Here is a 115,343-nt window from a genome sequence, read left to right as displayed (position 1 = left end):
GCGCCATCCTCGAACTGGACGACCGCTCCACCACCGGCGTGGACAAGCAGATCCTCACCACGGTGGTCGTCTCCAAGAAGCTGGCGAAGCCCTCGTACACGTACTCGTCGCTGGGCTCGGTCGAGCGCAACGGCACGGAGTCGTACTTCGTCACCGTCCCCGAGGGCGCCAAGACCCTTGAGGTCGCGCTCGGCGGACTCGCGGAGGGCAGCCAGACCCGCTTCATCAGCCTCCACCCGCAGGGTGTGCAGATGGAGAGCAGCTCGACGATCTTCTGCTACCCGAACTACAACAACCCGGCCAACACCTGCCGTCCGGACCTGCGTTCGTACACGGATCCGACGCCGGGCGTCTGGGAGATCGAGGTCGAGTCGCGTCGTACGTCGCCGCTGCTGAACAACCCGTACAAGCTGGACGTCAGCGTGCTGGGTGCCTCCTTCGAGCCGGCGGTCACCACGCTCCCCGAGGCCAGGATCGGTACGCCGACCGCGGTCGAGTGGACCGTCACCAACGGCTTCGCCGCCGTGGACGGCAAGCTCACGGGCGGCTCGCTCGGCTCGGCGAAGGTCGACCGTCCCTCGATCGCCCACAACGAGAGGACGGAGACGACCGTCACCCTCGGTGAGGGTGTCGAGCGGCTCGACGTGGCCATCGGCGGTGTCTCGGACACCAAGGCGGACCTGGACCTCGCGGTCTACCGGGACGGCGTGCTGGTCGGACAGGCCGCCGACGGTGACTCCGAGGAGGCCGTGAGCCTGGTCGAGCCGGCGGCCGGTGAATACACCTTCGTGGTGCACGGCTACTCGGTCCCGGCCGGGACCACCGAGTACGACTACCGGGACGTTTTCTACTCGGCGTCGCTCGGCGAGGTCACGGTCGGCGACGCTCCGGTGAAGCTGGCCAACGGCGCGTCGGCGGAGGTCTCCGCCGAGGTGACGGTGGCCGGCGCGGCTCCGGAGGGCCGGCAGTTCTTCGGTGAGGTCCAGCTGCTGAACGCGCGCGGTACGGCCGCGGGCGCCGGCAGTGTCGTGATCGAGAAGGTCGTGCCGTAACGGCCCGTACGTAGTACGCAGGGATACGCGGTACGAGGGGCGGGCGTCCGGACGGGCGCCCGCCCCTTACGTATGCGCCTGTGGTCCCCGCCGTGCCCCCGTACGTGTGTGACCGACGCCGCACCGTCCCGACCAGCGGAATGGATTGGACAAGGCGGCCTCGGGGAGACGCATCATGGACGCGGCACCCGGGCCGCGTGTACGTACGGAGGAGTCCCTGTGAAGGTCGGAATCGTCGGAGCCACCGGTCAGGTCGGCACAGTCATGCGCACCATCCTGGCCGAGCGGGAGTTCCCGGCCGACGAGCTGCGGCTGTTCGCCTCCGCCCGCTCCGCGGGCTCCACCATCGAGTGGCGGGGCGAGCCGGTCACCGTAGAGGACGCGTCCACCGCCGACTACACGGGCCTGGACATCGTGCTCTTCTCCGCGGGCGGCGCCACGTCCAGGGCGCTCGCCGAGAAGGTGGCGTCCCAGGGCCCCGTCGTGATCGACAACTCGTCCGCCTGGCGCGGCCACCCCGAGGTGCCGCTGGTGGTCTCCGAGGTCAACCCGCACGCGATCGCCGACCGCCCCAAGGGCATCATCGCCAACCCGAACTGCACCACGATGGCCGCGATGCCCGTGCTGCGCCCCCTGCACGACGAGGCGGGCCTCACCGCGCTCGTCGCCACCACCTACCAGGCCGTCTCGGGCTCCGGGCTCGCGGGCGTCGCCGAACTGCACGACCAGGCCCGCAAGGTCGTGGAGAACGCCGACCGGCTGACCTTCGACGGCGACGCCGTGGAATTCCCCGAGCCCACCGTCTACAAGCGCCCGATCGCCTTCAACGTGCTGCCGCTCGCGGGCTCGATCGTGGACGACGGCTCCTTCGAGACGGACGAGGAGCAGAAGCTCCGCAACGAGTCCCGCAAGATCCTGGAGATCCCGGAGCTGAAGGTCTCCGGGACCTGTGTGCGAGTGCCGGTCTTCTCCGGGCACTCCCTCCAGGTCAATGTCCGCTTCGAGCGCCCGATCACCGTGGCGCGGGCGTACGAGGTGCTGAAGGACGCGCCCGGGGTCGAGCTGTCCGAGATCCCGACGCCGCTCCAGGCTGCGGGCCAGGACGCCTCCTACGTAGGACGTATCCGCGTCGACGAGACGGTGGAGAACGGCCTGGCGCTGTTCGTCTCGAACGACAACCTGCGCAAGGGCGCCGCGCTGAACGCGGTCCAGATCGCGGAGCTGGTCGCCGCGGAGCCGCGCGGCTGACGCGGGCTCCTTACCGGAAGGGGGGCGACTTTCCCGCCCTCCCCGCCACGAGCGCCGGACAGGGGCCGGCATGCCCGCGAGCAGCGTGTCCGCGCGGGGCGGCGCTCCCACCCGCCGCCCGGCGGCCGATGACGCGTTGGTGCGTGCGATCGCACGGCCGTGACGGTCCCCGCCGTGCGATCGCACGGCGCACGGCAGCAGCTCAGCCGGTGGGCAGCCGGACCGCGACCGGGAGCCGGGTCGCGGCCCCCTCGCCACCGCCGCGCCGCTCGATCCGTTCGACGAGTTGTCCGGCGGCAACACGGCCGAGCTGTTCGCCGTCGACATCGATGGCGGGTGCCTGGCGCATGCCGAGCGCGTCGAGTATGGCGCGTTCGGCGCTGATGAGCACATCGCCGGGGACGGAGACGCCCCGGCGTTCCAGCGCCGACATCAGCCCGAGCGCCACCGAAGTGGCGTACGGAACGACGGCGGTCGCTCCGCTGTCCACGACCGCTCCGGCGCTCTCCACTCCGGCGGTGAAGGTGGCCGGTACGGGCCCCAGCACGGTGAGTTCGCTCTGCCCGAGCGCGGCGCGGTGGACGGCCTCGCTCCGCCGGAGGCTCTGCCATGAGCCGTGCGGACCGCCGAGGTAGGCGATGCGCCGATGCCCCGCCGCGGCCAGGTGGCCGATCACCTCACCGAAGGCGTGTGCGACATCGGCGGAGACGGAGGGAAGTCCCGGCACCTCGCGGTCGATGAGGACCGTGGGAACGAGTCGGCAGGCCGCCCGCAGGGTGTCGTCGTCGCCGCGCGGCGCCGTGATGAGGAAGCCGTCGACCTGCCGGGCGAGCCGGGCCAGTGCCGCATGGTCGTCGGCACCGTGCACCGCCACCGTCAGCTGCGCCCCGGCCTCGGCGGCCCGCGCCTGGGCGCCGTTGATGATCGGCGTGAAGAAGCTGTTCTCCAGGGTGGGCACGACGAGCGCGATAAGACCGGTACGACCGTGGGCCAGAGCCCGCGCCACGCGGCTGGGCTCGAACCCAAGCCCCACGGCGGCGTCGTGAACGCGGGCGATGGTGGCCGGGGCGACGAGATCAGGACGGCTCAACGCTCGTGACGCCGTCGACTTCGACACCCCTGCACGCCGGGCGACGTCGTCGAGCGTGGGCACGGGACTCCCGGCGTCGGTGGGGTTCACGTCACCTTTTCCTTTCCCCCACTCAGAGATTCGCCTGACGTGGGGCAGGTTTTACACGATGTTCACACTTGGGCCTGTGGAGGTCCGATGGACATCATCTAAGCTCCCCGCAACCGGTTGCACAACCGGTTGCAGCGATGATCTTCATCGCAGAATCCAAGGAATCGAACCCTCTCCATGAACCAACGCTCCCGAGCCGGCGCTCTCCTGCTGCTCCCCGGGCTGCTGCTCATCCTGTTCGGCTTCGCCCTGCCCTCCGCGGTGATGCTCTTCTCACCTCCGGGTGTGGCCCCGTCCGATGTGTTCGGACGAGTCGGCGAGATGCTCACCGACCCTTACGACCTCGGCATCGTCGGCCGCACCCTCGGCCTGGGGCTCGTCGTCACGGTGCTCTGCATCGTGCTCGCCTTCCCCATCGCCGTCCTGCTGGCCCGCTCCACCTCCCGCTGGGCCGGTGTCTGGCTGGCCCTGGCCGTCTTTCCGCTGCTCCTCAGCAATGTCGTACGCAGCTTCGGCTGGCTGGTGATCCTCGGATCCAACGGCGTTGTCGGCAGGCTCGTCACGGGTCTGGGGCTCGCGGAGGAAGCGCCCCAGCTTCTCTACACCCCGGTGGCGGTCGTGCTCGGACTCGTCCAGCTCTTCCTGCCGCTCGCCGTCGTGGCGTGCTACTCGGCGGTGGCCCAGGTCGACGCGGGACTCGACGACGCGGCACGGGGCCTCGGCGCGAGCCGTCTGCGCACCCTGTGGAGCGTTGTCGTCCCGCTGTCGCTGCCGGGCATCGTCGTGGCCGCGACCCTCGTCTTCGCCGGCAGCATCACGGCGTACACCACGCCCTACCTCCTCGGCGGATCCTCCCAGCGCATGCTCTCCACCCAGCTGTTCGCCTATTCGAGCGTCACCGTCAACTGGGCCTCGGCCTCCGCCACGGCGCTCATCATGACCGTGCTCGTGTTCCTGGTGTCCGGGCTCAGCTCGGTCGTCGCGCGGGCGAAAGGACGGGTTCAGTGAAGGCACGCCCTGTCGCCGCCGCCCTGGCCGTTCTCGGTTACGTGGTGATGCTCGTCCCGATCCTCTTCGTCGTCGCCGGCGCGTTCACCTCGGGCAGCACTCTGAAGTTCCCTCCCGAGGGCTTCTCCCTGCGGTGGTTCGGCGAGGCGGCCGGCAACGAGCGCTTCACCGAGGCACTCACCTCCAGCCTGCTGCTCGCCGTCGTCGCCACCGCGCTGGCGCTCGCCGTCGGCGTGCCCGTGGCCCTCGCGTTGCACCGCGGCGCTCTGCCCGGCCGCTCGCTCCTGGAGGGTCTGTTCCTCTCCCCTCTCGTCATCCCCGAGTTGGTGATCGGGCTCGCCCTCTACCAACAGCTGATGATCGGGCTCAAGCAGACGTCGTTCGCCGCCCTCCTCGTCGGGCACGCCGTGCTGCTGATGCCCTACGCCGTCCGCGTCACCGGTGCGTCACTGGCGCTCGCCGACCAGTCCCTCGAAGAGGCCGCGCGCGGTCTTGGCTCATCCCCGTGGCACGCGTTCCGCACCGTCACGCTTCCGCTGCTGCGTCCCGGCGTCATGTCGGCCGGGCTGCTCGGCTTCATCACCTCGTTCAACAACGTGCCGCTCTCTCTGCTGCTGCAGAGCCGGGACTTCGGCACCCTGCCCGTGACCATGCTCGACTACATCCAGCAGTCGTACGACCCTGTCATCGCCGCCATGTCCACACTCATCCTGGCCGGAACCGTCGTCATCGCCGTCATCGCCGAGCGGACAGTCGGATTCACCAAGATCTTCGGGGGGATCAACTGATGACCGCCGCAGCCGAATTCATAGACATACGCCAGACCTTCGGTGATTTCACCGCGGTCGACGACCTGAACCTCGCCGTGGAGCAGGGGAAGATCACGACTCTGCTCGGACCGAGCGGATGCGGCAAGACGACCACCTTGCGCATGCTCGCCGGCTACACGACCCCGACCTCGGGGACGATCCGTATCGCCGGGAAGGACGCCACCCGGCTGCCTCCCGAGAAGCGCAATCTCGGCATGGTCTTCCAGTCGTACGCCCTCTTCCCCCATATGACCGTGGCGGACAACGTCGGGTACGGGCTGAAGCTGCGCCACGTCCCCGCCGACGAGCGCCGCAAGCGCGTGGCCGACACCCTCGACCTCGTCGGCCTCGGCCATCTCGCCGGGCAGCGCCCGAAGAAGCTGTCGGGTGGGCAGCAGCAGCGGGTGGCACTCGCCCGCGCCATCGCCATCCGCCCCTCGCTGCTCCTGCTCGACGAGCCGCTCTCCAACCTCGACGCCCGGCTGCGGGTGCAGATGCGCGCCGAGATCCGCCGTATCCAGGCCGAGACCGGACTGACCGTGGTGCTCGTCACGCATGACCAGGACGAGGCCCTGGAGATGTCGGACGCGATGGTGCTCATGCGCGCCGGGCGTGTCATGCAGAGTGGTTCGCCCGCCGAGGTCTTCTCACGGCCCGCCAACCGGTTCGTCGCCGAATTCCTCGGCTACGAGAACTTCGTGGAGCGGGACGGCCGGCTCCTCACCGTGCGCCCGGAGCACCTGGAGATCTTCACCGGTCCCGCGCCGGAGGGGGCCCGGCTGGCGCTGCCCGCCACCGTCACCGCGGTCGCGTTCCGCGGTGTCGACCGGCACATCGCCCTCACGGCACGCGGCGCGGGAGACAACCCCGTTCAGCTGGTCGCCGCGCTGCGCGCCGACGAATCCGGTTCCGACCCGCGCCCCGGGGACACCGTCACCGTCGCCGCGCGTCCCGCCCGCGTCGTCGAACTGGCCGGCTGACCGGACACCCCACTCCCCTCTCCCGCTCTCGTATCCCTCTGGCCTCCGGCCCTCGCTCCCCTGTCCCCCCGTCAGGTCAACCTCACGAGTCACCCGCTCCCGGAAGGAGCCACCCTTGCGCACCATCCAGCGGCGGCACCGCGCCATCGCCGTAGCCGTCTCCACCTTGATCACCGCGACGCTCGCCGGCTGTTCGGCCGGTGCCGACAGCGCCGCCGACAAGAACACCCTCGTCGTCAGCACCTTCCCGTTCGGCTCGGAAGAGCTCCAGAAGGCGGTCATCGAGCCGTTCGAGAAGAAGACCGGCTACAAGGTCGAGCTCGACACCGGCAGCAACGCCGACCGGCTGACCCGGCTGGAGCTCGCGAACGGCGACCCGGGCGTCGACGTCATGCTCATCTCGGACTACTACGCCGCGCTCGGCCAGTCGAAAGACGTGTTCCAGCCCGTCAAGGCCGAGGACGTGCCCAACCTGGGCAAGCTCCGGGACTTCGCCATCGACGACAAGTACGAGGGCCCGGCGTACACGTACCAGCTCAACGGCACGCTTTACCGCACGGACAAACTCGACGCCAAGACCGCGGCGGACTGGTCGGTGTTCGGAGACAAGAAGTACTCCAAGAAGACCGCCCTGCCCGATATATCCGTGACCGCCGGACAGCTGACCGTCTCGGGCATCGCCGACGCCTACGGCAGCGGTCCGTTCGACATCGACAAGGCGTACGGCACGCTCGGCTCCTGGGCGCCCGGCACGCTCCAGTTCTATACGTCCTCGACGGAGGTCACGAACCTCCTGTCCCAGGGCGAGATCGTCGCCGCCCCCGCGATCAGCGCGTTCGCGACCAGTCTGATCAAGTCGGGCGAGCCGGTCAGCTGGGTGGCTCCCAGCAAGGGCAAGTACATGGCGACCAACCGCATGATGATCCCCAAGGGCGCCCAGAATCTGAAGGCCGCCCATGCCTTCATCGACTACTACCTGTCGGCCGAGGCACAGACCCGGGCCGCCGACGTCATCGGCGACATGCCCGTCAACCCGGACGCCGAAGTCCCCGCCGTGCTCGGCAAGGTGGCCGGCAAGGCCGCCAGCGACCCGGTCGCCGCCGGCTTCAGCACACTCGACCCCGGGCCGATCGTCGCCAACCGCGACGACTGGGTGGACCGATTCGCCCGAGAGGTCAGCTCGAAGTGACCGCCGTCGACGGGCGGCCACGCACCGCCCGTCGACCGCGCCGGCCTTCCTCTCCGGTCCCCATCCCCCCGTACTCCCACACGCGTTCTGGACACCATGACAAGCGACACCGGCCCCGACCGCTATCTGCAGCGGATGCCGAAGACCGACCTCCACTGCCATCTCATCGGTACGGTGCGAGCCACCACCTTCGCCGAACTCGCCCGCCGGAGCGGACTCGACCTCCCGGCGAGCCCCGAGACGATCTACCGCGACGTCAACTCGCTGCCGCCGGACCCGAAGCTGTACGAACACACCCGCATCCCCGTCCCCCGGGGGCGCGCCGCCGACGAGCCGGAGGTGTCCTACTCCCTCTTCCAGGTGTCCCGATGGATCGTCGAGGCGCTCCGCGATGCTGACGACCTCACCCGTATCACCTACGAGGCGTTCGAGGCGGCCCACCGGACCAGCTCCGTACGCCACCTGGAAGTGTCCTTCGACAGTGTGCCGACGCATCTGGAGTCACTCGGTTACCGGGGCGCTGTCGACGCCTACGCCGAGGGAATCCGCCTGGCGGAGCGCGACTTCGGCATGAGCGGACGCCTCATCGCCGCCGTCGACCGCAGTACCTCTGCCGAGCAGGCGCTCGCGCGGGTGCGCGAGGTGGTCGACAACCCCCACGAGTACGTCGCCGGAATCGGCCTCGACAATCTGGAGACGGCGGGACCCCCGGAGCGGTTCGCCGACGCCTACCGGCTGGCGGGCGAGGCCGGGCTGCGTCGCACCGCGCACTCCTCCGAGCACGCCCCGGTGGCCCACAACACCATCACCTGTATCGATCTGCTCGGCTGCGATCGTATCGACCACGGGTACTACGTACTTGAGGACGACGAGGTGGTGGCGCGCTGCCGGGACGAACGTGTCCCCTTCGTGGTCGCCTTCACCACCTCCCGCCGCTCCTGGCGGCCATGGCGCCGGGCATCGATCGCCGCGATGATCGACGCCGGTCTCAATGTCATCCTCGCCGACGACGACCCTGGACTGTTCCCGACGACACTCGCCGACGAGCACCGCATCGCATCGGAGGAACTCGGCCTGGACCGGGAGAAGTTGCGAGCGATGGCGCTCGCCGGCGTCGATGCCTGCTGGCTGCCGGACGGAGAGAAGGAGGCGCTCCGCGACCGGTTCGGCGCCGAATTCGACACGCTCGACGCCGAGGAAGCGGCGGTCTGACCCCTCCCTCTCCTCCCCCGGAGGCGAGGGAGCGTCCGGCCGGTGGCGCACCGTACACCGTACGCAGGGGGTCGCCCGAGTACGGCCGGGCCATCCAGGCGGACGACGCTGTTTTCACCGCACGCCCTGGCGGCGGACCTCGAAGTGGAAGCAGCCGTACTCCACGGCCCGTACGTGGACCAGCGCCACCTCGGGGTCCGCGAAGGCCTCCGCGAACGCCTGGTCGAAGCCGTCGTCGAAGCCCCCGTCCGGCGACTCGGGGATCTCCAGCAGCCGGCCGCCGACGATGTGCCCCTCGGCGTCGTAACGGCGTACGGTGCGCAGCGCCCCCGGCCTGGCGAAGGGGTAGCCGGCCGGGTCCGCGGCCGGGCCCTCGCACTCCTCGGCGTGGATGAAGACGGGGCCCTGCTCGTCGTACGCGCCGGGCTTGGCCCATGTCTCGGCGGCCCAGCGGCGCAGCGGCGCGTACGCGACGAGCGTGATCCGCTCGCCGACGCGGCTGGGCCGCAGGCAGCAGCGCAGCGGGGCACCGCCCTCGGTGTCGGTGCGCGGGATGCGGGCGATGCCCGCGTCGTCGGTGTCGCGGAGTTCCTTCAGGACGGCGGGCTCGACGGCCCGTGCGATGTGCTGTGTCATGCACCCGAGCATCGCGCCGTCGCGCGCCCCTGACCGGCGGATTTCGGACGTCGCGGTACGGCTCCGGGCAGCGTGATTACTTCCGGGCGGTGCACCGGCTCCCCATGGAAGGATGGGCCAAAACGTACCGATCCGAGGAGCTGACCGGGTGCCTGGCACAAATCTGACCCGTGAAGAGGCGCAGCAGCGGGCGCGCCTCCTCACCGTTGACTCGTACGAGATCGACCTCGATCTCAGCGGCGCGCAGGAGGGCGGGACCTACCGGTCCATCACGACGGTGCGCTTCGAGAGCGCGGAAGCCGGGGCGGAGACCTTCATCGACCTGGTGGCGCCCGCCGTGCACCAGGTGGTGCTGAACGGCAAACCGCTGGAAGTGGCCTCGATCTTCCGCGACTCGCGCGTCGCGCTGCACCATCTGCGGCAGGGTGCGAACGAGCTGACGGTGACGGCGGACTGCGAGTACACCAACACCGGTGAAGGTCTGCACCGGTTCGTCGACCCGGTCGACCAACAGGCCTATCTCTACACGCAGTTCGAGGTGCCGGACGCGCGGCGCGTGTTCGCCTCGTTCGAGCAGCCGGACCTCAAGGCGACGTTCCGGTTCACCGTGACGGCCCCCGAGGGCTGGACCGTCGTCTCGAACTCCGCCACGCCGGAGCCCGACGGACAGGTGTGGCGCTTCGAGCCGACGCCGCGGATCTCGACGTACATCACGGCGCTGATCGTCGGCCCGTACCACTCGGTGCACAGCACGTACGAGAAGGACGGCCGGTCGGTGCCGCTCGGCGTCTACTGCCGGCCCTCGCTCGCCGAGTATCTGGACGCGGACGCGATCTTCGAGGTCACGCGGCTCGGCTTCGACTGGTTCGAGGAGAAGTTCGACTACGCGTACCCGTTCGCCAAGTACGACCAGCTGTTCGTGCCGGAGTTCAACGCGGGCGCGATGGAGAACGCGGGCGCCGTCACCATCCGCGACCAGTACGTCTTCCGCTCGAAGGTGACGGACGCGGCGTACGAGACGCGTGCGGAGACGATCCTGCACGAGCTGGCGCACATGTGGTTCGGCGACCTGGTCACCATGGAGTGGTGGAACGACCTGTGGCTGAACGAGTCGTTCGCCACGTACACCTCGATCGCTTGCCTGGCGCACGCGCCGGAGTCCCGGTGGCCGCACTCGTGGACGACGTTCGCCAACTCGATGAAGACCTGGGCGTACCGGCAGGACCAACTGCCGTCGACGCACCCGATCATGGCGGACATCACCGACCTGGACGACGTGCTCGTCAACTTCGACGGGATCACGTACGCGAAGGGCGCCTCCGTCCTCAAGCAGCTCGTCGCGTATGTGGGTCAGGACGAGTTCTTCCGCGGCGTACAGGCGTACTTCAAGGCGCACGCCTTCGGTAACACGCGCCTGTCGGATCTGCTGGGCGCGCTGGAGGAGACCTCCGGGCGTGATCTGAAGACCTGGTCGAAGGCGTGGCTGGAGACGGCCGGTATCAACATCCTGCGGCCGGAGATCGAGCTGGACGAGGCGGGGCACGTGGTCTCCCTCGCCGTACGGCAGGAGGCGCCGGCGCTGCCCGCGGGTGCGAAGGGCACGCCGGTGCTGCGCCCGCACCGCATCGCGATCGGCTGCTACGACCTGGACGGGGACGGCAAGCTGGTCCGCACGAGCCGGATCGAGCTGGACGTCGACGGCGAGCTGACGCGTGTGGAGTTCCCCGAGAACACCCCGCGGCCCGCGGTCATCCTGCTCAACGACGACGACCTGTCGTACGCGAAGGTCCGCCTGGACGAGGAGTCGCTGCGGGTCGTCACCGCGCACCTCGGGGACTTCACGGAGTCGCTGCCGCGCGCGCTGAGCTGGGCGTCGGCGTGGGACATGACGCGTGACGGCGAACTCGCCACGCGCGACTACCTGGCGCTGGTCCTGTCGGGCATCGCCAAGGAGACGGACATCGGTGTCGTGCAGTCGCTGCACCGCCAGGTGAAGCTCGCGCTGGATCTGTACGCGGCGCCGGAGTGGCGCGAGGCGGGGCTCACGCAGTGGACGGAGGCGACGCTGGCGCATCTACAGACGGCGGAGCCGGGCAGCGACCACCAGCTGGCCTGGGCCCGCGCCTTCGCGGCGACGGCCCGTACGCCGCAGCAACTGGACCTGCTCCAGGGGCTGTTGGACGGTTCGGAGTCGGTCGAGGGGCTGGCCGTGGACACCGAGCTGCGCTGGGCGTTCGTCGGGCGGCTGACGGCGGTCGGGGCGCACGACGAGGAGGAGATCGCCGCGGAGTACGAGCGCGACCGTACGGCGGCGGGCGAGCGGCACGCCGCGTCGGCCCGCGCGGCGCGGCCGACCGAGGAGGCGAAGGCCGAGGCCTGGGCGTCGGTCGTGGAGTCCGACAAGCTTCCGAACGCGCTCCAGGAAGCGGTCATCGGCGGCTTCGTCCAGACGGACCAGCTCGAACTGCTGGCGCCGTACACGGACAAGTACTTCGCCGCGGTGAAGGGCGTGTGGGACTCGCGCAGCCACGAGATGGCCCAGCAGATCGCACTCGGCCTGTACCCCGCGCTCCAGGTCGCCCAGGCGACCCTGGACGCGACGGACGCCTGGCTGGCCTCGGCCTCCCCGAACGCGGCGCTGCGCCGACTGATGTCGGAGTCCCGAGCGGGCGTGGACCGCGCGCTGCGCGCCCAGGCGGCGGACCGCGCGGCGGGGTGACGGCGGTCTGAAGTGGCGGAGTCGGGGGGAGGCCCTTCGGGGGCTCCCCCCGACTCCGTCGCGTTACGCCGTCCCGCTCGCGTAGCGCGAGCGCAGCTGCGCCGCCCCCGCCTCCGTCAGCGAGCCGTGCAGCCGCATCCGCGCCACGCCGCCGTCCGGGAACGCGTCCAGGCGGACATGCGTCACCACCGCCGGGGTGGGGAGGATGAAGCGGTGCGGGGTGTCCGGCTGGAGGCGGGTGCGGGGGATCAGCTCGGTCCACTCACCGCTCGCGCCGTCGCGGCCGTGCAGCGCGAACCAGCCCGCCGCGTTGCCCTTCAGATACGCCGTGTCGATCTCCACCGCGCGTACCAGGCCCTGCGCGGCGAGCCGGAACCGTACCCAGTCGTTGGTGTCACGCACACGCCTGCGGCGGTTCTCCCAGCCGTCGTCCATCTTGCGGGAGGTGCCGGGCAGGATGATCTGTGTGGGCGAGGAGTAGAAGCGGTCGGACGCGTCCTCGTACACACCGCCGTTGAGGACCGACAACAGGTCGATCGTGCCCAGGAGTTCGAGCCAGCCGGGGTCCGGGACGACCTCGCCGTGCACCCGCAGGCGCGCCACGCCGCCGTCGGGGTGCAGGCGGAGGCGGAGATGGGTGCGGCGGCGGCCGGAGGTGACGGTGAAGCCGTTGGCCGCGTGGCCGCGTACAGGGGTGGGCGGCACCAGTTCGTCCCACCGCACGTCGTCCGCGAGCAGTCGCTCGGGGCTCGGCGCGCCGTCGATCGAGGTCGCCTGGACGGAGATCCGCTGCGGATAGTTCCCCCGGAAGTGGGCCGTGTCGACGACGATCCCGCGCACGACACCGGGCGCGCCGAGGCGGACGATCGCCCAGTCGTGGTCGTCGGCGGCGGGGAAGGGGTGGTCGGCGTCCGCGCCCCGGCGGCGGCGGGTCTCCCAGCCGTCCATGATCTTGCCCTTGTGGCCGAAGCGCTCGGGGTCGAAGACGGCGCGTTCGCGTACGAGCAGGTTCTCGCGCTGCGCGAAGAACTCGTCGTTGGCGGCGATGACTCCGGCGCCGAGACGCCGGTCGGCGAGGTCGACGAGGTCGGTGAAGGGGAAGTCGCCGGCGCGGTAGTCGGCGTACGGGTCGCCTCCGGCGTACGGCGCGGCGTCGTTGGCGTGCGGGTCCTCGTGCGGGTCGTGGTAGTCGTGCGGGGTGCTCGCGTCGTTCTTCGCCTCTGGAGTCATCTCTCGACTGTCGCCCCCGGACGCCCTCCCGGTCCATTGAATCTTTTCGACAGGTCCGTTCAGCTCGGCTGAACGGTTGTACGCGCCTCCGCCGCCTCACGCAGTGCCGTGAGCACCCGCGCCACCGCCGGGCCGCCCTCCGCCCCGCGCCGCAGTGCCGCCACGACGTGGCGACGCGGCTGGTCCGCGCTCAGGACCCGCGTCACCACTCCGTCGCGGCGCTGTTCCTCCGCCGTCATCCTCGGTACGAGGGCGACGCCCATGCCCGCGTCGACCATGGCGAGGATCGCGGTCCATCCGGCCGCGCTGTGCGCCTGCTCGGGCACGAACCCGGCCGCCTCGCAGGCGGCGAGGGTGATCTCGGACCAGGGGCCGCTGCCCCCGAAGATCCACGGCTCACGGGCGAGGTCGGCCAGCCGCAGCCCCGGCGCGTCCGCGAACCGGTGCCCGGCGGGCAGGGCGACATCGAGCGGGTCGACGAGCAAGGGGAACTGGCTGAACCGGGGATCGCGGGCGGTCGGCGCATGGGCGGCCAGCGACAGGGCCAGATCGACCGCGCCGGCCGACAGCAGCTCGTACGCCTGCGCCGCCTCCGCCTCCCTGACCCGCACCGTGAGCCCCGGAGCCACCGCGCGCAGATGCTCCACGGCCGGGACGACGAGCGCGGGAACGGCCGTGGAGAACGCGCCGACCCGTACCTCACCCGCCTCACCGCGCAGATAGCCGGTCAACTCGGCGTCCGCGCGCTCCAGTTCGGCGAAGACCACCTCCGCGTGCCGCAGCACCAGATGCGCGGCGTCCGTCAGCCGTACGCGCCGTCCCTGCGCCTGGAGCAGTGGTACGCCGAGCTGCCTGGCCAGGTTGGAGAGCTGCTGGGAGACCGCCGACGGGGTCATCAGCAGGGCTTCGGCGGTCGCGGTGACGGTGCCGCGCTCGCGCAGCGTCCTGAGGATGCGGAGCTTCTTGATGTCCCACTCGGTCATGTCTGCCACCCTGCCACGCCGACGACCCCGCCGATCGAAAGATCAAGGGGGATTCATTCAGCGGAGCTGAACAGTCACGGCAGACGGAGAGGCGCCGTGTGGCACACCTCTGCCACGCGGCGCCTCTGGAAGCGTCAGAAGAAGGAGGGCGTCAGACCCGGTGTTCCTTCTTGGACTTGTCGAGGACCATCACCAGTCCGGTGATCACCGCGAACGCCAGGAGCGGCGTCGCGACGTACAGACCCAGGGTCTCGGCGACGGTCAGGCCCGGTCCCGGATCGTCACCGTCGTCGCGGGTGGCGGCGAGCACGGGAGACGACATGAGCAGCATCATCAGCGTCGTTCCGGCCATGACAGCGCCGGCGCGCAGGGCGTTCTTCTTGTCCACGGGGCCAACGTAGCGAACGCGTGGTGCGTACGCGCGCCCGGGGGTCCCGTACAAGCGGTCAATTCGCCGCAGAGGGCCGCAACACACCCATCAGGCCGTGCAGTCGGGGCGATACGGCCAGCTCCTCCAGCGTCATCGGCCGGCCCTCCGCGTCGGCGACCGGCAGCCGCCAGTTCGGATACTGGTCCCAGGTGCCCGGCAGATTCTGCGGCCTGCGGTCACCCACCGCGTCCGGCAGCCAGACCCCGACCATGCGGGCCGGTGTGCGCAGCAGGAAGCGGTAGACCGCGCGGATCCGCTCCTCCTCGTCTACACCGTCGGCCGGCAGCAGACCGAGCCGGGTGAGTGCGCCGAGCCAGTCGGCGACCTCGGCGGACTCCTCGCGCTGCTCCTCCTCCAGCGGGCGGCCGAGCAGCCCCAGCCGGTGCCGCAGCTCCACATGCTCGCCGGTGAGGCGCGCGGCGGTGGACGGCAGGTCGTGGGTGGTGGCGGTGGCGACGCAGTCCTCGCGCCAGCTCTCGGGGGCCAGCGGGCGGCCCGTGCCCTGCCAGTCGCGCTCGAACCAGAGCACGGACGTGCCGAGCACCCCGCGGCGGTGCAGTGCCTCCCGAACGCCGGGCTCGACCGTCCCGAGGTCCTCCCCTATGACGACGGCGCCCGCGCGGTGCGCCTCCAGAACGAGGACGGCGAGCATCGCCTCGGCGTCGTACCGCACATACGTGCCGTGGGTCGGGTCCGCGCCCGCCGGGATCCACCAGAGCCGGAACAGGCCCATCACATGGTCGATCCGCAGGGCGCCCGCGTGGGCCAGCAGGCCGCGGAGCAGTGCCCGGTACGGCGCGTAGCCGGAGGCGGCGAGGACGTCGGGGCGCCAGGGCGGCAGCCCCCAGTCCTGGCCGTGGGCGTTGAAGGCGTCCGGCGGGGCGCCCACGGACATGCCATCGGCGAACGCGTTCTGCTGCGCCCAGGCGTCGGCGCCGCCGGGATGCACGCCCACCGCGAGGTCGTGGACGATGCCGACGGCCATGCCCGCGTCGTGGGCGGCGCGGCCCGCCGCCGCGAGCTGTTCGTCGGTGAGCCAGGCCAGCCAGCTGTGGAAGTCGACGCGGTCGATCAGCTCGCGCCGTGCCCGGCCCGTCTCGGCGGAGCGCGGGTCGCGCAGCGCCGGCGGCCAGTCGCGCCACGCGGAGCCGTGCACCTCGGCGAGGGCGCACCAGGTCGCGTGGTCCTCCAGGGCCTGGCCCTGCTCGGCGAGGAAGTGGTGGTAGGCGGCGCGGCGGCCGGGGCCGAGCGGGACCTCGCGCACGATCTCCAGGGCCGTGCGCTTGAGCTGCCACACCGCGTCGCGGTCGATCAGCGCGCCCTTGTCGAGGACGGCGGCGCGCAGGCCGGCGGCCTGCTCCAGCAGTCCGTCGAGCCGCGCGGCGCCCTGGCCGGTGACGTACACGTACTCGGGGACGGCCTCGACCCGCAGATGGACGGGGTCGGGGAAGCGGCGCGAGGAGGGGCGGTACGGCGAGGGGTCGGTCGGGTCGCCGAGGACGGCGGCGTGCAGCGGGTTGATCTGGACGAATCCTGCGCCCAGCTCCCGGCCGGACCAAGTGGCGAGTTCGGCGAGGTCGCCGAGGTCGCCCATGCCCCAGGAGCGGGCGGACAGCAGGGAGTAGAGCTGGACGAGGAAGCCGTGTGTACGGGGCGGCGGCTGCGGCACCTCGCGCGGGGCGACGACGAGCACGGCGCCCGCCGTACGGCCGTCGGCGGCGACGGCGGCGAGCCGGTGCACCCCGAGCGGCAGACCGGGCCAGGAGCGGCCCTCAGGGGCAGCGCCGGCCGCCGTGGCGAGTGCGTCGGGCGAGGGCCATTCGACGGTGTCGCCCTGCTCCGTCTCCACGCGCAGGACGGTGCCGGGCGGCAGATCGGCCAGCGCCCGGGGCAGCGCGGGCGGCAGTACGGCCCCGGAGACGGCGGGGTCCGGTGTGGTCCACACGACCACGGTGGACGGCAGCAGGCGGCTCGCGGCTGCGGACTCGGCACGGGTCAGCGCGGACTGGACGGCCTCGTCCGTGGCCGCGTCGATGCCCAGTGCGGCGAGCACCGCGACGACCGTCTCGTCGGGGACCGGGACGGTGACGTCGGGGCCGGGTGAGTGGACGGTGGCGACACCGTGCAGCGCCGCGAGCCTGGCCAGGCCCATTCAGACTCCTGAGAACTCCGTGCCACCGGCCGTACCGGGCGCGGTCGGCTCGCTGGTGAGAGGGGCGGCATCGGCGAGCGGGGGCTCGCTGGTGAGGGGTGCGGCGTCGGCGAGGGGCGGTTCGCTGGTGAGCGGGCCCGGAATGTCGCTGGTCAGCGGTCCGGGGAGCGTGACGGCGAGGGGTTCGTCGCGGGTCGGTTCACCAGGAACCACCTGTTTGGAGAGAGCGGAGAGAAGCAACTGTGCGGATGCGGCCATGGCGGCGCCTCCAAGGACGGCTCGGACAACGGGACACATCAGCCCTACCCAGTCGGCACGGCCGCAGACGTGATGCTCCGCTCAACGTGCCCCGCGTCACTCCGCGTTCCCCGGGCGGGAGTTGATCCCTCTACCTATCACAACCGGCATAACGGACACAGCGCCCACGCTCATTGACACCGTCACCACGGGGTGGTGGGCTCGACGCCGTTCGGCCGGACGGACGGGAATTCGGGGAGCCACGAGGGGAGCAGGGGCGTGCGACTCGGGCGCAGACAACGGACGGCGACGGCTGTCGCGGTCGCCGTGATCGGCGGACTTCTGGGCACGGCGCCCGGCGCGACGGCGGTCCCCGTCGATCCCGGCCCGCCCTCGGCCGGCGCACCCGACAAGGAGGGCGAGCCGGAGCTGCCCGCCGTCTGGCCCCGCCCCCAGTCGCTCAAGGCGGCGGGCAAGGCCGTCCCCCTCGGTGACGAGGTGACCGTCGTGGCGGCCGACGACGCGGATCCGTACGCCGTCGACGCCCTGAAGGAGGCGCTGGGCAAAGCCGGGGTCCGTACGGTGCGTACCGCCGCCCCGCCCGTCTCCGGCCGTCCGGCGGCGCCGCGGCTGCCCGGCGGCGGCCCGGTCGTGCTGGTGGGCGGCAGCGGCGCCCTGAGCGCGCTCAGGGCCCTGCGGGCGGCCGAGCGGACCGATCTCCCCTCCGGCGGCTACCGGATCGCCGTGGGCACCGTCGCGGGCCGCGGAACGATCGCGCTCGACGGGGTCGGCGACGACGGCCTCTTCCACGCCGCACAGACCCTGCGGCTGCTGATCGCCGGCGCACCGGGCCGGGCGACGGTCCCCGGTGTCCTCGTGCGGGACTGGCCGGGCACGGCCGTACGCGGAATGACCGAGGGGTTCTACGGGGATCCCTGGAGCCATCAGGAGCGGCTGGCGCAGCTGGACTTCATGGGGCGGACCAAGCAGAACCGGTATCTGTACGCGCCGGGTGACGACGCCTTCCGCCAGGCGCGCTGGCGCGAGCCGTACCCTGCCGAGCAGCGGGCGGAGTTCCGCGACCTGGCCGAGCGCGCGGGGCGCAACCATGTGACGCTCGCGTGGGCCGTGGCTCCGGCGCAGGCCATGTGCATGACCTCCAAGGACGACGTCACCGCGCTCAACCGCAAGATCGAAGCCATGTGGGCGCTGGGTGTGCGCGCCTTCCAGCTCCAGTTCCAGGACGTCAGCTACAGCGAGTGGCACTGCGACAAGGACCGCGACACCTTCGGGTCGGGCCCCGGCGCCGCCGCGAAGGCGCAGGCGCGCGTCGCGAACGCCGTGGCCGAGCACCTCGCGAGGCGGCACCCGGGCGGCGAGCCGCTGACCGTGATGCCGACGGAGTACTTCCAGGACGGCACCACCGACTACCGCACGGCGCTCGCCGGCGCCCTCGACGGCCGGGTCCAGGTCGCGTGGACGGGTGTCGGGGTGGTGCCCCGCACCATCACGGGACGTGAACTGGCGGGTGCGCGCGAGGCGTTCAGGCATCCGCTGGTGACGATGGACAACTACCCGGTCAACGACTACGAGCGCGGACGCATCTTCCTCGGCCCCTACACGGGGCGTGAGCCCGCCGTGGCCGCGGGCTCGGCCGCGCTGCTCGCCAACGCGATGGAGCAGCCGTCCGCGTCCCGTATCCCGTTGTTCACGGCCGCCGACTACGCCTGGAACCCGCGCGGCTACCGGCCGCAGGAGTCCTGGCAGGCGGCGATGGACGATCTCGCGGACGGCGATCCCGAGGCGCGCGAGGCCATCGGCGCGCTCGCGGGCAACGAGTCGTCGTCGATCCTGAGCCCGACGGAGTCGGCGTACCTGCGCCCTCTGTTGAAGGAGTTCTGGCGCAGCCGTACGGGCGCGGAGGCCACGCGGGATCCGAAGGCCAGGGACGCGGCGGCGAAGCGCCTGCGGGCGGCGTTCACCGTGATGCGGGAGACGCCGGAGCGACTGTCCGGCACGGCCGAGGGCCGGCTGGACGGCGAAGTGCGGCCGTGGAGCGAGCAGTTGGCGCGGTACGGGCAGGCCGGTGAACTGGCGGTCGACATGCTCCAGGCGCAGTCGCGGGGCGACGGCGACGCCGCCTGGCAGGCGACGCTCGCCCTCGAACCGCTGCGGGAGGAGGCCGGCAGGAGCACGGTCACGGTCGGCGAGGGGGTGCTCGACCCGTTCCTCGACCGCGCGGTCAAGGAGTCGGCGGCCTGGACGGGCGCGGACCGCTCGGCCGGCCCGGAGGCCCGCGCCACCCGGAGCCCCGACGCGTACACCGTCGGCGTCGGCCGCGCCCGCCCCGTGGGCGTGATCACGACCATGACGGAGCCGGGCACGGGCGACGGCGCCTCCGTGGAGGCGCATGTGCCGGGCGAGGGCTGGCGGCGGCTCGGCCCCGTGTCGCAGAGCGGCTGGACGCAGACGGACGCGAAGGGCCTGCGCGCCGACGCCGTACGGATCACCTGGCCCGGTCTGCCGGGTACGACGGCGCCGTCGGTGCGGCGGGTCGTGCCGTGGTTCACCGACGAGCCGCGGGTCCGGCTCGATCTCGCCCGCGGTGTGGCGGACGCCGAGATCGGCGGGAAGGCGGAGACGGTCGACGCGGAGCTGGAGGCGCTGCGCCCCGCCCCGATCAGCGGCGCGCTGACGGCGAAGGCCCCGGACGGCATCAAGGTGAGGCTGCCCGAGCGGGTGACGGTGCCGCGCGGCGCCCGGACGACGGTGCCGGTCCAGGTCACCGTCGCCGAGGACACCCCGGCGGGGACCTACCGGGTCCCGCTGGCGTTCGGCGGCGTCGAGCGCACCCTGACGGTGCGGGCCTCGCCGCGTACGGGCGGAGCCGACCTCCTGAGGACACCGACGGCGGCGGCCTCGTCGTCGGGCGACGAGACGCCCGATTTCCCGGCCCCCGCGGCGATCGACGGCGACCCGGCCACGCGCTGGTCCTCCCCCGCCGAGGACGGCGCGTGGTGGCAGGTGGAGCTGGCGGAGCCGGTCCGGCTGGGCCGGGTGGTCCTGAACTGGCAGGACGCCTACGCGAGCGCCTACCGGATCCAGGTGTCGGCCGACGGGCGGGTGTGGCGCGACGCGGTGCGTGTGACGGACGGCGGGGGCGGGCGCGAGTCGGTCCGGATGGACGAGAAGGACACCCGCTTCGTCCGGATCCAGGGCGAGAGCCGCGCGACGCGCTTCGGTTACTCGCTGTGGTCCGTGGAGGCGTACGCGGTCACGGAGACGGCACCGCCTCCGTAAGGAGGACGTGCCGGAGCGACGCCGGTACCCGTACCTGCCCCGGCACGACGAAGGCCCGGAACCTAGGCAGAGATGCCGTCGATCCGGGCCACCGCGTCCTCGGCGCCGAAGGGTTGCAGATACGGCATCCAGCGCGGATCCCGGTGTCCGGTCCCGATGATCCGCCAGGCGAGCCCGGACGGCGGCGCGGGCTGATGGCGAAGTCTCCACCCCAGTTCCCGCAGGTGCCGGTCCGCCTTCACGTGGTTGCAGCGGCGGCACGCGGCCACCACGTTGTCCCACACGTGCTTCCCGCCCCGGCTGCGCGGGATGACGTGGTCGACGCTGGTGGCGACACTGCCGCAGTACATGCAGCGCCCGCCGTCCCTGGCGAACAGCGCGCGCCGGGTCAGCGGAACGGGTCCCCGGTAGGGGACGCGTACGAACCGTTTCAGCCGTACGACGCTGGGCGCGGCCAGGACCCGGGTCTCGCTGTGCAGGAAGGCGCCGGACTCCTCAAGGCAGATCGCCTTGTTCTCCAGTACGAGGACGAGCGCGCGACGAAGCGGTACGACACCCAGCGGCTCGTACGACGCGTTGAGGACAAGGACATGTGGCACGGTGCCTCCTTGTACGCCGGCGGCGCGTGGCTCGCGCCGGGACGATCTGTCTCAGTCTCTCCTCATGCCTGGTCGAAACGCCACCACGTCTTGGTAACGGGCTCGGAGTGTTTTCGCCCACACACCCTCCGCGCCCCCTGACCTGGCGTGTCCGCGCGCCCGCACGTTCCGGGGACTTCACCGGTCGCGCCGACGGGTGAGGCGTGTCTCTCCCTCCGGCACGGCGGCGGAATACACGCGATGCCCCGTTAGTGTGGTTGGCCCCCGCCCGTGTTTCCAGGAGGTCACCGCCGTGTCCCTGTCCGCCCCGACGGCCGCCGCCCCGTCGCCGGAGCCCGCCACACTCGACGAGGCCGCGGAACGGGCCAACGACGCCGCGGGCTGGGTGGAGCAGAACTGGTCCACCTGGCTGAGCATCGGCCTGCGCATCCTGCTGATCGTGGTCATCGCGCTCGTCCTGCGCCATGTCCTGCGGCGCACCATCACCAAGCTGATAGCGCGGATGAACCGCAGCGCCACGGCGGTCGAGGGCACGGCGCTCGGCGGCCTCCTGGTCAACGCCGAACGGCGCCGGCAGCGCTCCGAGGCCATCGGATCGGTGCTCCGGTCGGTGACGTCGTTCGTGATCCTCGGCACAGCCGCGCTGATGGCGCTGGGGGCGCTGAACATCAATCTGGCCCCGCTGCTGGCATCGGCGGGTGTCGCCGGTGTCGCGCTGGGCTTCGGCGCGCGCAATCTCGTCACCGACTTCCTCTCCGGCGTCTTCATGATCCTGGAGGACCAGTACGGCGTGGGCGACACCATCGACGCGGGCGTCGCGTCCGGCGAGGTCATCGAGGTCGGGCTGCGGGTGACCAAGCTGCGCGGCGACGACGGCGAGATCTGGTACGTCCGCAACGGCGAGGTGAAGCGGATCGGCAACCTCAGCCAGGGCTGGGCCACGGCCGGTGTCGATGTGACGGTCCGGCCCACGGAGAACCTGGACAGGGTCCGCGAGGTCATCACCGCGGTCGCGGAGAAGATGGCGAAGGAGGACCCCTGGGCCGAGCGGCTGTGGGGCCCGGTGGAGATCCTGGGCCTGGACTCCGTGCTGCTCGACTCCATGACGGTGCGGGTGAGCGCCAAGACGATGCCGGGCAAGGCGCTGGGTGTGGAGCGCGAGCTGCGCTGGCGCATCAAGCAGGCGTTCGACGCGGCGGGCATCCAGATCGTCGGCGGACTGCCCCTGACGGGCACGGAGGCGGCCACGGCCGACCCGGCGGCCGGGGTGGCCGCGCCGTCGGCCCTGGCGAGCCCCACGTCGCCGCAGTCCCTCGCGGCGTCGCCGATACCGCCGCAGCAGGCCGCCAACCCCAATCTGTCCAAGTAGGACCACCGAGCAGGACCGCCGGACCGAAGGACCGTAGAGCCGCTCGAAAATGCCGTCGTACACGCGCCCCCGCAGGTAACGCTTTGGTTGCCTCGGGGGCGCTGTGCTTGAACGGGTATTGACTGCTCCCTGACGCCAGGCCTACTTTCCTCCCATCAAATAGGAAACTTTCCTAACAGTGTCGTGGAGCACGGCACCGGGAGAGAGTCGCCGAAAGGCAGGTGCACACGTCGTGAGCGATCCGTCCACGCCGTCCCCGGGCACACCCCGCGTCCTCCGTGCGATGAACGACCGAGCGGCACTCGACCTGCTGCTGGCGCACGGCACCCTCTCCCGTACCCGGATCGGCAAACTCACCGGCCTCTCCAAGCCAACGGCATCCCAGCTTCTGGCCCGCCTGGAGGCCGCAGGCCTGGTCGTCGCCACCGGCACCACCGAGGGGCGTCCGGGCCCCAACGCCCAGCTGTACGCGGTGAACGCGGGCGCCGCCCACGCCGCCGGCCTCGACGTGAACCCGCAGCGCATCCTCGCCGCCGTCGCGGACATCACCGGCGCCACCGTCGGCCGGTTCGAACTGCCCACACCGGGACGCCGGTCGGCCGACGGCGTCGTGACGCAGGTGACCGACGCGCTGGAGGGCGCGGTCAAGGCCGCCGGTCTCGCCCGCGGCGACCTGCACCGCGTCGTCATCGGCACGCCGGGCGCCTTCGACCCGTCCACCGGGCGGCTGCGATACGCCTCGCACCTGCCCGGCTGGCACTCCCCCACACTGCTCGACGAACTGGCCGCGGCCCTGCCGATGCCCGTCGAGTACGAGAACGACGTGAACCTCGCGGCGGTCGCCGAACAGCGGCTGGGCGCGGCACGCGGCCACGACGACTTCGTCCTCCTGTGGAACCAGGAAGGCCTCGGCGCCTCCCTCGTCATCGGCGGCCGGCTGCACCGGGGCTTCACCGGCGGCGCCGGCGAGGTCGGCTTCCTGCCGGTGCCGGGCACTCCCCTCGTACGCCAGGTGGTCAAGGCCAACAGCGGAGGCTTCCAGGAGCTGGCGGGCGCCCAGTCCGTACCGCGCCTCGCCCGCGGTCTCGGCATCGAGACGCCGGAGCAGCCGTACGCGGACGTCGCCGCCGGCCTCCTTACGAAGGCCGCCGCCGGACACGAGGACGATGCGCGGCTGGCCGAACTGCTGCGGCTGTTCGCGCAGCGGCTCGCCACCGGTCTCGCGTCCGTGACCGCGGTGCTCGACCCCGAACTCATCGTCCTCGCGGGCGGGGTGACCGCCGCCGGCGGAGAGCCCCTGCGCGCGCTGGTCCAGGCGGAACTCGCCGAACTGGCCGCCTCCAGACCCCGGCTGGTGATCGGCGAGGTACAGCGGGATCCGGTGTTGCGAGGCGCGCTGGAGAGCGCACTCGCGACCACCCGCGACGAGGTCTTCGACACCTCCCGCTGAGCCCTCTTCACCACACCTCAAGACCTCACAGGCCCCACAACACCCCTTTTCAGGACCCGACCGACACCGGGAGTTCCGTCATGCCCAGAAACCGCCGTCTGACCGCTTCCGCCGTCGCGGTCGCCGCACTGTCCGTCCTCACCGCCGCGTGTACGGGGCAGTCCGGCGACTCCGCCTCGGACGACCCGAACGCCAAGACCACGATCACCTTCTGGCACGGCTGGAGCGCGCCCGCCGAGGTCGAGGCGATCAAGGACAACATCGGCCGCTTCGAGGACGCCCACCCGAACATCAAGGTCGACGTCGTCGGCAACATCAACGACGACAAGCTCAACCAGGCGCTGCGCGCGGGCGGTTCGAAGGGCCCGGACGTCGTGTCGTCCTTCACCACCTCCAACGTCGGCAAGTTCTGCTCGTCCGGCGCGTTCGCCGACCTCGATCCCTTCATAAAGAAGGACAAGATCGACCTGGCGAAGACGTTCCCGAAGGTGCTGCTCCAGTACACCCAGTTCGAGGGCGACCGCTGCGCGCTGCCGCTGCTCAGCGACGCGTACGGGCTGTATTACAACAAGGACGCCTTCAAGGAGGCGGGCATCACGGCCCCGCCGAAGACGATGTCCGAGCTGGCCACCGTCGCCAAGAAGCTCACCAAGCCCAAGGGCGACAGCTACGAGCAGGTCGGCATCATGCCGACGTACCACGGCTACGAGACGGTCGTCGACCACTACATGTCGAGCTGGGAGCACGCCTACTTCGACAAGGACGGCAAGTCGAACATCGCCAAGGACCCGGCCTTCGCGGAGATGTTCACGTACCAGAAGAAGCTCGTCGAGGACCTCGGCGGCTTCGAGAAGCTGGAGAAGTACCGCAGCACCTTCGGTGACGAGTGGGGCGCCAAGCACCCCTTCCACACCGGCCAGGTGGCGATGCAGTTGGACGGCGAGTGGCGGCTCGGCATGGCCGAGGACGCGGGCGCCGACTTCGAGATCGGCGTGGCGCCGATGCCCGTCGCCGACGACGAGGCCGACAGCTACGGCAAGGGTTTCCTGTCCGGCACGATCATGGGCATCGCGCCGCAGAGCAAGAAGCAGAACGCCGCGTGGGAGCTGGTGAAGTACATGACCACGGACACGGACGCGGTCGTGCAGTTCGCCAACGGCATCCGCAACGTGCCCTCCACGCTCGCCGCGCTGAACTCACCCGACCTGGACTTCGACCCGCGTTTCAAGACGTTCCTCGACATCGCGCAGCACCCGCGGTCCAGCACCCCCGACGGCGCGATCAACGGCGCGACGTACCAGCAGACGCTCCAGGACTTCGGCTACCAGTACGAGAAGGGCGCCGTGAAGGACCTCCAGGAAGGTCTGGAGAAGACCGCGCGGCAGATCGACCGTGACATCGAGCAGGCCAAGTAGCAGGCCGGGAAGCCTGCTGATGTCCAGCAACACGCTGCGCTCGAAGCGCCGGAGGAGCGCGCTGCGCACGGCCGCGTTCCTGTCGCCCTGGCTGATCGGATTCTCGGTCTTCTTCGCGTATCCGCTCGTCTCGACCGTGTACTTCTCCTTCATGAAGTACGACGGCTTCAACGCCCCCGTCTGGAACGGACTCGGGAACTGGAGTTACGTCTTCAGCGACTACCCGATGTTCTGGCCGTCGCTGCGCAACACCCTGTGGCTGGTCCTGGTCATGGTCGCCTGCCGGGTCCTGTTCGGTCTCGGTGTCGGCATGCTGATCACCAGGATCAAGACCGGTACCGGGGTCTTCCGGACCCTGTTCTACCTGCCGTACCTGGCGCCGCCCGTCGCGGCCACGCTGGCCTTCGTTTTTCTCCTCAACCCCGGTACGGGGCCGGTCAACACGATCCTCGGTGACCTCGGGCTGCCCACACCGGGCTGGTTCAACGACGCGTCATGGTCCAAGCCGGCGCTCACGATGCTGGCCGTCTGGGGCATCGGCGACCTGATGGTGATCTTCATGGCCGCGCTGCTCGACGTACCGAAGGAGCAGTACGAGGCGGCCGAGCTGGACGGCGCGTCGTCCTGGCAGCGCTTCCGCTTCGTGACGCTGCCGAACATCTCGCCGATCGTGCTGTTCGCCGTGGTCACGGGCGTGATCCAGGCCATGCAGTACTACACGCAGCCGCTGGTCGCGGGCAAGGTCGCCTCCGGCGTCATCGGCGGCTCGGGCCAGCAGTTCGAACCGGGCTATCCGGACAAGTCGACGCTGACCCTGCCGCAGCTCGTCTACAACCTCGGCTTCCAGCGCTTCGACTACGGCGCCGCCTGCGTCGTCGCGCTCGTCCTGTTCGCCCTGGCCATGGTCTTCACCGCGTTCCTGATGCGGCGCCGCGGCGGACTGATCGGAACGGGTGACTGACCATGTCCCAGCAACTCCTGGACGCGCCCGGCCGCCCCGTGAAGCCGTCGGGCGCGTCGACACCGGCGGCCCGTACCGCGCGCCGCAAGGCGGTGCTGCACTGGATCGCCGTGCACGCGCTCGGTGTCGCGGCGGCGCTGTTCTTCGTCCTGCCGTTCGTCTTCCTCTTCCTCACCTCGGTGATGAGCGACCAGCAGGCGCTCACCCGTGATCTCACACCGAACAGCTGGGAGTGGGGCAACTACACCAAGGTCTTCGACACGCCGGGCTTCCCGACCTGGTGGAAGAACACCCTGCTGTACGCGGGTCTGGGCACCCTGCTGTCGGTGCTCTCCTCGATCCCGGTGGCGTACGCGCTCGCCAAGTTCCGCTTCCGCGGGCGGCAGTTGTCGCTGATGCTCGTCATCTCGATGATGATGCTGCCGCCCCAGGTGATCATCATCCCGATGTATCTCTTCTGGGCGAAGCAGTTCGACCTGTCGGGCACGCTCTGGCCGCTGATCATCCCGATGGCGTTCGGTGACGCGTTCTCGATCTTCCTGCTGAGGCAGTTCCTGCTCACGATCCCGAACGAGTACCTGGACGCGGCGCGCGTCGACGGCTGCGGTGAATTCCGTACCCTGCTCAGGGTCGTCCTGCCGATGGCGAAGCCGGGCATCGCCGCGGTGGCGCTGTTCCAGTTCTTCTACGCGTGGAACGACTACTTCGGCCCACAGATCTACGCGTCGGAGAACCCGGCGGCCTGGACGCTCAGTTACGGCCTGGAATCCTTCAAGGGCGCACACCACACCGACTGGAATCTGACCATGGCCGCGACCGTACTGGTCATGGCCCCCGTGATCCTCGTCTTCTTCTTCGCACAGAAGGCCTTCGTCGAGGGCGTCACACTGACCGGAGTGAAGGGCTAGCAGACACATGAAGCTCGCAGTAGTGGGTGGCGGGTCCACCTATACACCTGAGTTGATCGACGGCTTCGCCCGGTTGCGGGACACGCTCCCGATCAGTGAGCTGGTTCTCGTCGACCCGGCGGCCGACCGGCTGGAGCTGGTGGGCGGTCTCGCGCGGCGGATCTTCGCCAGGCAGGGGCATCCCGGCACGATCGTCACGACGTCCGATCCGGACGCCGGCGTGGCCGGCGCCGACGCCGTCCTGCTCCAACTGCGCGTCGGCGGACAGGCCGCGCGACAGCGGGACGAGACATGGCCGCTGGAGTGCGGCTGCGTCGGCCAGGAGACGACGGGCGCGGGCGGTCTCGCCAAGGCGCTGCGTACGGTCCCGGTCGTGCTGGACATCGCCGAGCGGGTACGGCGCGCCAACCCGGACGCGTGGATCATCGACTTCACCAACCCGGTGGGGATCGTGACGCGCGCCCTGCTCCAGGCCGGGCACAGGGCGATCGGGCTGTGCAACGTCGCGATCGGCTTCCAGCGGAAGTTCGCGAAGCTGCTGGACGTCGCCCCCTCGGCCGTCCATCTGGAGCACGTCGGGCTGAACCATCTGACCTGGGAGCGGAGCGTACGGCTCGGCGGTCCCGACGGCGAGGACGTGCTGCCCAAGCTGATCGCCGAGCACGGCGACGCGATCGCCGCCGACCTGCGGCTGCCGCGCCCGGTCCTCGACACGCTCGGCGTGGTGCCCTCCTACTACCTGCGCTACTTCTACGCGCACGACGAGGTCGTGCGGGAGCTGGGCACCAAGCCGTCGCGGGCGGCCGAAGTGGCCGAGATGGAGGCGCGGTTGCTGGAGATGTACGGCGACCCGGCGCTGGACGAGAAGCCCGAGCTGCTGGCCAGGCGCGGCGGCGCCTTCTACAGCGAGGCCGCGGTCGATCTCGCCGCCGCGCTGCTGGGCGACGCGGGCAGCGGCGGCAGCCCGGTCCAGGTCGTCAACACGTACAACAACGGCACACTGCCGTTCCTCGCCGACGACGCGGTGATCGAGGTCCAGGCCGGGGTCGACGCCTCGGGGGCGACACCGCTGGCGGTGCCGGCGCTGGACCCGCTGTACGCGGGGCTGATCGCGAACGTCACCGCGTACGAGGACCTGGCGCTCCAGGCCGCGCTGCACGGTGGCCGGGACCGGGTCTACAAGGCGCTGCTGTCCCACCCGTTGATCGGCCAGTACGAGTACGCCGAAGGCCTCACCGACCGACTGATCGCGCACAACCGGGAGCACCTCGCGTGGGCATGAGCCGGACCGAGCCGGCGGCGGGGCGCGGAAGCGTCCTGGCCGTCGACGCCGGGAACAGCAAGACCGATGTGGCCGTGATCGGCGCCGACGGGCATGTGCTCGGCGCGGCGCGCGGCGGCGGCTTCCGGCCGCCGGTGGTGGGCGTGGAGCCGGCGATCGACCGGCTGGCCGCGATCGTCGCCGACGCGGCGGCCGACGCGGGCCTCCGTACGGAGGCGATCACGGGGCATGTCTCCGCGTGTCTGGCCAACGCCGATCTGCCGGTGGAGGAGCGGGAGTTGGCGGCGGCGGTACAGCGGCGCGGCTGGGGCCGCACCACCGAGGTGCGCAACGACACGTTCGCGATACTGCGTGCCGGGCTGCCCGGCGGCGCCGAGCCGCGCGGAGTCGCCGTCGTGTGCGGCGCGGGCATCAACTGCGTGGGCATGCTGCCGGACGGCCGTACGGCGCGCTTCCCCGCCATCGGCCGGATCTCCGGCGACTGGGGCGGCGGCTCCGGGCTGGCGGAGGAGGCGCTGTGGTTCGCGGCGCGCGCCGAGGACGGGCGGGGCGAGCCGACGGAGCTGATGCGTGCGGTGCCGGGGCACTTCGGCCTCGGCTCGGTGTACGCGCTGATCGAGGCGCTGCACCTGGGGCACATCCCGTTCGGGCGCCGGCACGAGCTGACGCCGGTCCTGTTCGCCACCAGCGCGGCGGGCGACGCGGTGGCCAGGTCGGTGGTCGACCGGCTGGCCGCCGAGGTCGTGGCGCTGGCGGGGGTGGCGCTGGAGCGGCTGGGGCTGCTGGACGAGGAGGTGCCGGTGCTGCTGGGCGGCAGTGTGCTGGCGGCCCGGCATCCGCAACTGGACGACGGCGTACGGGAGTTGCTGGCCGCTCGCGCGCCGAAGGCCGTGGTGGGGGTGGTGACGGCGCCGCCGGTGCTGGGCGCGGGGCTGCTGGGGCTCGACCACACCGGCGCCGGGGCCGGGGCACACGCCAGGCTGCGGGCGCACTACGACGCCTGACGCGGGCGCGCGCGGGCGGACACGGGCGGACACGGGCGCTCCGGGACCCGTGATCGGACCCTTACGAGTGGGAACCGATCACGGGTCCGTGACGTATTCAATGGGGGAAGCGCGATGGGGGATCGCGCTTCATCGGCAAACTTCGTCCGCACAAGATCCAGTCAAGGCTTGTGTGGATGCCGGTCCCTGCGGCCATACTGCTGGCCGGGAGTCGTCCCTCCGTCCGCCGAGGGGCGCGACGCCGTCGCCAGTGACCGAGGGGGAGGTCAAGTGACATACCCGCCGAATGTGCGCACAGCGCCTGTTCCGGCGCCGACGCACGCGCCCGCGCAGTCGGCTCCACCGCCCGCGCCGCCACCCGCGCCGCGTGGGGCCTGGGCCGAGGGCAGGGAGCGTGTGCGCGCGGCGGCGACGACGGAGCCGGGCCGGCTCCAGATCATCGGGGCTCTACTGGCCCTGCTGGTCGTGGTGTTCGGAGCGGTGACGGCTTTCGAGGTCTCCGACCGGGCCTCCGCCGCCGACGACGTCGTCGAGCGCAGCCAGCCGCTGAGCGCGGTCGCGGCGAAGATCTACGGTTCGCTGGCCTCCGCCGACACGGCAGCCTCCAGTGGCTTCCTGGCGGGTGCGCAGGAGCCGACGTCGGTGCAGAAGGTGTATCGCGACGACATCCGGACGGCGTCCGAGCTGCTGGTCGAGGCCGCGGCGAACACGGACAGCTCCAGCGACTCCGGCCGCCAGATCGCCACCATCAACGAGAAACTGCCGCGCTACACCGGCCTGATCGAGCGCGCGCGGGCCAACAACCGGCAGGGACTGCCGCTGGGCGGCGCCTATCTGCGCTACGCGAACCAGACGATGACGCAGGAGATCCTGCCGGCGGCCGAGAAGCTGTACGCGTCGGAGACGGCCCGGCTGGACCAGGACCACGAGGACGCCCGGATGTGGCCGTTCCTGGCCCTCGCCGCCGGTGTCGTCGCCCTGGCTGTCCTCGCCTGGGCGCAGCGCCGCAACTACCAGCGGACGCAAAGGGTGTTCAACCACGGTCTGCTGGCGGCGACGGCAGCCGCCACCGTGGTGCTGCTGTGGCTGGCGGTGGGCCACACGGTGGCGCGCGTCGAGCTCAACAACGCGAACACGGACGGGCAGGCGTCGCTGAAGGTCCTCAACGACGCCCGGATCAGCTCGCTGAAGGCCCGCGCGAGCGAGAATCTGACGCTGGTCGCGCGCGGCGCCGTCCTCACCGAGAAGAAGGGCGACGAGCCCCAGAAGGACCAGTACGAGGTGGACTACCAGACCCACATGACGGCCCTGCGCGACGCGCTGGCGAAGGCGGACAGACTCGCCGACGACGACACGGGGCGCCTGCCGGTCGTGAACGCCCGCGGGGCGACCACCGACTGGCAGGAGCGGCACAAGTCGGCGAACGACACCGACAAGGCCGGTGAGTACGACGCCGCCGTGGAGAAGGTCATCGGCGAGAAGGGGTCGACGGGCCAGTCGTTCGACGTCGTGGACGACGCGCTGGAGAAGGCGATCGCCCACGAGCAGCGGGAGTTCACGGACTCCGCGAAGGCCGGCCGTGGCGCCCTGTTCGGCCTGACGATCGGGGCTCTCGCGCTGGGCCTGCTCGGTGCCGTCGGCGCCATCGTGGGTATCAACCGCAGGCTTTCGGAGTACCGGTGACAGGGGGAGGAATGAAAGCCGACACGACGCAAACGCACGAGTCGCACCAGCCGTCCGGTTCGCCGGGGACCGGCGGTCGGCCCACCGGCCGCCGTACGGGAGTCACGGTCGCCGCCGTCGTCGCGCTGGCCGCGACACTCTCCCTGCTGCCCCTGTCCCGCGACGACCGGGCGGAGGACCGCCGGGAATCACGGAAGGTCGCCGCAGAGGCCGCGCCCGCCGCCGAGGCGGCCGACTGCGAGGAGCCGGAGCGCAGTCTGCGGCCGTCGTCGGCCGACGGACCGACCATCGCCAAGATCAAGGCGCGCGGTCATCTGATCGTCGGCATCGACCAGAGCAGCTACCGCTGGGGCTACCGCGACCCCGCCACCAAAACCATCGAGGGCTTCGACATCGACCTCGCGCGGGCCATCGCCGAGAACATCCTCGGCTCCCCCAAGGACATCGTCTTCCGCGCCATTCCCACCAACCAGCGGGTCGACGCCCTGAACACCGACACGGACAGCGGGGTCGACCTGGTCGTACGGACCATGACGATCAACTGCGCGCGTATCGAACAGGTCGCCTTCTCCACCGCCTACTTCGAGGCCGGCCAGCAGATACTCGCGCCCAGGGAACAGGACGGCACCCCCATCACGGGGTACGACGAGTCGCTGTCCGGCAAGCGCGTCTGCTCGGCCGACAGTACGACGGCCTACGACGAGCTGGTGAAGAACTCGTACGGCGCGATCTTCGAGGACGAGCACGACGGGACACCGCAGGACGAGGACATCCTTACGGTGCCGAACCAACTGGACTGTCTGGTACGGCTCCAGATGGGCGAGGTCGACGCGATCGTCACGGACAACGCGCTCGCGGCCGGCCAGGCCGCCCAGGACCCGGCGGTCGAGCTGGTGGGCAAGCCGTTCACCACGGAGTACTACGGCGTCGCGGCCAAGCTCGGCAACGACGATCTGGTACGCCGGGTCAACCAGGTGCTCGTGGAGTACCGCGCGGGCGGCGCCGACAGCCTCTGGATGAAGTCGTACACGAAGTGGCTGGCGGCCGGACTGCCCGGCATAAAGGCGCCGCCGGAGGCGAAGTACAAGGACTGAGGAGCGGGTAGCGAAGAGCGAGGGACCGGAACGCGGGTCACGGGGACCGCGCACCGGTGACGGAAGCGGTCAGGGCAGAGCGGAGAGGTGATCGATGGGCGACGCGGGCTCCTTCCCCGGCTCGACGGGGAAGTCCGCCGGTCCGGCCATGGACCGGGACAAGGCGGATCGCGCCCTCGCGCGCCTCGGCGCCGAGCACGAGGCGATCGAGACGTCCCTGCTCGCCCTCCAGGACCACGCGGGCCGCCGGCTGCTCGAAGGGGCCGGCCTCAGTGGAGTGACGAAGGACCGCTGGGCCACCACCGAGCGGACGATCACCCTGCTGTGGACGTACTTCGACGCCTACTCCGCCGCCCTGCGAAGCGCCCGTGAGGCCCGTGCCCGGCTGCGGTGGCTCAACCAGCAGGATCTGGTGGACCTGACCGAGCAGCTGCGGGGCCGCAGCGTCACGGTCGCGGGCTCGGCCGCCGCCACCCCGTCCATCGCGGGGCCGGCCAAGCTCTCCGAGCAGTTCACCCTCGCCGAACTGGTTGCGCGGATGAACGAGTTGTACGCGCAGTCGCTGGACATGGTCGTGGCCTCGGACTCCGTCTGGTCGGCGCTGCCCGCCCGGATCGACCTGCTCGCCGCCGAGCTGAACCGCACCCGTTCGCTGGCGCACTCCGCCGGGGTCCGGCCCGGCGAACACCCGGCCGGTGACGACCTGGAGGCGATCACCGACGAGCTGGCCACGCTGCGCGCCCAGGTGATCTCCGATCCGCTGGCCTTCTGGCAGCCGGTGCACGGCAGTTCGGCGCCCGGCGGCGGCCGGCCCGACACGGAGCGCTACGACCGGGCGGCCCGCGCCCTGGAGGACGTACGCCGGGAGATCGACGCCGTCCTGACGGTGCGCCAGGACTCGGAGGCGCGCCTGCTGCGGCTGCGGGACGTGCTGTCGCGCGCCGACCGTACGCTCACCGAGGCCCGGTCGGCGCGCGGCGAGGTGCTGGCGAAGATCGCCGCGTCGGAGGTGCCCGCGGTGAGCGGCCCCTCGACAGCTCTCCAGGAGCGGCTGTCGACGGCCGCCGAGTACCGCAGACACGCGCAGTGGCACCGTCTCTCCCCGCTTCTGGAGTCCCTGGAGCGGGAGGCGGAGGACGAACTGCACCGGGCCCGCGAGTCGTTGACGGCCGTCACAGCCCCGCTCGCGGTCCGGGCCGAGCTGCGCGGCAGACTCGACGCGTACAAGGCGAAGGTGGCCCGGCACGGGCTGGCCGAGGACATGCTGCTGACCGAGCGCTACGACGCGGCCCGCCGCATGCTGTGGAGCGCGCCCTGCGATCTGCGCGTCGCCGAGCAGGCGGTGCTGCGCTACCAGCAGGCGGCGGCCGAAGCGATGGCCCAGCGCCAGTCCGGGCCCACCGACCGCGGGGGGAACGCGTGAGCGTCGACAGCGCGGCGGGCAACGACTTGACCGGCCTGACCGGCCTCACTGGCCTGACTGGCTTGAACGGCTTGAACGAGCGGGGGGAACGATGAGCGGGACGAGGAGATGTCAGCGCCCCGGTTGCGAGGGGTCGTACGAGGACATGGGCGGCGGTGAGCTGTACTGCGACACCTGCGGTCTGGCTCCGGTCGTCTCACCGACCGGCATGGTGTCGTCCCCGCCCACCGGGATCACCGGCGGCGGCAAGGACAGCCGGTCCAGCGGCAAGGGCAGCGGCAGAAGCGGCGGTTCGGCGCGGAGCGGTTCGTCCCGCGCGTCGTCGCGCGCCTCCTCGCGCTCGTCGACGTCCCGGCGTTCGGTCTCGGGCCGGCTGTCGCGTTCGCTGTCCGGCCGGCTCTCCAGCCGGTCGGTCTCGGTCCGCAGCTCCGGCGCCGCCTCCGCCACCTCGGCGCGCAACCGGCTGGGCGCGGGCCTCGTGTCCGTACCGGACGTGCCGAGGCCCGATCCGCGGTCGGCGGTGATGACGAGCGCCGAGGTCCCGGAGCGCAAGCGGTACTGCTCGCGGTCCGACTGCGGTGCGGCGGTGGGCCGTTCGCGCAATGAGCGGCCGGGGCGCACGGAAGGGTTCTGCACCAAGTGCGGCCACCCGTACTCGTTCGTACCGAAGCTGCGCGAGGGCGACATCGTCCACGGGCAGTACGAGGTCGCGGGCTGTCTGGCGCACGGCGGCCTGGGCTGGATCTATCTCGCCGTCGACCGCGCGGTCTCCGACCGCTGGGTGGTCCTGAAGGGCCTGCTCGACACAGGTGACCAGGACGCCATGGAGGCGGCGATCTCCGAGCGGCGCTTCCTCGCCGAGATCGAGCACTCCAACATCGTCCGCATCTACAACTTCGTGGAACATCTCGACCAGCGGACCGGCTCCATGGACGGCTACATCGTCATGGAGTACGTGGGCGGCAAGGCGCTCAAGGAGATCGCCAACGAGCGGCGCGCCGCCGACGGCAAGCGCGACCCGCTGCCGGTCGAGCAGGCCTGCGCGTACGGCATAGAGGCGCTGGAGGCCCTGGGCCATCTGCACAGCCGCAATCTCCTCTACTGCGACTTCAAGGTCGACAACGCCATCCAGTCGGAGGACCAGCTCAAGCTCATCGACATGGGCGCGGTCCGCAGGATGGACGACGACGAGTCGGCGATCTACGGCACCGTCGGCTATCAGGCACCGGAGGTCGCCGAGGTCGGCCCGTCGGTCGCCTCCGACCTGTACACGGTGGCGCGCACGCTCGCGGTGCTGACGTTCGACTTCCAGGGCTACACGAACGTGTTCGTGGACTCGCTGCCGGACCCGGACAACATCGACGTGTTCCGGACGTACGAGTCGTTCTACCGGCTGCTGGTGCGCGCGACGGACCCCGACCCGGCCCGGCGGTTCGCCTCGGCGCAGGAGATGGCCGAGCAGCTGACCGGCGTGCTGCGCGAGGTCGTGGCGCTCCAGACGGGGCGTCCGCGGCCGTCGCTCTCGACGCAGTTCGGTACGGAACTCCGCGTCACGGACACGCAGTTGTTCGCGGACGCGGGACTGGAAGTGTCGCGCCTGGGGCTTCGCCCCGAGCCGGAGCGGGCAGGTCTGTTCGGCCGCCGCGGCAAGGCCGCGGGGGGCGCCGTCGGCGCCTCTCGCGGGGGCGTGAACGGCGGCGCGGCGCTGCCGCCGGGCGGCGGCCACCACGCCGCTCCGGGCCTGCCCGCACCGCTGCCCGGCCACCCGGCGATCCAGCCGCCCCCGCCTCCCTTCGGAGCAGGGCCGCCCCACCTCCCGCCCGGCACTCCGCAGGGAGGCGTCCCGGCACCCCGGTCCGGACCGGCCGGCGGCGCCGTCCCCGCCGTCCCGGCCGCCGAGTCCCTGGAGACCGGCGCCCGGCTCGCGCGCCTCGACGCGCGGGCCACCGCGCTGGCGCTGCCGGTGCCCCGCGTCGACGCGAACGACCCCAACGCGGGCTTCCTGGCCGGTCTGATGGCGTCCGCCCCCGCCGAGCTGATCTCCGCGCTCGCGGCGGCGCCCGCCGACTCCGTCGAGCGCCGGCTGCGCGAGCTGCGCGCCCGGCTGGAGATGGGTGAACTGGTCACGGCCTCCGAGGCGTTGACCGAACTGGAGGCGCGGCACGCCGACGACTGGCGGGTCGTCTGGTACCGGGGCGTCGCCTCGCTCGTCTCGGGTGAGAACGAGATCGCCGCGCTCTCCTTCGACGCGATCTACGACGCCTTTCCGGGCGAGGCCGCGCCGAAGCTGGCGCTCGGAGTCTGCGCCGAGGTGCTGGGCCAACTCGACAACGCGGCCGAGTACTACCGCCTCGTATGGATGACGGATCCGAGCTACGTCAGCGCCGCTTTCGGTCTCGCCCGGGTGCAGAACGCGGCGGGTGACCGGGCCGCCGCCGTACGGACGCTGGAGTCGGTCCCGGAGGCTTCGATCCACTACACGGCGGCCAGGATCGCGGCCGTACGGTCGCGGCTGCGCCGCCGTGACCTGCGCGCGCAGTCGCCTCTCGGCCCGCCGGGAGGCACGCCGGACACGCCGCTGATCGACGACCTGAGAGCGGCGGCCGACCAGGTTTCGCGGCTGGGCCAGTTCGGTCTGGACGCGATGCGCCGCGAGCAGTTGTCGACGGAGGTTCTGGGCACGGCTCTGGACTGGGTACTCTCCGGTGGTCCAGGGAATCGGCCCGGACAGACCTCGCTGCTCGGCAGTGAACTGGACGAGCGCGGTCTGCGCTTGGGACTGGAACGCTCGTACCGGGTGCTTGCCCGGCTCGCTCAGCGTGGCGAGGAGAGGATCGACCTGGTGGAGCGGGCCAACCGCTTCCGCCCCCGGACGTGGGTGTGATTGATGTCGCAGATGCGCGAGCCGACGGGCCTTTCGAGGTGCCCCAGTTGCGAGGAGCCACTGGAGTCGGGCGACCTGTTCTGTGGTGCGTGCGGGTACGACCTGTCGGCCGTGCCCCCGCCTCCGGACGACAACCCCACGATCGTCATCAACGGCGCCCAGGCGCCGGCCGAGACGGCTTCGGGCACCGGTGCCGGGGCCGGTGGCGCCGCGGCCGTCGACTGGCCGGCCGCCGCCGATACGGACGGCACGGCCACGCCCGCGCCGGTGCATGTGCCCGGTGAGCTGCCGGGTCTCGACTCGACCGGGGTGCCGCTGTCCGGGCACACCCCGGCCGGGCACCGGCCGGCGCCGTCGGCCGTACCCGTACAGGCGGCCGTACCGACCGCCGCGCCGACCAGCCCCGCAGGTGACTTCGAACTGCCCGCACCCGCACCGGCACCGGTGACCACCGGGGCTGCGTCCTCGACGCCCCATGTCACCGACAACCGGTCGACCGACCCCGCCGACCCCCGCACGGCGCCCCCCGCCGCCCCGTCGGGCACGAAGCTCTGCGTGGCCTGCCGCGCCGGCCAAGTCGACAACGACGGCTACTGCGAGAACTGCGGCCACGCCCAGCCGCGCGAACGCGACCATGTGGAGCAGGAGTTGGACGCCGTGGCGGCGGTCAGTGACCGCGGACTGCGCCACCACCGCAACGAGGACGCGTTCGCCGTGTCGTCGGCCGCCCTGCCGGACGGGTCGCCGGCCGTCGTCGCGATCGTCTGCGACGGCGTGTCGTCGGCGACCCGCCCCGACGAGGCGTCGGCGGCGGCCTCGGCAGCCGCCAACGAGGTGCTGCTGGCCGCGCTGCCGCGCGGCAATCACCCGCAGCAGGCGATGCACAAGGCGATCGTGGCCGCCGCCGAGGCCGTCAACGCCCTTGCCGACATGCCGGGTCGGGCCGGCGAGCAGGAGTCCGCGCACCGCGCGCAGAACGCGCCGGCGTGCACGATCGTCGGCGCGGTCGTGGCGAGCGGGCTGCTGGTCGTCGGCTGGGTCGGTGACAGCCGCGCCTACTGGGTGCCGGACGACCGCAGCGGACCACCGGCCAGGCTCACCGAGGACGACTCCTGGGCCGCCCAGATGGTCGCCGCGGGGCTGATGAACGAGGCGGAGGCGTACGCGGACGAACGCGCCCACGCCATCACCGGCTGGCTCGGCGCCGACGCCTACGAACTCGAACCGCACACGGCGTCGTTCAAGCCGGACCGCCCCGGTGTCGTGGTGGTGTGCACGGACGGCCTGTGGAACTACGCGGAGAGCCCGCAGGAAATGGCGCGGGTCCTGCCGACCGACGCCGCCACCCGGCCCTTGCGCAGCGCCCAGGTGCTGGTCGGCCACGCACTCGACGGCGGGGGCCACGACAACGTAACAGTGGCCCTGCTGCCGTTCGCCCTCCCACGGCAAGGGGCAGGATCCGCCTACAGCCCGGCCTGAGCACCCCACTGCCCGGACCACCGGCCGGACTTCCGGCTCGGACCGGCGCCCGGGTCCAACCCCTGGGAGCACGTCCGCCCGTTGTCCCGCCGTCCTCTCAAGTCTTCTGCCTTTCTCCAGTGGAGCGTCAAGGAGCCGATACAGATGGCGAACTTCTCCAAGTCGACCGTGCCGCAGTTCTCCGTCGAGGTGTACCAGAACGAGTACCTGCCGGAGGGCGGGCGCGAGGTCAACGCGATCGTGACGGTCACGTCCACCGGAGGTGGTACGACCGGCGGGGTGCCGCTCGCGGGCGCGTCCGTCACACCCACAGTGCCGCCGGGCCAGGGCCCGAACGCGGCCGTGGTGATCATGGTCGACTGCTCGGGGTCGATGGACTATCCGCCGACGAAGATGCGCAACGCGCGCGACGCCACGTCCGCCGCCGTCGACACCCTGCGCGACGGGGTCGCCTTCGCCGTGGTGGCCGGTACGCATGTGGCCAAAGAGGTCTATCCGGGCGACGGCCGGCTCGCGGTCGCGGACGCCGCCACCCGCGCGGAGGCCAAGAACGCGCTACGCAAGCTGAACGCCGGCGGCGGTACGGCCATCGGCACCTGGCTGCGGCTCGCCGACCGGCTGCTGGCCTCGGCCGACGTGTCGATCAGGCACGGCATCCTGCTCACCGACGGCCGTAACGAGCATGAGACGCCCGAGGATCTGAAGGCCTCGCTCGACGCCTGCGCGGGCCGCTTCACCTGTGACGCCCGCGGTGTGGGCACGGACTGGGTGGTGAAAGAAGTCACAGGCATCGCCTCGGCGATGCTCGGGACGGCGGACATCGTGGCCGATCCCGCGGGCCTGGCCGCCGACTTCACCGAGATGATGGAGAACGCGATGGGCAAGGAGGTCGCGGACGTCGCCCTGCGGCTCTGGACGCCCGTCGGTGTGGAGATCAAGTTCGTCAAGCAGGTGGCGCCGACGGTCGAGGAGCTGACCGAGCGGCGTACGGACGCCAACCCCCGTGCAGGGGACTATCCGACGGGTTCCTGGGGCGACGAGTCCCGTGACTACCACGTATGTGTCCAGGTCCCGGAGGCGGGGGTCGGCCAGGAGATGCTGGCGGCACGGGTCTCGCTGATCCTCCCCGCCGCCGACGGCACGTCGCAGGTGCTGTCTCAAGGGCTGGTACGGGCGGTGTGGACCGACGACATGGTGGCGTCGACCTCCATCAATCCGCAGGTCGCGCACTACACGGGCCAGGCCGAGTTGGCACAGGTGATCCAACAGGGCCTGGAGGCCCGTAAGTCGGGGGACTTCGACGGCGCGACCGCCAAACTGGGCCGCGCGGTACAGCTCGCGTCGGACTCCGGGAACGCGGATACGGCGAAATTGCTTTCGAAGGTGGTGGACGTGGTCGATGCGGCGACGGGTACTGTGCGACTGAAGGCGAAGGTCGCGGACGCGGACGAGATGACACTGGAAACTCGCTCGACCAAGACCGTTCGCGTCAAGAAGTAGCTATCCGCGGTAAGAAGCGATCAAAGGCGGCCTCTGGGCCGGACGAGGAGAGGGGGAAGCGCCGACATGCCGACTTGCCCGAACGGACACCAGTCGGGTTCCGACGACTGGTGCGAGGTCTGCGGCCATCGCATGGCCGGAGCCGGCGCTCCCGCCGGTGCGGTGCCCCCACCTCCCCCACCACCGCCGGCGCCCGGTTACGGCTATCCGCAGGATCCGAACGCCACGGCGCAGGCCGAGCTGTGCCCGCAGTGCCGCACCCCGCGCGAGGGCAACGCCCTGTTCTGCGAGGAGTGCCGGTGGAACTTCCTCACGAACACGGCGACTTCGTACACGCCGCTGGCTCCGCAGCAGCAACAGCCCGGTGGACCGGGCGGCCCCGGCGGGCCAGGTGGTGCCCCGCCGCCCGGACTGAACCTGCCGCCGGGCTTCCAGGCCCAGCAGGCGCCGCCCCGGCCGCCGGACCCGTACGACTACCAGGGCTCGCGCCCCTCCCAGCTGAACCGGCCCGCCGAGCCGCTGGATCCCGATCAGCAGGGTCAGCCGGGTGGGCTCGGCCCGCAGGGTGGACCTCCCGGACCTCCCGGACCCTTCGGTCCCCCCGGACCGCACGGCCAGCAGGGACCACCGCCGCCCCCGCCGTACCAGCAGCAGGGTCCGCCGTCGCCGCCCTCGTTCCAGCAGTCCGGCCCGCCGGCCCCGCCGCAGCAGACCGGTGGCGACGACTGGGTGCTGCCGCCGCCCTCCCATGCGCAGGCGCCCGCGCCCCCGCAGCAGTTCCAGCAGGGACCACCGCCGCAACAACAACAGCACCAGCAGCAGCAGCCACCGCCTCACCAGTACCAGCCGCCCGGCAACTGGACCGCGGTCGTCGCACCGGACCGTGACTACTTCATGGCGATGATGCAGCGCAGTGGCCCCGAGGCGACGGGCCTCAACCTGCCCGCGTACTCACCGGAACAGCACCTTCCGATGACCGGCAACCAGATCACCATCGGCCGCCGCCGCCACTCCACCGGCGAGTCCCCCGATGTCGACCTGTCCGTGCCGCCGGAGGATCCGGGCGTCTCGCACCAGCACGCGGTCCTGGTCCAGCAGCCCGACGGCAGCTGGGCGGTGGTCGATCAGAACTCGACGAACGGCACGACGCTGAACGGCGCCGAGGACCCGATCCAGCCGTATGTCCCCGTCCCGCTCAAGGACGGCGACCGCGTGCATGTCGGTGCCTGGACGACGATCACGATCCGCCGGAGCTGAGCGACCAGACGTACGGCCCGGAGGGATCGTCCAGCCAGGCCCACTGCCGGTCCTGGCCGACGGTGATGCCGAACCTCTCCCGCTGCGGGCGCCCCTCGCGCTCCCAGAGGGAGAGGGCCTCGTGCGGGTCCAGGCTGCCCGCCGTCAGCGAGAGCATGAAGCGGAAGAGATCGTTCTCCAGCGCCCGCCGGGGCAGCCCGCCGATGCGCTGGAGGACGGGCAGTCCGGGCTCCGCCACGCCGCCGCGCAGCGGGACGAAGAAGGCGGACGTGTGCAGGAAGTGCCCTTCCGCGTAACGGCCGTGCGGGTCGTCGCCGACGTCCAGCGCGATCAGCCCGGTTGCCAGCGGCGCCAGGATCCGCGCCCCGTCCGCGCACTGCTCCAGCCAGCCGTTCGGCACCGAGGGCAGCGTGCAGGTCGCGATGATCCGGTCGAAGGGCGCCCGCCGGCGGCAGCCGATCGCGCCGTCGCCCGTGACGACCGTGGGCCGGTATCCGGCGGCGGCGAGATGCGCACGGGCGGACTCGGTGATCTCCGGATCCAGATCGACGGTCGTGACGCGCTCGTCGCCCAGCCGGTGCGAGAGCAGCCCCGCGTTGTAGCCGGTGCCCGCGCCGATCTCCAGGACGGTGTGCCCGTCGTGGACGTCGAGTTCGGTGAGCATCCGGGCCATCAGGGAGGGCTGGCTGCTGGAGGAGATCAGTTCACCGTCGCGTACGCGGGTGGCCAGCGCACCGTCCGCGTACGCGCCGTGCAGCCAGCGCAGCCGTTTCACCGGGTCGGGATCGTCGCACCACAGCCGGTCGTGGCCGCCGAGCCTGCTGACGTAGTAGTACGGGACGAACAGATGGCGCGGCACCTCTTCGAAGGCCGCCTGCCAGACCGGGTCGTCCAGCGACCCGTCGGCCACCATGCCCCGCACCATGGCCGCACGCGCCTCGGCGGCCACGCCGGCCTCGTCGTCGCCCGGCCTGTACGTCTCGCGGTGCTCGCGGTGAACGCCCATGTCTCCACTGTCCTGTGTCGGGGCCGCGGAAGCGAGCAGTCCCGAGGTCCGGGACCGCGAGTAATCGTTTTCCGGACCGTGAGTAACGGGTTGCGGACCCCCTGTGGGCGGGTCCTGGATCCCAGGTACTCGGCCGGTGGGTCTGAGACCATGGAGGGGTGAACGAGATTCCGCGCGGCACACTTCCGGAGCAGACCTTCTACGAGCAGGTCGGTGGCGAGGAGACCTTCCGGCGCCTGGTGCACCGGTTCTACCAGGGGGTCGCCGAGGATCCGCTGCTCCGGCCGATGTATCCGGAGGAGGATCTGGGCCCGGCCGAGGAGCGGTTCACGCTGTTCCTGATCCAGTACTGGGGCGGTCCGCGCACGTACAGCGACAACCGGGGTCATCCCCGGCTGCGGATGCGGCACGCGCCGTTCGCCGTCGACCGGGCCGCGCACGACGCGTGGCTGCGGCACATGCGGGTGGCGATAGACGAGCTGAGGCTCTCGGAGGAGCACGAGACGCAGCTCTGGAACTACATGACGTACGCCGCCGCCTCGATGGTGAACAGCTGAGCGTTCGCGGCGTCAGCGCCACACGCGATGTCCCGGAATGCGGAACTCCCGTTCCGGACAACGGTCACGATCGGGTCAAAGTCCGCCCGTAAGCGGTTTCCACGGACGGCGGCCCTCTGAAAGTATCCGAAGCTCCGGGGGCGGGCGACGGATCGGCGGGGGGACGCGTGACGGGGTTCGTGTTCCTGCGCGTCCGCGCGCATCGGTTGCTGCTGGCCGCGGCTCTCCTCGCCGTACTGCTGACCACCTCCGTCCTGTCCGCCCTCACCGCTTTCTCCGGCTCCATCGGGGACGCCGCGCTGCGCCACACCCTCCAGGGCCGCGAGGCCTCCGGCGCCGCGCTCGCGATCACCGCGCAGGTCGCGGCGAGCGACCGGGAGGCCGCGAACGAGGCGGCGTCCAAGGTCGCGCGGGAGTCCTTCGACGGGCTGCCGGTCACCGTACGGAAGCTGGAGCGCTCCGGGTCGTACGCGCTCCCCCGCGCCCTTCAGCCGCCCGACGCCCGCGAGGGCGATCCCGACCTCACGCACTTTGCGACGCTCGACCGCTCGCGTGTACGGCTGGTGGCGGGCGACTGGCCCACCGCTGAAGCCTCGGGCGCTGCGGGCACGTCCGCCGCGGACCCCGTGCAGGCGGCGCTCCCCGAAGAGGCGGCGACCCAGCTCGGGTTGAAGCCCGGAACACGCCTCACCCCCCACGACCGGCTGGACGACAAACCCCTCGCGATCCGCGTCACGGGCATCTACCGGCCGGCCGATCTCACCGACCCGTACTGGAAGTTGGACACCCTCGGCGGCCAGGGCGTCCAGACGGTCACCTTCACCACCTACGGCCCGCTGCTCACCGACCCCGCCCTGTTCGACTCCGGGCGGCTCCAGGCGGGCGACCTGTCCTGGCTGGCCGCCGCCGACTTCCGGTCCGTCACCACCGCCCGTATCGACGCGCTGCGCGCCGCCGCCGAGCGCGGGCCCAAGTCCCTCGCCGCGCAGCCGGTGTTCGCCGACGGTGTGAACGCGCGGACCACGCTGCCGAGCGTGCTCGACCGGACCGAACGCGCGCTGCTCGTGTCGCGCTCCACGCTGCTGATCGTCGCCGTCCAGCTCGTCCTCCTGGCCGGCTACGCCCTGCTGCTGGTCGCGCGGCTGCTGAGCACGGAGCGGACCAGCGAGAGTGATCTCCTGCGGGCACGCGGCGGTTCACGGCGCCGGATCGCCTGGCTCGCCACCGTCGAGGCACTGCTGCTGGCGCTGCCGGCCGCGCTCTGCGCGCCGCTGTTCGCGGGCCCGCTGACCCGGCTGCTCGCCGACCGCGGCCCGCTCACCGAGATCGGGCTGCGGCTCGGTGACACCTCCACCGCGCAGGTGTGGCTGACGGGCGTCGGGGTCGCGCTGGCGTGCGCCGCCGCCGTCGTGGCGCCCGCCCTCGCCTCGGCCGGGGTGACCCGGCTGCGGCGAGGCAGGGCGGGGGCGCTGCCCGGCCCGGTGCGCGCGGGCGCCGATGTGGGGCTGCTGGTGGTCGCCGCCGTGGCGTACTGGCAGCTGGACCGGCAGACGGCCACCTCGGGCGACGGCGCGCTCAGCGGAGACAGCCGGGGCGAGCTGGGTGTCGATCCTCTGCTGGTCGCCGCCCCCGCGCTGGCGCTGCTCGCGGGCACCGTACTGACCCTGCGCCTGCTGCCGCCCGTGGCGCGTCTGGCCGAACGGCGCGCGGCGGGCGGGGCGGGGCTGTCGTCGGCGCTGGCCGGCTGGCAGTTCAGCCGCCGGCCGCTGCGCGGCGCGGGTCCGGTGCTGCTGCTGGTGCTGGCCGTGGCGATGGGCATGCTGGCGATCGGGCAGAGCGCGTCGTGGGACCGTTCGCAGGAGGACCAGGCGGACTTCAGGACCGGTGCGTCGCTGCGGGTGCTGGCCAACCGGCCCGGCGATCCCGGCCAGGCGGGGATCTACGCCGCGCTGCCGGGGGTGCGTGGGGCGGCTCCCGCGTATCGCGCCACGTCCGAGCTGTCGGCGGACCGGAAGGCGACCGTACTCGCGCTGGACACCGGCCGGGCCGACGAGCGGATGCTGCTCCGTGACGACCTGGCCGGAGAGTCCGGTGACGACGGTGCGCAGCGGCTGCTCGACGCGGTGAAGCCGCCGAAGGCGGCGCAACCGGGCGCTTCGCTGCCCGACGGCGCCCGGCAGCTCCGGATCACGCTGCGGCTCACGGACACGTCGGCGGGGGACGGGGTGTCGCCGTCCGGCAGCGCGCCGTTCACCACCGTGGTGGTCGAGGACCGCTACGGCATCGGCTACCGCCTGCTCGCGGGCGAAGTGCCCGTCGACGGCCGCCCGCACACCGTCGCGCTCGATCTGACCGGCGCGGCGGCCTCGACGCGCGGCCCCCGGGCGGCGGCCACGCCGCTCACCCCGGCGCAGCCGCTCACGCTGACCGGCCTGGAGCTGGATTCGACCGCCCCGCAGGGCAGGAGCGAGACCCACCGGCTCAGTGTCGACGCGCTGAAGTCCGTGGACGCCGATGGCGCCGTACGCCCGGTGGACATCGCCACGGACTTCGACTGGCGGGCGACGCTCCTCGCCTCGCTGGACGGCCAGGCGGACCCGGACGTCGCCCTGAAGCCGGTCGTCACGGCGGCGGCGCCGCTCGCGTTCTCGTACGAGACGGGGATCAGCCCGTCGGCCGGGCCCTACCTCGACCCGGCGCGGGGCATCAGCGTGCATGTGGGCGTACCGCGCCCCGAACCGCCCGCCGAGCTGCCCGCGATCGCCACCGACGCCTTCCTGCGTGCCGCCGGGGCGAAGACGGGGCAGAACGTCGATGTCCAGGTCGCGGGCGACCGGCTGCGGGTCAGGATCGTGCGCTCGGTCGGCCAACTGCCCACCACCGGACCCGGCGCTCTGAGCGCGCAGGCCGCGAACGAGACCGCCGACGGCGGCCGTACGGGCGACGGCGGGGCTCTGCTGGTCGATCTGCGCGCCGTCAATCAGGTGCTCGCCGACCGGCGGGAGGAGTCGCTGGCCCCCACGGAGTGGTGGCTGAGCGCGGCGCCCGGCCGCACGCCGGAGATCGCCGAGACGCTGCGCAAGCGGTCCGATGTCGATCCGGCGCAGGTCATGGTGCGCGACGAGATCGCGGACGAGCTGCTGGGCGACCCGCTGGGGGTGGGACCGCAGTCCGCGCTGCTGGCCGCCGCGATCGCGGCGGCGGCGCTGGCGGCCGTCGGCTTCGCGGTGAGCGCGGCGGGGTCGCTGCGTGAACGGGCCGCCGAGTTCGCCCTGTTGCGGGCGCTGGGCACGTCGCGCCGGCAACTCGCCCGGCTGATAGCCACCGAACAGGGTCTGCTGCTGATGGTCGCGCTGCTGGTCGGCCTCGCCCTCGGCGCCGTACTCACCAGGGCTGTCGTGCCCTTGGTCGTCCTGACGGGCCAGGCCACCCAGCCGGTGCCCGCCGTCCTGGTCGAGCTGCCCAGCGGCCAGGTCGCCGCGCTGCTGGCGGGGGTGTCCGCGCTGCCGCTGCTGCTGATCGCGTATCTCACGCTGCGCCGTACGGACCCGGCGGTCACGCTGCGCGAACGGGGAGGCAACTGAGATGCGCGCACCTTCGCCCGGCCCTCGTGACCGGTCCACCGTGCGGGTCGTCGCGCCGTGGGTGCGGACGCGGTTGCGGACCGCGCCCGGAGCCGCCGCGGCGATGGCCGTGCTCGTCGTGTTCACCGCGTATCTCGCCGCCGCGTTCCCCCGTTCCGTTGACGCCTACGAGACGAACGGCCTGCGCCACGACATCAGTACCGCCATCGCCGCCGAGAGCGTCCTGGAGGTCAGCGCGGCGGCGTCGGGCCCCGGTGTGCCGCAGGCGGGCCGGGAGGAGACCCTGCGCGGTGCGTGGGTGGAGCAGGCGCAGCGGGAGATCACGCGGAGTCTGCGGGCGCCGGTGCGGGCCGACGAGGGCGGTTCGGCGTACGGCGTACGGACCTCCGAGCCGGTCGAGGGCACCGACCCCTCGCTGCCCGCGCCGGACAGTCTGCCTCCGATGTTCACCCTCGCCGCCCAGGCGGACCTCGACCGCCACTCCACGCTCCGCGAGGGCCGGCTGCCCCGCGCCGACGGTGCGGTGACGGCGCGCACCGGGGAGGTGGAGGCCGCGGTCACCGCCGAGACCGCCAGGTCGCTGCGGCTGAAGGTCGGCTCCGTGGTGCATGTGCCGGGTGTGGACCGGGACGAACTCGGCGTACGGATCACCGGAATCGTCGCGCCACGGGACCCGGACAACAGCTACTGGGCCGTCGAGACCACGCTCGGCTCCCCCGCGCTCGTCACCAAACCGACCAACGACCGCCCGCAGCCCCGCTACTGGCGTGCCTCCCTCCTGCTGGCGCCGGACGCCGCGCCGGTCCTGCTCGGCACCACCGGTGAGCCCCAGCTGTACTGGCGGATCGCCCCCGACGCCAAGGCGCTCACCGCGCGCGACGCGCCCCTGCTCGCCTCCCGTATCGCGTCGTTGGAGAACGGCCCGGAGCTGGCCGAACTGCGCACGGACGTCGTCGGGTCCGCGGCCGTGGTGGCGACGGGACTCGACGAGATCGTCGCCGCGCACCGCTCGATGCGTGCGGCCATCGCGCCCGTCGTCACCGTCGCGGCGCTGGGCATCGGGGCCGTGGCCGCCGTCGTGCTGGTGATGGCGGGCGGCCTGAGCGCGGCGCGGCGGCAGGCCGAACTCGCCCTGCTGCGCTCGCGCGGCGGATCGTCGCTCGGGATCGGCGGCCGGCTCCTCGCCGAGACGGCGGTGATCGCCGTACCGGCGGCGGCCGTCGGGCTGCTGCTCGCCGTCCTGACCGTCCCGGAGGCCCGGCTGCTGCCCGCCGTGGCGGCGGCGGGCGGGGCCGCGCTGCTGGCGTGCGCCGCGCTGCCGGTGCGGGCCGTCGTACGGCATCGCAGGCCCCGGCCGCACGGGGGCCGCGAGGATCTTGTACGGGCCAGGCCGTCGCGCCGCCGCACGATGGCCGAACTGACCTTGCTGGCGCTGGCGATCGGGGCGGTCTTCGCGCTGCGGAGGCGCGGGGCGGGTGGTGCGGGTGGAGCGGGCGAGGTAGGCGGTGCGGGCGAGGCGGACGGCTTGGCCGATGTGGATTATCTGGTCAGCTCCGCGCCGGTGCTGGTCGGGCTGATCGCCGCGCTCGTTCTCGTACGGCTGTATCCGCTGCCGCTGCGTGTCGCCGGCCGCCCCGCAGGGCGGTTGCGCGGCGCCGTCGGCTTCCTCTCGCTGGCGCGCGCGGGCCGCGCGTCGTCGTCGGGCGCCCTGCCGCTGCTCGCCCTGCTCATCGCGCTGACGACGGCCGCCTTCGGCGGCTCCGTGCTCGCCGGGATCGACGGCGCGAGGGAGCGGGCCGCCGTGCTCGCGACCGGCGCCGATGCCCGGATCGGCGCCGTCGGCTCGTCGCCGGTGCTGCCCGACGGGCTGGCAGGGGCCGTGCGGGACAGCGCCGGGGTGGGTGACGTGACCGCCGTACGGGTCGAGTACGGCGTACCGCTCCCCTCCGACACCAAGGGTTTCCGCACGGCGCTCGGCGTGACCATGATCGGCGTGGAGCCACGGGCGTACGCGCGGCTGGCCCGGCAGACCGGACTCGGGGAGTTCTCGGCGGACGAGCTGACGGCCGTGGGCGGGGGCGGCGTGCGCGACGGCGGCTCGGACCCCGGCCGGGTGCTGCCCGCGATCGCCTCGCCCGCCGTCGCCGAACGGCTCGGCGACCAGCCGCGCGACATCCAGTCGGCGGCCGGGGACTTCAAGGTGCGGGTGGTGGGAACACACACCAACACCCCGGCGTCGCCCGGCGGCGACTACCTCCTGGTGAACGCCGCCGACCTGACCCAGCGGGCACCGACCACCCTGCTGGTCAGCGGCGCGAAGCTGGATGGCGGGGCGCTGCGCCGTACGGTCGCCGGATTCGACGAGACGTCGTCCGGTGCGGGATTCACCGTGCGGTTGCGCACCGAGGAGCGCAAGGCGTTCGTCAACACGCCCATGCAGGAGGGCGCCGAGCGGATCTACTCGGCGGCGATCGCGGCGGGCGCGGGCTACGCCCTGCTGGCGCTGCTGCTCTCGCTGTCGCAGACGGCCCCGGAGCGCGTCACACTGCTGGCGCGGCTGCGCACCATGGGTCTCACGACGCGCCAGGGCCGCCAGCTCCTGGGCCTGGAGGTCCTTCCGCAGGCGCTGCTCGCAGCCGTGGGCGGGGCGTTCGTCGGCTGGGCGACGATCGTGCTGCTGGCACCGGGAGTGGATCTCGTACGGCTGGCGCTCACCGCGACGTCGGACGTGCCGCTGGACGGGGCGCCGCTCCGGGCCGATCCGTGGTCGCTGGTGCTGCCGGCGGTGGGGGTGCTGGGCCTCGCCGCGGCGGTGTCGGTGGTGCAGGCATGGTGGGCGGGACGGCAAGGATCGGTCAACGAACTGAGGGCAGGAGACAGCCGATGACATCGTCGACGGGGTCCCCGGTGACGCTGGAGCAGTTGGAGCGGCGCGCGGGCACCCACCGTGACCGTCCCTCGTACGGGCACGACGCGCTCATCGCCTGCGACCGGCTGGTGCGGATCTTCACCGCCGACGGGGTCGAGGTGCAGGCGCTCCAGGGGCTCGATCTGCTGGTGGCGGAGGGCGAGTTGATGGCCCTTGTGGGTGCGTCGGGCAGCGGCAAGTCGACCCTGATGAACATCCTGGCGGGGCTGGACATCCCGACGGCCGGGGCCGCGAAGGTGGCGGGCCGCGATCTGCTGGGCATGGACGCGAAGGCGCGGCTGCGCTATCGGCGGGAGGCGGTGGGCTTCGTCTGGCAGGAGACCGGGCGGAATCTGCTGCCGTACATGACGGCAAGTCAGAACGTGGCCCTGCCGATGCAGTTGAGCGGCCGGGGCGGTCCGCGTGGCAGTGGTCGCCGCCGTCGGGCGGAGCGCGCGGCGCGGGCCGAATCGCTGCTGACGATGCTGGAGGTCGCGGACTGCCGCGACCGCCGCCCGCACCAGATGTCCGGCGGCCAGCAGCAGCGCGTCGCGATAGCCGTCGCCCTCGCCAACTCCCCTTCCGTACTGCTGGCCGACGAGCCGACGGGGGAGCTGGACTCGGCGACGGGGGAGCAGGTGTTCGCCGCGTTCCGCCGGGCGAACGAGGAGCTGGGCACGACGATCGTGATCGTCACCCACGACCAGCAGGTCGCGTCCGAGGTACGCCGGACGGTCGCCATCCGGGACGGCCGCACCTCCTCGGAGGTCCTGCGCCGCACGGAGGTCGACGCGACGACGGGCCAGGAGTCGGTGGTGGCCCGCGAGTACGCGATGCTCGACCGCGCGGGCCGCCTCCAACTGCCCGCCGAGTACACGAAGGCGCTGGGCATGGAACACCGCGTGATGCTGGAACTGGAACAGGACCACATCCAAGTCCACCCAGACACCCCACCCAACTGACACCCGCCTGCACCGGAACCCGCAGCAGGTCACGGTCCGAACGGGCTTGGGCGCAAGCCTCGGCTCTCCCTGGCCCCAACCACCCCAACGGGCCTCGCCGCCCGCAGGGGGCAGACCCTCCGACGCGGCCAGCGCAGCCAGGCGGCAGCCTCGGCGTCGCACACGTGACCGCCCTCCCGAGCACCCAGCAGGGTCGACTCGCGCCGGAAGGGCGCGGGTCTTGGGGAGTTGGGCCGTGTCTGGCCCATCGCGCCGGGCGGGAGGCGAGGGAACCGTGCCGCTACGGGAACCGCGTCCGCGTGCCATCTCCAGGCTGGTCGGCTTCCTCCGGCGAAGCAGCTCCGCCCGGAGTTGATCCGGCTTCGGGCTCCCGTCCCACAGGTCCGCGTCGCGCCCTCGCACATGCCCGGCCGGCGGGCCGGCCTGTCACGCACATCGTCACGCTCAGGCCGGCGTCACGCTCAGGCCGCCGATACCCCCGGCCCCGCCCGCCCGTACCGCGATCGAGCCGTACGGCGTGCGCAGCCGCAGCCATGTGCCGGTCCTGAGCAGCGCCACCGGTGCGGTCTCGGGCATCGGGCGCAGGAAGCCCACCGACTGCGCCGCGTGTACGGCGCGCAGCGGCAGGTCCGTGTCGTCGACCGTCCGGGACCAGATCTCGCGGCCGATCCTGTCCCGCTCGGCGCGGTCCCGGTGCGCGGCGGGCAACGCCTCGTCGCGCGTGCGGAACTCGGCGACCGCCGCGGCGACCGCCTGCCGCAGCCGGGCCGGTCCCGGCAGGCCGGGCACCTGCTGCCAGCCGCCACGCGGCGGGAGCACCCCGGTCCACGGCGGGCCGGTGACGGCGGCGGGAAGGGTGAAGTCGCCCGTCAACTCGTCGATCGCTTCGAGGAGTTCACCGGCGGAGACGGTGACGTCCAGCTCCACCGGAGCAGCGGCAGCGGCAACCGCGGGCGCGGCCACCCCGGCCGCCCCCTCGCGCAACCGCGCCGTACGGATCGCGAGCACCTCGAACGCAGGGGGCCGACCGAACACCGCCAGGGCCCCGGCGCCCAGTTGGAGGCGTACCGCCGCCGCCCGGTCGTAGCGGATCAGCCGACCGAGGAAGGCGGCGAGATCCGCCGCCTCCGCCGTGTCGGCGAGCCGCAGGGCCCGTACGGCCGCACCCGTCGTCGCCGTCATGCCGCGAGCGCCTCCGCGTCGTCCAGGTACTTCTGGAGGAAAGACCTCTCCTCTGCCGTGATCCGCCGCGGCCGGCCCGCCTGGAGGTCGTACGGCACGATGACGGTCGAGGCCCGGACGTACACCTGGTCCTCGTCCTTGATCTCGTACGCGATCGTGAGCGTCGCCGCGCCGATCTTCGTCACCCACAGCTCGACGGTCACCGGCTCGTGCCGGTGGACCAGCGGCAGCTTGTAGTCGATCTCGTGCCGGGCCACGACGGACCCGCCCGAGAAGGACGGTGAGCCGTCCCCCGGCGCCAGCCGGAACATGAAGTCGATACGCGCTTCCTCCAGATAGCGGATGAAGACCACGTTGTTGACGTGCCCGAAGGCATCCATGTCCGACCAGCGCATGGGGCAGCTGTAGTGGTGGCGCGCCATGTCAGCCTCGGGTCAGCTTCTTGTACGTGGCGCGGTGCGGCCGGGCGGCATCGGCGCCGAGCCGCCCCACCTTGTTCTTCTCGTACGACTCGAAGTTGCCCTCGAACCAGAACCACTTGGACTCGCCCTCGTACGCCAGGATGTGCGTGGCGACGCGGTCGAGGAACCAGCGGTCGTGGGAGATGATCACGGCCGCCCCGGAAAACTCCAGCAGCGCGTTCTCCAGCGACGACAGGGTCTCGACGTCGAGGTCGTTGGTCGGTTCGTCGAGGAGCAGCAGGTTGCCGCCGAGCTTGAGCGTCAGCGCCAGGTTGAGGCGGTTGCGCTCACCGCCGGACAGGACTCCGGCCGGCTTCTGCTGGTCGGGGCCCTTGAAGCCGAACGCGGAGACATACGCCCGCGAGGGCATCTCGACATGGCCGACGTTGATGTAGTCCAGCTCGTCGGAGACGACGGCCCACAGCGACTTCTTGGGGTCGATGTTGGCGCGGCCCTGGTCGACGTAACTGATCTCGACGGTTTCGCCGACCTTGATGGAGCCGGAGTCCGGCTGCTCCAGGCCCTGGATCATCTTGAAGAGCGTCGTCTTGCCGGCGCCGTTGGGGCCGATGACCCCGACGATGCCGTTGCGCGGCAGCGAGAAGGAGAGGTCGTCGATCAGCACCTTGTCGCCGAACGCCTTGCTCAGGTTCTCGACCTCGACCACGACACTGCCGAGGCGCGGGCCCGGCGGGATCTGGATCTCCTCGAAGTCCAGCTTCCGCATCTTGTCGGCCTCGGCCGCCATCTCCTCGTAACGGGCCAGCCTGGCCTTGGACTTGGCCTGGCGTCCCTTGGCGTTGGAGCGGACCCACTCAAGCTCGTCCTTGAGCCGCTTGGCGCGCTTGGCGTCCTTCTGGCCCTCGACCTTGAGGCGCGCCTGCTTGGTCTCCAGGTACTTGGAGTAGTTGCCCTCGTAGCCGTGGAGACGGCCGCGGTCGACCTCGCAGATCCATCCGGCGACGTTGTCGAGGAAGTACCGGTCGTGGGTGACGGCGACGACGGCACCCGGGTACTTGGCGAGGTGCTGCTCCAGCCACTGCACGGACTCGGCGTCCAGGTGGTTGGTGGGCTCGTCGAGCAGCAGCAGGTCGGGCGCCTCCAGCAGCAGCTTGCAGAGCGCGACCCGGCGGCGCTCACCGCCGGAGAGGTTGGTGACGGCCCAGTCGCCGGGCGGGCAGCCCAGCGCGTCCATGGCCTGCTCCAACTGAGTGTCCAGGTCCCACGCGTTGGCGTGGTCGAGGTCCTCCTGGAGCTTGCCCATCTCGTCCATCAGCGCTTCGGAGTAGTCGGTCGCCATCAGTTCGGCGACCTCGTTGAACCTCTTCAGCTTGCCCATGGTCTCGGCGGCGCCGTCCTGGACGTTCTCCAGCACCGTCTTGGTCTCGTCCAGCGGCGGCTCCTGGAGGAGCATCCCGACCGAGTACCCGGGCGTCAGGAAGGCCTCGCCGTTGGAAGGCTGCTCCAGCCCGGCCATGATCTTGAGGACGGTGGACTTACCGGCACCGTTGGGGCCGACCACACCGATCTTCGCGCCGGGCAGGAAGCTCTGCGTCACGTCATCGAGGATGACCTTGTCGCCGTGCGCCTTGCGCGCCTTGCGCATGGTGTAGATGTACTCAGCCAAGGGAAACCGTCCGGCAGATCGAGAAGGGCCAATGTGCGGCTCCGCCGCGTGAGGGCAGATAGAGCCATCTTGCCGCACGTGCGTCCCTGGGGGGAAACCGGTTGTCCAGGGCTCGGACACACCGTCCCGGCCTGCGGCACCCACGGGACATTCGCCGCGACCAGCGAACACGACGGCGGTCGCGTACCGGCGAGCGAACCGGCACGCGGCCCCGGCGCACGACCGAATTCGTCTGCGCGTCGGGGCCGCTGTCAGGGGCGGCCGGAGTGCCGTGCCGTCAGCGGGGCGTACGGCGCCCCGGACCGGACAGGCGCCCGACAGGCGCCGGTCCGGGGCGGACCGGTGACCGGTCAGTCCTCAGTGGCCGTGTCGTTCTTCTTGCGGACGAAGAAGACCGCCGCGCCACCGAGCAGGACCAGCCCGATCGCGACACCGGCGATCATCGGGGTCGCGTTGGACGCGCCCGTCTCGGCCAGGTCCGGACCGTCCGTGCCGGCAGCCCCGCCCGCCGTCGCCGGGGCCAGCTGCGTGATGGTCTCGTCCTCCGGCGGGCCGGGATTCCCGGTGGTCCGGCAGTCGAGCACGCCCTGGAAGTTCTTGCTCAACCCACCGGGCCCGGTGATCGTGAAGTCGTACGCCTGGTCCTCGGCGACCGGCACGGTGACGGTCTTCGACCTGCCCGCCTCGACCGCGTACTCCTCACCGGCGAGCGTGAACGTGAACGGCTCGTCGCCCGTGTTGGCCGCCGTGACGTCCACGCCGCCCTTCGCGCAGTTCTTCTCGGCGGTTATCGCCGGTATCGCGCCCTTCGCTGCCCAGGTGGCGCTGGCCGTCGCCGAGACCGTGGACTCGCTGGAGCCGGCCAGGATCTGCGTCTGGCTCTTGGTTACCCCGGCGAACGCCCTGCCCACCGGCACCGACGTGGTCGCCTGCACGCTCAGCGCGGCCGTGCCGTCCGCCGCGTCCTCGGGGACGTCGAAGTAGAGCCGCGTGCCGTTGGCCGCCTCGGTGACCGGCTTGCCGTCCTTGTCGGTGATCTTGATGCCCATCGCGGCGGCGTCGGCGGGCGGGGACACCGCGACACTGTCCGCGTCGGTACGGACGGTGACCGGACCGATACGCTCGCCGCTGCGCCCGGAGACCGCGCCGGGCTCCAGGGTGAGGGAAGCCTTGGGCTCACCGAGATGGTCGGCGCTCCGCTCCAGCCAGTCGGCCAGCTTCTCGGCCTGCGGGTCAGCGGCGTCGACATCCACATTGTCGGAGTGACGCCAGATGGCCACCTGCGTACCAGCGGCGGCCGTCTTCGCGGTGAGCGGCCCGGTGCCCGCGTCCTCGGCGAGCGCCGCGAGGTCGTCGACCTGGGGGTAGGAGTTCTGCAGGATCCAGCGGATCTTCCCGGCGTTCTTGTTCGCGCCCAGCGAGGTCTGGGCCCAGGGGGTCTCCAGATACTTCGCCTGGTCCTGGGTGGGGTTGTGGATGTCGATGCAGTACGTCTTGAGCTTGCCGCCGCCGTCGACGGTCATCTCGAAGAGCCCGGCGGGCAGTTCGCGCTTCTCGCCGTCGGTGGTGAGCACGGCCTTGTCGAACGTCATGAGGCCGTCGAGCGTGGCGGCGGCGCCACCGCGGTGCTGGAGTGCGTCGTCGGCCACGGCCGCGCCCGCACCGGCTATGGAGCCCGCCACGACAAGGCCTGAGACGGCCATCGAGGCGGCGAGACGGGCGGCGCCCCGCCTCCGAGCGGTTGGAGCGAAGAACTCAGACAGCGCAGTCAACACAGATATTTCCCTCCGTGCGAGGTCCTCCGCGTGGGACGCGTGGGGGGATTGCCTCGCCAGCAGACTCAAGTGCCCCATGAGTACTCGGGAATCCTATGGATGGCGGAGACTGCCGGTGCCCGTTCGCACGTTCCGATAACCGTTCCGAATCGGAATCGTTATCGCTCGCACCTTCGGAGTCGTTCGGCTATCGACAAATCTCCACAACTCCCCGGTCAGAGCGGTCCGGTAGGTGCCCCGACCGCCCCGACCGGGGCCGGTGACTCGTCCTGTTCGGACAGCCACGGTTGCGTATGCACCGGTTTGGCGTCCGCGCCGGTGCCAGGGCCGTTGCCGGTGGCGCCGACGTTCGCTGCCGAAGGCAGCGCGGAAGTCCCCGTCGAACTCCCGGCCGAACTCCCCGCCGAAGCCGCGGCCGACACATCCGCCTGACGCTCCATCAATGCCGGATTCGCCCGTGCCACCCGCCGGAAAGCCGACGTCCCCCATGTCAGATCGTGGCCGATCGACACCGCGTCGATGTCCACGAACGTCCTGCGCTGCCCGTCCTTCGCCTCGTCCCGCACCCGCAGCCTGCCGTGCACGACCAGCGGGTCGCCGACGTTGACCGACGCGGTGAGATTCGCACCGAGCCCCCGCCACGCGCAGACGGTGTAGAAGCTTGTACTCCCGTCCGTCCAGACCGAATTCCGGCGGTCCCAGCGCCGCGGAGTCACCGCGAACCTGAATCGCGCCACCCCGCCCGTCGGTGTTTCCCGGTACTCCACCCCCGTCGCCGCGTTTCCCACCAGCGTCACCACGGTGTCGTTCATGACGTCCCCCCTCTTCTCCGGCTCCCCGGCGCTCCGTTTCCCCGGCCCCATCGACCGACCACTTCATGCTGGACCGGACGGGAAATCCCCGCCGACGCCTGTGGATTACTCGCCAGTTGTGAATATCTCCGTCACCCGTACGTGGTCGAGCCCAGTCACCAGGCGGACGGGACGCGCCTACCTCGTCAGGCCGGACACCGTCGAGTACTGCTCCCGTACTTCCCGGTACCGCATCAGCTCCGCCGCGATCGGATCGAGCACCTTGGCCCGCCCGCACCCCGCCGCCGCCTCACGCAGCCTCCGCTCGGCGTCCTGCCCGTACCGTCTCGCCGGCCCCCGCGCCGCCGCCGCGCACGCCCACTCCACCAGCGGCCCGCCGACGATCCCCGCCAGCATCACCAGCACGGGCGGGACGATGCCGGGCTGGAGCACCCCGATGATCTGGCCGACCAGCCACAGCCCGCCGTAGATCTGAAGCAGTGTCATGGACGCCTGCGCGAGCACCGCCGGCGGCCACCACGCGGGGCGCGCGGGCCGCCCGCTCGGCGGCCCCGCCGTCACGGCCAGTTCATCCAGCGCCTCCGGCAGCCCCACCGCACCGCGGACCGCCGCCTCGCGCACCGCCTGCGCCCACGGCCGCGGCAGCCCGGCCGCCGCGTCGTCCGCGACCGTACGGACGGCCTGCTCGACCCGCTGCCTGGCGGTGAGTTCGTCCTCCACGATCACCTCGGCGCGCGGCGCACCACCGCCGGGCGTCCGGGTGCGTTCGTACCAGCGCCACAGCCGCAGCCACGGCGTCCCGCACGCGCGTCCCGCGTTCCTGCGCCACTCGCGCTCCGCCGCCTCGCCCGTGGCCACGGCACCCACCGCCCACGCGAGCCGTTCCACGAACTCCTCGCGGGAGCGCTCGCCGAGGCCGGTGCGTCCGTCGGCGACGTACACCGAGCGCAGGCGTGCCGCCGCCGCGTCCACGTCGGCCGACAGCCGCCGGGCGGCGACGTTGCGCTCCTGGATGAAACGGCCGACCAGCTCGCGCAGTTCGCCCACGCCCTGGCCGGTGAGTGCGGAGATCGGCAGCACCGTGGCCCCCAGCTCGCCGTGCTCCCCGAGCGCCATGCCGTCCTCGTCCAGCAGCCTGCGCAGATCGTCCAGGACCTGGTCGGCGGCCTCGCCGGGCAGCCGGTCGATCTGGTTCAGCACCACAAAGGTGATCTCCGCGTGGCCCGCCAGCGGTCGCAGATAGCGCTCGTGGAGAGCGGCGTCCGCGTACTTCTCCGGGTCGACCACCCAGATGACCGCGTCGACCAGGGCCAGCACACGATCGACCTGATCCCGGTGCGCCACGACGGCGGAGTCGTGGTCGGGCAGGTCCACGAGGACGAGCCCCTGCAACTCCTCGTCCCCGTCACCGCCCGCGAGCGGCCTGCGACGCAGCCTCCCAGGGATGGCGAGCCGGTCCAGCAGCCCGGCGGCGCCCTCGGACCAGACACAGGCGATGGGCGCGGAGGTGGTCGGCCTGCGCAGCCCCGTCTCCGAGATCGGCACCTCCGCCAGCGCGTTGAACAGCGTGGACTTGCCGCTGCCGGAGGCACCCGCGATGGCCACGACGGTGTGCCGCGACGAGAGCCGCTGCCGCGTGGACGCCTCGTCCAGTACGCGTCCGGCCTCGGCGAGCGTCGTCCCGTCGATACGGGTCCGGGACAACCCCACCAATTCGCGCAGGGCGTCGAGCCGTACCCGCAGCGGGCCTTCGTAGGCGCCTCCGATGGGCTGGTGGGCATCGGCCGGGGCCGCCGTACCGGCGTCCCCGTCGATCCCCTCCACGCCGACGCCGCCGCCCTTGTGCACGGCCGCGTGCCGGGCGATCAGCCCGTCGTCCCAGTTCCGCCCCGCGCCGTCGGTCCCGCCGTCCGCCGCGCCCTCCGTACCGAGGTTCACACCGGCCTGCCCCGACCCGGCCTGTCCCGACCCGGTCTCGCCGGGCCCGTCCGGCAACGTCGTCACGTCCGTCACGTCCGCCATCTCGGTCACATCTCCTTCTGCAGTACGGAAAGCGCCGCGATGAGTTCCGCCTGCGGCTCCGGCGCCACTTCGAGCGCGTCGAGCGGAGCCAGCCGCCGGTCCCGTTCGCCGTTCAGTACGTCGTCGACGTACGTCGCCACCAGGTCGCCGCCCTTGTCGCGCAGCCGTAGCGCGCCCTGCGCGCCGATGCGCTCGGCGAGCCGCTCCCCCGCGACCCGTGTGCGGTGCCCGCCCAGGAGGGCGGCGGCCAGGAGGGCGGCGACCGTCTCGGCATCGGGCGCGGCATTGCGTTCGAGCAGCCGTACCTCCTCCTCGGCCAGCTCCTCCACGACCCGGCGCCAGCGACGTACGGCCATCCCGATCCGCTCGGACACCTCCCTGTCCGGCCCGCGCGCCAGGACCGCGGCCGAGGCCGGTTCGCGCCGCCATACCTCGGTGACCTGCTCGTCGGCGGCTGCGACGGCGCACTGAAGCAGCGCGGCCATGCTCTCCACCAGCGAATCGAGCAGTTCACGCGCCGAGCTGTCCCTCGGATAGCCGCGCCAGCGGGTCCGCGCGTCCCCGGCGAGCACGGCACCGGCCTTGAGCCGCTTGCCGACCCGCTCCCGCTCGCCGGCGTACGCCTCCTCGACGACGCCCGTGAGGCGTACGGCGGCGGCGTACTGCGCCGCGACGGCGCCCGCCAGCTCCGGCATCCGCACGTTGAGCGAGCCGATGACGCCCGCGGCCGTACGGACGACGGCCTGCTGGCGGGCGGCCGGATCCCGCACCCGGTGCGTCAGCCAGTCGAGCAGCGGCGCGACGGCGGAGACGGGCAGCAGCCCGCTGCCGCCGCCGGTCGACTCGGGCAGTTCGGGGATGGTGAAGCGGGGTACGTCACCGAGACCCGCCTTGGTGAGCAGCGCCGCGTACTGACGTGACACCTCGTCAATCACCTGGTGCGGCACGCGGTCCAGGACGGTCACGAGCGAGGCGTCGTACTCCTTGGCCGTACGGAGCAGATGCCAGGGCACCGCGTCGGCGTACCGGGACGCGGTCGTCACCATCACCCACACGTCGGCCGCGCAGATCAACTCCGCCGCGAGAACGCGGTTCCGCACGACGAGCGAGTCGATGTCGGGCGCGTCCAGCAGTGCGAGCCCACGGGGCAGTGCCACGGCGGTGTCGATACGCAGCGCGTACTCGTCGTCCCCGCTCCAGGCCCCGGCCCCGCCGTCCTTCTCCCGCTGCGTGAGCCAGACGCGCGCCAGCTGCGGCAGGACCCGTACGCCGTCGAACCAGTGGCAGTCGTCGGGGTGGCAGACCAGTACGGGCGTACGGGTCGTGGGCCGCAGCACGCCCGCTTCGCTGACCCGCCGCCCCACAAGGGAGTTGACGAGCGTCGACTTACCGGCGCCGGTGGATCCGCCCACCACGGCGAGCAGCGGCGCTTCGGGGTCCCGCAGCCGCGGCACCAGATAGTCGTCGAGCTGCGCGAGCAGTTCCTCCCTGGTCTGCCGGGCACGCGGAGCCCCGTCGAGAGGGAGTGGAAGACGCACGGCGGCGACACGGTCGCGCAGCGCGGAAAGTGCGTCGATCAGCTGAGGCCGTACATCCAAGGTCACCACATGCGAAGAATGCCCAATTTTGGCGCCTTTTTGAAGCGTATAGACATCTCCTGCGCGCCGGTCAGGCACGGGGGACAGACGGGACGAGTGGGGCACAGGCATAACGAGTGCACAACACCCGTAGCGTCAGGCGCGAAAAGCACTGCAGGAATCGCACCTGCCTGCGATTATCGGTTCGCTTCACCGAACCTCCACATCATGCCACGCAGGTGAAGCAACCGGGCCAGGGTGAACGGAGCCCTATCCTTGTCCCGGCACAGGTCACGGACCGCACGGACTGCCCCACCGGCACTCCGGGCACCGGGACCACGCACCGGCCCCCGTAGCTCAGTGGATAGAGCAGGCGCCTTCTAAGCGCTTGGCCGCAGGTTCGAGTCCTGCCGGGGGCGCCACCGACATCCCGTCGGCTCGCGGAAGCGGGCCGCATCCCGAGGACCGCTCAGGGAGCGGGGACGTCACCGGGCGCGGGAAGCTCCTTCCCGAGGCGGGCGAGGGGTGAGAGCGCCATGAACGACGGCGACAGAAAGAGACCGACGACGGTCAGCAGCAGGCTCGTTCGCAAGTCCCACCGCGTGGCCAGGAATCCGCCGAGCAGCGAGCCGAGCGGGGTCAGTCCCATGCCGACGAAATTGAGGGTCGCGACGACCCGTCCCTGCATCGACAGCGGCGTGATCGACTGACGAACGGCCATCACCGTGACGTCGACCCCCCCGTGGCCGAGCCTTCCCGGCAGCCTGGCGGACAGCAGGGAGCCCACGATCGCTCCCGGCCCCATGGCAGCGAGCACCAGGCCCACACTCGCACCCGACAGGTGCGGCGTGCGGGGCAGGAAGAGCAGATAGACCGTCATCAGGGCCGCGAAGAAGAAATGAAAGATGGCCGAGGCGAGGCCCACGGCCCGTAGTGAGGGATCGCCGGCGACGAAGCGGAGCCCTTCGAGGATCTGCCGTCGCATGCGCGCGGGGCGTCGTCCCTCGTGCCGGGGTATCGACTCGCGGTGGCGGATCCGCCGGATCGACAGAGACGACACGGCGAAGAAGAACGCGCCCGCGACGACGGCGATCGGCGCGGACAGGAGCGACACGAGCGCACCGCCGAGCGCGGGGCCGCCGACCTGCGCCGCCGATCTGCTGCCCTCCAGCGCGCTGTTGCCCTGCGCCAACTGGTCGCGTTTCACCAGTCGTACGAGAGCGGCCTGGTAGGCCACGTCGAAGAACACCGTGAGTACGCCGACGAGGAAAGCCAGAACGAGCAGCACCGGAATTCCGAGCACGCCGAAGAGAACGGCGATCGGGATGGCGGCCAGTGCCGCCGCCCGGCCGAAGTCCGCCAGCACCATGACGTTGCGGGACCGCCAACGGTCCACCCACGCGCCGACGAAGAGCGAGAACAGCAGGATCGGTATCTGCTGGGCGGCGCGCAGCGCGCCGAGTTGGGCGGCGTCGGCGTTGAGCGCTACGACGGCGAGGAGCGGCAGGGTCACCTGGCCGGCCTGCGCCCCGAGCTGGGAGGCGGTCTGGCCCGCCCAGAGGCTGCGGAAGTCGTGATCGCGCCACAGGCTCAACGCGCGCTCGGGTGAAGGGGCATCTCCACTCCTCCTCAGGGGCGTCTTGCAACAGATCCGGCTACCCCCAGGTGAGCGGGTCGAGATGGAGGTAGAACCTCTCCCGGTCGCGGTCGAGCACGATGCCGTACCGCTCGGCGAACGCCTGGTCCGCGGAGTTCGCCGCTCGCTCGTCGGCCCATGTCTCCCGCGAGTTGGCGAGAAGGAGAGCGATGTCGGCGTACGGGTCGGCCCGGCCGAGACGGCCGAGATCGATGAAGCCCGCGACGTCCAGGGACTCCGGGTCGAGGACGATGTTGGGCAGGCACAGGTCCCCGTGGCAGACGACGGTCTCGGCGGCCTCCTGGGTGAGGCGCTGTGCGAGCTGCGGGACGAGACGCGCGAGCAACTCGTCGGCGGGCGTGGTCTGCTGGTCCTCGGGGAGGAACTCCGGGTTGACGGCGTCTCGCGTGACGACGTCGCGGGCGGTCGCGAACATCCGCGAGAGGTCGCGGCTGAACGGGCACTGGCGCGTCGGCACGTCGTGCAAGTGGCGTACGGCGTCCGCGATCCGCTCCCATGCCGCCCGGAGTTCGGGTGCCGAGACCTGATCGGCGGGGACCCCCGCGACGGTGCTCGTCATCAGACAGACGGCATCAGGGCTGACGCGCCAGTCGAGTACGCGTGGGCCAGGGACACCCTGCCCGCTGAGCCAGTCGACGCGCTCGCGTTCCTCTTCCAAGGAGGTCACGGCGTCGGCGGGCACACACTTGGCGTACCGGGAACCGTCCGCGGAACGAAAGACACTGGCCCCGGACTCGCCGTCGGTGACGGGCTCCCATCCGCCGCCGTCCTGGCCGGCGGCGTGCAGCAGTGTTCGGAACATCGCATCGATCACGTCGGTCACCCTAAGCAGCGCGGCCCGCACCGCGCCTCGCATTAAAAGCGGGCGCGGCTCAGGGCTGAGAGCTGGGGCTGGGGCTGGGGCTGGGGCTGGGGCTGGGGCTGGGGCTGGGGCTGAGCGTTGGCCAAACCTGAGCCAAGGGTGATCCGGCTGCGCGAGCGGGGGGTGCGGAGGCACTCCGCGAATCATGAACGCTGCCAATACCAACTGTGGCACACCGCCTCAACTCATTACTATGCGTGTCGAATTGAACGCATTCAGCGACATTCGTTGATGCGGCAACGGAATCGGAGGCAGAAAGCATGAAGTCATACAAGCGGTGGGCCGCGGGGCTGGGAGCCGTCGTGGTCAGCGCCGGATTGATGTCGGGTTCTTTCAGCCCGGCCGTCGCCAGCGACTCCGCGGGAGCACCCGCCGGAGCGCGCACGGACGCGGCCCCTCGGTCGATCGTCGCCCAGCAGTTCACGCTGCGACTGGCCAGCGACCCCAGACAGGTCGCCAATGTGCGGGGAGCCTCCCCGGACAACGGCGCCCCGGTCATCCAGTACCCATGGTCGGGTACCGCCAACGAACGCTGGGAAGCGGACTCGGCCTTGGGCGGCTACTACCGGTTCAAATCCGTCGGCAGCGACAAGTGCCTCAACGTCGCAGGTGGTGGCAGCGCCAACGGCACTCTGGTGATCCAGTACGACTGCGGCAACGCCAACAACGAACTGTGGAAGTTCGTCCCCAAGGGCATCGGCTACCAGGTCGTCGTCAAGTCCAGCAACAAATGCCTCAACGTCGCGGGCGGTGTCGGCGTGGGCAATTCCCTCATCCAGTACGACTGCACCCCCCAAGGCGCGCCGAACGACGTCTGGTTGCCCGTCTGGGAACCCGTCAATCTCTAAGCCCCCCCACGGGCGGGCCCCACAGCCCGACCGGTCCGGCCGAAAGGGCGCACCGGACCGGCCGGGCTGTGGCTCGGCCTTGACGTGAAGCGCACATCAACGGAGAGCCAACTGCGCAGTCCTAGACGCCGAGGGGCCACACGGCGAAGCCCGCGCCCTTGGCGTGCGATATCAGTTCGTCGATACGCCCGGCGCGCAGGCACGCCACCGGATAGCAGTCCGACTCGATGTCGAGCACCACGAGGGCCGCGCCGACCTGGCGGTAGCGCCGGCCGCACGCATCCAGGAATTCATGGGTCGGCAGGTCCGTCTCGCCGTCCTCGGTGAGCGTCCAGGGGTCGACGGACGGGCGCGACTCCAGTGCACTCAGCCGGTGGCGGATCTCGTCCGCGCCCTCCTTCCAGTCGAACTCCGCGAGCAACTTGTGCTCGTGAAGCGCGTCCACGAGGGCTATCCACGCGAGACCGGGAAACGGCTCGCTGATGCCGCGGTCATCCAACCGGTCCGCGTACGTACGCACGTACCCCTCGGGGTCCTCGTGGGCGTGCCGTGCCTGTGCCGCGACGGCGGGCCGGTCGGCCGCCAGCAGTGACGCCACAGCTGTCAGGGAGTCAAGGACTCCGCCGGAGCCAGGGCCGGGTCCAGGACCGGACATGGGTGTGCTCCTTCTGAGACCAGGGGTCAACGAGCTGAGAAGTGCGCGATGTTCGGCACCTCAAAACACCCTGCCACAGGGGTACGACAACGGGCCCCGGACCCGCACAGGTGCCGACGGGTCGGCCGAGTGGCCCGCGCCACATGAATTCCATGTGTAGTCGGCGGGCCGCAGGGCAGTCGCTCTCCAGGTCCCGCCGCGTTTCCCCCGTCGCGGCGGGGCCGCTCACCTGTTCTGGGCGGTGCCCCGACCAGGTTCCCCCTCTGGCTTCTGGCCCGACTCCCGGCTCTGCCAGGCGATCTCGTAGAACTTCAGCCGGCCGTCGTCGGCGATCATTCGCATGCCGGCCGCGGCCATGACGTGCTGGGACCCGACGTTGTCATGGTCGGTGTCGCCTCTTACGGAGGTGACCCCACTGGCCCGCGCGAAGAGCAACAGGCCGCGCAGCGCCTCGGAGGCGTAACCCCTGCCCCGCACCTCGGGGACGAGGCCGTAGCCGATGGTCACGGCGCCGGTGTCGTCCGGCGGGCCGTGGAAGTCCACGCCGCCGACCGCCTGGCCGGTCTCCTTGACACGGATCTCGTACGTGCCGAAGGGCCGGGGATCGCCGACGGCCGCGCAGGTGGTCAGGAAGCGAGTGGCGCCGGAGACGTCGCCCCCGTCCGGGTAGCCGGGCGCCCAGTGGGGGCCGCTCGTCCGGTCGCGCGCGACCAGGCGTTCGGCCTCCGGCGGGCTCAGCGGGTGAAGCACAAGGCGCTCCGTCACGAGATCGCTCATGCCTCGTGGGTTCCTGTCGCGTCGACCGGGTCCAGCGGAACCGGCGCGGACGGGTCCTGCGTGCGCGGCAATACGTTGGCGACGTAGTCCTCGATGGTCGCGTCCAGCCCCACGTCGTTCCCGGCGGCCTCGGACAGGTACCACCGGTGTTCCAGCACCTCGTGGTAGACCTGCGCCGCGTCCGTCCTGCGGCGCAGATCCAGCGGTACGGCCCGTACGGTCGGCCGGAACACGTCGCGCACCCAGCGGTGCGCCAGGACCTCGGGCCGCGCCCCCAGCGGGTCGTCCGGCGCGTAGTCGTCCTGGCCGGCCATCCAGCTCTCCAGGTCGTTGAGCAGGCGCCGCGCCTGGTTCTCCTCCGCGTCCAGGCCGGTCAGCCGCAGCAGTTGGCGCTGATGGTGGCCCGCGTCCACCACCTTCGGCAGGAAGGTGACGGTGTCCCCCGTCGGCGACCGCTCTATCTGCATCTCCGCGACATCGAAGCCCAGTTCGTTGAGCCGCCGGATCCGGCGGTCGATGTAGTGGCGCTTGTCGACCGGGTAGACCGACTCCCGCGTCAGCTCGTGCCACAGGTCTTCGTAGCGCCGTACGATCGCCGCCCCGAACGGCACGGGGTCCACCGAGGGATGGAGCGAGCCGGAGGCCTCCAGGTCCATCAGCTCCCCGGCGATGTTCACCCGTGCCAGCTCTATGTCGTAGTCGCGCTGGCCACGGCTGAGCGTCGGCTGGATCTGGCCCGTCTCGGCGTCCACCAGATACGCGGCGTACGCGCCGGCGTCGCGCCTGAACAGCGCGTTGGACAGCGAGCAGTCGCCCCACGCGAAGCCGGCCAGATGCAACCTCACCAGGAGGACGGCGAGGGCGTCCATGAGGCGCTTCACCGTGCTCGGACGCATGGTCGACTCGAACATCGAGCGGTAGGGCAGCGAGCCCTTGAGGTGCCGGGTGATCAGCGCGGACTCCAGCGGCCTGCCGTCCGCGTCGACCCGCCCCGTCACCACCGCGACCGGATCGACCGCCGGTATGCCCAGCCGGTGCAGATCCCTCAGCAGCCCGAACTCACGCACCGCAGGACGCTCGGCGATCTCCTTGACCGCCAGCACCTCGGACCCGGCGTCCGCGAAACGCACCACATGGCGCGAGATGCCGCGCGGGAGCGCCACCAGGCAGTCGTCGGGCCACTCTTCGAGCGGGACGCCCCAGGGCAGGTCCAGGAGCACGGCCGGCTGCTCCGGGTTGGTCGCGCTGATCTGAAGCGCCATGCCGCTTGCCACCGGCCTTTCGTCGTTCGTCGTTCGTGCCTTCGTCGTTCGTCGTTCGTGGCTTCGTGCTGCCGCGCCGTCGTGCGCGCCTCGTTCGTTCAGGACCTGACCTGGACCAGCCCGTGTGTCCCGCTCGTACGCCATGCCCGGGTCGTACCGACGCCCGCGTCTTCCAGCCGTGCCAGGGTGCTGGGGGCGAGGCCGACGATCACATCGGACTTCAGGGTACGCAAGGCGGCCACCGGCCCCGGGAAGTGCGCCGTACGCCCGGCGAACGAGGTGGTCGGTGACCAGAGTCGATCACCAACGAGACGGCGGTAGTTGAGGTCGCCCTTCACGATCGTGAGGGCGGCACCCGCGAACTCCCGCCGCAGATCGGCGGGCATCTCGCTGTACGGGAGTGGCGCGCAGAAGAAACCGTGCGCGCGTACGGCGAGCCGCCCGTCACCCATCGCGGCCCAGATCCGTTTCCCCACCTCGCCCGCGCTGCCGGACGCCCCGGCGATGCGGCGCACGCAGTCGACGACATCGGCCGTCGTGGCGTCGGAAACGTAGTACGGATACGGCTTCACGTGCAGGACCACCTCGTCCGCACGTCCCGTAGTAAGGAGGTGGTCGATGAGGACGAGATCGGGGATCAGCTCGCGGCCGGAGTTGTCGGCGATGACATGGACGGTCCGCGCGGTGCCGGGTGAGCCCCCGGTGGGCAGCAGCGCCCACAGCGTCTCGCTGTCGTCCGCGACGAGGGGTGGTGGCTCCTCACCTGAGGAGGCGCCCCCGTTGTCATGCGACCCGACCGTGAAGCCGAGATCCGCGCGGTTGCCCCAGAGCGAGGCCCGGACATACGCGGCGGCCCTCTCGTCGACCCGCCGACCGGCGAGCGGGTCGAGTGCCGCGAGTTCGTCGTCCACGAGCGGGCCGCGCAACTCTGCCCGCTTGAAGGGCGCGAACGGGTCGATGCCCTGCCAGGGCCCCGGCGCGAAGTATCCGACGGCTTCGAGGAGTCGGCGGTAGAAGTAGCTCTCCGACCAGAGGAACGGCACGTCGAACCACGACCGGCCGAAGTACTCCACGCCCCACGCGTCCCACCGCTCACGGTCGTGCGCGTCCGGACCCAGCGGTTCGATGACACCCTCCGTACAGGAGCGGAGCAGCGCGACGAGTGCTCGGTGCCGATCCGGGGACCACGGGAAGGCGTCCCGTACCTGCTGGATGAGGGCGGGATGGCGCTCGGCCAGCACACTCCGCGCGAACGAACCGGGTGCGCTGCTCATGATCACGGGCGCGTCGCCGGCTTCAGGGCCGTCCGCTTCAGGCATGGCTTCCCTGTCCTCCGGAGCTGGTCGGTGCCGCCGCCGGTCATGGGAGCGGCCACCGTCGCACGGTACCCTCCACGATTTCGTCCCCGCGTCACGTCCCTGTCGCCCCGCTCAGGACTCTGTCGGGCGTCCTGACCCCCATGGACGTCACCGAGCAGGCCCGCGCCCTCCTGGAGCCCGTACCGGCCCATCGCACGGCCGGTATCGAGGTGCTGCGCGCGGCCGACGGCGCGGCCGAGGTCGCGCTCACCACGCCCCACGCGCTGACGAACGTGATCGGCTCGCTGCACTCCTCCGGGCTGGCCGCCCTGATCGATGCGGCCGGACTCGCCGCGATCATCGCGGCCGGGGAGACCGAGGACGCGTTCCAGGGGGTCGTACCGCTGGGAGCGCACGCCTCCTTGGAGTTCCTGGCGCCGGCGCGCGGCAGGCTCCTGGCGACGTGCCGCCTGGACGACGAGGCGTCCGGCGCGCTGCGCCCCGTCCTCGCCCGTGAGACGGACGGGGCCCGTCTCACCACGCACACCGAGGTGGTCGACTCGGCGGGTGTGCTGGATTGCCGGGGCAGCTTCGAGTGGAGCGTACGCAGGACTACTCACGCGCCGCCCGAGTAGCCGCGCGGATACCGAGGCAGACGCTCCGGGCCGACGCTGAAGCGCATGACGAAGACGAGCACGGCCCGACAGCCTCAGAACGATCCGAACCGGACCGGTTCGCTCAACCGCGCGCGGTGGGCGGTGATGCGCGCCCTGCTCGGTACGGTCGGCCGCGCCAGCGCCGGTATCCGCATCGGCTTTCGGCACGGCTTCGACAGCGGCTCCATGCTGGACTACGTGTACGTCAACAAGGCCGGCGGCTTCCCCGTCGTGGGACACGTGATCGACCACGTGTATCTGAACGCCGTCGGATGGCGCGCCATCCGGGCCCGCCGCGAGTTGCTGAAGGACGTCCTCCGTAAGGAGATCGCGCGGCGCGGGAGTTCGGGCGGACGCGACGGCGCGGACGGTGGTGTGCGGGTATTGGACGTGGCGTCGGGGCCGGGGCGCTATCTCCAGGAACTGCTCGCGGAGTACGGCCCCGGCGCCCTCCACGTCGAGTGCCGCGACATGGACCGCGCGGGCCTCGCGCAGGGCGAGCGCCAGGCGGCCGAGCGAGGGCTGACCGGGATCTCGTACGCGTACGGAGACGCCCTCGACCCCACGCCCTCCACCCACGCGCCCGACATCATCGTCGTGTCGGGGCTCTACGAACTGCTGCTGGACGACGCCGTCATCGCCACGTCCGTCGCGCGGCTGCGCGGGATGCTCGCGCCGGGCGGAGTGCTGGTCTTCACGACCCAGACCCGGCACCCTCAGTTGGAGTTCATCGCGAACGTCCTGCCGAACCGGGAGGGCGTCCTGTGGGAGATGAAGTGCCGTCCGGTGGAGCTGGCCGAACAGTGGGCCGGTCAGGCCGGGTTCACGGAGGTCGCGAGCCGGCGGGAGACTGTGGGGCTGTTCACCGTCACGACAGCGAGCCGCTGACGATCAGCGCGAAACCCGCGACGGCGAAGACCGTACGGACGGCGTGGAAGCGGTTCCAGCGGCTCTCGAAGGCAGCGCGGACCGCACTGTCGGGGTTCGCCTCGGGTGAGGCCTCCGAGGACGCGAGGGCGTTGTTGAGCGGGATGTTGCCCGCGACGGTCACGATGTGGTTGACGACCACGCAGATCAGGCCCACCAGCAGCAGCCACCACTGGGTGTCCGAGCGGTCGTCGACGGGGACGGCGAGCGCGGCGACAGGGAAGGCCACCTCGGCGAGGAACACGAGAAGGAACAGCCCGCGCGGTACTTCCTCGTTGATCCGGCGCATGGCCGTCACGAACTGCGCGTCCGTGAGGCGTGCCAACGCGGGCATGATCCCGGTCAGGAAGATGAGCATGATGCCGGCGTACAGACCGGTGAAGATGACGGCGAGCGCGAGCAGGACAGTGGCCATGCCGCACATCATGGCCCGTGGAGAGGGGCGGCGCAGCACCGTTTCCGCCGGTGGTCCTCCGGCGTACCGCCGCTCCGCCCCACGCCCACTCCCGGACCGCCCTCGCCCACTCCGGGACCCGGCCTGCGATCAGCCGCTCGCGCGGCTCGCCTGACCGATCGCCTCCGCCAGCTCCTTCACCGATCCGTCCTCCGTGGAGGCGGCCAGCGTCCGCGCCCGCTTCTCCAGTTCACCGAGGCCGGGCGCGCCGGGCAGAGCGCCGTGCGACTCGGTGTCGCCGTCGGGCGACTCGCCGCGCAGCGCCAGCGCGAAGTACGCGGCGACGGCCGTCACTTGGAGGCGCGGCTTGGCGTCGCCCCACAGCCGGGTGTCCACCGCGCTCGCGCGTATCGAGCCCGACCGCTCGTGCGGAGCCCGGGTCCCGGGATCCAGCCAGCGCACCGTCGCCTTCGCCACCTCGCCGCTCGCGCCAGGCCGCAGCCTGACGGCGTACAGCGCCGTCACGGTGTGCCCCGGCCCGACCTCGCCCCCGTCGACCCGGTCGTCCCGGAAGTCCTCGTCCGCGACGGCCCTGTTCTCGTAGCCGATCAGCCGGAAGCGCTCGACGGTGTCCCTGTCGAACGCGACCTGCGCCTTGGCGTCCCTGGCGCGCAGTTCGACGTTCATGGGGAGCTGGTCGACGAACACCTTCCTGGCCTGTTCCCTGTCGGAGACGTACGTCGTGTGTCCGTCGCCCCGGTCGGCGAGCCGTTCCATCAGGGCGTCGCCGTAGTCACTTCCGACACCGACGCCGAAGAGGGTGATGCCGTGCTCGGTACGCGCCTGCGCGATGCGTTCGAGGATCGCGTCCGCCTCCGTCTCACCGGTGTTGGCCAGCGCGTCCGACAGCAGGACGACCCGGTTGGTCGCGCCGCTCCTGCGGCCGTCCACGGCCTCGGCGTAGCCGTTCTCGACGCCTGCCCCGAGGTTGGTCGAATCGGCCGGTTCCAGTTCCTCGATCACGTCGTGGATCCGGGAGCGGCTGTCGCCGATACGGGTCATCGGCAGCCTGGTCTCGGCCCGGCCGCTGAACGTCACCAGGGCGATCGAGTCGTCGCCGCGCAGCCCGTCCGTAAGGATGCCGAGTGATTCCTTGACGAGGTCGAGTCGGCCGGGCTCCGCCATGGAGCCCGAGGTGTCGATCACGAACGTGAGTGCGGCCGGGGGGCGTTCGCCTTCGTGGTCGGCCAGGCGGGTGGCGAGGCCGACGCGCACGAGGGACCAGTCGTCGTCCGCGCCCGGCGCGGCGGCGCCGTCCACCGTCACGGAGAAGCCGTCGCCCTCGGGACGTTCGTAGTCCTGGCGGAAGCTGTTGACGAACTCCTCGGGCCGTACGGTGCCGGGATCCGGCAGGCGTCCCTCACCGAGGGTGCGGAGCGCGTATCCGTAGGAGGCGGTGTCCACGTCCAGCGCGAAGGTCGACAGGTAGTCCGGCTCCGGCGCGAACTCCCCTTCCGGTCCCACGTCCCGTTTCTGTTCGCCGTCCCGCTGCCCCTCTCCCTGTCCGGTGCCGTCGGCCGAGCCGGCGGCCCCCCGCCCTCCGGAACCGGAACCGGACCCGGCCCCGGAGCCGTCGCCGAACGCGCTGCCGGGGCCCGGCCCGTCGGCCTTCCGGCTCGCGTCACTCGTATCGGCGCCCGAGCAGCCGGTGAGCAGCAGCAGGCCGCCCGCCAGCAACGCGACCACCGCTCCCCGACCTGTCCTCGTGTGGAGCTTCGTCCTGGTGTTGAGCCTCGTCTTCGTGTGGAGCTTCGTCACGGTCCCCCCTGGATCGTCGGAACTTGTGACTGTGACGTTCGAGGGGGTCGGTGGGACCGGCACGAGAGGTTGCGGATGAATCTCAATGCGACAACGGGCCAGGGGACTTGTCCGCCGTCACCCGCCCTCTTCGCCGTCATCGCCGAACTCGTGTGCCAACCGATGCCGTTGATACGTGAGTCGGTTCCATTGGCATGGAGTCGCCACTCGCTGAACTGCACTTGTCACGGTGTGCAGTCTCATGAGTACATGGAGTGGCGTACGGCTCCGAGGGGATGGCGGGGGTGGTCAGCCGTGGCAGATGTTCCGGGCTCCGTACTCAACAGGTCGGCGCTACCGAGAAGCGCACTGCGGGGGGACGCGGTGGAGACTCTCCGACCGGCGAGCCGGCCGGTCCGTGGCACGCATCAGGTGGCCGCAGCGCTGGCAGCGCTCGTCCGTTCCGCGCGTCACGAGCTGCTGACGTTCGACGATCCGGGCCGGTCCCTGGGGAAGGGCCTGCCGTTGCCGTTCCTGGAGTTCGCCACCGCGTGCGTCCGCGCGGCGGCGGAGCGGGCGGACCCCGAGGCACGACCGGAGCAACGAGCCGACGCGGGCTCCGGGGCTGGGGCGGACGCGGGGACCACTCCCCTGCCCGCGGTTCCGCTCACGGTCCGCCGGATCGTGCCGCGCCGGGGCCTGGCGGGGCTGCCGCGCGAGCTGCGGGCCCTCGCCCGCGGGGCACGGCAGACGGAGTCGATCCCGTTCAAGATGGTCCTCGTGGACCGTACGACGGCCGCGCTGCCCCTGGACTTCGAACTCCACTTCAACGGGCTGCTGTTGATCAGGGACCCGGTCGTCGTCGGGGCCCTGGTCCGGATCCATCAGCACTGGTGGGACAACGGCGAGGAATTCTCTTTACCAGAGGAGCCGTCGCACGGCGCGCCGGGGGACCCTGCGACCGGTCCCGGGCGCCTCGACCCGGCGACCGGCGCTCATGCCGGGCCCGGTCCGAGTCCCGGTCCCGGTCCCGGTTCCGACGGCAGTCCCGGTCGGGAGCCCGGCGTCCTCCCCCATCACTTACGCCCTGTGCTCGACGCCATGCTGTGCGGGCTCACCGACGAGGCGGCGGCGGCCCGGCTCGGCATGTCGCCGCGCACCTACAGCAGACGGGTCGGCGAGTTGCTCACCGCCCTCGGCACGACGAGTCGCTTCCGCGCGGGGGCGGAAGCGGCTCGTCGGGGCTGGCTATGAACGCGGCCAGGGGGACACGCTCAACTCACGATGTCCTTGCGGGAGAAGTTCCTGAACGCGAGGGCGAACAGCACCAGGGCGTACGTCACCGAGATCGCCGAGCCCTTCAGCATGCCGCTCCACTCCAGCTGAGGCTGGAGGGCGTCCGCCCAGGCGAACTGCCAGTGCGCGGGCAGGAAGTCCCGCCAGGTCCCCAGCGCCGTCACCTGGTCCAGCACATTGCCGATGATCGTCAGTCCGACCGCACCACCGACCGCGCCGAGCGGGGCGTCGGTCTTCGTGGACAGCCAGAAGGCGAGGCCCGCCGTGACCAGTTGGGAGACGAAGATGAACCCGATCACGAGCGCCAGCCTCGGCACGGTGTCGGCCGGCCCGAGGGACCCCCCGGTGGGCAGCTCCAGCGGCCCCCAGCCGTACGCGGCCGTGCCCGCCGCCAGCCCGACGACCGGCAGCAGCACCATCGCCGCCAGGCTCATGACCAGCGCCACCGCCAGCTTGCTCCACAGCAGCCGGGCACGCGGCACCGGCGCGGCGAGCAGATAGCGCAGAGAGGACCAGCTCGCCTCGGAGGCCACGGTGTCCCCGCAGAACAGCGCGACGGGCACGACCAGCAGGAAGCCCGCGGAGACGAAGAGGCAGGTGGCGGCGAAGTTGGCGCCGGACGAGGTCGCGGTGTCCATCAGGTTCAGTCGGCTGCCACCACCGCCGCCCTCGTCGGCTCCCGGTGTCCCACCGATGGCGAAGGCCACGATCAGCACGAAAGGCAGGATCGCGAGGACGCCGCCCATCGCCATCGTGCGCCTGCGCTTGAGCTGTCGTACGAGTTCGACGCGGAGCGGAAGGGTCCGGCCCGCCCGGTAGCCCGGAGCCGATTCGGTCAGCGCGCTCATGCGGAGGCTCCTGAGATGAGAGTGAGGAAGGCGTCCTCCAGGCGGCGGTGCGGTCCGACGCCGGTCAGCGAAACGTCCATCCGGATGAGTTCGGTGACCAGCGTGTTGGTGTCCACCCCGTCGAGCCGTACGAGCAGCCCCTCGTCCGTACGGATCGCGGATCCGATGCCGGGCAGCGCGGCGATCTTGTCGACGACCGGCTCGGGCACCTGTCCGGCCGTGGTGACAAGCACGGTGTCGCCGGAGCCGGTGATCTCGGCGACCGGACCGGCCTGGACGAGCCGGCCCCGGTCCATGACCACCAGATGCGTACAGGTCTGTTCGACCTCGGAGAGGAGATGGCTGGAGACGATGACAGTCCGGCCGTTGGCCGCGTAGCGGATCATCACGTCGCGCATCTCGCGGATCTGCGGCGGGTCGAGGCCGTTGGTCGGCTCGTCGAGGATGAGCAGGTCCGGCAGACCGAGCATGGCCTGTGCGATCGCGAGGCGCTGTCGCATGCCCTGTGAGTAGGTGCGCACGGCGCGGGCGAGGGCGTCGCCGAGTGCGGCGATCTCCAGGGCCTCTTCGATGTGCGAGTCCTCGACGGGGCGGCCGGTGGCCCGCCAGTACAGCTCCAGGTTGTCCCGCCCGGACAGGTGCGGCAGGAAGCCCGCGCCCTCGACGAAGGAACCGACGTGGGACAGCACCGGTGCGCCGGGCCTGATGGAGTGCCCGAAGACCCGGATGTCTCCGGCGTCGGGGGTGATGAGGCCCATCAGCATGCGCAGGGTCGTCGTCTTGCCCGCGCCGTTCGGACCGAGGAGCCCGAGCACCTGCCCCTTCTCGACGCGGAAGGAGAGATCCCGTACGGCATAGCGGTCGGCGGACTTGGCGTAGCGCTTCGACAGGTCCGTGATCTGGAGGGGTACGTCGGCCAGTTCCGGATCGGGCGCCGGCGCGCTGACCCGGCGGCGCGCGGTCAGCAGCAGTGCGGCGGCGATCAGCACACCCGCCAACGGCAGGCCCCAGACCCACCAGGCGAGGGTCGGCGCGGCGGTGGGGAGCGCGGGCGCCGTGGGGACGGACAGGTCGCCGGCCGCCGTGAGGGTGTAGGTGGCGGGGGCGGCGGGTGAGGCGTAGGCGAGGTCGGTCGCGGCGAGGACGACGCGCAGCCGGTGCCCGGCCTCCACCTTGTGGTCGATGGCGGGCAGTGTCAGTTCGACGGTCTTGCCGTCGCCCGCTTTGACGCCTTCGACGCGGACTGGGGAGACGAGTTGCGAGGGCAGCACTTGCTGACGGCCGTCGGGGCCGACGTCGTAGACCTTGCCGAAGAGCACGGCGTCGTCGGTGTCGGCCTTGACGGTGACCCGGAAGGTCGGTGAGCCCGTGACCTGGAGCGGCCGGTCGAGCGGCCGGGAGTCGAAGCGGGCGTACTGGCCGGGGAAGTCGAGGGCGAGGCCCATGCCGAACGAGGACAGCTGGGACAGTCCGCTGCCGAGGCCCGGCACGGTGGAGATGGCGGGCGGGCTCGCGCCGGCGGGATTGTCGAACGACTGTGTGCGGCCGGAGAGCGGGACGTTCGTTATCCCGCTCCGCAAGCCCGGATAGCTGTCGCTGCTCGCTCCCCTCAACAGCGCCTGGCCGTCGGTGGAGTCGACGCCGCCGGTCCGGCTGACGCGGAACGCCGGTCCCGTGTCGACGCCGGTGTCCTTCTTGAGGTAGTGGTCGAACCAGGAGGAGATACGGCTCTCGATCCGGCCGGTCTCGGCGTTTCCGCCGTCGTGACCGCCGGCCATCCAGTCGACGGCGACGGGCGCCCCGTTGGCCTTGATCGTCTTCGCCATGGCGTCGGACTGGCCGAGCGGGAAGAGGGAGTCGGTCTGGCCCTGGATGATCAGCGAGGGCACCTTGATACGGTCACCGATCGCGGACGGGCTCCGCTCCGCGAGGAGTTCATCAGCCGCCGCGTCGGGCTTCCCGGCGACCGCGACCCGGTCGTACATCTCGCAGAGCTGCTTCTCGAAGGTGTCGCAGCCACCGCCGGTGGAGAAGAAGATCCCGGCCCACAGCTTCTTGAAGACGCCGTCGGGGAAGAGCGAGTCGGCGAGATTCCAGTAGGTGATCACGGGCGCGATGGCGTCGACGCGCGCGTCGTAGCCCGCGCCGAGCAGCGCGATGCCTCCTCCGTAGGAGGCTCCGCTCATGCCGACGCGTGGGTCGCCGTCGGCGTCGAGCTGGACCTCGGGGCGCTCGGCGAGCCAGTCGATCATCCGGGAGACGTCTTTGACCTCGTGGTCCGGGTCATTGAGTCCGATCTTGCCGGTGGACTTCCCGAACCCCCGCGCCGACCAGGTCAGCACGGCGTACCCGTCGCGCGCGAGCTTCTCGGCCTGGGCCCGTACATCGTTCTTGCTGCCGCCGAACCCGTGCCCGAGCAGGACGGCGGGCCTGCGGTTGCCGCCGTCACCGGCGGTGAAGTACGAGGTGTCGATCCGGGCGCCGGGCATCTCCATCGTCTGGTCGGCTCGGTGCACGGTGGGCGCGCTGTCCGAGGCGACGGCGGTCCAGGTGCCGGCGCCGACGAGCACGACGGCCGCGGCCACGCCCGCGAGCCATCGTCTGCGCAGCCGTAGCCGCCAGGGGGTTGGGATCTCCATGCTTGAACCCTAAACGGCCCCGCGCGGCGCCCGCGCTGACACCAGTCGGAACTCAGGGGCCTCCCTGAGGCGTACGCGGTAGCGTCGCCGTACACCAAGCGCGGTACGCGGCCTCACCAGGCAGCAAGAGGAGAGACGAGCCCCCATGACCGGCACGGAGATCCGCCGAGCGACGACCGTCGCCGAACTTGTCGCCGCCGAGCACCTGTACGACGGCCCGGCGCGCCCCGAGTGGGCGGAGCGCTTCCTCGCCGCTCCGGGTCATCTGCTGCTGATCGCATACGTCGAAGGTGTCCCGGCCGGATTCGTCTCCGGCATCGAGATGCTGCATCCGGACAAGGGCGTCGAGATGTGCCTGTACGAGCTGTCGGTGGACGCGCCGTACCGTCGGCGCGGCATCGGGCGGGCGCTGACGGACACCCTGGCGGCGGTCGCGCGCGAGCGCGGCTGCTACGACATGTGGGTGGGCGTGGACACCGACAACGAACCGGCGCTGGCGACGTACCGGTCGGCCGGGGCGCGCGACGAAGGTCACTTCGCCATGCTGACCTGGGAGTTCCCGAGGCCCTGACGCTCCGCCCGCCGACTCAGGGGCGCTCGGCGGTGACGAGCCACAGGCGGCTGGTGAGCCGTACGCCTTGCCTGGTCTCGAAGGCGTGGAACGCCTCCGTGGCGGCGTCGTGCACGCGCGTACGCGTCCGCTCGTCGGCATCGGCCAGGGCCAGCCAGTGTTGGAGGGGACCCCATCCCATCAGGAAGGCGGAGGCGTCGGAGGCGTCCTTGCCCCAGTGCTGGGGCAGCGCGAGGGCCTGTAGCCCGATTCCTTTGAAGCCGGCCTCGCTCAGCACGTGCTCGGTGTGCGCGGGGTCGGCGAAGGAGGCGGGCTGGTGCTTGCTGTCCTCGTTGAGGGCGGGCAGCGTGACCTGGGTGCCGATGGCCGCGAAGATCACCGCCTGGTCCATGAGGCTGAACGACTGCGGACAGACGAAGGCGAGCCGCCCACCGGGCCGTAACGCTCGTCCGATGTTGCGGAACGCGGCGGCCGGATCGGCGAAGAACATCACTCCGAAACGGCTCACGGCGATGTCGAAGGATGCCTCCTCGAAGTCGTACACCTGCGCGTCGCCCTGCACGAACGTGACATCCCCGACCTCCTCCACCGCCGCGGAGTCCCTGGCCCGCGCCAGCATCGGCGCCGACAGATCGATCCCGACGGCTTGGGCCCCGCGCCGCGCCGCGAGCCGCGCGACCCGCCCGTTCCCACACCCGACGTCGAGGAGCCGATCGCCCTCCCTTATGCCGGCCGCTTCGAGAAGCGGCGCATTGGCGGCGTCGTTGAGATTGTCGTACCGATCTTGGTGGTCCGCCCAGTGCCTGCCCTCATAGCCGTTCCACGCCTCGGCCTGGGCTGAATTCACCATGTCCGTCATACCCTCCATACTGCCGCTCCTCCCGTCTTGGTCCCATAGCATGGCGAGAACTCGACGCGCCCGGCGCGCCGGTTTCACGGGCGCCGCTCATGGACACAGGTGACGAAGCAACTCGCCGTCCACCTCGGCCGGATAGGGCGTCTCGACGGGCAGCAGCTCCTGCGCGGCGGCCAGTTCACCGTCCCTGACCAGCCCGTGAATCCGCCGCGCCAGCGGCGTCACGTCCTTGACGGAGACGATCCACTCGTCGGCGTACCGCCGCGCCGCCTCCCCCGACAGACCGAGCTGAAGCGACCGGTACGGCAGCGCCTCCAGCCGCACATCACGCTCCGGATCCCACTGGACACGCGCGGGACTGCGCTTCAACTCCCGCTGCCACGCGGCCCGATCGGCGTGCACGTCCGCGTCGTAGTGCGACAGGCAGGCATGCTTCAGGGCCCACTCGAAACCCGCACGGCTGATCTCGATGGCGAGGACCGTCTCCTGGCCCTCCTTCACGCCCCATCCGCAGCGATACATCATCCAAAGGAAGGACGGCTTGATCCACGTCATCCTGTCGCGCTTCCAGATACCGGGAAACCGTCCGTCGCGCGCGGCGGGAAGACCGATCGGCGGTGGGTAGGCCTGGTGGACGGTGATCGTCGAGGCGGTGTGGTACGCGCGGATGCGGTACTTGGGCTCCGGTGCCGGCATTGTCCGGGGAGTTGTCGCTTCTGACATGGGGACAGCGTGCGGTGACTCCGGCCGCAGGGCCACCTATTAAGAAGGCCCCGGAACGCGGCGACGGCTCACACGGAATAGGGGTGCCGTGCGAGCCGTCGCGGTCTGGGCGGGCTTCCGCGTCAGTGGTTGCGGGGGAAGCCCAGGTCCACGCCTGACGGGGCGTCCGACGGGTCCGGCCAGCGGGTGGTGACGACCTTGCCGCGCGTGTAGAAGTGCACGCCGTCGTTGCCGTAGATGTGGTGGTCGCCGAAGAGCGAGTCCTTCCAGCCACCGAAGGAGTGGTAGCCGACGGGCACCGGGATCGGCACGTTCACGCCGACCATGCCCGCCTCGATCTCCAGTTGGAAGCGGCGGGCCGCACCGCCGTCGCGGGTGAAGATCGCGGTGCCGTTGCCGAACGGCGAGGCGTTCATGAGAGCGACGCCGTCGTCGTACGTCTCCGCCCGCAGCACGCACAGCACCGGGCCGAAGATCTCGTCGCGGTAGGCGTCGGAGTCGGTCGAGACGTGGTCGAGGAGGGACAGGCCGATCCAGTGGCCGTCCTCGTAGCCGTCGACGCGCAGGCCGGTGCCGTCCAGGACGACTTGGGCGCCCTGTGCGGCGGCGCCCGTCACGTACGAGGCGACCTTGTCGCGGTGGGCCGCCGTGATCAGCGGGCCCATCTCGGAGGCCGGGTCGGTGCCGGGGCCGATCTTGATCTTCTCGGCGCGTTCGCGGATCTTGTTCACGAGCTCGTCGCCGATCGAACCGACCGCGACGACCGCCGAGATCGCCATGCAGCGCTCGCCCGCGGAGCCGTACGCCGCCGAGACGGCCGCGTCCGCCGCCGCGTCCAGGTCGGCGTCCGGGAGGACCAGCATGTGGTTCTTGGCGCCGCCGAGCGCCTGGACGCGCTTGCCGTTGGCCGACGCGGTGGCGTGGATGTGGCGCGCGATGGGCGTGGAGCCGACGAAGGAGACCGCCGCGACGTCCGGGTGGGCCAGGAGGGAGTCGACGGCCACCTTGTCGCCGTGGACGACGTTGAGCACACCGTCCGGCAGTCCCGCCTCGGCCGCCAGCTCGGCGAGCAGATTCGCCGCCGAGGGGTCCTTCTCGCTCGGCTTCAGTACGAAGGTGTTGCCGCAGGCGATGGCCAGCGGGAACATCCACATCGGCACCATCGCGGGGAAGTTGAACGGCGTGATGCCGGCGACGACGCCCAGCGGCTGCCTGATCGAGGAGACGTCGACCCGGCTGGCGACCTGCGTCGACAGCTCGCCCTTGAGCTGGGTGGTGATCCCGCAGGCCAGTTCGACGATCTCCAGCCCGCGCGCGACCTCGCCGAGGGCGTCGGAGTGGACCTTGCCGTGCTCGGCGGTGATCAGCGCGGCGATCTCGTCCCGGTGCGCGTCGAGCAGCGCGCGGTAGCTGAAGAGGATGCCGGTGCGCGTGGAGAGGGAGGACGTGCCCCAGGTGCCGTACGCGGCCTTGGCCACCGTGACGGCCGTGTCCACCTCCTCCGCCGAGGCGAGCGCGACCTGCGTGGTGACCGCGCCGGTCGCCGGGTCGGTGACCTGGCCCCAACTGCCCGACGTGCCCTCGACGGTCTTGCCACCGATCCAGTGGTTGACGGTCTTCATTACGTGCTCCTTCGGGTCCATCGGTCCATCGGCGCGGGCGGTGCGCCTCGGGGCGGTGTCGGACGGGCGGGTCGGACTGGCGGTGCCGTGTGTCAGAGGTGGCGGCGGCGGGCCGCGGCCTTCCGCTCGTACTCCTCGCGTGCTGTGACCGCGGACGCTCGGGTCGCCGTCTCGGCCACGGGGACATCCCACCATGCCTGGGCGGGAGGCGCGCCCGACACAGTGTCTGCCGTTTCGGTCTCGGCGTAGACACATGTGGGGACGTCGGACTCACGCGCGACGGCGAGGGCTTCACGCAGGTCACGGATGGTTTTGGCGCGGATGACGCGCATCCCGAGCGAGGCCGCGTTGGCGGCGAGGTCGACAGGCAGCGGGTCGCCGGTGTACGTCGGCGAGCCGACCGTGTCCGCCTCCCGGTAGCGGTACGCCGTACCGAACCGTTCCGCGCCGACGGACTCCGAGAGGCCGCCGATCGACGCGTAGCCGTGGTTCTGGAGGATCACCAGCTTCAGTGGGAGGCGTTCCTGGACGGCGGTGACGATCTCCGTGGGGTTCATCAGATACGTGCCGTCGCCGACCAGCGCCCAGACGGGACGTCCCGGATCGGCGAGCATTACGCCGATGGCGGCCGGGATCTCGTAACCCATGCAGGAATAGCCGTACTCGACGTGGTACTGGTCGCGGGAACGGGACCGCCACAGCTTGTGCAGGTCTCCGGGGAGCGATCCGGCGGCGTTGATGACGATGTCCTCGTCGGTGACGAGTGCGTCGAGGAGGCCGAGGACCTGCGGCTGGGTGGGTCGCAGGAGGTCTTCGGAGGTGTCGAACGCGGCGTCGACGCGGTGCTCCCAGCGCTCCTTGTCCTCGGCGTACTCCGTGACGTAGGCCGCGTCCACGCGGTGGTCCGTGAGGGCCGTGGTGAGGTCCTCCAGAGCGGTACGGGCGTCGGCGACCAGGGGCGCGGCGGCGAGCTTGTGTGCGTCGAAGCCGGTGATGTTGATGTTGAGGAAGCGGACGGACGGGTTCGAGAAGAGCGTCGCCGATGCCGTGGAGAAGTCGGACCAGCGGGTGCCGACGCCGATCACCAGGTCGGCGGTGCGGGCCAGTTCGTCGGCGGTGGCGGTGCCGGTGTGGCCGATGCCGCCGACGTCCGCCGGGTGATCGTGGCGCAGGGAGCCCTTGCCGGCCTGGGTGGAGGCGACCGGGATGCCGGTCGCCGTCGCGAAGGCGGCAAGTGCGTCCTCGGCCGTGCTGTGGTGGACGCCGCCGCCCGCGACGAGGAGCGGACGGCGGGCCGCGCGGACGGCCTCGGCGGCGTCGGAGAGTTCGTACGGGTCGGGGCCCTGCCTGCGGATCCGCCAGACGCGCTCCGCGAAGAACTCCTCCGGCCAGTCGTACGCCTCAGCCTGGACGTCCTGTGGCAGGGCGAGGGTCACCGCGCCCGTCTCGGCGGGGTCGGTGAGGACCCGCATGGCGGCGAGCGCGGAAGGGACGAGCGCCTCGGGCCGCGAGACGCGGTCGAAGTACTTCGACACGGGGCGGAGCGCGTCGTTGACGGAGATGTCGCCCGCGTGGGGCACTTCGAGCTGCTGGAGGACGGGGTCGGCCGGGTGCGTCGCGAAGATGTCGCCGGGGAGCAGCAGCACGGGCAGCCGGTTGATGGTGGCGAGGGCGGCGCCGGTGACGAGGTTCGTGGCGCCGGGGCCGATGGAGGTGGTCACGGCGTGGGTGGAGAGGCGGTTGCTCTGCCGGGCGTAGCCGACGGCGGCGTGGACCATGGCCTGTTCGCTGCGGCCCTGGAAGTACGGCATCTCATGGCCGGCTTGGACGAGCGCCTGGCCGATGCCCGCCACGTTCCCGTGGCCGAAGATGCCCCAGGTGGCGTCGATCAGGCGGCGGCGGTTGCCGTCGCGTTCGGTGTACTGGCGGGACAGGAAGGCGATCAGTGCCTGGGCCACGGTGAGGCGGCGCGTACTCATCGGTGGGTCTCCTTGTCCTCGTCCTCATAAGGAGGTTGGCTCGACGGCTGCGGCGGTCGCGGCGGCCCGTACATCGGCAGTCGCGGATCGACCGCCTGGCCGGGCCAGGTGTCGCGGATCCAGCCGTGGTCGGGGTGATCGCGGATCAGCCACTGTCTGGTCTCGCCCGGTCCGGCCATCACGTTCAGGTAGTACATGGCGCGGCCGGGGGCGGCGATGGACGGGCCGTGCCAGCCGTCGGGGATGAGGACGGTGTCTCCGGTGCGGACCTCGGCGAGGACGTCCGTACCGCCGGGCCTGGAGGGCGAGACTCGGTGGTAGCCGAGGCCGCCGTCCTCGATCTCGAAGTAGTAGATCTCCTCCAGCTCGGACTCGACGCCGGGGTGGTTCTCGTCGTGCTTGTGCGGTGGGTACGACGACCAGTTCCCGCCGGGCGTGAGCACTTCGACGGCGATCAGCCGGTCACAGTCGAAGGTGTCGGCGGCGGCGAAGTTGTTGACCTGGCGGGAGCAGTTGCCGCTGCCCCGCAGTTCGACAGAAACCTCCGGTGCGGAGCCGTAGCGAGCGGGGAGTCGTCGCTCGCACTTCGCTCCTGCCAGGGCGAAGCGGCCCCCCGCACCGGAGGCGATCTGGGCGTGGGCGTCACGCGGAACGTACGCGAAGTCCGTGACGGAGCTGAACACGCTTTCTCTGCCCAGCAGTTCAAAGATCTCGCCTTGCGTCTGCACCGTACAACCGCCGCTGAGGGGAAGCACGATCCACTCGCTGTCCCCGCTGTCCAGCGTGTGCGTACCGCCGGGCGGCAGGTCGAGGACGCGCAGGGCGCTGTGCAGCCAGCCGGCCCGCCGCGGCTCGATGTCGAGCGCGTACGGCCCGCTCGCCGCGCTGCCCGCGCGCACGTGCCGTTCCAGGAATTCACCGTCGGAGCCCGTGTCGGTGTCGGTGTCCGTCGTCATGGTCGTTCCGTATCCCTCCGCACGTCTGCCTACTCCCCCGTGTCCCTGCAGCTACAGCAGCCGGACGGCCGCGGCCCTACAACAGGCCCACGGCGGTGTCGACGGCCGCCGCGACGTCCCCGTCCACCGGGTAGAGGAGCGAGCGGCCCACGACCAGGCCCTGCACCGTGGGCAGGCGCAGTGCCTTGCGCCACTTCTCGTACGTCCCCTCCTGGTCGTCGCCGATCTCGCCGCCGAGCAGCACGGCGGGCAGGGTGGACGTCTCCATCACCCGCGCCATGTCGTCCGGATTCTCGGTGACCGGCAGTTTCAGCCACGTGTACGCCGAGGTGCCGGCGAGGCCGGAGGCGATGGCGATGGAGCGGGTCACCGCCTCGGCCGACAGATCGTTGCCGAGTCGTCCGTCCCTGCGGTGGCAGATGAACGGCTCGACGAAGACGGGCAGCCGACGTTCCGCCATGGCGTCGACGGCGCGGGCGGCCGACAGGAGGGTGTCCGCCGAGCGCGCGTCCTCGTAGTCGACGCGCAGGAGCAACTTGCCCGCGTCGAAGCCGAGGCGGGCGATGTCCTCGGGGCGGTGGCCGGTGAAGCGGTCGTCCAGTTCGAAGGCGGCGCCCGCGAGGCCCCCGCGGTTCATGGAGCCGACGACGACGCGGTCCTCCAGGGCGCCGAGGAGGAGCAGATCGTCGAGTATGTCGGCGGTGGCGAGCACACCGTCCACACCGGGCCGGGACAGCGCGAGGCAGAGCCGCTCCAGCAGGTCGACGCGGTTGGCCATGGCCAACCGCCGGTTCCCGACGGCGAGGGCGCCACGGGCCGGATGGTCGGCCGCGACGATCATCAGCCGTCCGCGGGGGCGCAGCAGGGGACGGCGGCTGCGGCGGGCGGCGGCCTCGGCGACCGCCTCGGGACGGTGCGTACGGATCCGTACGAGCTCCGACGCGTCGACGGGGGTCACAGAGTCGCCTCCGGTGGCAGCGTCCCTGGTGTGGGGACGGGGCCTCCGCCGAGGACCTGGACGACTTCCGGGGCGTACGGCATGGCGGAGGAGCAGGCGAGCCGTGCGGCGACGATGGCGCCGGCGGCGTTGGCGTACCGCATGACGCGCTCCAGGTTCCAGCCGGCCAGCAGCCCGTGGCAGAGGGCGCCGCCGAAGGCGTCTCCGGCGCCGAGGCCGTTGACGACCTCGACGGGGACGGGCGGCACCTCGGCGGTGGTGCCGTCGCGGTGGACGGCGAGGACGCCCTTGGGGCCCTGTTTGACGACGGCCAGTTCGGGTCCGGCGGCGAGGAGCGCTCGGGCGGCGGCGTACGGTTCGCGCTCTCCGACGGCGACTTCGCACTCGTCCAGGTTTCCCACGGCGACGGTGGCGTGGCGCAGGGCCTGCGCGTACAGGGGCCGGGCCGCCGCCATGAGCGCCTTCGGATCGTCGGGTGCGTCGGGTGCGTCGGCCGGCGCCTTCCAGAACATCGGGCGCCAGTCGAGGTCGAAGACGGTGACGGCGGTTCCGGGCCGTCGCCCACCGGACGGCCGCTGCTCAGGACTACGTCCCCGCGCCTCGGCACGCGTGCGCAGGGCTGTGAGTGTGGCGGCCCGGCTGGGCTCCTCACACAGGCCGGTGCCCGTCATCCAGAAGATCCGTGCGGACCTGATGGCGTCCAGGTCCAACTCGTGCGGGTGGATCTCCAGATCGGGCGCCTTGGGCTGCCGGTAGAAGTAGAGCGGGAAGTCGTCCGGGGGGAAGATCTCGCAGAACGTCACCGGCGTGGGCCACCGGTCGACGGGTGTCACCCATCGGTCGTCCACCTCGAACTCCCGCAGGGCGTGGTGGAGATAGTCCCCGAACGCGTCCCGTCCGGTGCGGGTGATGACCGCGGTACGGCGTCCGAGCCGGGCGGCGGCCACCGCCACGTTCGTCGCCGATCCTCCGAGGAACTTCCCGAAGGTGTCGACCTGCGCCAACGGGACTCCGGTACGCAGCGGATAGAGGTCCACGCCGATCCGCCCCATGGTGATCACGTCGTACGGCTCAGGCATACGCGTCCCCTCGTTTCGACGGCCGTTGTCAGGTGTAGTGCTCTCTCCCGACCTCTGTCAACGTTTTGTCCTTACATTCGGACCAAGGCTTGACACTCTTCTCCGACGGCCGGGAGGCTGACCGGTATGACCTCCTCCGTACCCCCGCTGAACCGCATCAGGGTCGGGTCGGCCCCCGACTCCTGGGGCGTGTGGTTCCCCGACGATCCCCAGCAGGTTCCCTGGCGGCGTTTTCTCGACGAGGTGGCCGAGGCCGGATACGAGTGGATCGAACTCGGCCCTTACGGCTACCTCCCGACCGATCCGGTCCGCCTCGCCGACGAGACGGCCGCGCGCGGCCTGAAGGTCTCGGCCGGCACCGTGTTCACCGGACTTCACCACGGGCCCTCCGTCTGGGACACCACCTGGGCGCATGTCGCCGACATCGCCGCGCTCACCAGGGAGATGGGGGCGGACCATCTCGTGGTCATCCCGTCCTTCTGGCGTGACGACAAGACGGGGCAGGTGCTGGAGGACCGGACACTCACCTCGGCGCAGTGGCACGATCTGACGGCCCAGACCGAGCGGCTCGGCCGTGAGGTGTTCGACCGCTTCGGGCTGACCATCGTGGTCCACCCGCACGCCGACACCCATATCGACGGCGAGGAGAACGTCAGCCGTTTCCTCGACGCCACCGATCCCGACTCGGTGTCACTGTGTCTGGACACCGGGCACTACGCGTACTGCGGCGGCGACAGCGTCAAACTGATCGAGGCGTACGGGGAGCGGATCGGCTATCTGCACCTCAAGCAGGTGGATCCGGAGATCCTCGCGGAAGTCGTCGCCAACGAGGTGCCGTTCGGCCCGGCCGTCGGGCGGGGCGTGATGTGCGAACCGCCGGGCGGAGTGCCCGCGCTGGCACCGGTGCTGACGGCCGCCCAGAAACTCGATGTCGATCTCTTCGCCATCGTCGAACAGGACATGTATCCCTGCCCGCCCGACAAGCCCTATCCGATCGCCGAGCGGACGCGCCGTTTCCTCCGCTCGTGCGGCGCGTAACTCGAAGCCCCTGTCGAACAATTGGGCAGTCGACACACTGACCTCCAATGCGCTGCTTCTGTCACAGACATCCGCTTAACGTCACGCTTATCTCCATTACGCGGGGTTTCCGTCACAGTGACGGAACAGCCCCTCTCCCATCGTCACGCTGCGTCGTTCAACGGGCACAGGCTCAGTGATCACCAGCGTTTCAGTCGCAGCCCTCCAGACGGCCCCCAGGCCGCCGCTGCGGCGGACGCAGGGAGGTGCCACGCATGACGGACAGAAGTCTCTGGTCCTACAAGGAGATCGCCGCACACATCCGGGTACTGCCGGACACCGTCCGCTCGTACCGAAAGCACGGTCTGCTCCCGCAGCCGGACCACGTGGAGAACGGCAAGCCCTACTGGTACGCGGACACCATCCGCGCCTGGGTGGCCAAGCGCCCGGGGACCAGAGGCCGCAGAGAGTGAGGCGCCGGATCTGACCCCGTGCCACGTCCGTACGTCCCTACCGACCCGACCGACCCCGAGGGTCCCGTACTCCACACCCCGTGGGGGAGTACGGGACCCTCGGTCCGGTTCCGGCTCTCAGACCCTGACCTTGTCCCGCTCACCCGCCCCGGACGCTGCCCCGTCGGACTCGCCAGCGGCTTCGGCGCTGTCCGTCCCGGCCGCCGGCGGCGAGTCCCCCTCGCTCACCCCGAACCGGTCGTGGAAGCGCCGCAGCGGCCCCGGCGCCCACCATGTCGCCCTCCCGGTCAGCTTCATGACCGCCGGGACCAGCAGGCTGCGCACCACCATCGCGTCCATGACCACCGCGAGCGCGATGCCGAGGCCGAGCATCTTGGTGTTGGTCACCCGCGAGGTGCCGATGGCGACCATGACCACCGCCAGGATCACCGCCGCCGCCGTGATCAGGCCTCCGGTGCGCTGAAGCCCGAATATGACGGAGCGCTCATGGTCCCCACCGCGGTCGTACTCCTCCTTGATCCGGGATATCAGGAAGACCCCGTAGTCCATGGAGAGTCCGAAGGCGACGCAGAACATCAGCACCGGGAGCGTCGTCTCTATGTCCCCCGTCGAGGTGAAACCGAGCAGCCCGGAGAGATGGCCGTCCTGGAAGACCCAGACGACCGCCCCGAACATCGCGGTGAGGCTGAGCGCGTTGAGCGCCACCGCCTGGATCGGGATGAGGACGCTGCCGGTGAGCAGGAAGACCAGCAGCAGCGTCACCACGACGATGATGCCCGCAGCCAGGGGCAACCTGTCCGCGATGGCGTCCTTCGAATCGACCAGCACGGCGGCGGTGCCGGTGACCGAGGTGTCGAACGCGGCGGGCTCGGCCCGGAGTTCACCCACGAGCCGCTGGGTCCGCTGGTCCACCGCCTCGCCGCGCGGCAGCACCGTGAAGTACGCGTGGTCGCCGGAGACGACCGGACCGTCGACCCGCAGCACGTCCGGCAGGGCGGCCACCCGCTCACGGTAGTCCGCGTACTCGGCGGAGGTCGCCCCACCCTCGCCCAGCACTTCGAGGCCACCGCCGGGGCTGCCCGGGAAGCCGCTCCTGATGTCCTCCTGGACCACTCGCGCCTCCGCGCTCGACGGCAGCTGCCGGTCGTCGGCCGTGCCGAACTTGACGCCCAGGAAGGGCAGTCCGAGAAGGACCAGACCTGTGGCCGTCGCGACGGCGAAGAGCGGAGCCCTCCGCATCACCAGCACCGCCGTGCGCCCCCAGCCGCCGCCCGCCTCCGCCGCGGACGAGTCGGCGATCGCCGGCTTCCTCCGCCCGCCGCCGAACAGCCGCCGCAGGTCAAGGGAGTTGACCCGATGGCCGAGCAGCATCAGCGCGGCGGGCAGCAGGATCAGTGCGGCGGCTGCCGCGAGCAGCACCACCGCTATGCCGGCGTAGGCGAACGAGCGCAGGAAGTACTGCGGGAAGACCATCATCGCCGCGAGCGACACCGCCACCGTCAGCGCGGAGAACAACACCGTCCGGCCGGCGGTGCGGAGCGTGGTGCCCACCGCGCCCCGTACGTCCGCGCCCTCGGCCAGTTCTTCCCGGAATCTGCGCACGATGAACAGCGCGTAGTCCACGGCCAGTCCGAGCCCCAGGGCCGTGATGAGATTCTGCGCGAAGACCGAGACATCCGTGATCTCGGTGATCCCGCGCAGTACGGCATTGGTCCCGAGGATGGCGACGATGCCGATACCCAGCGGCAGCAGGGCGGCGATCGCGCTGCCGAAGACCATCACGAGCAGGACCAGCGTGACCGGCAGGGCGATCAGCTCGGCCCGCAGCAGATCCTCCTGGATGGTGGTCTGCATCTCGTGCCGCACGGCGACAGGCCCGCCGACCGAGACCTCCAACAAACCCTGTGTGCCTCGGAATTCGGGCGCTATCCGCTCCAGGGTCTCACCGGCCTCCTTCTCCTCACCGACGATCCTGGCCGCGATCAGCGCCTCGCCCCCGTCCTCGGCGCGCAGTGCGGGCGCCCGCGTCTGCCAGTACGACCCGACGCCTACGACGCCCTTTTCGGCGGCCAGCCGCTCGGTGAGCCGCCCGGCCTCGGCGGCGACGGCGGGGTCGTCCACCCCTTTGCCGCCCGCGTCGACGAGCAGCAGGAGATTCGGCTGGGAGGCCGGGAACTCACGCTCCAACGCCTGTGTCGCGTAGGTCGACGAGGCAGCGGGGTCTTCCCACCCGCCGCTGCCCATCCGGTCGCCGACTCCGCTCCCCGCGAAGACCGCCAGCGCCGTGATCACCAGGGCGACCAGCAGCGAAAGCCGTGGGCGCGCCGTGACGAACCGGGTCCAGCCGCCGATTCGCGACCCCCTGTTGACTTCGGACATAGTGCGGTGTCCCCTTCACCGTGACCCAGAGCATGGGTCAGCGACTGCCATAGAATTACAAACACGAGTGATCGCTCGCATTAATCAAGAATGCGAGCGCCGACTCGCGTTTGTCAACCGCCGCCAACCGATCGAGGGATCCTGGGGGTTCACGTGCCTGAAGCGAGGAGAGACGAAGCCGTGGAGCAAGGCATCCAGGACAGTGCGACCAAGGGAGGCGGGCCGGCCGACGACACAGGGAAGCCACGGCGCCGCCAGGCCCGCGGCGAGCGCCGTATCGCACAACTCCTCGAAGCCGCGGGCCGCGTCTTCTGCACGAGCGGCTACACGGCGGCGAGCACCAACTCCATCGCCCGCGAGGCCGGCGTCTCGCCCGGCACGCTCTACCAGTTCTTCCCGAACAAGGAGGCCATCGCCGTCGAGTTGGGCGACGTGCTCCTGAACCGCTGGCGCACGACGTACGGCAAGGCGTTCACACTCGCCCACATGAATCTGCCGCTCCCCGAGACGCTGGACGCCGTCCTGGACCCGCTGATCACGTTCAACTGCGAAAATCCGGCGTTCGCCGTCCTGATGCACGGCTCCGAGATTCCGGGGCAGGTGACGGAGAAGCACGACATCCTGCACTCCACCCTTCTCACCCGCGTCGAGGAGATCCTGGGCAGCTACCTTCCCGACACCCCGCACGCCGAGCGCGCCAGGACGGCGGAGTTCATCTTCGTCCTTTTCAAGGGCGGCCTGGATCTGATCCTGTCGCACGAGGGCGAGGAGCGGGAGGCATACATCGGGGAGCTGAAGAACGCCTTGTTCCGCTACTTGAACCCTCTCGTGGGCGACGCGCTCCCCCTCTGCCGGCCCGAGCGCGAAACGACAACACCGGACTCCTGACTCCGCACAAGGATCACGCGTGGCGATCCGGGGGCTCGCATTTATACCCCCTAGGGGTATAGTCTTTCATGGGTCGGGGCGTCACGGCATTCCCGCCACCCCCTGGCACACCCTGTTTCGCACGCCCGCCCCGGAGGAGAACGCCATGACCGCAGAGACGAAGATCGAGACGGAGACCGCCCAGGCCGCCGGTTCCTGCTGCTCACCCACCGGCTCCTGTCACGACGGCGCCGCCGAGACCACGACGGGCACCGTCACCACGGTGTACGCGGTCACCGGCATGACGTGCGGCCACTGCGAGGGCGCGGTCTCCAACGAGATCTCCGCACTGAAGGGCGTCACATCGGTGAAGGCGGAGGCCGCCTCCGGCCGGGTGACCGTGGTCTCCGAGGCACCTCTCGACGAGAGCGACGTGCGCGCGGCGGTCGACGAGGCGGGTTACGAGCTGGCCGGCCAGGCCTGAGCCACACCCTTCAGAGGGCCGTACGCAACCGGGTTCCCCCCGGCGGCGTACGGCCCGTCCGCCGTTTCAGGCCTTTTCGTAGCAACCAATGATTTGCGGCTCCGCACCTTCACATGAGGCACAGGACCTTCACAAAGAGATCTAGATCACATAGATTTAGGGGTAACCATCCGGGCAGCTCGCGAGTCTAAGAGGCGATGCCGAGAACGTCTTGGGGGACGTTCATGAGATGTCTTGGGGGATGTCTCAGGCAAGCGTTGGCCGGGGGACGTGCAGCTGGGGAGCTTTGAGCGGCCCCCCTGGTTCGTACGTACCCCGGCAGACCGCGTGAAACTGGCTTCTGCCGGCGACCGCAGACGCCCGGCCCGGATCCCGTGGGGGGAATCCGCACCGGGGATATGGGAGGCGCCCCGCTATACCGACCCGTGGGGGGATCGGGAAGCGGGGCGCTTTCTGTTGCGCTCGGCCGCAGGCTCAGCGGCTCTCGACAGGGACGAAGTCGCGCAGGACCTCGCCCGTGTAGATCTGGCGCGGGCGGCCGATGCGGGAGCCCGGCTCCTTGATCATCTCGTGCCACTGGGCGATCCAGCCGGGGAGCCGGCCGATCGCGAAGAGCACGGTGAACATCTCGGTCGGGAAGCCCATGGCCCGGTAGATCAGGCCCGTGTAGAAGTCCACGTTCGGGTAGAGGTTGCGCGAGACGAAGTAGTCGTCGGAAAGCGCGTGCTCCTCCAGCTTCAGCGCGATGTCGAGCAGCTCGTCGGACTTGCCGAGCGCCGAGAGGACATCGTGCGCCGCCGCCTTGATGATCTTCGCGCGGGGGTCGAAGCTCTTGTAGACGCGGTGGCCGAAGCCCATCAGACGGACGCCGTCCTCCTTGTTCTTCACCTTGCGGATGAAGGAGTCGACATCGCCGCCGTTGGCCTGGATGCCTTCGAGCATCTCCAGCACCGACTGGTTGGCGCCACCGTGCAGCGGGCCCCAGAGGGCGCTGATGCCGGCGGAGATCGAGGCGAACATGTTGGCCTGCGACGAGCCGACCAGACGCACGGTGGAGGTCGAACAGTTCTGCTCATGGTCCGCGTGCAGGATCAGCAGCTTGTCGAGGGCCGAGACCACCACCGGGTCCAGTTCGTACTCCTGGGCGGGGACCGAGAAGGTCATGCGCAGGAAGTTCTCGACGTACCCGAGGTCGTTGCGCGGGTAGACGAAGGGGTGGCCGATCGACTTCTTGTACGCGTACGCCGCGATCGTCGGCAGCTTGGCCAGCAGCCGGATCGTCGAGAGGTGGCGCTGCTTCTCGTCGAACGGGTTGTGGCTGTCCTGGTAGAACGTCGACAGCGCGCTGACCACGGAGGACAGCATGGCCATCGGGTGCGCGTCACGCGGGAAGCCGTCGAAGAACCGCTTCACGTCCTCGTGCAGCAGCGTGTGCTGAGTGATCTCGTTCTTGAAGGACGACAGCTCGTCGACCTTGGGAAGCTCACCGTTGATGAGCAGGTAGCCCACCTCAAGGAACGTCGAGCGCTCGGCCAGCTGCTCGATGGGGTAACCGCGGTAGCGGAGGATGCCCTGCTCGCCGTCGAGGTAGGTGATGCCGGATTTATACGCGGCGGTATTGCCGTAGCCGCTGTCCAGAGTCACCAGGCCGGTCTGGGCCCGCAGCTTCCCGATGTCGAAGCCCTTGTCGCCGACGGTGCTGTCGATCACCGGGTAGGTGTACTCGCCATCGCCGTACCGCAGTACTACAGAGTTGTCGCTCACGTCATCCCTCACCGACATAGTGCCTCTTCTTCGAGGTGCCCTGACTGTCTCTACCATCCCCCATTTGGCTCAGGAGAGTGCACTCGGGGTCGACCATTAGGCCTATTCGCGGCACTGAGTGCCGCCAACTTTCTCATCCTGCCCCGTTCGCCCCGGTTCCGAAAGTCCGGCGTGGGCATTCCCTCCGCCGGGCACTCCCCTGGAGGGGTCATTTACGCCCGAACACGGCTCACCGCCGGTTCAGGGCCCCGCGTCCGCGCCGGACCACGCTCTAGAAACCGCCGGACTGAAGGCCGCCCGAGAGCCGGTGGTCGAGGGCGGTGAAGCGGCGGCCGGCGGAGACCGTACGGACAGCCTGGCCTATGGCCTTCCGCGAGCCGACCAGGACGACGAGCTTCTTGGCTCGGGTGACCGCCGTGTAGAGCAGGTTCCGCTGGAGCATCATCCATGCGCCGGTCGTGACCGGGATGACCACGGCCGGGTACTCGCTGCCCTGCGAGCGGTGGATCGTCACCGCGTACGCGTGCGCCAGCTCGTCCAACTCGTCGAAGTCGTACGGCACTTCCTCGTCCTCGTCCGTCCGCACCGTCAGGCACTGGTCGTCCAGGTTCAGCGAAGTCACAACCCCGACCGTGCCGTTGAAGACCCCGTTCTGCCCCTTGTCGTAGTTGTTGCGGATCTGGGTGACCTTGTCACCGACGCGGAAGACACGGCCGCCGAGCCGCTTCTCGGGCAGCTCCGGCCGGGCGGGGGTGATGGCCTGTTGGAGCAGTCCGTTGAGAGTGCCCGCGCCGGCCGGGCCGCGGTGCATCGGGGCCAGCACCTGGACGTCACGCCGCGGATCGAGCCCGAAGGTGGCGGGGATGCGGCGGGCCGCGACATCCACCGTGAGCTTCCCGGCCTCTTCCGTCTCGTCCTCCACGAAGAGGAAGAAGTCGCTGAGGCCCTGGGTGATGGGCTGCACCCCGGAGTTGATGCGGTGGGCGTTGGTGACCACGCCCGACTGCTGGGCCTGCCGGAAGATCCGGGTCAGACGCACCTGCGGTACGGGCCCGTCGTCGGCCAGCAGGTCCCGCAGCACCTCTCCCGCCCCGACCGAGGGAAGCTGGTCCACGTCACCGACGAGCAGCAGATGCGCACCGGGTGCCACCGCCTTCACGAGCTTGTTGGCGAGCAGCAGATCCAGCATTGACGCCTCGTCGACCACGACCAGATCGGCGTCGAGCGGCCGGTCCCTGTCGTACGCCGCGTCCCCGCCCGGTTTGAGTTCCAGCAGCCGGTGGACCGTGGACGCCTCGGCGCCGGTCAGCTCGGCGAGGCGCTTGGCGGCGCGGCCGGTGGGCGCAGCGAGCACCACCTTCGCCTTCTTGGCCCTGGCCAGCTCCACGATCGAGCGGACCGTGAAGGACTTTCCACACCCCGGCCCGCCGGTCAGGACGGCGACCTTACGGGTGAGGGCGAGCCGCACCGCCGCCTCCTGCTCGGGGGCCAGCTCGGCTCCTGTGCGGCCCGCGAGCCAGGGCAGGGCCTTCTCCCAGACGACGTCCTGGAAAGCGGGCATCCGGTCCTCACCGGCGCGCAGCAGCCGCAGCAGCTGGGCGGAGAGGGACAGCTCCGCGCGGTGGAAAGGCACCAGATAGACAGCGGTGACCGGCTCGCCCCCGTCGGGGCCGGGCACCTTTTCCCTGACCACTCCCTCGGGCTCGGCGGCCAGCTCCGCGAGGCAGTCGATGACCAGGCCGGCATCGACCTGGAGAAGCTTCACCGCGTCGGAGATGAGCTGCTCCTCGGGGAGGAAGCAGTGGCCCTGGTCGGTGGACTGGGAAAGCGCGTACTGCAGTCCGGCCTTGGCGCGGTCCGGACTGTCGTGCGGGATGCCCACGGCCTGGGCGATGCGGTCGGCGGTGAGGAAGCCGATGCCCCAGACGTCGGCCGCCAGCCGGTAGGGCTCGTTCTTCACGACGGAGATCGAGGCGTCGCCGTACTTCTTGTAGATGCGGACGGCGATCGAGGTGGACACCCCCACGCCCTGAAGGAAGATCATCACTTCCTTGATGGCCTTCTGCTCCTCCCAGGCGGCGCCGATCAGTTTCGTCCGCTTGGGTCCGAGACCGGGAACCTCGACGAGCCGCTTGGGCTCCTTCTCGATGACCTCCAGGGTGTCGACGCCGAAGTGCTCGACGATCCGCTCGGCGATACGCGGACCGATGCCCTTGATCAGACCGGAGCCGAGATAGCGACGGATGCCCTGGATGGTCGCGGGCAGGACCGTCGTGTAATTCTCCACCGTGAACTGTTTGCCGTACTGGGGGTGCGAGGCCCAACGGCCCTCCATGCGCAGGGACTCCCCGGGCTGCGCGCCGAGGAGCGAGCCGACCACGGTGAGCAGGTCGGCGCCCCGGCCGGTGTCGACGCGGGCGACCGTGTAGCCGTTCTCCTCGTTGCTGTACGTGATCCGCTCAAGAACGCCTTCGAGCACGGCCAGATTGGACATGATCCGACGCTACCGCCCGGGTACGACAGCCGGCCCACCCTGTGGACAACTCCCGGTCGCACAGTGCTTCGAGGGAGGTCCCCCAACGCTTCAGGGCCCGGTCCACCGGACCGGGCCCCACGCGCTCCCCCTCGGAACAAAGCTTCCCGATCCCCCCGAACCCCTCCCCGGAAGCTTTGATGCCATGTACGACCGACGTCACCGCGAAAGGGTTGCACGGTTGCGGGCAGTTATTTTTTCTGCCATCGGGAATGACGACAGAAGATGACAGAAGAGTCCATTTCCTTATGCGGGCATCTTCGTCGTCACAGGCAGTCCGCCCTTACAGCGCATGCCTCACATACCGCTCCGCGACATCGGCCAGCAGTTCCACGCCGTCCCGCACCCACAGGGTGTCGTTGAAGAGTTCCACCTCGATCGGCCCGTCGTACCCGGCCGCGTCGACGCGTTCGCGCCAGGCCCTCAGGTCGATCGCGCCTTCACCGATCAGACCCCGGCCGTTCAGCACCCCGGCGGGCAACGGGGTCGTCCAGTCGGCCAGTTGGAAGGAGTGGATCCGCTCCGCCGCCCTGGCGATCGCCGCCGGGGCCCGGTCGTCCCACCAGACGTGGTAGGTGTCCACGACGATCCCGACCTGCTCGGCGGGGAAGCGTTCCGCGAGATCCAGCGCCTGCTCGAGCGTGGAGACGACACAGCGGTCGGAGGCGTACATCGGGTGCAGCGGCTCGATCGCCAGCCGTACGCCGCGCTCCCCCGCGTACGGGGCCAGAACCGCGAGCGCGTCCGCGATCCGCTCACGCGCCCCGTACAGATCGCGGCTTCCGGCCGGCAGCCCGCCCGACACCAGGACGAGGGTGTCGGTGCCCAGGGTCACGGCCTCGTCGATCGCCGCGCGGTTGTCGTCGAGGGCATCGGCCCGTGCCACGGGGTCGATCGCCGTGAGGAAGCCGCCGCGGCACAGGGTGGTGACGGCGAGCCCGGCGTCGCGTACGAGCTTGGCCGCGGCCTCCGTACCGAAGGCCCGCACCGGCTCCCGCCACAGCCCCACGCCCGGCACGCCGAGTCGCACGCACGCCTCGGTCAGCTCGGGGAGGGTGAGCTGTTTGACCGTCATCTGGTTGATGCTGAAGCGGCTGAGGTCGCCCGGCACTCCGGTCGCTCTCGCGTCGGACACGTCGGACGCCTCCGTCTCCACCTGCGTCTCCGTCTCCGTCTCTCCGGTCATGTCGATCGCCTCGTTCACGTCCGTCACTGGTCCACTCCGTAGACGCCGAGCAGGGACTTCATCCGGGCCTCGGCCACGGTCGGGTCCGGGAACAGGCCCAGCCCGTCGGCCAGTTCGTACGCCCGCGCCAGATGCGGAAGCGAACGGGCCGACTGGAGGCCGCCGACCATGGCGAAGTGGTCTTGGTGCCCGGCCAGCCAGGCGAGGAACACGACGCCCGTCTTGTAGAAGCGGGTGGGGGCCTGGAAGAGATGGCGGGACAGTTCGACCGTGGGATCGAGCAGTTCCCGGAAGCCCTTCACGTCGCCCGTGTCCAGGACACGTACGGCTTCGGCGGCCACCGGCCCGAGCGGGTCGAAGATGCCCAGCAGCGCGTGGCTGAAGCCGCGTTCGTCGCCGGCGATCAGCTCCGGGTAGTTGAAATCGTCGCCCGTGTAGCAGCGCACCCCCTGCGGGAGACGCCGGCGCAGCTCGACCTCGCGACGCGCGTCCAGCAGTGAGACCTTGATCCCGTCGACCTTGTCCGGGTGTTCGGAGATGACCTGAAGGAACGTCTCGGTGGCCGCGTCGAGGTCCGTGCTGCCCCAGTAGCCGTCCAGCGCGGGGTCGAACATCGGGCCGAGCCAGTGCAGGACGACCGGCTCGGCCGCCTGCCGCAGCAGATGGGCGTACACGGCCAGATAGTCCTCGGGTCCCTCGGCCGCGGCGGCGAGCGCACGTGAAGCCATGAGGATGGCCTGGGAGCCCGTCTCCTCGACGAGTGCGAGCTGTTCCTCGTACGCCGCGCGCACCTCCTCCAAGGAATGTGCTCCCGGCGCGAGTTGGTCAGTACCCACCCCGCACGCGATCCGGCCGCCGGTGGACCGCGCCTCCGCCGCCGAACGGCGGATCAGCTCGGCCGCCCCCGCCCAGTCCAGGCCCATGCCGCGCTGCGCGGTGTCCATGGCCTCGGCGACGCCGAGCCCGTGCGACCACAGATGGCGACGGAAGGCGAGAGTGGTGTCCCAGTCGACGACGGCCGGCGCTCCGGGACTGCTGTCGGCGTACGGGTCGGCGACGACATGCGCGGCGGAGAAGACCGTACGGGAGACGAGAGGGGCGGCGTCCGCTCCCGTAGTTGTGAAGGTGGCCGGTTCGCGGCGCGGTTGGTAGGTGCGCAGCCGGCCTTCCGCGTCCGGGAGCCGGAGCCCCGGCCCCGACGTCCTTACGGAGGACGTGTCGGGCGCCGCGGAGGGGGGTGTGGTCCGGGTGGTCACAGTGAGAGCTCCGGTACGTCGAAGCGGCGTCCCTGCGCCGAGGACTTGAGCCCGAGTTCCGCGAGCTGTACGCCGCGCGCGCCGGCGAGCAGGTCCCAGCGGTAGGGCTCACCGAGCGTGATGTGGCGCAGGAACAGCTCCCACTGGGCCTTGAAGCCGTTGTCGAACTCGGTGTTGTCCGGGATCTCCTGCCACTGGTCGCGGAAGGACTCGGTGGCGGCGAGGTCCGGGTTCCAGACGGGCTTGGGAGTGGCGCTGCGGTGCTGGACACGGCAGCGGCGCAGTCCGGCCACCGCCGAGCCGTGTGTGCCGTCGACCTGGAACTCGACGAGCTCGTCCCGGTTGACCCGTACTGCCCAGGAGGAGTTGATCTGCGCGACGATGCCGCCCTCCAGCTCGAAGATCCCGTAGGCGGAGTCGTCGGCGGTCGCCGCGTACTCCTTGCCCTGCTCGTCCCAGCGGCGCGGAATGTGTGTGGTGATGTGCGCCGAGACGGAGTTGACCTTGCCGAACAGCTCGTGCAGGACGTACTCCCAGTGCGGGAACATGTCGACGGTGATGCCGCCGCCGTCCTCGGCCCGGTAGTTCCAGGACGGTCGCTGTGGCTCCTGCCAGTCGCCTTCGAAGACCCAGTAGCCGAACTCGCCTCGTACGGAGAGGATCTCGCCGAAGAAGCCGCCGTCGATGAGACGCTTCAGCTTCAACAGGCCCGGCAGGAAGATCTTGTCCTGGACGACACCGTGCTTGACGCCGGCGCTCTCGGCGAGGCGGGCCAGGTCGAGGGCGCCTTCGAGGTCGGTCGCGGTCGGCTTCTCCGTGTAGATGTGCTTCCCGGCAGCAACGGCTTTCTTGATGGCCTCGACCCGCGCGGAGGTGACCTGCGCGTCGAAGTAGATGTCGACGGTGTCGTCGGCGAGGACGGTGTCGAGATCGGTGGACCACTCCGTGAGGCCGTGCCGCTCGGCGGCCTCTCTGAGGGCGTGCTCACGGCGGCCGACGAGGACGGGCTCGGGCCAGAGCACCTCACCGCCGCCAAGGTCCAGTCCGCCCTGTTCGCGGATCGCGAGGATGGAACGCACCAGGTGCTGCCGGTACCCCATTCGCCCCGTGACGCCGTTCATGGCGATCCGCACTGTCCTGCGTGTCACGAAGTTCCCTCCATACAGCCGTAGCAAGCGCTTTCTATAAGGTATGAAGCTAGCCTGCCGACAGCGACCGGACAAGAGTCCGGGGCCGATCCACTGACTCACCCACCTTCCGGAGGAACAGCCGATGACAGTCACCCTGGCCGATGTGGCGGCCCGCGCCCGGGTGTCGCCCGCCACCGTTTCCCGCGTACTGAACGGCAACTACCCGGTGGCCGCATCCACCAGGGAGCGCGTACTTAGGGCGGTGGACGAACTGGACTACGTGCTGAACGGGCCGGCCAGCTCGCTCGCCGCCGCCACGTCCGATCTGATCGGGATCCTGGTCAACGACATCGCCGACCCGTTTTTCGGGATCATGGCCGGGGCCGCGCAGACCGAGATCGGCGGCCGGGAGGGAACCGGCCGGGCGGGTGGCGAGAAGCTCGCCGTCGTCTGCAACACGGGCGGTTCCCCCGAGCGTGAACTGACGTATCTCACCCTCCTCCAGCGCCAGCGGGCCGCCGCCGTGATCCTGACCGGTGGCGCCCTCGAAGACCCCACTCATATCGCGGCGATGTCCGCCAAGCTGACCAAACTCGCCGACGCGGGGACACATGTGGTGCTGTGCGGGCGGCCTCCGCTGCCGGGCAGCAGCGCGGTCGTCGCGTCGCTGGCCTTCGACAACCGGGGCGGCGGACGGCGGCTCACCGAGCATCTGCTGGCACTCGGGCACCGCAGGATCGGATACGTCGCGGGGCCGGCGGAGCGCACCACGACCCGGCATCGGCTGGAGGGCCACCGGGCGGCGTTGACCGCCGCGGGACTGACGCAGGACCAGGGTCCGCTGACCGTGCACGGCCCCTACGACCGGCGTTCGGGCTACGAGGCGACGCTGGAGCTGCTGCGGCGCGCGCCCGACCTGACGGCGGTGGTGGCCGCGAACGACACGGTGGCGCTGGGCGCGTGCGCGGCGGTGCGCGACCGGGGCCTGCGCATTCCGCAGGACATCTCGGTGGCGGGCTTCGACGATCTGCCGTTCTCGGTCGACGCGGTGCCGGCGCTGACGACGGTGCGGCTGCCCCTGAACGAGGCCGGGGCGCGGGCCGGGCGCCTGGCGATGGGGACGGAGGCGCCGCCGCCGGGCGGAATCGCGACGATCGCCGCGGAATTGATGGCGCGGGATTCGACGGCGCCGCCACGGGGCTGATGGGAGCGCGGGGGCATGCGGGCGGACACAGGCGGGCGCGGACGGACGCGGGTGCGTGCGGCGCGTACTCACGCGTGGGTGCGTGTGCGTGGGCGCGGGCGGGCGCGAGGGGCAGGCCAGGCGCCGAGCGGGAGGCCCGGTTCACCCGATCGAGTGTCTTGCCGATCTCGGCGACCCCGGCGTACCGTTGACTGAGTCAAGGAAAAAGTGAGTGAAGGGTCGGGGGACCATGACCATTCAGGAGATTCGCGCGTTCAACCGGTTCTACACCAACCTCATCGGCGCGCTGAATTACAGCAAGCACCTCTACACGCCGTACACGCTGACCGAGTCACGGCTGCTGTACGAGCTGGCGCACGCGCCAGGCACGGACGCCGCCGAACTCCGGGCCGAACTGTCGCTGGACGCAGGCTATTTGAGCAGAATGCTCACCAAGTTCGAGCGGGAGGGACTCGTGGAGCGCGGCCCGTCGGAGCGTGACGCCCGGCGGCAGCGGATCACGCTGACACAGCAGGGGCGCGGGACCGCCGCGCTGCTCGACGAGCGCGCGCAAGAGGCTGTCGGCACACTGCTGGACCGGGTCGAGCCGGACAAGCGCTCACGTCTCGCGGAGGCGTTGCGGACGGCCAGGGAAATACTGAGCGACGACGAGACGGCGGCGGACGGCCGCCGGGGAACCGCGCGTCGCGACGGGCCCGTGCTGCGCGAGCCGGTGCCCGGCGATCTGGGCTGGATCGTGCAGCGGCACGGCGCGGTGTACACGGCGGAGTACGGGTGGGACATCGCCTTCGAGGGCTCGGTCGCCAGGATCGTCGCCGACTACGCGGAGGACCACGACGAACGGCTGGAGCGGGTGTGGATAGCCGAGCTCGACGGGCGGCCGGTGGGTTCGATCATGTGTGTACGGGACGAGGCGCCCGACACCGCGCGACTGCGGCTCCTGCTCGTCGAGCCGGAAGCACGCGGGCACGGCCTGGGTGGGCAGTTGGTCCAAGCGGTTGTGGATTTCGCACGCGATGCGGGGTATCGGGAGGTGGTGCTGTGGACCAACGACATCCTGACCGCCGCTCGGAAGATCTACCTGCGGGCTGGATTCACCCTCGTCGCCGAGAACCCACACCATTCCTACGGAGCGGACCTGGTCGGCCAGGACTGGCGGCTGCCGCTTGTCGACGAGTCCGTCGCGGGCTCTGACTCGTGAAAGGAGACATGGAGTGAAATTCGCCTTCTCGACCCTCGGTGTCCCTGGCCTCCCCATCCCCGAGGTCGTCGCCCTCGCCAGTCGGACCGGCTACCAGGGTGTGGAGCTGCGCGCGCATCCGGAGGAGCCCGTACATCCCGGCATCGGCGCGGCGGAACGGGCCGCCGTGGTGGATGAGTTCAAGCGTCGCGGGGTCGAGATCCTGACCGTCGCGGGGTATGCGCGGGTGGCCGCCGAAGGCGGTGACGAGGAGCAGCTGAGCCGGGAGCTGGACGAACTGATCCTGCTGGCACGCAACCTGGGCGCCTCGTACATACGCGTCTTCCCGGGCGGCGGCGACCAGGACCCCGGGGCCGCCGACGCCACGGCCGCGCGGCGGCTGGCCGCTGCGGCGCCGCTCGCCGCGGAGTCAGAGGTGCGGATCCTGCTGGAGACGCACGACTCCCACCGCACGGGCGCCGACGCGATGCGCGTTCTCGGCCTTGTCGGCCACAAGCAGGTGGGTGCGCTCTGGGACGTGATGCACACGTGGCTCGGTGGTGAACGCCCGGTCACCAGCCATGCGTCGCTGTCGCCGCACCTCGGCTACATACAGGTGAAGGACATCGCGTCGGCGGAGAACACCACGCCGTTGGCGCTTGGCGCGGGGGTGCTGCCGTTGGGCGAGTGTGTCGGCCTGTTCGCCGGGGACGGGGACGACGGGTGGCTCTGCTGGGAGTACGAGAAGCGCTGGTACGCGGACGCGCCGGACCTGCCCGACCTGTTGATCCCCGGGCGCGAGTATCTGGAGGCGCTGCTCGCGCGGAAGCGCTGACGGCGGCCGGGGGCTCCGGGGTCCGGGCTACTGCTGGGGAGGCTTGGGCTTGCAGGCCAGCAGATGGGCATGCGGGGTCGGCTCCGTCTCGTAAGGCTCACGCAGGAGTTGGGCGGTCACCTGGAACCCGGCCTGTTCCAGCAGTTCGGTGATCCGGTCGGGGGACAGCCTGCGGAAGTCGAGGCAGACACGGTGGCCGAACGCCTCGTCGTAGTGCCGAGGCTCGTCGCCGACCTGGAAGGCGAGCAGCAGCCGTCCACCTGGGGCGAGGACCCGGTGGAACTGCGCGAAGACATGGGGCAGTTCCTCCGGGACGATATGGATGATCGAGTACCAGGCGACGAGGCCGGCGAGTCCGCCGTCGGGCAGGTCGAGGTCGGTCATCGACCCTTCCTCGAACCGCAGCTCCGGGTAGGTCCGGCGAGCCATCTCGACCATCACGGGTGACAGGTCGATACCGGAGATGTCGAGGCCGAGCGAGCGCAGGTGGGCGGTCACCTGGCCGGGGCCGCTGCCTATTTCGACGACGGGACCGGCACCGTCGGCCTGTACGTACTCGGCGAAGGTGCCGAGCATCGCGCGTCCCAGCGGGTTGGACTCCGGTTCGGACTTGGCGAGTTCGGCGTAGTCGGCGGCGATGGCGTTGTAGCCGTCTCGGGTGTCGCGCAGATAGGCGGGCTCAGGTGCGGTCATGGGCGAGGAGACTAGCCGCCTACCTCGTAACCGGGGATGAGGGGGTGGGGGGAGAGGGAGGGGTGGGGGGAGCCCCCCACCTCCCACCCCGTTGGCAGCACACCGCCACCGGTGCGCACCCCGTGTTCGCGCCGGTGGCGGTCCTGTGCGGACGACAGGCCTGTGGGCTACTGACGCAGCGTCGGCATCCGCTCCAGGTCCCGCTTGTCGAGCTTCGCGTCGAACCCGGCCAGCGGCTTCGCCTTCGCGGCGTCCTGCTGGACGGCGGCCGGCGCGACGTCCGCCCAGGCGAGGATCCGGGCCGTGGCCTTCGCCTGCTCGTCGGGGACCAGACCGGCGACGTTGGCACCGTGGTTGGCGCCCGGCGCGGTGAACACGTAGGTGTCCTTCGTGTCGCGGCCGGGACGGAAGCGCTCGGCGCCCCACGGGTCGTTCTCGCCGTAGACGAACATCATCCGGTTCGCGTGGTGGCGGACCCAGTTGTCGACGGACGGCATCTCCCACGGCCTGAACTTCATGGGGATGTCGCGCGGGACGAAGTTCCGAGGCGGCTGGTAGCCGTAGCGGCTCAGGTTACCGAGGTGGGGCAACTTGACGGTGGGCGCACCGAGTTCGGTGCCGGCCTGGTAGTAGTACGGCGTGTACCCGGCGAGGCCCTGGTCGGTGTAGAAGGAGAACCCGGAGATCGCGTCGATGATGTTGTAGATCTCCTCGTCCGACGCGGTGGCCGGCGGGATGCTCTCGCAGTCGGCTTCCAGGCTGTACTGCCAGAAGGCCCAGACGAAGTCGAGCACCACGGCCTCGTACGCCTTGTCGAGCGTGCCGACGGTGGTGAAGTTCGCGCCTTCCGCCTTCGCCCACGTCTCGTACATCTTCTCCAGCGGCTCACGCCGGACCAGCGCCTCGCGCTGTACGGCGTTGAGCTTGGCGCGGCACTCCTCGGTGCCGACCTGCTCGAAGAAGCGGTCGTAGGCGGAATCCTCGTTGTTCACCACGTCGTTGGGTGCCACGTAGGCGACGACGCCGTCCATGTCCCGCGGGTGGAAGCGCTCGTAGTACGTGGCGGTCATGCCGCCCTTCGAGCCTCCGGTGGCGAGCCACTTCTTCGGGTAGATCTTCTTCAGCTCGCCGAAGATCCGGTGCTGGTCGGCCGCGGCCTGCTCGTAGTCGAGCTTCGACCAGTCGGCCGGCTCGGGCCGGGACGGGGTGAAGAAGCGGTATTCGAGCGAGACCTGGTTGCCGTCGATGATCCGTGTCGGCTCACTGCGGCTCGGGTTGGTGGACACGCCGTACCCGCTCGTGAAGAAGACGGTGGGACGGCTGGTGTCCTTGTGCAGCAGCGTAAGGCGCTGCTTGAAGGTGCCCTTCGACGGCCGCTCGTGGTCGACCGGCTGGGTGTAGTTGAGGACGAAGTATCGGTAACCGGGGTACGGCTTCTCCTCGATCAGGCTCATCCCCGGGATGGCGAGGATCTGGTCCTTGATGTCGGGGGCCGCGGGTCCCGCGTTCCCGTCGGCGGCGGTTGCCGCACCGGCCGCGCCCAGCGTGCCGACGAGCAGCACGAGCGACAGCAGCCATCTCAGCGCCTTGCGCATTCACACTCCCTGTGTTCATGACAGACGCACGCGAACCTAGCCGGGGAGGCACCCGCCCCGCCAGCCCCGCGGGGCGTCATACCCCGGATGGAACCTGCCCGATGCCGCCTTCCGCATGTCTCGGAGCACCCCCACCCCGTCCGGCACGACCACCCCCTGCCGGCACGACACGACACGAAGGAGGCGCGAAGAGAGCGCGAAGAGCATTTGAAGAGGACGTGGAGGAACGGCCGGAGGCGAAAGCGGAACCGGCCCATCTGCCCTTCGAGGCGCAATTGCGGGACGCCTCCCGGAGTGGGCTCACCCGTCTCCACCGACGCTTAACACGACTGACACAACAAGGGCATGGGCTTTCCTCCACGTAACCGGCGCGGCACCTTGCCGTGCCCGGAATACCGCCTTCCCGTTCCCGCCCCGGGCAGCTTCCATCCGGCCATTCGGCCGTTTATCAACCCGGCCCACGACGGCCCGAATTGGTTGCCTCGGGAGCCCTTCCCCCCTCGCGGGACCTGCGGCCGGAGCGGCGCGCACGGCCTTCACGGCACGCCTCGACGGGGCGTGCGACCGCGTCCGCGACGGTACGTCGGACACTCCGGCCAAGTACCCAGTCGCGACGTTCCGGACATCACCCCACCCACGAGGGTCGGGCGAGACTCATGAGAACCTCAAATGGATGCTGTGATCTGCGTCACATATTCCGGGCGTGTCGCGCCACCCCCCGAACCCCTGCGCGAGGGCGGAAAACTGAAGCTGGGAGACCGTTCGAGCACCCTCCGGACCGACAGGTGACGAGTCGACAGCACAGGGCGATCACATCCCGCCCGGTTCACCCCACCCACCGAACCGTTTGAACATACGAAGTGAAGGCGAGATGGAGGGGTGTCATGGCCACGGGTGGCCGACGCCTCGCCCACCTCGAACGCGGGACAGACCACTCCCGCGTCACGGGCGGACGGACCGGATGACCACTCCGGTCCGATGACTGAAACGGGGGCACAAATTGACTGACGTATAGACCGAGAATCCGTACTTCCCGGACCACGCTCGATCGAACCTGCGAGAGCAGCTCTTCCGGCGGCAGCACTGTGAACGAGCTTGTTGTTTCAGGCCGTCGAGCACCTCGGAATCCGGCGCCTCACCGCCGGACGACCGTGAGGTTGATACAGGTGAATCCACGAAGTGTCCTAAGAGCCCCCCACCTCGGACTGGAAAACGATCACTTGAGAATCCTTCAACTTGTCTCGCAGGGCTGCACCATGGCGCAGGTCGCACGCCGGATGGGAATGAGCGACCGCACTCTGCGCCGCAAACTGCGGACCATATGCGAACGCGTCGACGTCGAAACGCCGATCGAGGCGGTCGTATGGGCCGTACGGAGAAGAATCGTCTGAGCCTCGTCCAATCCACGACCCGACGCCCGTACACCAATCACCAATCACCAATCACCATGCGGTAGCGCACCACATATCACGCGCTGAACGCGGTGCATGCGGTGCACTCGGTGCATGCGGTGCACTCGGGCGACGAGAATACGGAATTCTCGGTTCGGACAAGTAGGCGGTTACGAGCGGCGGTGTCGCGTGACGGTTAGCGGAGGAATCGTCACCGGGCCGCCGTTCGTCGGCCTGCTCAACAGGTACGGCCCGATGACCACGGGCCGACCGTGCCCGGTCGACCCGTGGTCGTACGGCCCCCGCCCCGGACGCCGCGACCGCCCCCCGGACCACCCTCGGGGGACGGCCGCGCACCGCCCGTCCGAGGCGGCGCGGCAGTCCGGCACGTTACCCACAGAGACCCGCCCTGGCCGGGGGGTGGCCGATGGCGGTCAATTCGTTGTCGGCCGACGGCGTCCCGCGATAGAAAACGGCTGTGGCAGGCGAAAAGATTCAATACCCGCAGGGCCGGTCTACCGCGTCGGCTGTCGACAGTCCCGTGGACGCATCGGTCGAACAGTTCCTCGTCCAGCTCCACTTGGGTTCACTCAACGCCTCGGAGGTCTTCTCCTATCCGGGCCGCAATGACAACTGGTCGGGCGTGACCGACGCCGGCCGTGCCGTATTCGTGAAGCGCCTCAAAGGGAATCCGAAGGAATCCCTGAAGCGCTACGAGCGGCTCATGTCATTCGAGCGCCTGATGAATCGCGGCCAATCACCCTTCCCTCGCCCCGAATTCCTGGGGGGCGACGAGGAACAACGTCTGCTGGTCTTCGGGATGCTCGACGACATCCGGTCGGGCAGCGAGCTGGCCGCCGAGGAGGAGTTCACCGAGGCGACGTCGGCCGAGGCCGGCCGTACGGTGGCCGCCCTGCACCAACTGCCCTTCCTGCCCGAGGACTTCCCCGAGCCGGATCCGCACCCGTACCCGCCCGTCGAGGACCTGCGGTCGCTGCCGCTGGAGAACTACGTCACCGCCACGGGCGCGTTCATCCAGGGCTGGGGGCTGTTGCAGCGCGACGCCCAGCTGCTCGACGCGCTCGAACGACTCCGGGCGACCGAGGCCCAGGCGCCGCGTGTGCCGATCCACGGAGATCTGAGGCTGGATCAGTTCCTGGCCACCGACGAGGCGTTGTACGTGAACGACTGGGAGGAGTTCCGGCTCGGCGATCCGGCGCGTGACGTCGGGGCGTACGTCGGCGAGTGGCTGCACCGCGCGGTGCTGCGGATCCCCTCGCAGGAGGCGGACGACGCCTTCTCGGCGACGCTCACGCACGAGGAGGTCGTGGCGCGCGGCGGCGAGGAGCTGAACCGCGTGCTGCCGCTGATCGCCGCGTTCCATCGCGGCTACCGCGAGGCCGGCGGCCCGCGGGACGACGGGCTCGTCGTACGGGCCACGTCGTACGCGGGCTGGCATCTGATCGACCGGCTGATCGCCTCGACCAAGGAGAACGGCCGTCTGTCGGCCATCGTCCGGGCCGCGGCGGGAATCGGCCGGACCGCGCTACTTGACCCGCGGAGCTTCGTCTCCACGGTGGGACTCGGGGAGGCCGCATGAGCACGGTCACGGGCACGGACGCCGCTGTCGGTGCCGAGGACGCCGTTCGCCCCCAGGAGAGGCAGCCGCTCCTGTCCGCCGGTCTGCGCGACGCGCTCGACACGGTCCGGATCGCGTCCGACGGCAGGACCGCCTGGGTCGGCGACGACGAGATCACGGCCGAGTCCCCGCCGGCGATGCGCTTCACACTCGCCCGCACCCTGTACGAGGTGCTGCACACCGGACGCGGAGTGCGCGACCGCAAGCCCCCCAAGACACTGCGCGCACCGGAGTACGAGGCGAGGCTCGCCAAGGCGACCCCGCATGCGACGACCGTCGCGCCCGCCGTCCTCACCGGGCGACGTACGGCCGCCGGCCGCCGCGTGGTGGAGATCGACGGCTTGCGCCTGGGCGTGCCCGACGCGGTGTCGCTGCGGGAGACCGGCCGTACGGTCGGCGAGCCGCCGCGCCCCGTGGTCCTGATGACCCTCCCGTCAGCCCGCCCGCTGATCTCGCCGGGATTCTTCCTGGTGGACAGCGGCAAGGGCCGCACCGGCGGCGGCGATCTGCTGCGCATGTATCTGCGGGTGGCCGACGCCGAACAGGGGCCCGCCCTGTGGAACGCCGTGCTGAGCACGCTGGAGAGCCGGTCGGCGATCTACCGGGCGAAGATCATCTCGAACCCGGCCAGCCTGCCGCGGAACGACGGCATGGTGGTCTATCTGAGTGCCGAATCCTGGGGCGTGGTCGACGCGTTGACCGAGAGCGCCCTGGCCACCGGGCTGCCGGACGGCCCGGCCCCGGCGTTCGCGCATGTGGTGGCACCGGGTGTGACGGCCGCGTTCGAGCCGAAGGACGACCGGGCCGGCATGCGCGGGCTCAGCTTCGGCGAGCACCGTGCGCATGTGGTGGCCCGCGCGTTCGTGGCCGCCGCCGAGCAGGGCCGGGAGCGCCCGACCGCCGCCGAGCTGGCGGCGGGCTGCGCCGAGGCGAACGTCGACCCCGCCGATCCCGCCCGGAACCTCGACTCCGCGGCCTGGCCCTGGACACCCACGGCCGACACCACCAACTCCAAAGCCGCCGCCGCTCCCTGACCCGGCGGCGAACTGTCAGCCGTGCGACCGAAAGTGACCGGATGTAACCGCAAGCTGGAGGAGAACCACCACCATGGCCAAGGAAGAACCACGTCCGGCCGGCACCGACGAACTGCGCGTCTTCGCCCAGCTCCTGGAGGGCCGGAAGACCGCCGTCGCCGGTGCGGTGGTGATGAGCATGCTCTCCGCCGTCGCCACGCTCATGCTCCCCCTCCAGGTCCGCGACCTGGTGGTGGCCCTGGGCCAGGACGAGCGGCCGATCCGCCCGATGCTCCTGATGGCCGGTCTGGCGCTCGGTGCCGGTCTCGCGTCGGCGATCGGCTCCTTCCTGCTGGCCCGCGCCGGTGAGGCCCTGGTCTCCGAGGCGCGGTTCCGGATCGCCGCGCACATCCTGACCCTGCCGCTGCGGCGCGTACGGCGCGAGGGAGCCGGCAATCTGGTCGCCCGCGCCAGCTCCGACAGCTCGCAGCTGCGCTCGGTGGTGGACGTCGGTGTGGCGCAGATCCCGTCGTCCCTGTTCCTGTCCGTCGGCACGCTGATCGCCATGGGTCTGCTGGACTGGGTCCTGCTGCTGGTCGTACTGGTCACCTTCACCGTCGCCGGTCTCGGTATCTTCGCCTGCGTCCGGGGGATCCGCAGCGGGGTCGAGAGGCAGCAGAACGCCATCGGCTCGATGTCCCAGCAGATGACGGCGGCGGTGCTGTCGCTGCCGACGGTCAAGGCGTTCCTGGCGGAGCGTCAGGTGGCGTCCTCGCTCGGGCACAGCGTCGACGACGCACGCAAGGCAGCCGTGTCCGTCGCGCGTGTGAGCGCGCTGGTCAGTCCCACGATGCAGTTCGGCCAGCAGCTCTCGATCGTCGCGGTGATGGTCGTCAGCGGGGCCCGGCTCGCCTCCGGGGATCTGAACATCGGTGAGTTCGCGGCCTTCATCGTCTATCTGCTCCAACTGGTGGCGCCGCTCACGCTGTTCGTCTCGGGCTTCGCCCGGATGCAGACGGGTCTGGCGGCGCGTGGCCGGCTCAACAGCGTGCTCATGATCCCGTCGGAGGAGTCCGGGGCCACCGCCGCGGTCGAGCCCTCCCTCACCGCGCCGGCCGTGGAGTTCGACCAGGTCACGTACGTGGACGGCGATCGCACGATCATCCACGAGGCGTCCTTCGCGGCGCCCGCGCGCGGACTGACCGCCATCGTCGGCCCTTCCGGAGCCGGCAAGACGACGCTCCTCGGCCTCACCGAACGCTTCCTGCTGCCGGACTCGGGCCGGATCTCGCTGTGCGGTTCCCCGGTCGAGGAGTGGCCGCTGCGGCAACTGCGCGGCGAGATCAGCTATGTCGACCAGAGCTTCACCCTCGTCGAGGGCACGGTGCGGCAGAACCTCCAGCTCGGCCGGGTCGGCGACGTGCCGGAGGCGGAGCTGTGGCAGGCGCTGGACGCGCTCGGACTGCGGGCGGCCGTGGAGGCGCTGCCGGACGGTCTGGACACCGAACTGGGCCGCGCCGAGGACCTGTCGGGCGGTCAGCGGCAACGGCTGGCGGCGGCCCGTGTACTGCTGCGGGACACCCGCGTCGTGCTGTTCGACGAGCCGACGTCCCAGCTCGACAGCGAGAACGAGGAGCGGCTGCGGGCGCTGATGCGTGAACTCGCCGCCGAGCGTGCGGTGATCGCGGTCGCGCACCGCATCTCCACCGTGCAGGACGCCGACCTGATCGTGGTCGTGGACGAGGGGCACATCGTCGACCGGGGTACGCACGAGGAGTTGCTGACGCGCTCCGGGCTCTACCAGGAGCTGGTGCACGGCCAGACGCTGCGCGGCACCAGGGAGCGGGCCACGGCCGTTCCGGAGGCCGCGACACCGGCGGCCCCCGCGCCCCCTGCGGCCTCTGCTCCCCCCACGGACCCGGCGCCCGCGCCGGAGCCCGCCCCCGCTTCCGAACCCGCGCCCGTGGCGGGTTCGGAGGCGGGAGCGGCGACCCGGTGACCGCCGAAGCCACGGCCGGAGCGAAAGCCGGAGCCGAAGCCGGAGCCGGGATGCCCGAACCCGTGGGCGTACGACGGCTGTTGGTCATCGGTACGGGGTCGGTGACCGCCGCCCACCTGCCGTTCTGGGCGAGCTGGCTGAAGGCGGCGCAGCCCGCCGTTGAGGTGCGTTACGTCCTGACGGGCGCGGCCACCCGGTTCGTCACCCGCGAGGCGCTGGCCGCCATCGGCGGCTGCGACGTGCTGGAGGACCGCTGGCCCGAGGAGCCCGAACCGCGCGCCCGCCATGTGGATCTCGCCCAGTGGCCGGACGCCGTGCTGGTCCTGCCCGCGACGCTCAACTACCTGGCCCGGCTGGCACTCGGGCTCGGTGACTCGCCGTCGGTCCTGGCGCTCCAGTGCACGGAGGCCGCGATCGCGCTGGCACCCGCGCTGCCGCCCGGTGGCGCGCAGAGCGCGGCGTACGCGGAGCACTCGGCGAAGCTCGCCGGACGCCACAACGTGGTGGTCGTCCCGCCTCATCCCGGCCGCAGTACGACCAGTGGCCGGCGCGAGGCGTGGGCACCCGCGTCGTTCCCCGACGTGCTGGCCGCGGCAGACCGGTTGCGGGCGGAGCTGGCAGTAGCGCAGGAGAAGCAGGCGAAGCAGGAGAAACAGAGGGAGAGAGCATGACCACCGAAGCACCCCGGCAGACCGAGAACCGTACGAACGGCTCCGCCAACGGCGCGAAGGCACCTCAGGACAACGGCAGCAGTGCGTACGGCGAGGCGCTGGCCGACGTCTACGACTCGCTCTACCCCACCTCGGGCCCGGCCATCGACTCCATGGTCACGTTCCTGGACGAGCTGTGCCCGGCACCCGCCTCACTGCTCGAACTGGGCGTCGGTACCGGCCGGTTGGCCATCCCGCTGGCGAAGCACGGCTACCGCGTGCACGGCGTGGACGCCTCCCCCGCGATGCTGGCGAAGCTCCACGAGAACGACCCCACGGGCGCCATCACCAGCTCGGTCGCCGACTTCAGCGAGCTGGTGGTGGAGGAGCGGTACGACGTGGTCCTCACCGCCCTCAACACGTTCTTCATGCTGCCCACGCAGGAGTTGCAGATCAGCTGTCTGCACGGCATCCACGACGCGCTCGCCGACGGCGGGGTCGCGGTCTTCGAGACGTACAACCCGCAGAACTACCACCGTCTCTCCGAGGCGACGACACAGGTCGGTCATCTGGCCCCGGACGCACTGCTGCTGGACACGGTCCAGGTGAACCGCCGGCTCCAGTCCGCGCTGGTCGTCCACACGATCCTGAGTCCGGGCGGGCTGCGGAAGGTGCCCGAGGTGAGCCGGTACGCGTGGCCCGCCGAGTTCGACGTGATGGCCAGGCTCGCGGGGCTGCGGGTCACCGGCCGCTGGGCCGGCTGGGACCGGAGCGCGCTGTCGGAGCTGACGGAGAAGCACATCGTGGTGGTGGAGCGTCAAGACGCATGACTTCCTTGACGAAGTGATGTGTTAACGCAATACTTCGACGAGTTAACACATCACTGTCATCATCGTCATCACCATCGGAAGGTGCGGCACATGGCTGCGGCAGCGCTGGAGGTCGACCGCGTACGGAAGAGCTACGGCAAGCGCCGAGCCGTCGACGACATGACCTTCGGCATCCGCGCCGGTGAGCTGTTCGGCTTCGTGGGAAGCAACGGGGCGGGCAAGACCACCACGATGCGGATCATCCTCGGCGTCCTCACCCCCGACGCCGGAGAGGTCCGCTGGCTGGGCCGCCCCGTCGACTTCGCGGCCCGCAGAATGTTCGGCTACATGCCCGAGGAGCGCGGCCTGTACCCGCGGATGAAGGTGGCCGAACACCTCAGGTACCTGGGCGAGTTGCACGGCATGTCGCGCGCCGCCGCACATGCCGCAGCCGACCGGTGGATCGAGCGGCTTGAGGTCTCGTCGTACGCCTCCGAGGAGGTCCAGAACCTCAGCCTCGGCAATCAGCAGCGCGTCCAGCTCGCCGCCGCGCTGGTCCACGAGCCGAAGGCGCTGGTGCTGGACGAGCCGTTCTCCGGCCTCGACCCGGTGGCGGTGGACGTGATGCGTGACGTGCTCGCGGAACGGGCCGCCGAAGGCGTTCCCGTCATCTTCTCCAGCCATCAACTGGCCCTGGTCGAGCGGGTCTGCCACCGGGTCGGCATCGTCAGCGGCGGGCGGCTCATCGCCTGTGGCACGGTCCAGGAGCTGAGCGAGAGCGCCGAGCGCCGGCTGCTGGTCGACGCGCCCGACGCGGGCGAGAACTGGGCGGCGGGGCTGGCGGGCGTGGAGGTCGTCAGCCGCGAGGGCACCCGCACCCGGCTCCGGCTGGCGAAGGGCGCCGACGACCAGCAGGTGTTGCACGCGGCGCTGGCCACGGGGCCGGTGTCCGCCTTCGTATCGGAACGGCCGCCGCTGACCGAGCTGTACCGCGATCTGGTGACCAGAGACGAGGCCGTCGCGAGCGAAGAGACGGCCACAGCGGCAGCGGGAGCGGCAGCGGGAGCGGCAGCGGGAGCAGGCGCGGCGGACGGCGACGGCGAGGGCGGCGGGCGATGAGCACAGCGGCACAAGCAGATACGGACGCGCAGCTGGTGGCAGGTGACGACGGCGGCGCACCGCCCCCCGGTGGCGCCCCCGCCCCCGATCCGGGCGCGCTGTCGGCCCGCCGGGCCGTCGGCCTGGTCGCCAAGCGCGAGATCAACAGCCGGATGCGGACGAAATCCTTCGTACTGAGCACGCTGGGACTGGCGCTCGCACTCGGCGTCTACACCCTGATCATCCTCTTCTCCAAGGAGGGGCCGACCAAGGTCGGTCTCGACCGGGACACCGCCGCGCTGCGCCCGATGCTCACCGCCGTCGCCGACCGGGGGACGGACTTCGGCTTCGAGTTCGTCACCGTCGACGGCGACCGCGCCGAGACGCTGCTGCGCGACGGTGACGTCTCCGCCGTGATCAGCGGCGACACGGCCGACCTCACCATGACGGTGGAACGCGAGACGGACGAAGACCTGCTCGCCATCGTGAACGCCGCGGTCACGGAGGAGCGCACCACGCGGGAGTTGGAGCGCGAGGGCGTGGACCCGGTGGACTTCGCGGAGCGCGTGGCGTCGTCGGCCCTGGAGACCAGAACGCTGGAGCCGACGGGGAACAGCGCGGCCGAGCAGTTCGCGCTGATCCTCTCCTCCACCGGGCTGCTGTACTTCTTCTTCGTCATCTACGGGATCATGCTGGCGCAGGGCGTCGTGGAGGAGAAGACCAGCCGCGTCGTGGAGCTGCTGCTCTCCAGCATCCGGCCCTGGCAGCTCCTCGCGGGCAAGCTGATCGGTGTGGCCGTGGTGGGCGTGACCCAACTCGTGCTGCTCGGCGGAGCCGCGGTCGTGCTCGCCGAGGGCACCGGGGCCATCTCGCTGCCCACGGCGGTGGCCGGGACACTGCTGACGGTGGGTGTCTGGTTCCTGCTCGGCTTCTTCCTCTTCGCCGCGATGCTGGCCGCCGCCGCCGCGCGCGTCTCGCGGCAGGAGGACCTTCAGGCGGTGGTGCAGCCGGTGATGGTGCTGATCACCACGCCGTTCGTGCTGGGCATAGCCCTGCTGAGCAAGAACGCGCACGACCCCGTGATCGAGTGGCTCTCCCTTCTGCCGCCGCTCAGCCCGATCCTGATGCCGGCGCGCATGGTGCTGGGGATCGCGCCGGCGTGGCAGGTGGCGGTGTCCCTGGTGCTGGCGGTGGCCGCGCTCGCGGGACTGACCCGGATCGCCGGGCGGATGTACGCCAACAGCGTGCTGCGCAGCGGCTCCAGAGTCCCGCTGGCCGACTCGCTGCGGCTGCGCTAGCTGCGGCTGCGCCGGACACCACTCGCTCCACTGGAACCCCGCTGTCCCGTCCGTACCCCTCCGTCTCGTCCACCCGCCGGACCCGCCGCCCCGAGATACGACGTCGGCCCGGCCCGATTCCCCGTCCGCCCTCACCTCTCGATCCCCCCATCACCCCCCACACCCAAACCTCACCTCACTCAACGGGAGTACGTCATGAGCACCGCACTGTGGATCGCCGTCGGAATCGCCCTCCTCGTCGCCGTCGTCGCCGGGATCAGCAAGAGCCGGAGCTGACCACCTGCCCGGCCCGCACCACTGACTGAGGGGCCGGCGTTTCCGGGGCCACCCGGAAACGCCGGCCCCTCCCGCGTACGCGCCTCAGAAGGCGAGTTCGTGGGACGACGTCCCGTCCCGCCGCAGCGGCGCGATGGCCGACTCGTCGGCGAGGACCACGCCGGTGAAGGCAGCGGGCCGGAAGTACCGGCGGGCCGCCTCAGTGACCGCCTCGTACGTCACCCCGTCCAGCAACGCCGCCCACCCGTGCAGCCAGTCGGCCCCCACCCCGATGTGCAGCAGATTCGACAGGCCGGAGGCGAGGGAGGCCGGGGAGGACATCGCCGTGGCGAGGGACCCGATCGCGTAGCTCCTGGCCGCGTCGACCTCCTCCGGCGACGGCGGCTCGGCCGCCATCCGCTCCAGCTCCGCCCGGATCACTCCGAGCGCCGCCACCGTGTGCTCGGCGGCGGTGTCGGCCTCGACCATCAGCGTCGACGCGCCCGGTACGGACTCCATGCCGGAGCCGAGCTGGTACGCGTACCCCTTCTCCTCACGCAGATGTGCGACCAGCCGGGACGCGAAGGACCCGCCGAAGACCAACTGGGCCAGATGCAGGGCGGGATGGCCCGGTTCCGTACGCGGCAGCGCCGGGGCCGCCAGCCGGATCATGCTCTGCACGGCGCCCGGCCGGTCCACCCACAGGGGCGGCCCGCCCAGGAACGACGGTGGCAGCTGGGGTGCGTCGTCGGCCGGCCCGGCCGCCCACGCCCCGAACACGTCGGTGACCGCCGCGAGAGCGTCGTCCGGCCGCAGATCGCCGACCAGGACGAGCACCGCACCGGAGGCTCCCAGATGCCGCGCGTGCAGCTCGGCCAGGTCCTCCGGCGTGCAGGCGGCGGCCAGTCGGGGCGCCGGCTGCCAGCGGGCGGCGACCTCGTCGCCGTACCGCCGGCGCAGCAGCGCCTGCTGGGCGACGGCCGCGGGCTGGTGGCCGGACAGCTCGATACGGCGTGCCAGCCGGGCCCGTTCGGCGGCGACGACGTCCTCCGTCAGCCGGGGCCGCAGCACCGTCTCGGCCAGCAGGGCCAGTACGGCGGGCAGGGAGCCGGCGAGGGTGTGACCGGTGACGGTGAACCTGCGGGCGTCGGCCCCGGCGCTCAGCGTCGCCCCGTGCGTGGCGAGGGCGGTGTCGAAGGCGTCGGCGTCGCGGTGCGTGGTGCCTTGCAGCAGGATCCCGGCCAGGAGCTGGCGCAGCGCGACCTCGCCCGGTCCCGTGGCGGCGTACGGGACGGTGAGCCGGACCTCGACGAGGGGGACGACGGGGGCCGAACAGAGCACCACCCGGAGCCCGTTGGGGAGGGTCGCGTCGAGGTCGGGCAGCGGCAGCCGCGCGCCACCGTGCGTGAGCGAGTCCTTCATGCCGCAGCCTTCCTCTGAAGGGGCGCGGTCGCACGCGGTACGAAACGTACGACCGCCCGGTGCGAGGCGCGCAGCCTGGCGGCGGCCCGGCTCACCTGCTCACCGGTCACCCCGGTCCGTATCAGCTCCGGCAGCCGCTCGGTCAGCTCCGCCTCGCCGAACAGCATTTCCCGCAGCCCGAGGAGTTGGGCCCGCGTGCTGGGATCGCCGAGTTCGCGCAGTGCGCCGGCCGCCCAACGGGCGGTGGTGGCGTGCAGCAGCCCGGCGTCGACCTCGTTCTCGGCGAGTGTCGCCAGAACGGCGTCCAGCGCGTCCGTGACCCGCCCGGCGTCGCCGTCTCCCCCACCACCGCCTCCCCCGCTGCCGCCTCCCCCGCCGCCGTACACGGCGAACAGGGTCAGCAGATCGGGCCCCCTCGTGTCCAGCGGCAGCCCGAACAGCCCGCACCCCACCGACAGGCTCGCCACCCCGGCCGACGCCGCCGGCCCCTGGCGCAGCAACGCGCGTCTGCCCTGTCCCAGCAGCGCCGCCAGGACCAGATGCGCGAGGTAGTCGGCGCGCTCCGTCACGGGGTCCGGCATCCGGTAGCCGACCGCCACGGCGGGCAGTCCGGCGTGCGGGTCTGTGACCAACCGCTCGATGTCCTCCCGGAGTTCCGGCTCGGGGGCGTCGGGCGTGGCCACCGCCGGACGCCCCGGCAGGGACCCGAAGTGCCGGCGTACGAGGCGTTCCGCCACGGCCGGGTCGAACGCGCCGGTCAGCGTCACCTGGGCATTTCCGGGACCGTAGTGATCGACAAAAAAACGCTCGCACAGCGGGATGTCAAGGGCGGCAAGATCGACGGTCTCGCCGTATCCGTCCCGTGCGTTTTCGGTACGGCTGTGCAGGGCACGCGGCAGTACCCAGGGAAAAGCGCCATAGGGGCGATTGCGCACCATGAGACGTATCTCTTCGTCAATCACCGCGGTCTGTGTGCGTAGATTTTGACGGGAAATACGCGGTGAACGCATTCGGTCCGCTTCAAGACCGAGCAGCATTTCCAACGCGGATGCGGGGGCGGCGGCGTAATAGACCGTCAGGTCCTGTCTGGTTTTGGCATCCGCGAGGCCGCCGGCCCGCTGCACCTCGGGCAGGTATCCGCCGGGTGGGGCCCCGTGGCCGCCCTGGACCATGAGATGTTCGAAGAGATGGGCAAGGCCCGTGTGCCCGCTGGGCTCGGTCCGGAAACCCACTCCGTAGTGGACGGCGACTCCGATTGACGCGCCGGTCGGATTAGGTGCGAGGAGCACCCGCAGGCCGTTGTCCAATACCATGCGGCGCAGTTGATTTCGGGTCATCCCGGCGAGCATAGACGGGGTCAACTACCG

The 115,343-nt window shown here is 71.0% G+C and carries 89 protein-coding genes, 1 tRNA gene and 1 pseudogene (1 of these 91 cut by a window edge); 48 read left to right on the top strand and 43 right to left on the bottom strand.

Annotation, left to right across the window (positions count from 1 at the left end; all coding sequences use genetic code 11):
• Both ACIBLA_RS16225 and ACIBLA_RS16220 read left to right on the top strand, forming a co-directional pair.
• On the top strand, positions 1 to 1,052 hold the 3' portion of the coding sequence (locus tag ACIBLA_RS16225) for a S8 family serine peptidase (protein ID WP_399198951.1). The gene continues 2,254 nt to the left of window position 1, outside the view; only the last 1,052 of its 3,306 coding nucleotides appear in the window; its start codon lies off the left edge, out of view; its stop codon occupies positions 1,050 to 1,052.
• A gap of 219 nt (positions 1,053 to 1,271) precedes the next feature.
• The gene (locus ACIBLA_RS16220) at positions 1,272 to 2,300 is read left to right on the top strand and encodes an aspartate-semialdehyde dehydrogenase (RefSeq protein WP_399198950.1); all 1,029 of its coding nucleotides are present in this window, start codon (positions 1,272 to 1,274) and stop codon (positions 2,298 to 2,300) included.
• A gap of 202 nt (positions 2,301 to 2,502) precedes the next feature.
• Here ACIBLA_RS16220 and ACIBLA_RS16215 read toward each other — a convergent pair whose 3' ends face one another.
• Complete coding sequence (locus tag ACIBLA_RS16215; RefSeq protein WP_363242234.1) at positions 2,503 to 3,480, bottom strand: LacI family DNA-binding transcriptional regulator; 978 nt, start codon at positions 3,478 to 3,480, stop codon at positions 2,503 to 2,505.
• 177 nt (positions 3,481 to 3,657) lie between these two features.
• Here ACIBLA_RS16215 and ACIBLA_RS16210 point away from each other — a divergent pair, with 177 nt between their 5' ends.
• The 5 genes from ACIBLA_RS16210 (at position 3,658) to ACIBLA_RS16190 (ending at position 8,678) form a co-directional block, all read left to right on the top strand.
• Positions 3,658 to 4,488 (top strand): ABC transporter permease, encoded by an 831-nt coding sequence (locus tag ACIBLA_RS16210; protein WP_147875317.1) that lies wholly within the window; start codon positions 3,658 to 3,660, stop codon positions 4,486 to 4,488.
• Positions 4,485 to 5,276, top strand: a complete 792-nt coding sequence (locus tag ACIBLA_RS16205; RefSeq protein ID WP_363242235.1) for an ABC transporter permease — start codon at positions 4,485 to 4,487, stop codon at positions 5,274 to 5,276. Before ACIBLA_RS16210 ends, ACIBLA_RS16205 begins: the two co-directional genes overlap by 4 nt.
• Positions 5,276 to 6,277 carry an ABC transporter ATP-binding protein gene (locus tag ACIBLA_RS16200; protein WP_363242236.1) on the top strand — a complete coding sequence of 334 codons (1,002 nt, stop codon included), beginning with the start codon at positions 5,276 to 5,278 and terminating at the stop codon, positions 6,275 to 6,277. The genes ACIBLA_RS16205 and ACIBLA_RS16200 overlap by 1 nt, the downstream gene beginning before the upstream one ends.
• 115 nt (positions 6,278 to 6,392) lie before the next feature.
• A complete protein-coding gene (locus tag ACIBLA_RS16195) occupies positions 6,393 to 7,466 on the top strand; it encodes an extracellular solute-binding protein (RefSeq protein WP_363242237.1) in 1,074 nt (357 codons plus the stop codon).
• 96 nt (positions 7,467 to 7,562) lie between these two features.
• A complete protein-coding gene (locus ACIBLA_RS16190; RefSeq protein WP_399198949.1) occupies positions 7,563 to 8,678 on the top strand; it encodes an adenosine deaminase in 1,116 nt (371 codons plus the stop codon).
• A 114-nt stretch (positions 8,679 to 8,792) separates the two neighbouring features.
• Here the strand turns inward: ACIBLA_RS16190 and ACIBLA_RS16185 are convergent, their stop codons facing one another.
• Entirely contained in the window at positions 8,793 to 9,314 is a 522-nt protein-coding gene (locus ACIBLA_RS16185; protein WP_363242239.1) for a DUF1203 domain-containing protein, read from the bottom strand.
• A 148-nt stretch (positions 9,315 to 9,462) separates the two neighbouring features.
• Here ACIBLA_RS16185 and pepN point away from each other — a divergent pair, with 148 nt between their 5' ends.
• Positions 9,463 to 12,033 (top strand): aminopeptidase N, encoded by a 2,571-nt coding sequence (gene pepN, locus ACIBLA_RS16180; protein WP_399198948.1) that lies wholly within the window; start codon positions 9,463 to 9,465, stop codon positions 12,031 to 12,033.
• A 63-nt stretch (positions 12,034 to 12,096) separates the two neighbouring features.
• Here pepN and alc read toward each other — a convergent pair whose 3' ends face one another.
• The 5 genes from alc to ACIBLA_RS16155 all read right to left on the bottom strand — a co-directional run bounded on the left by alc (position 12,097) and on the right by ACIBLA_RS16155 (position 17,086).
• Positions 12,097 to 13,263 (bottom strand): allantoicase, encoded by a 1,167-nt coding sequence (gene alc, locus ACIBLA_RS16175; protein ID WP_399198947.1) that lies wholly within the window; start codon positions 13,261 to 13,263, stop codon positions 12,097 to 12,099.
• Positions 13,264 to 13,322: 59 nt separating this feature from the next.
• Positions 13,323 to 14,246 (bottom strand): LysR substrate-binding domain-containing protein, encoded by a 924-nt coding sequence (locus ACIBLA_RS16170; protein ID WP_363242243.1) that lies wholly within the window; start codon positions 14,244 to 14,246, stop codon positions 13,323 to 13,325.
• A 151-nt stretch (positions 14,247 to 14,397) separates the two neighbouring features.
• Positions 14,398 to 14,634: a hypothetical protein gene (locus tag ACIBLA_RS16165; RefSeq protein WP_363242244.1), complete on the bottom strand. Its 237-nt coding sequence runs from the start codon at positions 14,632 to 14,634 to the stop codon at positions 14,398 to 14,400.
• 58 nt (positions 14,635 to 14,692) lie between these two features.
• Positions 14,693 to 16,828 carry a 4-alpha-glucanotransferase gene (malQ, locus tag ACIBLA_RS16160; protein WP_399198946.1) on the bottom strand — a complete coding sequence of 712 codons (2,136 nt, stop codon included), beginning with the start codon at positions 16,826 to 16,828 and terminating at the stop codon, positions 14,693 to 14,695.
• Positions 16,829 to 17,086 (bottom strand): hypothetical protein, encoded by a 258-nt coding sequence (locus ACIBLA_RS16155; RefSeq protein ID WP_363242246.1) that lies wholly within the window; start codon positions 17,084 to 17,086, stop codon positions 16,829 to 16,831.
• 258 nt (positions 17,087 to 17,344) lie between these two features.
• Here ACIBLA_RS16155 and ACIBLA_RS16150 point away from each other — a divergent pair, with 258 nt between their 5' ends.
• Complete coding sequence (locus ACIBLA_RS16150) at positions 17,345 to 20,365, top strand: beta-N-acetylglucosaminidase domain-containing protein (protein ID WP_399198945.1); 3,021 nt, start codon at positions 17,345 to 17,347, stop codon at positions 20,363 to 20,365.
• Between the two features lie 62 nt (positions 20,366 to 20,427).
• On the opposite strand, the gene ACIBLA_RS16145 is transcribed toward ACIBLA_RS16150, so the two are convergent.
• A complete protein-coding gene (locus ACIBLA_RS16145) occupies positions 20,428 to 20,964 on the bottom strand; it encodes an HNH endonuclease (protein ID WP_363242249.1) in 537 nt (178 codons plus the stop codon).
• 292 nt (positions 20,965 to 21,256) lie between these two features.
• Between ACIBLA_RS16145 and ACIBLA_RS16140 the strand changes: the two genes are divergently transcribed.
• The 14 genes from ACIBLA_RS16140 (at position 21,257) to ACIBLA_RS16075 (ending at position 40,673) form a co-directional block, all read left to right on the top strand.
• Positions 21,257 to 22,333: a mechanosensitive ion channel family protein gene (locus ACIBLA_RS16140; RefSeq protein ID WP_363242250.1), complete on the top strand. Its 1,077-nt coding sequence runs from the start codon at positions 21,257 to 21,259 to the stop codon at positions 22,331 to 22,333.
• Positions 22,334 to 22,616: 283 nt separating this feature from the next.
• On the top strand, positions 22,617 to 23,783 hold the full coding sequence (locus ACIBLA_RS16135; protein ID WP_363242251.1) for an ROK family transcriptional regulator: 1,167 nt from the start codon (positions 22,617 to 22,619) through the stop codon (positions 23,781 to 23,783).
• Positions 23,784 to 23,863: 80 nt separating this feature from the next.
• Positions 23,864 to 25,198 carry an ABC transporter substrate-binding protein gene (locus ACIBLA_RS16130; RefSeq protein WP_363242252.1) on the top strand — a complete coding sequence of 445 codons (1,335 nt, stop codon included), beginning with the start codon at positions 23,864 to 23,866 and terminating at the stop codon, positions 25,196 to 25,198.
• 19 nt (positions 25,199 to 25,217) lie between these two features.
• Positions 25,218 to 26,159, top strand: a complete 942-nt coding sequence (locus tag ACIBLA_RS16125; protein WP_363242253.1) for a sugar ABC transporter permease — start codon at positions 25,218 to 25,220, stop codon at positions 26,157 to 26,159.
• Between the two features lie 2 nt (positions 26,160 to 26,161).
• Positions 26,162 to 27,067, top strand: coding sequence for a carbohydrate ABC transporter permease (locus ACIBLA_RS16120; RefSeq protein ID WP_363242254.1), 906 nt, complete (start codon positions 26,162 to 26,164; stop codon positions 27,065 to 27,067).
• A gap of 7 nt (positions 27,068 to 27,074) precedes the next feature.
• Positions 27,075 to 28,349, top strand: a complete 1,275-nt coding sequence (locus ACIBLA_RS16115; RefSeq protein WP_363242255.1) for a 6-phospho-beta-glucosidase — start codon at positions 27,075 to 27,077, stop codon at positions 28,347 to 28,349.
• Positions 28,346 to 29,353 (top strand): BadF/BadG/BcrA/BcrD ATPase family protein, encoded by a 1,008-nt coding sequence (locus tag ACIBLA_RS16110; RefSeq protein ID WP_363242256.1) that lies wholly within the window; start codon positions 28,346 to 28,348, stop codon positions 29,351 to 29,353. The genes ACIBLA_RS16115 and ACIBLA_RS16110 overlap by 4 nt, the downstream gene beginning before the upstream one ends.
• 270 nt (positions 29,354 to 29,623) lie before the next feature.
• Positions 29,624 to 31,036, top strand: a complete 1,413-nt coding sequence (locus ACIBLA_RS16105) for a hypothetical protein (RefSeq protein ID WP_399198944.1) — start codon at positions 29,624 to 29,626, stop codon at positions 31,034 to 31,036.
• An 11-nt stretch (positions 31,037 to 31,047) separates the two neighbouring features.
• Positions 31,048 to 32,130 carry a glutamate ABC transporter substrate-binding protein gene (locus ACIBLA_RS16100; RefSeq protein WP_363242257.1) on the top strand — a complete coding sequence of 361 codons (1,083 nt, stop codon included), beginning with the start codon at positions 31,048 to 31,050 and terminating at the stop codon, positions 32,128 to 32,130.
• A gap of 94 nt (positions 32,131 to 32,224) precedes the next feature.
• Complete coding sequence (locus ACIBLA_RS16095) at positions 32,225 to 33,553, top strand: hypothetical protein (RefSeq protein WP_399198943.1); 1,329 nt, start codon at positions 32,225 to 32,227, stop codon at positions 33,551 to 33,553.
• 91 nt (positions 33,554 to 33,644) lie between these two features.
• Complete coding sequence (locus ACIBLA_RS16090) at positions 33,645 to 36,437, top strand: tetratricopeptide repeat protein (protein WP_399198942.1); 2,793 nt, start codon at positions 33,645 to 33,647, stop codon at positions 36,435 to 36,437.
• Positions 36,438 to 36,440: 3 nt separating this feature from the next.
• Complete coding sequence (locus ACIBLA_RS16085) at positions 36,441 to 37,916, top strand: protein phosphatase 2C domain-containing protein (protein ID WP_399198941.1); 1,476 nt, start codon at positions 36,441 to 36,443, stop codon at positions 37,914 to 37,916.
• 144 nt (positions 37,917 to 38,060) lie between these two features.
• On the top strand, positions 38,061 to 39,416 hold the full coding sequence (locus ACIBLA_RS16080) for a VWA domain-containing protein (protein ID WP_363242261.1): 1,356 nt from the start codon (positions 38,061 to 38,063) through the stop codon (positions 39,414 to 39,416).
• Positions 39,417 to 39,482: 66 nt separating this feature from the next.
• Positions 39,483 to 40,673, top strand: a complete 1,191-nt coding sequence (locus ACIBLA_RS16075) for an FHA domain-containing protein (protein ID WP_399198940.1) — start codon at positions 39,483 to 39,485, stop codon at positions 40,671 to 40,673.
• On the opposite strand, the gene ACIBLA_RS16070 is transcribed toward ACIBLA_RS16075, so the two are convergent.
• Positions 40,654 to 41,679: a methyltransferase domain-containing protein gene (locus ACIBLA_RS16070; protein WP_363242263.1), complete on the bottom strand. Its 1,026-nt coding sequence runs from the start codon at positions 41,677 to 41,679 to the stop codon at positions 40,654 to 40,656. The two genes, ACIBLA_RS16075 and ACIBLA_RS16070, sit on opposite strands and share 20 nt — an antisense overlap.
• Positions 41,680 to 41,837: 158 nt before the next feature.
• Between ACIBLA_RS16070 and ACIBLA_RS16065 the strand changes: the two genes are divergently transcribed.
• From ACIBLA_RS16065 to ACIBLA_RS16050, 4 genes are all read left to right on the top strand, one after another.
• Positions 41,838 to 42,236, top strand: a complete 399-nt coding sequence (locus ACIBLA_RS16065) for a globin (protein ID WP_399198939.1) — start codon at positions 41,838 to 41,840, stop codon at positions 42,234 to 42,236.
• Between the two features lie 167 nt (positions 42,237 to 42,403).
• Positions 42,404 to 45,820 carry an ABC transporter permease gene (locus ACIBLA_RS16060; RefSeq protein ID WP_399198938.1) on the top strand — a complete coding sequence of 1,139 codons (3,417 nt, stop codon included), beginning with the start codon at positions 42,404 to 42,406 and terminating at the stop codon, positions 45,818 to 45,820.
• 1 nt (position 45,821) lies between these two features.
• Positions 45,822 to 48,707: an ABC transporter permease gene (locus ACIBLA_RS16055; protein ID WP_399198937.1), complete on the top strand. Its 2,886-nt coding sequence runs from the start codon at positions 45,822 to 45,824 to the stop codon at positions 48,705 to 48,707.
• Entirely contained in the window at positions 48,704 to 49,690 is a 987-nt protein-coding gene (locus ACIBLA_RS16050) for an ABC transporter ATP-binding protein (protein ID WP_399198936.1), read from the top strand. Before ACIBLA_RS16055 ends, ACIBLA_RS16050 begins: the two co-directional genes overlap by 4 nt.
• 444 nt (positions 49,691 to 50,134) lie before the next feature.
• Here the strand turns inward: ACIBLA_RS16050 and ACIBLA_RS16045 are convergent, their stop codons facing one another.
• The 7 genes and pseudogenes from ACIBLA_RS16045 to ACIBLA_RS16015 all read right to left on the bottom strand — a co-directional run bounded on the left by ACIBLA_RS16045 (position 50,135) and on the right by ACIBLA_RS16015 (position 59,167).
• Positions 50,135 to 50,872 carry a hypothetical protein gene (locus tag ACIBLA_RS16045; RefSeq protein WP_399198935.1) on the bottom strand — a complete coding sequence of 246 codons (738 nt, stop codon included), beginning with the start codon at positions 50,870 to 50,872 and terminating at the stop codon, positions 50,135 to 50,137.
• Positions 50,869 to 51,294 carry a thioesterase family protein gene (locus ACIBLA_RS16040; RefSeq protein WP_363242269.1) on the bottom strand — a complete coding sequence of 142 codons (426 nt, stop codon included), beginning with the start codon at positions 51,292 to 51,294 and terminating at the stop codon, positions 50,869 to 50,871. The genes ACIBLA_RS16045 and ACIBLA_RS16040 overlap by 4 nt, the downstream gene beginning before the upstream one ends.
• A gap of 1 nt (position 51,295) precedes the next feature.
• Positions 51,296 to 52,960 (bottom strand): energy-dependent translational throttle protein EttA, encoded by a 1,665-nt coding sequence (ettA, locus tag ACIBLA_RS16035; RefSeq protein ID WP_363242270.1) that lies wholly within the window; start codon positions 52,958 to 52,960, stop codon positions 51,296 to 51,298.
• 350 nt (positions 52,961 to 53,310) lie between these two features.
• On the bottom strand, positions 53,311 to 54,663 hold the full coding sequence (locus ACIBLA_RS16030) for a Cys-Gln thioester bond-forming surface protein (RefSeq protein ID WP_399198934.1): 1,353 nt from the start codon (positions 54,661 to 54,663) through the stop codon (positions 53,311 to 53,313).
• Positions 54,664 to 55,151: 488 nt separating this feature from the next.
• A pseudogene (locus ACIBLA_RS16025) lies at positions 55,152 to 55,547 on the bottom strand (single-stranded DNA-binding protein); the annotation flags it as partial.
• Positions 55,548 to 55,724: 177 nt separating this feature from the next.
• Positions 55,725 to 57,569 carry a GTPase gene (locus ACIBLA_RS16020; RefSeq protein WP_399198933.1) on the bottom strand — a complete coding sequence of 615 codons (1,845 nt, stop codon included), beginning with the start codon at positions 57,567 to 57,569 and terminating at the stop codon, positions 55,725 to 55,727.
• A 5-nt stretch (positions 57,570 to 57,574) separates the two neighbouring features.
• Positions 57,575 to 59,167: a dynamin family protein gene (locus tag ACIBLA_RS16015; RefSeq protein WP_363242339.1), complete on the bottom strand. Its 1,593-nt coding sequence runs from the start codon at positions 59,165 to 59,167 to the stop codon at positions 57,575 to 57,577.
• Positions 59,168 to 59,492: 325 nt separating this feature from the next.
• Here ACIBLA_RS16015 and ACIBLA_RS16010 point away from each other — a divergent pair.
• Positions 59,493 to 59,568, top strand: a tRNA-Arg gene (locus ACIBLA_RS16010).
• Between the two features lie 47 nt (positions 59,569 to 59,615).
• Here ACIBLA_RS16010 and ACIBLA_RS16005 read toward each other — a convergent pair.
• Together ACIBLA_RS16005 and ACIBLA_RS16000 are read right to left on the bottom strand one after the other, a co-directional pair.
• A complete protein-coding gene (locus tag ACIBLA_RS16005) occupies positions 59,616 to 60,734 on the bottom strand; it encodes an MFS transporter (protein WP_399198965.1) in 1,119 nt (372 codons plus the stop codon).
• A gap of 67 nt (positions 60,735 to 60,801) precedes the next feature.
• Entirely contained in the window at positions 60,802 to 61,605 is an 804-nt protein-coding gene (locus tag ACIBLA_RS16000) for an APH(3'') family aminoglycoside O-phosphotransferase (RefSeq protein WP_363242340.1), read from the bottom strand.
• Positions 61,606 to 61,925: 320 nt separating this feature from the next.
• Between ACIBLA_RS16000 and ACIBLA_RS15995 the strand changes: the two genes are divergently transcribed.
• Positions 61,926 to 62,513 carry an RICIN domain-containing protein gene (locus ACIBLA_RS15995; RefSeq protein ID WP_363242274.1) on the top strand — a complete coding sequence of 196 codons (588 nt, stop codon included), beginning with the start codon at positions 61,926 to 61,928 and terminating at the stop codon, positions 62,511 to 62,513.
• A 121-nt stretch (positions 62,514 to 62,634) separates the two neighbouring features.
• Here the strand turns inward: ACIBLA_RS15995 and ACIBLA_RS15990 are convergent, their stop codons facing one another.
• The 4 genes from ACIBLA_RS15990 to ACIBLA_RS15975 form a co-directional block, all read right to left on the bottom strand.
• Positions 62,635 to 63,168: a DUF6630 family protein gene (locus tag ACIBLA_RS15990; RefSeq protein ID WP_363242275.1), complete on the bottom strand. Its 534-nt coding sequence runs from the start codon at positions 63,166 to 63,168 to the stop codon at positions 62,635 to 62,637.
• Between the two features lie 225 nt (positions 63,169 to 63,393).
• Positions 63,394 to 63,945: a GNAT family N-acetyltransferase gene (locus tag ACIBLA_RS15985; protein ID WP_363242276.1), complete on the bottom strand. Its 552-nt coding sequence runs from the start codon at positions 63,943 to 63,945 to the stop codon at positions 63,394 to 63,396.
• Positions 63,942 to 65,207 (bottom strand): DUF4032 domain-containing protein, encoded by a 1,266-nt coding sequence (locus ACIBLA_RS15980; RefSeq protein WP_363242277.1) that lies wholly within the window; start codon positions 65,205 to 65,207, stop codon positions 63,942 to 63,944. The genes ACIBLA_RS15985 and ACIBLA_RS15980 overlap by 4 nt, the downstream gene beginning before the upstream one ends.
• Positions 65,208 to 65,305: 98 nt before the next feature.
• Positions 65,306 to 66,526, bottom strand: coding sequence for a damage-control phosphatase ARMT1 family protein (locus ACIBLA_RS15975; RefSeq protein WP_363242278.1), 1,221 nt, complete (start codon positions 66,524 to 66,526; stop codon positions 65,306 to 65,308).
• 140 nt (positions 66,527 to 66,666) lie between these two features.
• On the opposite strand from ACIBLA_RS15975, the gene ACIBLA_RS15970 reads away from it, so the two are divergent.
• Positions 66,667 to 67,140 (top strand): PaaI family thioesterase, encoded by a 474-nt coding sequence (locus ACIBLA_RS15970; protein ID WP_399198932.1) that lies wholly within the window; start codon positions 66,667 to 66,669, stop codon positions 67,138 to 67,140.
• Between the two features lie 45 nt (positions 67,141 to 67,185).
• Complete coding sequence (locus ACIBLA_RS15965) at positions 67,186 to 68,049, top strand: class I SAM-dependent methyltransferase family protein (protein ID WP_399198931.1); 864 nt, start codon at positions 67,186 to 67,188, stop codon at positions 68,047 to 68,049.
• On the opposite strand, the gene ACIBLA_RS15960 is transcribed toward ACIBLA_RS15965, so the two are convergent.
• Both ACIBLA_RS15960 and ACIBLA_RS15955 read right to left on the bottom strand, forming a co-directional pair.
• Positions 68,030 to 68,503 carry a DUF1772 domain-containing protein gene (locus tag ACIBLA_RS15960; RefSeq protein ID WP_399198930.1) on the bottom strand — a complete coding sequence of 158 codons (474 nt, stop codon included), beginning with the start codon at positions 68,501 to 68,503 and terminating at the stop codon, positions 68,030 to 68,032. The genes ACIBLA_RS15965 and ACIBLA_RS15960 overlap by 20 nt on opposite strands.
• A gap of 129 nt (positions 68,504 to 68,632) precedes the next feature.
• A complete protein-coding gene (locus ACIBLA_RS15955; protein WP_399198929.1) occupies positions 68,633 to 70,300 on the bottom strand; it encodes a von Willebrand factor type A domain-containing protein in 1,668 nt (555 codons plus the stop codon).
• A 294-nt stretch (positions 70,301 to 70,594) separates the two neighbouring features.
• On the opposite strand from ACIBLA_RS15955, the gene ACIBLA_RS15950 reads away from it, so the two are divergent.
• Positions 70,595 to 71,533: a DNA-binding response regulator gene (locus ACIBLA_RS15950; RefSeq protein ID WP_399198928.1), complete on the top strand. Its 939-nt coding sequence runs from the start codon at positions 70,595 to 70,597 to the stop codon at positions 71,531 to 71,533.
• Between the two features lie 20 nt (positions 71,534 to 71,553).
• Here the strand turns inward: ACIBLA_RS15950 and ACIBLA_RS15945 are convergent, their stop codons facing one another.
• Positions 71,554 to 72,423 (bottom strand): ABC transporter permease, encoded by an 870-nt coding sequence (locus tag ACIBLA_RS15945; RefSeq protein WP_399198927.1) that lies wholly within the window; start codon positions 72,421 to 72,423, stop codon positions 71,554 to 71,556.
• Entirely contained in the window at positions 72,420 to 75,062 is a 2,643-nt protein-coding gene (locus ACIBLA_RS15940; protein ID WP_399198926.1) for an alpha/beta fold hydrolase, read from the bottom strand. Before ACIBLA_RS15940 ends, ACIBLA_RS15945 begins: the two co-directional genes overlap by 4 nt.
• Positions 75,063 to 75,207: 145 nt before the next feature.
• Between ACIBLA_RS15940 and ACIBLA_RS15935 the strand changes: the two genes are divergently transcribed.
• Entirely contained in the window at positions 75,208 to 75,633 is a 426-nt protein-coding gene (locus tag ACIBLA_RS15935; RefSeq protein WP_363242285.1) for a GNAT family N-acetyltransferase, read from the top strand.
• 16 nt (positions 75,634 to 75,649) lie between these two features.
• On the opposite strand, the gene ACIBLA_RS15930 is transcribed toward ACIBLA_RS15935, so the two are convergent.
• From ACIBLA_RS15930 to iolC, 7 genes are all read right to left on the bottom strand, one after another.
• Positions 75,650 to 76,501 carry a class I SAM-dependent methyltransferase gene (locus ACIBLA_RS15930; protein WP_399198925.1) on the bottom strand — a complete coding sequence of 284 codons (852 nt, stop codon included), beginning with the start codon at positions 76,499 to 76,501 and terminating at the stop codon, positions 75,650 to 75,652.
• Positions 76,502 to 76,579: 78 nt separating this feature from the next.
• Positions 76,580 to 77,212, bottom strand: coding sequence for a DUF4291 domain-containing protein (locus ACIBLA_RS15925; protein WP_399198924.1), 633 nt, complete (start codon positions 77,210 to 77,212; stop codon positions 76,580 to 76,582).
• Between the two features lie 122 nt (positions 77,213 to 77,334).
• A complete protein-coding gene (locus ACIBLA_RS15920) occupies positions 77,335 to 78,834 on the bottom strand; it encodes a CoA-acylating methylmalonate-semialdehyde dehydrogenase (protein WP_399198923.1) in 1,500 nt (499 codons plus the stop codon).
• 92 nt (positions 78,835 to 78,926) lie between these two features.
• Positions 78,927 to 80,813 (bottom strand): 3D-(3,5/4)-trihydroxycyclohexane-1,2-dione acylhydrolase (decyclizing), encoded by a 1,887-nt coding sequence (iolD, locus tag ACIBLA_RS15915; RefSeq protein WP_399198922.1) that lies wholly within the window; start codon positions 80,811 to 80,813, stop codon positions 78,927 to 78,929.
• Positions 80,810 to 81,769: a 5-deoxy-glucuronate isomerase gene (iolB, locus tag ACIBLA_RS15910; protein WP_399198921.1), complete on the bottom strand. Its 960-nt coding sequence runs from the start codon at positions 81,767 to 81,769 to the stop codon at positions 80,810 to 80,812. The genes iolD and iolB overlap by 4 nt, the downstream gene beginning before the upstream one ends.
• A 76-nt stretch (positions 81,770 to 81,845) precedes the next feature.
• Entirely contained in the window at positions 81,846 to 82,727 is an 882-nt protein-coding gene (locus ACIBLA_RS15905) for a deoxyribose-phosphate aldolase (protein ID WP_363242291.1), read from the bottom strand.
• Positions 82,724 to 83,806, bottom strand: a complete 1,083-nt coding sequence (gene iolC / locus ACIBLA_RS15900) for a 5-dehydro-2-deoxygluconokinase (RefSeq protein ID WP_399198920.1) — start codon at positions 83,804 to 83,806, stop codon at positions 82,724 to 82,726. The genes ACIBLA_RS15905 and iolC overlap by 4 nt, the downstream gene beginning before the upstream one ends.
• A gap of 126 nt (positions 83,807 to 83,932) precedes the next feature.
• Here iolC and ACIBLA_RS15895 point away from each other — a divergent pair, with 126 nt between their 5' ends.
• Both ACIBLA_RS15895 and ACIBLA_RS15890 read left to right on the top strand, forming a co-directional pair.
• Positions 83,933 to 84,844 carry a sugar phosphate isomerase/epimerase gene (locus tag ACIBLA_RS15895; protein ID WP_363242293.1) on the top strand — a complete coding sequence of 304 codons (912 nt, stop codon included), beginning with the start codon at positions 83,933 to 83,935 and terminating at the stop codon, positions 84,842 to 84,844.
• Between the two features lie 254 nt (positions 84,845 to 85,098).
• Positions 85,099 to 85,296, top strand: a complete 198-nt coding sequence (locus tag ACIBLA_RS15890) for a helix-turn-helix transcriptional regulator (protein WP_399198919.1) — start codon at positions 85,099 to 85,101, stop codon at positions 85,294 to 85,296.
• A gap of 117 nt (positions 85,297 to 85,413) precedes the next feature.
• Here the strand turns inward: ACIBLA_RS15890 and ACIBLA_RS15885 are convergent, their stop codons facing one another.
• Positions 85,414 to 87,675 (bottom strand): MMPL family transporter, encoded by a 2,262-nt coding sequence (locus ACIBLA_RS15885; protein ID WP_399198918.1) that lies wholly within the window; start codon positions 87,673 to 87,675, stop codon positions 85,414 to 85,416.
• A 153-nt stretch (positions 87,676 to 87,828) separates the two neighbouring features.
• Between ACIBLA_RS15885 and ACIBLA_RS15880 the strand changes: the two genes are divergently transcribed.
• The gene (locus ACIBLA_RS15880; RefSeq protein ID WP_399198917.1) at positions 87,829 to 88,563 is read left to right on the top strand and encodes a TetR/AcrR family transcriptional regulator; all 735 of its coding nucleotides are present in this window, start codon (positions 87,829 to 87,831) and stop codon (positions 88,561 to 88,563) included.
• A gap of 145 nt (positions 88,564 to 88,708) precedes the next feature.
• Positions 88,709 to 89,026, top strand: a complete 318-nt coding sequence (locus ACIBLA_RS15875) for a heavy-metal-associated domain-containing protein (protein ID WP_363242297.1) — start codon at positions 88,709 to 88,711, stop codon at positions 89,024 to 89,026.
• Positions 89,027 to 89,500: 474 nt separating this feature from the next.
• On the opposite strand, the gene ACIBLA_RS15870 is transcribed toward ACIBLA_RS15875, so the two are convergent.
• The 5 genes from ACIBLA_RS15870 to ACIBLA_RS15850 form a co-directional block, all read right to left on the bottom strand.
• Positions 89,501 to 90,790: a citrate synthase gene (locus tag ACIBLA_RS15870; protein WP_363242298.1), complete on the bottom strand. Its 1,290-nt coding sequence runs from the start codon at positions 90,788 to 90,790 to the stop codon at positions 89,501 to 89,503.
• Between the two features lie 271 nt (positions 90,791 to 91,061).
• On the bottom strand, positions 91,062 to 93,284 hold the full coding sequence (locus ACIBLA_RS15865; protein ID WP_363242299.1) for an ATP-dependent RecD-like DNA helicase: 2,223 nt from the start codon (positions 93,282 to 93,284) through the stop codon (positions 91,062 to 91,064).
• A 322-nt stretch (positions 93,285 to 93,606) separates the two neighbouring features.
• A complete protein-coding gene (locus ACIBLA_RS15860; RefSeq protein WP_399198964.1) occupies positions 93,607 to 94,398 on the bottom strand; it encodes a sugar phosphate isomerase/epimerase family protein in 792 nt (263 codons plus the stop codon).
• 134 nt (positions 94,399 to 94,532) lie between these two features.
• The gene (locus tag ACIBLA_RS15855; protein WP_399198916.1) at positions 94,533 to 95,765 is read right to left on the bottom strand and encodes a dihydrodipicolinate synthase family protein; all 1,233 of its coding nucleotides are present in this window, start codon (positions 95,763 to 95,765) and stop codon (positions 94,533 to 94,535) included.
• Positions 95,762 to 96,913 (bottom strand): Gfo/Idh/MocA family protein, encoded by a 1,152-nt coding sequence (locus tag ACIBLA_RS15850; protein ID WP_399198915.1) that lies wholly within the window; start codon positions 96,911 to 96,913, stop codon positions 95,762 to 95,764. Before ACIBLA_RS15850 ends, ACIBLA_RS15855 begins: the two co-directional genes overlap by 4 nt.
• Before the next feature lie 124 nt (positions 96,914 to 97,037).
• On the opposite strand from ACIBLA_RS15850, the gene ACIBLA_RS15845 reads away from it, so the two are divergent.
• From ACIBLA_RS15845 to ACIBLA_RS15835, 3 genes are all read left to right on the top strand, one after another.
• Positions 97,038 to 98,099, top strand: coding sequence for a LacI family DNA-binding transcriptional regulator (locus ACIBLA_RS15845; RefSeq protein ID WP_363242302.1), 1,062 nt, complete (start codon positions 97,038 to 97,040; stop codon positions 98,097 to 98,099).
• Positions 98,100 to 98,328: 229 nt separating this feature from the next.
• On the top strand, positions 98,329 to 99,300 hold the full coding sequence (locus ACIBLA_RS15840) for a GNAT family N-acetyltransferase (RefSeq protein WP_399198914.1): 972 nt from the start codon (positions 98,329 to 98,331) through the stop codon (positions 99,298 to 99,300).
• Positions 99,301 to 99,313: 13 nt separating this feature from the next.
• A complete protein-coding gene (locus tag ACIBLA_RS15835; RefSeq protein ID WP_399198913.1) occupies positions 99,314 to 100,114 on the top strand; it encodes a sugar phosphate isomerase/epimerase family protein in 801 nt (266 codons plus the stop codon).
• Between the two features lie 27 nt (positions 100,115 to 100,141).
• Here the strand turns inward: ACIBLA_RS15835 and ACIBLA_RS15830 are convergent, their stop codons facing one another.
• Both ACIBLA_RS15830 and ACIBLA_RS15825 read right to left on the bottom strand, forming a co-directional pair.
• Positions 100,142 to 100,807: a methyltransferase domain-containing protein gene (locus ACIBLA_RS15830; protein WP_363242305.1), complete on the bottom strand. Its 666-nt coding sequence runs from the start codon at positions 100,805 to 100,807 to the stop codon at positions 100,142 to 100,144.
• 167 nt (positions 100,808 to 100,974) lie between these two features.
• Positions 100,975 to 102,402, bottom strand: coding sequence for an aminopeptidase (locus tag ACIBLA_RS15825; protein ID WP_399198912.1), 1,428 nt, complete (start codon positions 102,400 to 102,402; stop codon positions 100,975 to 100,977).
• A 1,220-nt stretch (positions 102,403 to 103,622) separates the two neighbouring features.
• On the opposite strand from ACIBLA_RS15825, the gene ACIBLA_RS15820 reads away from it, so the two are divergent.
• The 8 genes from ACIBLA_RS15820 to ACIBLA_RS15785 all read left to right on the top strand — a co-directional run bounded on the left by ACIBLA_RS15820 (position 103,623) and on the right by ACIBLA_RS15785 (position 112,299).
• Positions 103,623 to 103,793 carry a LuxR C-terminal-related transcriptional regulator gene (locus ACIBLA_RS15820; protein ID WP_242571732.1) on the top strand — a complete coding sequence of 57 codons (171 nt, stop codon included), beginning with the start codon at positions 103,623 to 103,625 and terminating at the stop codon, positions 103,791 to 103,793.
• 541 nt (positions 103,794 to 104,334) lie between these two features.
• The gene (gene lxmK, locus ACIBLA_RS15815; RefSeq protein ID WP_363242307.1) at positions 104,335 to 105,393 is read left to right on the top strand and encodes a class V lanthionine synthetase subunit LxmK; all 1,059 of its coding nucleotides are present in this window, start codon (positions 104,335 to 104,337) and stop codon (positions 105,391 to 105,393) included.
• Entirely contained in the window at positions 105,390 to 106,466 is a 1,077-nt protein-coding gene (locus ACIBLA_RS15810) for a T3SS effector HopA1 family protein (protein WP_363242308.1), read from the top strand. Before lxmK ends, ACIBLA_RS15810 begins: the two co-directional genes overlap by 4 nt.
• A 73-nt stretch (positions 106,467 to 106,539) precedes the next feature.
• Positions 106,540 to 108,444, top strand: coding sequence for an ABC transporter ATP-binding protein (locus tag ACIBLA_RS15805; protein ID WP_399198910.1), 1,905 nt, complete (start codon positions 106,540 to 106,542; stop codon positions 108,442 to 108,444).
• Between the two features lie 50 nt (positions 108,445 to 108,494).
• Positions 108,495 to 109,115, top strand: a complete 621-nt coding sequence (locus ACIBLA_RS15800; protein ID WP_363242310.1) for a flavoprotein — start codon at positions 108,495 to 108,497, stop codon at positions 109,113 to 109,115.
• Positions 109,112 to 109,924: a class I SAM-dependent methyltransferase gene (locus ACIBLA_RS15795; protein ID WP_399198909.1), complete on the top strand. Its 813-nt coding sequence runs from the start codon at positions 109,112 to 109,114 to the stop codon at positions 109,922 to 109,924. The genes ACIBLA_RS15800 and ACIBLA_RS15795 overlap by 4 nt, the downstream gene beginning before the upstream one ends.
• A gap of 90 nt (positions 109,925 to 110,014) precedes the next feature.
• On the top strand, positions 110,015 to 111,022 hold the full coding sequence (locus ACIBLA_RS15790; protein WP_399198908.1) for an ABC transporter ATP-binding protein: 1,008 nt from the start codon (positions 110,015 to 110,017) through the stop codon (positions 111,020 to 111,022).
• Positions 111,019 to 112,299, top strand: a complete 1,281-nt coding sequence (locus ACIBLA_RS15785) for an ABC transporter permease (RefSeq protein WP_399198907.1) — start codon at positions 111,019 to 111,021, stop codon at positions 112,297 to 112,299. Before ACIBLA_RS15790 ends, ACIBLA_RS15785 begins: the two co-directional genes overlap by 4 nt.
• A gap of 360 nt (positions 112,300 to 112,659) precedes the next feature.
• Here ACIBLA_RS15785 and ACIBLA_RS15780 read toward each other — a convergent pair whose 3' ends face one another.
• Positions 112,660 to 113,976 carry a M16 family metallopeptidase gene (locus ACIBLA_RS15780; RefSeq protein ID WP_399198906.1) on the bottom strand — a complete coding sequence of 439 codons (1,317 nt, stop codon included), beginning with the start codon at positions 113,974 to 113,976 and terminating at the stop codon, positions 112,660 to 112,662.
• Positions 113,973 to 115,313 (bottom strand): pitrilysin family protein, encoded by a 1,341-nt coding sequence (locus tag ACIBLA_RS15775; protein WP_363242315.1) that lies wholly within the window; start codon positions 115,311 to 115,313, stop codon positions 113,973 to 113,975. Before ACIBLA_RS15775 ends, ACIBLA_RS15780 begins: the two co-directional genes overlap by 4 nt.
• Positions 115,314 to 115,343 lie beyond the last annotated feature (30 nt).

Source organism: Streptomyces sp. NPDC050433, assembly GCF_044458565.1.
Classification (GTDB): domain Bacteria; phylum Actinomycetota; class Actinomycetes; order Streptomycetales; family Streptomycetaceae; genus Streptomyces.
This window is presented reverse-complemented; position numbering and strand designations above follow the sequence as displayed.

What these genes read in the sequence shown, in the direction of transcription:
- ACIBLA_RS16210 (WP_147875317.1), top strand. Translation starts at nt 3,658, where the DNA reads ATGAACCAACGCTCCCGAGCCGGCGCTCTCCTGCTGCTCCCCGGGCTG.
- ACIBLA_RS16200 (WP_363242236.1), top strand. Translation starts at nt 5,276, where the DNA reads ATGACCGCCGCAGCCGAATTCATAGACATACGCCAGACCTTCGGTGAT.
- ACIBLA_RS16190 (WP_399198949.1), top strand. Translation starts at nt 7,563, where the DNA reads ATGACAAGCGACACCGGCCCCGACCGCTATCTGCAGCGGATGCCGAAG.
- ACIBLA_RS16185 (WP_363242239.1), bottom strand. Translation starts at nt 9,314, where the DNA reads ATGACACAGCACATCGCACGGGCCGTCGAGCCCGCCGTCCTGAAGGAA.
- alc (WP_399198947.1), bottom strand. Translation starts at nt 13,263, where the DNA reads ATGACTCCAGAGGCGAAGAACGACGCGAGCACCCCGCACGACTACCAC.
- ACIBLA_RS16170 (WP_363242243.1), bottom strand. Translation starts at nt 14,246, where the DNA reads ATGACCGAGTGGGACATCAAGAAGCTCCGCATCCTCAGGACGCTGCGC.
- malQ (WP_399198946.1), bottom strand. Translation starts at nt 16,828, where the DNA reads ATGGGCCTGGCCAGGCTCGCGGCGCTGCACGGTGTCGCCACCGTCCAC.
- ACIBLA_RS16155 (WP_363242246.1), bottom strand. Translation starts at nt 17,086, where the DNA reads ATGGCCGCATCCGCACAGTTGCTTCTCTCCGCTCTCTCCAAACAGGTG.
- ACIBLA_RS16135 (WP_363242251.1), top strand. Translation starts at nt 22,617, where the DNA reads ATGAACGACCGAGCGGCACTCGACCTGCTGCTGGCGCACGGCACCCTC.
- ACIBLA_RS16130 (WP_363242252.1), top strand. Translation starts at nt 23,864, where the DNA reads ATGCCCAGAAACCGCCGTCTGACCGCTTCCGCCGTCGCGGTCGCCGCA.
- ACIBLA_RS16125 (WP_363242253.1), top strand. Translation starts at nt 25,218, where the DNA reads ATGTCCAGCAACACGCTGCGCTCGAAGCGCCGGAGGAGCGCGCTGCGC.
- ACIBLA_RS16120 (WP_363242254.1), top strand. Translation starts at nt 26,162, where the DNA reads ATGTCCCAGCAACTCCTGGACGCGCCCGGCCGCCCCGTGAAGCCGTCG.
- ACIBLA_RS16115 (WP_363242255.1), top strand. Translation starts at nt 27,075, where the DNA reads ATGAAGCTCGCAGTAGTGGGTGGCGGGTCCACCTATACACCTGAGTTG.
- ACIBLA_RS16110 (WP_363242256.1), top strand. Translation starts at nt 28,346, where the DNA reads ATGAGCCGGACCGAGCCGGCGGCGGGGCGCGGAAGCGTCCTGGCCGTC.
- ACIBLA_RS16100 (WP_363242257.1), top strand. Translation starts at nt 31,048, where the DNA reads ATGAAAGCCGACACGACGCAAACGCACGAGTCGCACCAGCCGTCCGGT.
- ACIBLA_RS16095 (WP_399198943.1), top strand. Translation starts at nt 32,225, where the DNA reads ATGGGCGACGCGGGCTCCTTCCCCGGCTCGACGGGGAAGTCCGCCGGT.
- ACIBLA_RS16090 (WP_399198942.1), top strand. Translation starts at nt 33,645, where the DNA reads ATGAGCGGGACGAGGAGATGTCAGCGCCCCGGTTGCGAGGGGTCGTAC.
- ACIBLA_RS16085 (WP_399198941.1), top strand. Translation starts at nt 36,441, where the DNA reads ATGTCGCAGATGCGCGAGCCGACGGGCCTTTCGAGGTGCCCCAGTTGC.
- ACIBLA_RS16080 (WP_363242261.1), top strand. Translation starts at nt 38,061, where the DNA reads ATGGCGAACTTCTCCAAGTCGACCGTGCCGCAGTTCTCCGTCGAGGTG.
- ACIBLA_RS16075 (WP_399198940.1), top strand. Translation starts at nt 39,483, where the DNA reads ATGCCGACTTGCCCGAACGGACACCAGTCGGGTTCCGACGACTGGTGC.
- ACIBLA_RS16070 (WP_363242263.1), bottom strand. Translation starts at nt 41,679, where the DNA reads ATGGGCGTTCACCGCGAGCACCGCGAGACGTACAGGCCGGGCGACGAC.
- ACIBLA_RS16055 (WP_399198937.1), top strand. Translation starts at nt 45,822, where the DNA reads ATGCGCGCACCTTCGCCCGGCCCTCGTGACCGGTCCACCGTGCGGGTC.
- ACIBLA_RS16050 (WP_399198936.1), top strand. Translation starts at nt 48,704, where the DNA reads ATGACATCGTCGACGGGGTCCCCGGTGACGCTGGAGCAGTTGGAGCGG.
- ACIBLA_RS16045 (WP_399198935.1), bottom strand. Translation starts at nt 50,872, where the DNA reads ATGACGGCGACGACGGGTGCGGCCGTACGGGCCCTGCGGCTCGCCGAC.
- ACIBLA_RS16040 (WP_363242269.1), bottom strand. Translation starts at nt 51,294, where the DNA reads ATGGCGCGCCACCACTACAGCTGCCCCATGCGCTGGTCGGACATGGAT.
- ACIBLA_RS16030 (WP_399198934.1), bottom strand. Translation starts at nt 54,663, where the DNA reads ATGGCCGTCTCAGGCCTTGTCGTGGCGGGCTCCATAGCCGGTGCGGGC.
- ACIBLA_RS16020 (WP_399198933.1), bottom strand. Translation starts at nt 57,569, where the DNA reads ATGGCGGACGTGACGGACGTGACGACGTTGCCGGACGGGCCCGGCGAG.
- ACIBLA_RS16000 (WP_363242340.1), bottom strand. Translation starts at nt 61,605, where the DNA reads ATGTTCCGAACACTGCTGCACGCCGCCGGCCAGGACGGCGGCGGATGG.
- ACIBLA_RS15995 (WP_363242274.1), top strand. Translation starts at nt 61,926, where the DNA reads ATGAAGTCATACAAGCGGTGGGCCGCGGGGCTGGGAGCCGTCGTGGTC.
- ACIBLA_RS15990 (WP_363242275.1), bottom strand. Translation starts at nt 63,168, where the DNA reads ATGTCCGGTCCTGGACCCGGCCCTGGCTCCGGCGGAGTCCTTGACTCC.
- ACIBLA_RS15985 (WP_363242276.1), bottom strand. Translation starts at nt 63,945, where the DNA reads ATGAGCGATCTCGTGACGGAGCGCCTTGTGCTTCACCCGCTGAGCCCG.
- ACIBLA_RS15980 (WP_363242277.1), bottom strand. Translation starts at nt 65,207, where the DNA reads ATGGCGCTTCAGATCAGCGCGACCAACCCGGAGCAGCCGGCCGTGCTC.
- ACIBLA_RS15975 (WP_363242278.1), bottom strand. Translation starts at nt 66,526, where the DNA reads ATGCCTGAAGCGGACGGCCCTGAAGCCGGCGACGCGCCCGTGATCATG.
- ACIBLA_RS15970 (WP_399198932.1), top strand. Translation starts at nt 66,667, where the DNA reads ATGGACGTCACCGAGCAGGCCCGCGCCCTCCTGGAGCCCGTACCGGCC.
- ACIBLA_RS15965 (WP_399198931.1), top strand. Translation starts at nt 67,186, where the DNA reads ATGACGAAGACGAGCACGGCCCGACAGCCTCAGAACGATCCGAACCGG.
- ACIBLA_RS15960 (WP_399198930.1), bottom strand. Translation starts at nt 68,503, where the DNA reads ATGGCCACTGTCCTGCTCGCGCTCGCCGTCATCTTCACCGGTCTGTAC.
- ACIBLA_RS15945 (WP_399198927.1), bottom strand. Translation starts at nt 72,423, where the DNA reads ATGAGCGCGCTGACCGAATCGGCTCCGGGCTACCGGGCGGGCCGGACC.
- ACIBLA_RS15940 (WP_399198926.1), bottom strand. Translation starts at nt 75,062, where the DNA reads ATGGAGATCCCAACCCCCTGGCGGCTACGGCTGCGCAGACGATGGCTC.
- ACIBLA_RS15935 (WP_363242285.1), top strand. Translation starts at nt 75,208, where the DNA reads ATGACCGGCACGGAGATCCGCCGAGCGACGACCGTCGCCGAACTTGTC.
- ACIBLA_RS15930 (WP_399198925.1), bottom strand. Translation starts at nt 76,501, where the DNA reads ATGGAGGGTATGACGGACATGGTGAATTCAGCCCAGGCCGAGGCGTGG.
- ACIBLA_RS15925 (WP_399198924.1), bottom strand. Translation starts at nt 77,212, where the DNA reads ATGTCAGAAGCGACAACTCCCCGGACAATGCCGGCACCGGAGCCCAAG.
- ACIBLA_RS15920 (WP_399198923.1), bottom strand. Translation starts at nt 78,834, where the DNA reads ATGAAGACCGTCAACCACTGGATCGGTGGCAAGACCGTCGAGGGCACG.
- iolD (WP_399198922.1), bottom strand. Translation starts at nt 80,813, where the DNA reads ATGAGTACGCGCCGCCTCACCGTGGCCCAGGCACTGATCGCCTTCCTG.
- iolB (WP_399198921.1), bottom strand. Translation starts at nt 81,769, where the DNA reads ATGACGACGGACACCGACACCGACACGGGCTCCGACGGTGAATTCCTG.
- iolC (WP_399198920.1), bottom strand. Translation starts at nt 83,806, where the DNA reads ATGCCTGAGCCGTACGACGTGATCACCATGGGGCGGATCGGCGTGGAC.
- ACIBLA_RS15895 (WP_363242293.1), top strand. Translation starts at nt 83,933, where the DNA reads ATGACCTCCTCCGTACCCCCGCTGAACCGCATCAGGGTCGGGTCGGCC.
- ACIBLA_RS15890 (WP_399198919.1), top strand. Translation starts at nt 85,099, where the DNA reads ATGACGGACAGAAGTCTCTGGTCCTACAAGGAGATCGCCGCACACATC.
- ACIBLA_RS15885 (WP_399198918.1), bottom strand. Translation starts at nt 87,675, where the DNA reads ATGTCCGAAGTCAACAGGGGGTCGCGAATCGGCGGCTGGACCCGGTTC.
- ACIBLA_RS15875 (WP_363242297.1), top strand. Translation starts at nt 88,709, where the DNA reads ATGACCGCAGAGACGAAGATCGAGACGGAGACCGCCCAGGCCGCCGGT.
- ACIBLA_RS15865 (WP_363242299.1), bottom strand. Translation starts at nt 93,284, where the DNA reads ATGTCCAATCTGGCCGTGCTCGAAGGCGTTCTTGAGCGGATCACGTAC.
- ACIBLA_RS15860 (WP_399198964.1), bottom strand. Translation starts at nt 94,398, where the DNA reads ATGACGGTCAAACAGCTCACCCTCCCCGAGCTGACCGAGGCGTGCGTG.
- ACIBLA_RS15845 (WP_363242302.1), top strand. Translation starts at nt 97,038, where the DNA reads ATGACAGTCACCCTGGCCGATGTGGCGGCCCGCGCCCGGGTGTCGCCC.
- ACIBLA_RS15840 (WP_399198914.1), top strand. Translation starts at nt 98,329, where the DNA reads ATGACCATTCAGGAGATTCGCGCGTTCAACCGGTTCTACACCAACCTC.
- ACIBLA_RS15830 (WP_363242305.1), bottom strand. Translation starts at nt 100,807, where the DNA reads ATGACCGCACCTGAGCCCGCCTATCTGCGCGACACCCGAGACGGCTAC.
- ACIBLA_RS15825 (WP_399198912.1), bottom strand. Translation starts at nt 102,402, where the DNA reads ATGCGCAAGGCGCTGAGATGGCTGCTGTCGCTCGTGCTGCTCGTCGGC.
- ACIBLA_RS15810 (WP_363242308.1), top strand. Translation starts at nt 105,390, where the DNA reads ATGAGCACGGTCACGGGCACGGACGCCGCTGTCGGTGCCGAGGACGCC.
- ACIBLA_RS15805 (WP_399198910.1), top strand. Translation starts at nt 106,540, where the DNA reads ATGGCCAAGGAAGAACCACGTCCGGCCGGCACCGACGAACTGCGCGTC.
- ACIBLA_RS15800 (WP_363242310.1), top strand. Translation starts at nt 108,495, where the DNA reads ATGCCCGAACCCGTGGGCGTACGACGGCTGTTGGTCATCGGTACGGGG.
- ACIBLA_RS15795 (WP_399198909.1), top strand. Translation starts at nt 109,112, where the DNA reads ATGACCACCGAAGCACCCCGGCAGACCGAGAACCGTACGAACGGCTCC.
- ACIBLA_RS15790 (WP_399198908.1), top strand. Translation starts at nt 110,015, where the DNA reads ATGGCTGCGGCAGCGCTGGAGGTCGACCGCGTACGGAAGAGCTACGGC.
- ACIBLA_RS15785 (WP_399198907.1), top strand. Translation starts at nt 111,019, where the DNA reads ATGAGCACAGCGGCACAAGCAGATACGGACGCGCAGCTGGTGGCAGGT.
- ACIBLA_RS15780 (WP_399198906.1), bottom strand. Translation starts at nt 113,976, where the DNA reads ATGAAGGACTCGCTCACGCACGGTGGCGCGCGGCTGCCGCTGCCCGAC.
- ACIBLA_RS15775 (WP_363242315.1), bottom strand. Translation starts at nt 115,313, where the DNA reads ATGACCCGAAATCAACTGCGCCGCATGGTATTGGACAACGGCCTGCGG.